The sequence below is a fragment of the Pseudomonas sp. F-14 TE3623 genome (assembly GCF_053629015.1).
Genome location: NZ_JBRJHM010000001.1, coordinates 5,664,875 through 5,780,217, shown reverse-complemented (window position 1 = coordinate 5,780,217; position 115,343 = coordinate 5,664,875). Strand labels below are relative to the sequence as shown.

Genomic DNA, 115,343 nt, shown 5'->3' with positions numbered 1-115,343 from the left:
ACCGGGATCGGTTGGGCCAACGCTGGCGCCGACATGTCGCGCTACCAGCACCGCAGCGTCAAAGCCGTGCGTCTGGTGGCGTCGGCGGCGTTCGGTGCGGGGATTCCGCTGGTGCTGCTGATCACCCTCGGCGGCCTGCTGTCGGTGGGCAACAATGATCTGGCCTCGGCCACTGACCCGATCGTCGCGATCCGCGACATGCTGCCGACCTGGATGGCCGTGCCGTACCTGATCACCGCATTCGGCGGGCTGCTGCTGTCGAACAACCTGTCGGTGTACTCCGCCGGTTTGACCACCTTGACCCTCGGCCTGAAGGTCAAGCGCGTGTATGCGGTGGTGCTCGATATCATTGCGATCTTCGCCGGGTCGATTTACTTCATGCTGATCGCCGAGAGTTTTTACGGCCCGTTCATCACTTTCATTTCCTTGCTGGCCGTGCCGATCACGGCGTGGGTCGGGATTTTTGTGGTCGACCTGATTCACCGGCATTATTACAGCCCCAAAGACCTGCTGGACGTCAGCCCGAGCAGCGCCTACTGGTATCGCGGCGGCGTCGAGTGGCGCGCCTTCGGTGCATGGGCGCTGGCGATTGTGCTGGGTTTCAGTTTCACCACCATTGGCACCACTGAACAAGATGTCTGGTTCCGGGGCTTTTTGTCCGACTCCTGGCTGGGCCACAACGGCCTGGGCTGGATCGTGACGTTCCTGGTGGCCGGTGGCATTTACTGGGTACTCGGCGGTGCCAAAGACCGCCGCGCCGCGTTGATCGAGCCGGCTCATGCCTAAAATGCTACACACCGGCCAGGTCATGATCGATCTGGTCATGGCCGTGGATAAACTGCCTCAATCGGGCGGTGACGTGCTGGCGCAATCCGCCCGTTTCGAGGCTGGCGGTGGCTTCAATGTGATGGCTGCGGCCCGGCGAAACGGCTTGCCGGTGGTCTACCTCGGTGGCCATGGCAAGGGCCGTTTCGGCGACATGGCCCGAGAGGCGATGACGGCTGAAGGCATTCGGATCGGCCTCGGTCAGAGCACTGAGCGCGACACCGGGCTGTGCGTCGCGCTGACCGAAGCCTCGGCCGAGCGCACGTTCATTTCCTGCATCGGTGCCGAAGGCGAATTGACCGCCGAAGACCTGGCGAGTGTGCCAGCCGAGGCGGGGGACTTTGTCTATGTCAGCGGCTATAGCCTGCTGCATGGCGGCAAGGCTCAGGCGCTGGTGAATTGGGTGCTGGATTTGCCGGACGGGATCAAGGTGGTGTTCGATCCGGGGCCATTGGCGGATTCGCCGGACGCACCGCTGATGAAGGCCCTGTTGCCGCGCATCGATCTGTGGACCAGCAACCGTGTCGAGGCGCTACGGTTTACCGGGGCGACGGATATCGGCGCGGCATTGAAGCGGTTGGTTGATCATCTGCCGACCGAGGTGTTGATGGTAGTACGCGATGGGCCGCAAGGGTGCTGGATCAGCCAGCGTGGTGATCACCAGCATGTGCCGGGATTCAAGGTCGTGTCGGTGGACAGCAATGGCGCGGGGGATGCTCACGCGGGCGTTTTTGTCGCCGGGTTGGCGCACGGAATATCGGCAGTCGAAGCGGCGCGGCGGGCGAATGCGGCTGCGGCATTGGCGGTCACTCGCTGGGGGCCGGCGACTTCGCCGGGGGCGGCTGAGGTGGATGCGTTGATCTGGAAGACTTTCGGCGCTTGATCCACCGCTTTCGCGAGCAAGCCCGCTCCCACATTGGATCTGTGTTGATCGTTGAATGTGTGAACGACACAGATCCAATGTGGGAGCGGGCTTGCTCGCGAAGAGGCCCTCAAACTCACCAAATCCGGACCCTTAGCCGGCTTTGCGCAACGCCTCGATCAGCTCTTGCTTGCGCATGCTCGAACGCCCCGGAATCTTCTTCGCCCGGGCTTCTTTCATCAGGCTGTCCACCGTTTGCGTATCGCGCGAAGCCTTGCTGTTGCGCGGCTTGCCTTCACGGGTGGCCACCGCACGTCGGGATGATTCCTTGCGGTCTGCAGACTTGGCGCTGGCCGGCTTCTTGCGCCCGGAGCCGCCGGCGCCTTCACCTCCACCTGACTGTTTGTTTACCGTGGCCCAGGCACGAGCTTCGGCTTCATCTTTCGACACGCCTTTGTGCTCGTAGCTTTCTTCGATGTGTTCGGCCTTGCGTTTTTGCTCGGCGGTGTATTTGTCTTTGCTTCCACGAGGCATGGGATTTCTCCTGGTTTCAGGATGTATATCCGTAGGAACTCTTCAAGCATTCACAGGCAAAGATCGCAGCCTGCGGCAGCTCCTACGCGGTTAAATATCCAGCTTGCGCGCCGCTTCAACCCCTGCGGCGCTGAGTTTGATCGGCAGGTTCAGCGAGTGCTCGCCGGCTTCGTTGCAGGTCACATGACCGTGCTGGATCAATCCGCGTTCCTGCAGAGTCGCGAGCGTGCTGGCCACGACTCTCTCCCCCCGGTAATTGTCCAGAACCTCCTTGCCCAAGCCATTTGGGTGGGCGTGCAGCAGGCGGGTCAGGACTTCTTTTTCCAGGTTTTTATCGACGTTCATGGTTACCTCTTCGTTAGGATCGATAGGTATTGCATGTCGCTCGCATCGGCGAACTTATGGACTGGTGCTGCGGCCTTCGGAGCCCGAGCCACCGGTGGTGGTTTTCGAGCCGACGCCAGTTCCCGCGTTGTCGGGAGTCTGGGTGCCGGGTGTATTCATCCCGCCCTGAGCGCCCGCGTCATCGTGATAAACCCGTGGGTCTGTGGCCGTCGGAGAAGGAGGCCGGCCGCTGTCGATGCCTTGGGTGGCCGAGGATTCGGGCCTTTCGAGTGGATCGGTCGGGTCGGTCCCGGAAGAGCTGGTCGCGGCGAACGCGACGGAGGAGAGCAGCGTGGTGAGAGCGAGGGCGGTCAGTCGGGACGTGATCATGGTGTCGTCTCCGTTGATTAGAGTCCTTACCCGATATTGGTCCTCCCTGACCTGGATTGGTGCCTGATGAACGACGAGCGGTGTCGCTCATGCTTAATGGTCGACGCCGATTTCTTCCTTGAACAGCTCCATGAAACCCTTCAGGCGTTCGTGGCGAATCTGTGCCAGACGTTGACCGGTGGTCGTTTGGAAACCGTCCGCCAGGTGCAGCAGCTTGGTCTGGAAATGATCGAGGCAAAAGCGTTTGTCGTCGTAGTCCCGTTCTTTTGCCTCTGGGTCCAAAGGGTCGTACAGCGCACTGCCCATGCGCCCGGCGATATAGAAGGTACGCGCCACGCCGAGCATGCCAAGGGAATCGAGGCGGTCGGCGTCCTGGATGATTTTCGCTTCGAGGGTGATGGGTGTGATGTTGGCGCTGAAGCTGTGGGCTTCGATGGCGTGGGAGACTGCTGTGATTTTTGCGTCAGGCCAATCCATGACTACCAGTACTGTCGAAGCTTTCTGCGCCGCCAGCCGTGATGCCTGTGAGCGCTGCGGCGAGTTCTTCTCTACCGCCACGCAATCGTGCAACAGCACGGCTGCCAGCAGCACCTCAAGATCACCGCCTTCTTCGGCATGAAGCGTGCGCACGTTGTGCCACACCCGCTGTAAGTGTGACAGATCATGGGCGCCGTCCTCGCCAGGTTCCAGCGCGTGGGGCAGCAGTTCAGAAGCCAGAGTGTGCAGCGGCGCGAAAGTGGCGGTGGTCATGGAATTCCTTGGATTCGACTCGGTTTTTGTGATCAATGAGCACCCTGTGGGAGCGGGCTTGCCCGCGAAGACGTCAGTACAGTCACGCTGATTTCGCAGGCTGGCCCGTTCATACAAGGCGCCACAAAACATTAATGCTACATGACGTTTTGCTTTCAAATGTGACGAGCGCCGCGCGCGGACTTAGTATGGCGTTTTCAATTTTTGACAAGGCACGTTCATGACGATCGAAATCCGCCCGGCAACCCCCAGCGATGCTCCGCAAATCCTCGCGTTCATCACTGAACTGGCGGACTTCGAACGTGCCCGCCACGAAGTCATCGCCAGCGTCGCCGACATCGAGCGTAGCCTGTTCAGCGAGGGCGCCACCGCTCATGGCCTGATCTGCCTGCGCGATGGCTCGCCGATCGGCTTTGCGGTGTTCTTTTTCAGCTATTCCACCTGGCTGGGCAGCAACTGCCTGTACCTCGAAGACCTCTACATCACTCCCGAACAACGGGGCGGCGGCGCCGGTAAAACCTTGTTGCGCCACCTGGCGAAAATCGCCTGCGCCAATGATTGCGGCCGTTTCGAATGGAGCGTGCTGGACTGGAACAAACCGGCGATCGAATTCTACAAATCCCTCGGTGCACAGCCGCAGGAGGAGTGGGTGCGGTATCGGATGGATGGGGCGGTGTTAAGGGATTTTGCCGAGGGCAATTGATCCCCTAAAAGATCGCAGCCTTCGGCAGCTCCACGCGGGATTGTGTTCGACCGAGCTATTGCGTCGTACATCGAATCTGTAGGAACTGCTGAAGGCTGCGATCTTTTTTTGTTCTTCTCCCAATATATGGGATTGATATTTATATATTGAGATTTTCCTTCGTTCAGGTTTATAGTCCAGCTCACTCACTGCCAAAAAACAAAACAGGTGAAGCGATGCTGGCGCAATTGATCGCGCTCGATTGGGGGACAACCTCATTACGTGCTTACAAACTCGGCTTCGGTGCCCAGGTGCTGGAACAGCGCTCGCTGTCGTCCGGGATCATGCAGCTGCCCAAGACGCCGCGAATCATCGCCGGCCAGGAATGTGCCGACGGTTTTGAATTGGCCTTCGATGAGGCGTGCGGTGACTGGCTCGACGTGCAGCCCGATTTGCCGGTGATTGCTTGCGGCATGGTCGGTAGTGCTCAGGGCTGGCGCGAAGCGGCCTACTGCGACACGCCGGCGAACGTTGCCAATCTCGGAACTTCCCTACAAACCGTTCGCAGTCTTCGCGGTGTCGATGTGCACATCGTGCCAGGGGTGATTCAGCGTTCGCGCTTGCCGAACGTGATGCGCGGCGAGGAAACCCAAGTCCTCGGCGTGTTGCAGAATCTGCCGAGCGGGGCGGGCAACGATCTGTTGATCGGCTTGCCGGGCAGCCATTCGAAATGGGTGGAAGTGGACGACGGCTGCATCGTGCATTTCGATACTTTCATGACTGGCGAAGTCTTCGCCGTCCTCAGTGAACACAGCATTCTGGGGCGCACTCAGCAGCGCGGCGCGTCTTTCGATGGCGAAGCGTTTGATCGTGGCGTGCGGGTGGCCTTGTCGGCGGACGGCGAGATCGGGCCGCTGTCGACATTGTTCAGTGCCCGCAGTCTGGGGCTGACCGGTGAACTCAGCGCCGTCGCGCAACCGGACTATCTGTCCGGTCTGTTGATCGGCCATGAACTGTCGGCCCTGGCCAATGTTCAGCGGCATCGGCGCAACAGCGTGCACCTGCCTTCGATCATCCTCATCGGCAATGCGCAACTCTGCGCCCGCTACAGCCGGGCGCTCGACGCCTGCGGTTTTGCCCGGGTGACCCTGGCCGAGCAGGCCACCGAACGCGGGTTGTGGCAGTTGGCGGTTGCCGCCGGACTGATCACGACACCCCCATCCCGTTAAACCTGACTGGAGGTCTGACATGCTCAAGCAAGCACTGGCACAAAACGGTCTGATCGCGATCCTGCGTGGCCTGCGTCCGCAAGAAGCGGCAGCCGTTGGTGAAGTCCTGTACTCGGCCGGATTTCGCGTCATTGAAGTGCCGCTTAATTCCCCCGAACCGTACGAAAGTATCCGCATCCTGCGCAGTACCTTACCCGCCGATTGCCTGATCGGTGCGGGCACGGTGTTGACGCCGGAACAGGTCGAGCAAGTGAAAGCGGCGGGCGGCCAAGTGATCGTCATGCCTCATAGCGATGCCAAGGTGTTGCGTGCGGCGAAGGCAGCGGGGCTGTTCCTGTCGCCGGGCGTGGCGACGCCGACCGAAGCCTTTGCTGCATTGGCCGAAGGGGCGGATGTGCTGAAGATGTTCCCGGCCGAACAAATGGGCCCCGCCGTTGTGAAAGCCTGGCTGGCGGTGTTGCCGGCAGGGACGGTGCTGGTGCCGGTGGGCGGGATTACGCCGGACAACATGCAGGTGTTTGTCGAGGCCGGCGTCAAAGGTTTCGGTCTCGGGTCCGGGTTGTTCAAACCGGGCATGACGGCTGACGAAGTTGCGGTGCGCGCCAAGGCGTATGTCGCTGCCTGGAATGCTTTGCGTTAAGACTTTTTGGCGCTGTGAGCGCTACATCTACAAGAGAGACAATAGAGATGAAAATCACCAAACTCACCACCTTCATCGTTCCGCCGCGCTGGTGCTTCCTCAAGGTCGAAACCGACGAGGGCGTGACCGGTTGGGGTGAGCCCGTGGTCGAAGGCCGCGCGCACACCGTCGCTGCTGCGGTTGAGGAATTGTCCGACTACCTGATCGGCAAAGACCCACGCAACATCGAAGACATCTGGACCGTGCTCTACCGTGGCGGCTTCTACCGTGGCGGCGCGATCCACATGAGCGCCCTGGCCGGCATCGACCAGGCGTTGTGGGACATCAAGGGCAAAGCTCTGGGTGTGTCGGTCAGTGATCTGTTGGGTGGTCAGGTGCGGGACAAGATTCGCGTTTATTCATGGATCGGTGGTGATCGCCCGGCGGACACTGCTCGCGCTGCGAAAGAAGCGGTCAGCCGTGGTTTTACCGCGGTGAAAATGAACGGCACCGAAGAACTGCAATTCCTCGATTCCTTCGAGAAGGTCGACCTGGCCTTGGCCAACGTCGCCGCCGTGCGCGATGCGGTCGGCCCGAATGTCGGCATCGGCGTGGACTTCCATGGTCGGGTGCACAAACCCATGGCCAAGGTGCTGATGAAGGAACTCGACCCGTACAAACTGATGTTCATCGAAGAGCCGGTGCTCAGCGAAAACTACGAAGCGCTGAAAGAACTGGCGCCGCTGACCAGCACGCCGATTGCCCTCGGCGAACGGTTGTTCTCGCGTTGGGACTTCAAGCGAGTGCTCAGCGAAGGCTACGTCGACATCATCCAGCCCGATGCATCCCACGCAGGCGGCATCACCGAAACCCGCAAGATCGCCAACATGGCCGAAGCCTACGACGTGGCACTGGCGCTGCATTGCCCGTTGGGCCCGATTGCCCTGGCCGCGTGCCTGCAACTGGACGCGGTTTGCTACAACGCGTTCATCCAGGAACAGAGCCTGGGCATCCATTACAACGAGAGCAATGACCTGCTCGATTATGTGAAAGATCCGCGGGTGTTCGACTACGACAAGGGCTTCGTGAAGATCCCCAACGGCCCGGGCCTGGGCATCGAGATCAACGAGGAGTACGTGATCGAACGCGCCGCCGTCGGCCACCGCTGGCGCAACCCGATCTGGCGCCATGCCGATGGCAGCTTTGCCGAGTGGTGAGTTCCTCCTGACTCAACACAAATCCCTGTGGGAGCGGGCTTGCTCGCGAAGGCGGCATCACATTCAACAGTGATGTCGACTGACGCACCGCTTTCGCGAGCAAGCCTGCTCCCACAATTGATCTCCATGGACCGGATGATTTGCGCTCAGGCGCCCGTTTTTTCACGACCTCAATAAACATAAGAAGAGGCACCTCTCATGCAACCGCAAACCCTCACCGGGCAGGCGTCGTTGGTGACGCCGAGCCGCAAGCGGTTTTTCATCATGGTCCTGCTGTTCATCACCGTAGTGATCAACTACCTGGACCGCAGTAACCTGTCCATTGCCGCCCCGGCGCTGACCAGCGATCTGGGCATCGATCCGATCCATGTCGGGCTGATTTTCTCAGCCTTCGGCTGGACCTACGCTGCCATGCAGATCCCCGGCGGCTGGCTGGTGGACCGGGTGCCGCCGCGCATCCTGTATAGCGTCGCATTGCTGCTGTGGTCGGTCGCCACGGTGATGCTCGGCTTCGCTGCCAGTTTCATCGCGCTGTTCGTACTGCGCATGGCCGTCGGTGCCCTGGAAGCGCCGGCGTATCCGATCAACAGCCGCGTGGTGACGACATGGTTCCCCGAGCGCGAACGCGCCACGGCTATTGGTTTCTACACGTCCGGGCAATTCGTTGGTCTGGCGTTCCTGACGCCTGTATTGGCCTGGCTGCAGCACCAATATGGCTGGCACATGGTGTTTGTCAGCACTGGCGTGGTGGGCATTATCTGGGCGGTGATCTGGTACGCGGTGTATCGCGAACCGCGTGATTTCAAGGGCGCCAATGATGCTGAAATCGAGCTGATCCGCGAAGGCGGCGGGCTGGTGGATATCCAGGCAGAAACCGCGAAGGCCAAGGCGAAATTCAGCTGGACCGATCTCGGTATCGTTCTGACCAAACGCAAACTCTGGGGTATCTACCTCGGCCAGTTCTGCCTCAACTCGACCCTGTGGTTTTTTCTGACGTGGTTCCCGACCTACCTGGTGAAATATCGCGGCATGGACTTCATCAAGTCTGGCTTGCTGGCGTCGCTACCGTTTCTGGCAGCCTTCGTCGGTGTGCTGTGTTCGGGGTTCTTTTCGGACTTTTTGATTCGTCGCGGCTACACGGTGGGTTTCGCCCGCAAGTTGCCGATCATTGGCGGCCTGCTGATTTCCACCTCGATCATCGGCGCCAACTTCGTCGAGTCGACACCGCTGGTGATTGCCTTCCTCGCGCTGGCCTTCTTCGGCAATGGTCTGGCTTCGATTACCTGGTCGCTGGTGTCGACCCTGGCCCCGGCGCGCTTGCTTGGATTGACCGGTGGGGTGTTCAATTTCATCGGTAACCTGGCAGCGATTACCACGCCCATCGTCATCGGTTTTCTCGCTTCCGGTGATTCGTTTGCCCCGGCGATTACCTATATCTCGGTTCTGGCGTTGTTGGGTGCGCTTTCCTACGTGTTGCTGGTGGGCAAGGTCGAGCGTATCAAGTTGTAGTCGCGGCCATCGGGCGACCATAATGCCGCCCGTTCACTCGCTCAACGGTAAAGGCTGGATATGCAGGAAGACGCCCCAAAAATCGCCAAGGACGCCGCGCCGACTGGCACCCAGACACTGCTTCGTGGCCTGGGTGTGGTTCAGGCCGTGGCCAGTGGCGCCCGCGATCTCAAGGAAATCGCCCGGCTGATCGGCACAACGCGCAGCACCACTCATCGTCTGGCCAGTTGCCTGGTGGACGAGCGTTATCTGAGGGTGGTGCCGCAAGTCGGGTATCTGCTGGGGCCGAAGCTGATCGAACTGGGTTTCCAGGCACGTGAAGAGCTGCCACTGGTGACGCTGGCCGGGCCGTATCTGGATGAGTTGTCGGCGTTGACCGGCGACACCATTCATCTGGCGATTCGTGAGGGCGACGAGGTGCTGTACCTGCACAAGAATCCGGGGCGCAACGGTCCGGAAATGCGTTCGCGGGTCGGTCATCGCATGCCATTGGCGCGTACCGGGATCGGTAAGGCGCTGATGCTCGATGACACGCAGGAAGAATGGCAACGGCTGTACGAAATCAGCTTGCCGGTGGGTGGGAAAAATCAGTTCTGGCCGCAGCACCCGGAGCAATCCTGGGAGCAGTTCCTGCAGCGCATGATTGAGTACGTAGCCGGCGGGTACGCCTTCGACCTGGAAGACAACGAACCGTCAATCCGCTGCGTGGCGGCGCCGATCCGCGATGCCAGCAAGCGCATTGTCGCGGGTATCAGCATCGCCAGCACCGTGCCGTACATGCCGCTGGAAAAAATGGCCGAGCTGATTCCCCTGATCAAAGGGGTCACAGCCCGGCTGTCGGCGGAGCTTGGCTTGAAGGTATAAATCGAGCGGTCTGATCAGACTTTCAGCGTCGCCATATCGATCACGAAGCGGTACTTCACGTCACCGGCAATCATGCGGGTGTAAGCCTCGTTGATCTGGCGGATGTCGAGCATTTCGATGTCGCAGGTGATGCCGTGCTCTGCGCAGAAATCCAGCACTTCCTGGGTTTCGGCGATGCCGCCGATCAGCGAGCCGGCCAGCACGCGACGACCCAATACCAGTTTGGCAGCGTGAACCGGTGGATCGATCGGTTCGATCAAGCCCACCAGAATGTGTACGCCGTCGAAACGCAGCGTATCGAGGTAGGGATTGAGGTCGTGCTGCACCGGAATGGTGTCCAGCAGGAAGTCGAAATGTCCTGCGGCGGCTTTCATCTGTTCTGCGTCGGTGGACACGATCACGTGGTCTGCGCCTTGACGACGACCTTCTTCAGCCTTGCTCGCCGAGCGGGTGAACAACGTCACTTCAGCGCCCATCGCCTTGGCGAACTTGATGCCCATGTGACCGAGGCCACCCATGCCGAGAATCCCGACCTTGTCACCGGCCTTGACGCCGTAGTGCTTGAGTGGCGAGTAGGTGGTGATGCCTGCACACAGAATCGGCGCGGCGCTGGCCGGGTCGAGCTTCTCCGGGATACGCACGACAAAATGCTCGCTGACCACGATGCTGTCGGAGTAACCGCCCATGGTGTTACTGCCATCGACCCGGTCCGGGGTGGCGTACGTCATGGTCGGACCTTCGAGGCAGTATTGCTCCAGATCCGCCTTGCAGGCTTCGCAGTGGCGGCACGAGTCGACCATGCAGCCGACGCCGACCAGATCGCCGACTTTGTGTTGGGTAACATTCGCACCGACCGCGGTGACTTTTCCGACGATCTCATGGCCGGGCATCAGCGGGTAAACAGCAATGCCCCACTCGTTGCGTGCCTGATGGATGTCGGAATGGCAGACGCCGCAGTAGAGAATGTCGATCGCAACGTCGTCGGCCCGTGGACTGCGACGTTCGAATTTCATCGGGGCGAGGGGAGTGGTGGCTGACTGAGCGGCGTATCCGATGGCGGTGTACATGGTGAACCTCGCAAAAGCGGTGACAGGTGAGGCGAGCAATTCTGGGCGCCGCACGGGTTACCGGCCATGGCGATTCCTCCGGGTGTCATGCCTAATCCTCCGGCTTACACCGTTGATTGGTCGCATTGGCGTTCAGACCTGCGAAGATGCTTTCATCCCTTTTTTCGCGACTTTTTTTGTGACTTCTTTTGTGACTTCTTTTATGAAGAGCTCCCCCATGTTGTTGACCCGTCATCTCGATGCCAATGCCACCCTGGTTTCGCTGATCCAGCCGCTGACTACCCGCGACGGTTTCGCGCCTACCGCATTGCCGGGTGTGCAGGTTTTGCGGGCCAGTTGTGATGTGGCCCGTGGCCCACAAATCTACGAGCCAAGCCTGGTCATCATCGCCCAAGGCAGCAAGTTGGCGTATCTGGGCCCGCGTACGCTTGAATATGGAGCCGGGCATTACCTGATTCAGGCGTTGCCGGTACCTTTCGAGTGCGAGACGTTTTCGGCTCCGGATGGCCCGATGCTGGGCGTTTCCATCGCCATCGACCGGGTAATGCTCGGTGAGTTGGTATTGGCCATGGGGCTGTCACCGGGGCGCACGGTTCCCGCACAGACGCCCGAGTCCATGACCTCGGCGGTGCTCGACGATGCCATGCGCGGTTGTGTGGAGCGGTTGTTGCGCTGCCTGCACGATCCGCTGGAATGCCAGATCATGGGCCCGGCACGCTTGCGTGAATTGTTGTTCGTGGCGTTGCGGGGGCCACAAGCCGATGTGTTGCGAGCGTTGGTGGAGCAACAGGGGCAGTTCGCGCGGATCGCGGCGTCGCTGAGTCATCTGCATGCGCATTACACCGAGCCGTTGAATGTCGAGACCCTGGCCAGTTGCGCGAACATGAGCGCGTCGACGTTTCATGAGCATTTCAAACGCTGCACCTTATTGTCGCCGGTGCAATATTTGAAGCGTTTGCGCTTGCTCAGGGCCCAGCAGTTGTTGCTGGGCGAAGGCTTGGGCGTGGCCCAGGTGGCGCATCGGGTGGGGTATCAGAGCACGTCGCAGTTCAGTCGCGAGTACAAGCGTTACTTTGAGCGCAATCCTGGGGATGAGCGGGCTGCTTGATACACCACGAATCCCCTTGTGGGAGCGGGCTTGCTCGCGAAAGCGGTCTATCAGTCGACATCAATGTTGGATGATAAACCGCCTTCGCGAGCAAGCCCGCTCCCACATTGGTTTGGTGTTGATGCCCGGATCTCGGGCAACAAAAAGGCCCCCATTTCGGGAGCCTTATTGTTCAACTATTCGACTTACATATTCGGGTAAGTCGGGCCGCCAGAGCCTTCCGGCGCCACCCAGGTGATGTTCTGTGCAGGGTCCTTGATGTCGCAGGTCTTGCAGTGAACGCAGTTCTGGGCGTTGATCTGGAAGCGCTTCTCGCCGTCTTCCTGGGTCACCACTTCGTACACGCCGGCTGGGCAGTAACGCTGAGCAGGTTCATCGTACATCGGCAGGTTCTTGGCGATCGGAATGCTCGCGTCGGCCAGTTTCAGGTGGCAAGGCTGCTCTTCTTCGTGGTTGGTACCCGAGATGAACACCGAGCTGAGTTTGTCGAAGCTGATCTTGCCATCCGGTTTCGGGTAGTCGATCTTCTTGCAGTCGGCCGCCAGTTTCAGGCAAGCGTAATCCGGCTTGGTGTCGTGCAGGGTGAACGGCAGTTTGCCGCCGAACCAGTTCTGATCGATGTAGTTGAACGCCGCGCCGAGAATCGGGCCGAATTTGTGCATCGCCGGGCCGAAGTTGCGGCTGGCGAACAGTTCGTCATAGAGCCAGCTCTTCTTGAAGGCGTCGACGTAAGTGGTCAGCTCTTGCGTGCCGTCCAGATCGGCGAACAGCGCATCGGCCACGGCGTCGGCGGCGAGCATGCCGGATTTCATCGCGGTGTGGCTGCCTTTGATCTTGGCGAAGTTCAGGGTGCCGAGGTCGCAACCGATCAGCGCGCCGCCCTTGAAGACCATTTTCGGCAGCGAGTTCAGGCCGCCTTTGGAGATAGCACGTGCGCCGTAGCTGATGCGCTTGCCGCCTTCCAGGTATTGCTTGAGCACCGGGTGATGCTTGAGGCGCTGGAACTCGTCGAACGGCGACAGGAAGGTGTTGCTATAGGAAAGATCGACGATCAGGCCGACCACCACCTGGTTGTTTTCCAGGTGATAGAGGAACGAGCCACCGGTGTTCTCGGTGCCCATGATGTCCAGCGGCCAACCGGCGGTGTGGACTACCAGGCCTGGCTGGTACTTGGCTGGGTCGATTTCCCAGATTTCTTTCAGGCCGATGCCGTAATGCTGGGCGTCGGCTTCGCTGTCGAGGTTGAAACGCTTGATCAGCTGCTTGCCGATATGGCCGCGGCAACCTTCGGCGAACAGCGTGTACTTGGCACGCAGTTCCATGCCCGGGGTGTACAGGCCTTCTTTGGGATTGCCTTCGCGGTCAACGCCCAGATCGCCGGTGATGATCCCGCGAACCACGCCGTTCTCATCGAACAGTGCTTCCTGGGCGGCGAAGCCCGGGTAGATTTCCACGCCCAGGTTCTCGGCCTGCTGGGCCAGCCAGCGGCACAGGTTGCCCAGGGAGATGATGTAGTTGCCTTCGTTGTGCATGGTCTTGGGCACAAAGAGGTCAGGAATCTTCTGCGCGCTGTCGGCGTTCTTGAGCACGAAGATGTCATCGCGTGTGACTGGCGTATTCAGCGGCGCGCCGAGTTCTTTCCAGTCCGGGAACAATTCGTTCAGGGCGCGTGGTTCGAACACGGCACCGGACAGGATATGAGCGCCGACCTCGGAGCCTTTTTCGACCACGCAGACGCTGATTTCCTTACCGGCTTCGGCGGCCTTCTGCTTCAAACGGCAGGCGGCGGACAGGCCAGCGGGGCCGGCACCGACGATGACCACGTCGAATTCCATGTATTCGCGTTCCACAGGCTATCTCCTACTCAAGGCTCAACAGTTTTTTTCTAATTGGAGGTTTGGCGTTGCATCCATTATTTTCTCCGGCAACTGCCGGAAGGGACAATGGATGACCCACCTTTCTCTCTAGGTGGCGCATTATATCTACACCACTCCTAGCGTCCAATACAAACGTTTGTTTGAATTGGCTCAAAGCCAGAGAAATCAAAGTCACGCGGCTTATGACTGGCCATTTTGCCGTATTGACCGGAATAGGTGTTCCGGTCAAGATACGGGCGGTTTTGCGCTCGCCGTAGGCTGACTGTTGGTTTCAAGAGCACCTCTAAAGACAGGGCGATGGCAGTATAAGGTGATGCGCAGCGCAGGTTTGGCGCGCAGTTTACACGCCGCGATAATGAATGACTCGTTGGTCACCACTGACGAACGGTTATCAGCCTCGTGAGCAACGTTCACTCGATACACCTGCCAGCGTTTTTAGAGGTGCCCTTGCGCCGATGAGCATCAACCGCCAGGTTCGCCTAGGCGACTTTCTTTTCACCGGAGAGTAACGAGGAATCCATGAAGGTTCTTGTAGCTGTCAAACGCGTTGTGGATTACAACGTCAAGGTTCGTGTCAAGGCGGACAATTCCGGCGTCGACCTCGCTAACGTCAAGATGTCGATGAACCCGTTCTGCGAAATCGCAGTGGAAGAAGCCGTACGTCTGAAAGAGAAAGGCGTTGCGACTGAAATCGTCGTCGTCTCCATCGGCCCGTCCACCGCTCAAGAGCAACTGCGCACCGCGCTGGCTCTGGGTGCCGACCGCGCCATCCTCGTCGAATCCGCTGAAGATCTGACTTCCCTGGCGGTTGCCAAGTTGTTGAAAGCTGTTGTCGACAAGGAACAGCCTCAGCTGGTGATCCTCGGCAAACAAGCCATCGACAGCGACAACAACCAGACTGGCCAGATGCTCGCTGCATTGAGCGGCTACGGTCAGGGCACCTTCGCTTCGAAAGTCGAAGTGTCCGGCGACAGCGTTGCCGTGACCCGTGAAATCGATGGCGGCGCGCAGACAGTTTCCCTGAAACTGCCGGCCATCGTCACCACCGACCTGCGTTTGAACGAGCCGCGCTATGCGTCTCTGCCAAACATCATGAAAGCCAAGAAGAAGCCTCTCGAAGTGCTGACTCCGGACGCTTTGGGCGTTTCCACCGCCTCCACCAACAAGACCCTGAAAGTCGAAGCGCCGGCTGCACGCAGCGCGGGTATCAAGGTCAAGTCGGTGGCTGAACTGGTCGAGAAACTGAAAAACGAAGCGAAGGTAATCTAAATGACTATCTTGGTTATTGCTGAACACGACAACAAAGTACTGGCCCCGGCCACGCTGAACACTGTGGCTGCTGCTGCCAAGATTGGTGGTGATATCCACGTTCTGGTTGCAGGTCTGGGCGCTGGCGCCGTGGCCGAAGCCGCTGCGAAAATCGCTGGCGTGGCCAAAGTGCTGCTGGCCGACAACGCTGCTTACGCTCATCAACTGCCGGAGAACGTTGCTCCGCTGGTTGCAGAACTGGGCAAGGCTTACAGCCACATCCTGGCTGCCGCGACTTCGAACGGCAAGAACATCCTGCCGCGCGTTGCCGCGACCCTGGACGTTGACCAGATCTCCGAGATCATCTCGGTCGAAAGCGCTGATACCTTCAAGCGCCCGATCTACGCCGGTAACGCCATTGCTACCGTCCAGTCCAACGCTGCAGTCAAAGTGATCACCGTGCGTGCCACCGGTTTCGACCCGGTTGCTGCTGAAGGTGGTTCGGCTGCCGTTGAAGCAATTGCGGCTGCTCACGATGCTGGCACTTCGAGCTTCGTCGGTGAAGAACTGGCCAAGTCCGATCGTCCGGAACTGACCGCTGCCAAAATCGTCGTTTCCGGCGGTCGCGGCATGCAGAACGGCGACAACTTCAAACACCTGTACGCCCTGGCCGACAAGCTGGGCGCTGCCGTCGGTGCTTCCCGTGCCGCGGTCGACGCAGGTTTTGTACCCAACGACATGCAGGTCGGTCAGACCGGCAAGATCGTTGCTCCACAGCTGTACATTGCCGTCGGTATTTCCGGCGCGATCCAGCACCTGGCCGGCATGAAAGACTCCAAAGTGATCGTTGCGATCAACAAGGACGAAGAAGCGCCGATCTTCCAGGTGGCCGATTATGGCCTGGTGGCAGACCTGTTCGAAGCTATCCCCGAGTTCGAGAAGCTGGTCTAATCCGGCGGCTTGACTTATAAAGAGCCCGACCTTTTGGTCGGGCTTTTTTTTGTTCCGGATTTGGGTGGGGAGAGTGTTGCCATGAGTCTGCGCCGCTGGTTTGGCTGCTCTTTTTTGTCGGCTTTGTGGTTAAGCCTGACGCTGTTGCCGGGGCTGTCCATAGCCGCGGGCAAATGCGAGCGCCTGGTGGTGACCGGCAGCCCGGACGCGCCGCCGTACCTGTGGCAAGACCCGCAAAACCCCAAGCATCTGATTGGCGCCAGCGCTGATCTGTTGCAGCAAGTGGCGGGAGAGTTGGGCATCAAGGTCGAACTGCTTTACGCCGGCAAACGCTCCCAGGCCCTGGACGAAGTGCGCAGCGGGCGCATGGACATGCTGGCCGATGCGCCGTTGACGGTCAGTGAGCTGGAAAATCTGGATTATATCCACCCACCGCTGCTGGAAAACGATTACCTGGTCTGGACCCGCAACGACTCGTTACTGGTCTACAACGAAGCGCAGGATCTTCGCGGCCATCCCGGTGCGTTGTCGGAAAAGGCTCGAGTGACCCCGTCATTTGGCACTTTTGCCGAACAGCAATTGACCCTGGTACGTACGCCAAATCTGACCCAGGCCTTTCAGAAATTGCTGCTGAACGAGGTGGAGTTTGTCCTCGCCGGACGCTACTCGGGCATGGCCATGGTGCAAACGCTGGGGATGGCCGATGACTTGATGGCTCACCCACAACCCATCGACAAACCTGGCCTGTATCTCGCGGTTTCCCATAACTCTGCCTGCAACGATCCTTGGTTGCGCGGACAGCTGGCCAAAAAGATGACAGAATTGCCCGCGTCCGGACTGACAGAAGCTGCGCTGCTGCGCAATATCGAGCGTTGGAAAGCGCAACGCTCACAACCGCAGCCACAACCTGTCAGTACTCCAAAACAGTAGGGATTTTTAGTGAGTATTCGACCTCTTTTCGCTGCCCTGGCCGTTCTGGCTCTGGCGGGTTGTGCAGCCGATCCGGCGCCGAATGAACAAATACGCCTGACCGAACAGGCCCTAGAACAAGCCAAGGCCGTGGGTGCTACCGCCGACGAAGTGCCGGAGCTGAAACTGGCTGAAGACAAGTTCAAGCGTGCCCAGGGCAACATGGCCGACCAGTCCTTCAAAAATGCGCGCATGCGGGCCGAGCAGGCCGAGCTGGACGCGCGCCTGGCCGAAGCCCGGGTTCTGACCCTCAAGAGCGAGGAGCAGTTGAACGTGCTCAATACCCGCATCACTCGCCTGCGCAAGCAACTGGGAGATGCCCAATGAGCCTGAAGACCAAAGCACTCGGCGGCTTGATCCTGGCCGGCTGTGCAAGCCTTTATGGCTGCGCCGGTCAACACAGCGAAGCCGTATTGCAGCAGGCCGGCACCGACTTTCAGAAGGTCAAGGAAGACTCCAACGTGCTGCGCATCGCGCCCAAAGACGTGATCCGTGCCGGCGAGTCCCTGGCCCGCGCCGATCGTCTGTCCAGCTACTGGGGCAGCGGTTCGGACGTTGTGCATTACGCTTACCTGAGTCAGCGCTACAGCGAAATCGCCCGGGAACACACCAATCAAGTGCTCAACGAGGAACGCGCGGCGAAGCTCGAACTCGAGCGTCAGCGCCTGCAATTGGCCCTGCGTGAGTCCAAGCTGCTCAGCGTGCAGCAACAGGGCAAGTGGCTCGAAGAGCAGATCCTCGCGCTGGCGACCACCCAGACCGACCGTGGTCTGGTGATGACGCTGGGCGATGTGCTGTTCGATACCGGTGAAGCAGAATTGAAAAGCTCGGCAAACCGCGTGGTGCTGAAGATCGTCCAGTTCTTGCAGCTCAATCCCAAGCGCGTGGTCCGGATCGAGGGCTATACCGACAGCACTGGCGGTAAACAGGAAAATCTCAAGCTGTCCCGCGACCGTGCGCAATCGGTGGCGGATGTGCTGATGGACCTGGGTATCGACGACAAACGTATCAAAGTCGAAGGGTACGGCGATGAATACCCGGTGGACGTGAACGCTTCCGAGCGCGGGCGTGCGCAGAACCGTCGGGTGGAAATTGTGTTCTCCGACGAAAAAGGCCAGCTCGGCGCCGCCCGCTAAGGGCTGCGTTACTGGAAAACCCGGCCTGTCAGCAGCGCCGGGTTTTTTTGTGCCTGCCAATCAGCGCAATACTCTCCATAAAAACAGTACAGTTTTTGCTGACAATGCACTGTACGGTCGACTATTGTGACAACTGTCCCAGTACACTTCCAAACTGTTCCGGTAGTGTTTCACACAAGAATAAAATGCCCGTGAAATCGAGTGCTGCGTCATGACCAATCTCTTGCTCTACCAACGTATTGCTCAGCAACTGGCCGAAGATATCCGCCGCGGTGTCTATCAACCCGGGGAGCGCGTGCCTTCGGTGCGCAAGATGAGCTCGCAGCTCAACGTCAGCCATGCAACGGTGTTGCAGGCCTACGCCAACCTTGAAGATCAGGGGCTGATTCGTGCCCGGCCGCAGTCCGGTTACTACGTGCACCAGACGCCGGCGCTCACGGCGCCAACCCCGGACATTGCCCGGGTCGAGCGACCTGGCCTGGTCACCCGCAGCAGCATCATTCAGCAAGTTCTGGTTGAATCCCGCCGCGAAGGCGTCTTCCCGTTGGGCGCCGCCGTACCAAGCGTCGACTACTTACCGGTGCGGGCGCTGCATCAGCAACTGGCCAAAGTCACCCGTTTCCATAGCCCCCGGGCGTTCAGCTACATGTTCAGCCCCGGTTTCGAGCCGTTGCGTCGGCAAGTGGCGATCCGCATGCGCGATGCCGGCGTGGTAGTCGATCCATCGGAAGTGGTGATCACCCACGGCTGCGTCGATGCGTTGCAGATGTCTCTGCGCGTGTTGACCCGGCCGGGCGATCTGATCGCCGCCGAGTCGCCCACCTATTACGGTTTGCTGCAACTGGCCGACCTGCTGGGGCTGAAAGTCATCGAGATCCCTAGCGATCCAGCCACCGGCATGAGCCTCGAAGCCCTGCAACTGGCGGCCAACCAGTGGTCGATCAAGGCGCTGGTGCTGACCACGCGCCTGAGCAATCCTTTGGGCGGCACCATGCCCGAAGAACGGCAGAAACAGTTGCTGCGCCTGGCCTCGGATTTCGATATCCAGGTCGTCGAAGACGATATTTACGGCGAGCTGATGTTCGAGCAGGGCCGCACCAAATCGCTCAAGGCCTATGACCGGCTGGATCGGGTGATCTATTGCTCCAGCTTCTCCAAGACCCTGTCGCCCGGTGTGCGCATCGGCTGGATGATAGCCGGCAAGTACCAGCAGGAAATCCAGCGCTTGCAGACCTTCAGTACCCATTCAGCCTGCAGCGTCACGCAAATGGGCATCGCCGCCTATCTGGAGAACGGCGGTTACGACCGGCATTTGCGCTACATCCGTCAGGAGTACCGCAAGAACCTCAGCGCTTTTCAGCTGGCGGTGCAGCAGTACTTCCCGGAAGGCACGCAGATGACCCGGCCCACCGGCGGCTTCATTCTGTGGGTCAGCTTGCCGGGGCGGGTGAATACGCAAGAACTGCATGTGCGTGCGTTGCAGCAGGGCATCAGCATTGCGCCGGGGCTGATTTTCAGTAATACCGAGCAGTTCAATCACTGCATTCGCCTGAACTGTGGCATCCCCTGGAACCGCGAGGCCGAGCGTGCATTGATGACGTTGGGGTTGCTGGCGACGCAACTTTGTCAGGAGACGGCGAGCGGTTTTTGAGCGGCTGGGCAGTTCTGAACTGGCCGCTTGTCTTGTCGTCTCCAACAGGCGAGCATATAGCCTTCTGCCGTTCGCGCCGTTGGGTCCATGAAGCCGATTTTTCCTGCCGCCTGGTTGTTGATCTGCCTGTTAATGACCTGTCACGCGGAAGGCGTCATGGCGGCTTCCGTTCAGGAAAAACCGACAGCCAGCACAACCGCAAAAAAAGCGGCACCGGTCAAAAAGGCTGCGCCGGCCAAAAAGAAGGCTGCAGCGGTCAAAAAACGTTCCCCCATTGCTTCCAAGTCGAAACCGGCCAGTGAAGTCGTGAAAACCAAACTCCCTTCGGCAAATCTCGACTTGAGCTTGCCCAAGGACATGGTCGAAGAACTGAAGCCGGTCGGCACGGTACAGTTGCCCCGACACGATGCGCTGTTGCCGCAAATGTTCGGTGACAAGAGCAGCCCGTTCCAGCTCAACGGTCGTTTGCTCAGCAACGAAATGCAGCTGCAACTGCGCAATGAAGAGCGTCGGGAAGTTGAAGGCGCGGCGCTGGAATTCGAGTTCAAGCAGTAAATCCCTCCCATTCGTGACCCGCGGACCAGACGCTTTGTCGGAGACTGGTCAGTCACGTTCGTTTGAGCGGAAAAACCCGGGCTCAGGTAATTTAAAACAGTCGTTTTAGCCGTTACTCTGTGCCACGTCCCTTTACCTGTCGCGAGGAGCTTGTCGTCATGAGATGCCGTGAAGGCTGTGGCGCCTGTTGCATTGCCCCTTCCATCAGTTCGCCGATTCCCGGAATGCCCAATGGCAAAGCCGCCGGAGAACGTTGCGTACAGCTGTCTGCCGATAACCTGTGCAGCATTTTCGGCAAGCCGGAACGTCCTGCGGTGTGTTCGACGTTTGAAGCCGATGTCGAGGTCTGCGGAAGCAGCAGCGACGAAGCGATCAAGTTGCTGGGCTGGTGGGAGCAAATGACGGCCGCGTGATGTGTTCAACGAACGGAACTTCAACAATAAGGAATAAGACTATGGGTTCGCTGCATCGTATCGCTGTGCTGTGTGGTTTGACGGTTTTGCTGGTCTCCACGGCCCAGGCCGAAGAATGGAAAACCGCCAAGGAAGAAGAGGGCATCAAGGTGTCCTTGAGTGAAGTGGCCGGTTCCCAATACAAGGCTTACCGTGGCGTGACCGTCATGAAGACCACCATGGCCAAACTGCGTGCATTGCAGGAAGACGTGCCGGGTGCCTGTGCATGGATTCACGAGTGCAAGACTCAGAAGCTGCTCAAACACGAAGGTAACCAGAGCTGGACCTACACCCAGTTCAATACCCCTTGGCCGGTCACTCCTCGCGACTCCGTGTTGCATGTCACCACCGCTGAAGGCGCCGATGGCAGCCTGACCCGCGAGTTGGAAGGGCAGCCGAAGTACCTTGCGGAAGAAAAAGGTTTTGTACGGGTCGCCCAGGTCAAAGGTTTCTGGAAGCTCGTGCCAAAGGGCGATCAAGTCGAAGTGACTTATCAGGCCCATACCGAACCCGGCGGCAGCGTGCCGTCGTGGCTGGCCAACAAGTTTGTGGTCGATGCGCCGTTCAATACCCTCAAAGCCCTGAAAGAACGCGCCGAGAAGTAACCGCGTATTCTTTTGATATGGCCTGTTGGACAACGCCCCGATTTGATCGGGGCGTTTGCGTTTTTACCAAGGGCGGGGCTTTATTTTGTTTCTGGATATGCGTTGAACGAAATTTTCACAAAGCCTCCAAGACAATTCACTCGCGCCCCTGCGCAACTTTGCGTCACGTCTCTTGTCCCAGAGCGCTACAAGCGACAGTCGGCCTGCGGGTCAGTAATCAATGGTAATGCCGCGGTTGATCGTGCAACATTTGCGCACCGCGCAAGCCCCGGGGCCGGGATGGCCAACAGAGGGCAAGGCGCCGCTGTATTTTGAAACTTCAACTTCCAATGGGTCCTAAAACGACATGGCAAACCCGGACGCCCTGAGTCAGCAGCGAGCTTCTAGTCGCCTGCTGCAACCGACCGTCAAATCGCATCTGGCCTACACACTGTTGTGTGCCTTGGTCATGATGGTCATGTTCAGCCTGCTGCGCGTAGCGCTGCTGGCCTACAACAGCTCGATGATCCTCGACACACCGGCTTCGACCTTTCTGGAAGCGTTCGCCAATGGCCTGCGTTTCGACTTGCGTCTGGTGGTTTACCTCAGCATTCCGCTGCTGCTGGCATTGTTCAGCGCCCGGGCCATGGCCGCCCGCGGGTTCTTTCGGTTGTGGCTGACCATTGTCTCGAGTATCGCGCTGTTCCTCGGCCTGATGGAGATGGACTTTTACCGCGAGTTCCACCAGCGCCTCAACGGCCTGGTCTTCCAGTACGTGAAAGAAGACCCGAAAACCGTGATGAGCATGCTCTGGTACGGTTTTCCGGTGGTTCGCTACCTGTTGGCCTGGGCCGTGGGCACGTTGATCCTGACCCTCGCGTTCAAGGGCGCCGACCGGGCCACGCGTCCTCGCGGGCCGTTCAGCGGTGGCAGCATTAGTACGCGGCAGGTCGCTCCGTTGTATGCGCGTGGCATGGTGTTCGTAGTTTGCCTGCTGGTCTGCGTGGTCGCCGCTCGTGGCACTCTGCGTCAGGGTCCGCCAATGCGTTGGGGTGACGTTTACACCACCGACTCCAACTTCGCCAACCAGTTGGGCCTCAATGGCACGCTGTCGCTGGTCGCGGCGGCCAAGAGCCGGTTGTCCGAAGATCGCGACAACATCTGGAAAGCCTCGTTGCCGCAACCGCAAGCCCAGCAGATCGTGCGTGACATGCTGGTAATGCCGGACGACAAATTGGTGGATGGCGAGACTGCCGCCGTGCGTCGCGATTACATGCCGCCGGCCGACAAGACCCTGCCGATCAAGAACGTTGTCGTGATCCTGATGGAAAGCATGGCCGGTCACTCGGTGGGTGCCTTGGGCGCACCGGGCAACATCACGCCGTACCTCGACAAACTGTCGAAAGAAGGGCTGCTGTTCGATCGCTTCTTCTCCAACGGGACGCATACTCATCAGGGTATGTTCGCCACCATGGCCTGCTTCCCGAACCTGCCGGGTTTTGAATACCTGATGCAGACCCCGGAAGGCAGCCACAAACTGTCCGGCCTGCCGCAGTTGCTCAGCACCCGTGACTACGACGATGTGTACGTCTACAACGGCGACTTTGCCTGGGACAATCAGTCGGGTTTCTTCAGCAACCAGGGCATGACCAACTTCATCGGTCGTAACGACTTCGTGAACCCGGTGTTCTCCGATCCGACTTGGGGCGTGTCCGACCAGGACATGTTCGACCGTGGTCTGACAGAGCTCAAGGCGCGGGAAAACGGCAAGCCGTTCTATGCGTTGCTGCAAACCCTGTCCAACCACACGCCATATGCCTTGCCGACGCCATTGCCGGTTGAGCCTGTAACCGATCGCGGCAACCTGAACGAGCATTTGACCGCTATGCGTTATGCGGACTGGGCACTGGGCCAATTCTTTGAAAAGGCCCGCAAGGAGCCGTACTTCAAGGAAACCCTGTTTGTCATCGTCGGTGACCACGGTTTTGGCAACGAGCGTCAGATCACCGAAATGGACCTGGGCCGCTTCAACGTGCCGATGTTGATGATCGCACCGGGCATCCAGGAGAAGTTCGGCCAGCGTGACCATACCGTGGGCACTCAGATCGACCTCGTGCCGACCATCATGGGCCGTATTGGTGGCGAAGTGCGTCATCAGTGCTGGGGACGCGACCTGCTCAACCTGCCTGAAGGCGACACCGGTTTTGGTGTGATCAAGCCGTCGGGTAGCGAGCAAACCACCGCCATCATCACGGTTGACCAGATTCTGGTTCTGCCAAAGGAAAAGGAAATGGCGCCGAAGATGTACCAGTACGAACTGGGCGCGACGCCTCACGCCGAGGTCGTACCGGATGCACCGCGTACCGCTGAGCTGAAGCTCAAGCTCGAAGCGTTCCTGCAGACGGCCACCAAAAGCCTGATCGATAACACCGCCGGTGTGGTTGACGGCAAGCCGGACTAAGTTTTGGCGCAATAGAAAAGAGGCCCTTCGCAGGGCCTCTTTTTTTTGCCGGCAAAAACTTTATATCTTGCCAAGTAGCAGCAGGATCAATAGCACCACCAACACCACGCCGATGATACCGGACGGGCCGTAACCCCAACTTCTGGAGTGCGGGAAGACCGGCAAGCCACCTATCAACAACAGGATAAGAATAACGATAAGAATTGTGCCCATGTCTGTTTCCTTGTTGGAAGCGTTGTGGTTGACCTAGCGTTTTAGCTTTTAGCCATCAGCTGGACTTGTATTAATCCTAGCTGCTTACAAAATCCGACTCATGGATATGAAGAAAAATTCCAGGTTTTTTTAATGTATTTGGAAAGCACGTTTATTTCTTTTACTGCGTCTCAAAGTTGAAACAACCGGACCGCGCCGTGGTTCATTGCTGGCCATTCAGCAATCTGATGGAGCGTGGGTCGCGCATTATCCTTCGCTACACTCGGTGCATCTTCCCCGGAACAACAAGGCTGTTTGCTATGCAAAATCGCATGATGATCACTGGCGCGGGCTCAGGCCTGGGTCGCGAAATCGCGCTGCGCTGGGCGCGTGAAGGCTGGCAGCTGGCCTTGTCGGACGTCAGTGAACCCGGCCTGCAAGAAACCCTGAAACTGGTTCGCGAAGCCGGCGGCGACGGTTTCATCCAGCGTTGCGATGTGCGCGACTACAGCCAGCTGACGGCTTTCGCCCAAGCCTGTGAAGAGAAGTTTGGCGGCATCGACGTCATCGTCAACAACGCGGGCGTGGCCTCGGGCGGGTTCTTCAGTGAATTGTCGCTGGAAGACTGGGACTGGCAGATCGCGATCAACCTGATGGGCGTGGTCAAGGGCTGCAAGGCCTTCCTGCCGCTGCTGGAGAAAAGCAAAGGCAAGATCATCAACATCGCCTCGATGGCGGCACTGATGCAAGGTCCGGCCATGAGCAACTACAACGTGGCCAAGGCGGGTGTGGTGGCTTTGTCCGAGAGTCTGTTGATCGAACTGGCCCACGAGGAAGTCAGCGTGCATGTAGTCTGCCCGTCGTTCTTCCAGACCAACTTGCTGGACTCCTTCCGCGGCCCGACCCCGGCCATGAAAGCCCAGGTCGGCAAATTGCTGGAAAGTTCGCCCATCAGCGCTGCCGACATTGCCGATTACATCTATCAGCAGGTCGATGCCGGCGAATTCTTGATTCTGCCTCATGAACAGGGCCGCATGGCCTGGGCGATCAAGCAAAAAGACCCGCAAGTGCTCTACAACGAAATGACCGTAATGGCCGACAAAATGCGCGCCAAGGCCAAACAATCCGCAGGCTGAACTTGCCCGTGCGCAATACCGTCGTTAGGGTGGCCGCAACCGGCCATCCTCACGAGACATCTGCATGATCAATTACCTGTGGTTTTTCCTCGCCGCGCTGTTCGAAATCGCTGGCTGCTTCGCCTTCTGGATGTGGTTGCGCCAGGGTAAAAGCGCTTGGTGGATCATCCCGGCGTTGCTCAGCCTGATCTTGTTCGCGGTGTTGCTGACCCGAGTCGAAGCGAGCTACGCCGGCCGCGCCTATGCCGCCTACGGTGGCATCTACATCATTGCGTCGATCGGCTGGCTGGCGGTGGTCGAGCGGATTCGTCCATTGGGCTCGGACTGGATTGGTGTGGCGCTGTGTGTGATCGGGGCGAGTGTCATCCTGTTTGGCCCGCGCTTTTCCGTTTCCTGAAGGATCGGTCCTTCATTCAAACCGGTTTGTCGGATACGTCCTTCAGGGCGAAGCATCCTGCGCCGTAGGGCGAGACTGTTTTGCTGCTGTTGCATTGAAGACCCGCTACGCGCCGGGCATCTTCAAGGGCCGGTAACCCTGAAGGATGAATGCCATGCTTGTACTTAGTCGCGTTGTGGGCGAGTTGATTTCCATTGGTGACGACATCACCGTGCGGGTTCTCGCCGTTAACGGAAGCAGCGTGCGCTTCGGTGTTGAAGCGCCGCAGCAGGTCAACGTCCATCGCGCCGAAGTCTATGAGCGCATCCAGATCAAACAGGCCAAAGCGAAAGCTCGTTAAGAACCTCAGTCGAACAGATGCTTGGGCACGTCGTGCTTGAGCATCAACTGGCATTGCTCGCTTTCCGGATCGAAGACAATCAGCGCCTGGCCCTTGGTCAATGCCTGACGAACACGCAAGACGCGGGTTTCCAGCGGGGTGTCATCGCCGTTGTCCGTGCCGTCGCGGGTCACGAAATCCTCGATCAGGCGGGTCAGCGTATCGACTTCAAGTTGGTCGTGGGGGATCAGCATAAGGCACCTCGGCTAAACAATGGCGCGATGCTACGGCGAATGAAGGGGGGCGGCTAGCCCGGTCTGAACAGTTGTCTGCCAGGCCGCCTTCGCGAGCAAGCCCGCTCCCACATTCGACCACATTCCTATGAAAGAACTCGGTCACCTGTGGGAGCGGGCTTGCTCGCGAAGACGATAGACCAGACACCCAATACCTCAAGGAAAAAAATCAGCCCTCCGAACGCTGCCCAATCAAACTATCCACCGACGGCACCCGCGTATCGCTTTCCATCTGCGTCTCGTGTTCGATCTGGTGACTGAACCGGTCCAGCGATCCCTTGGCCGGTTGTGCATCGCTGGCGAACACCGGCGGGCTGAGGATGTAGGCGCCGAGCAGGCGGCTGAGGGCGGCGAGGCTGTCGATGTGGGTGCGTTCATAGCCGTGGGTGGCATCGCAACCGAAGGCCAGCAGGGCGGTGCGGATGTCGTGGCCAGCAGTGACGGCTGAGTGAGCATCGCTGAAGTAATAGCGGAACAGGTCACGGCGCGCCGGCAGTTCGTTGTCGCTGGCCAGGCGCAGCAGGTGGCGCGACAGGTGATAGTCATAAGGCCCCCCGGAATCCTGCATTGCCACACTCACCGCGTGTTCGCTGGAATGCTGGCCGGGCGCGACCGGCGCGATGTCGATACCGACGAATTCGCTGACATCCCAAGGCAAGGCTGCCGCCGCACCGCTGCCGGTTTCTTCGGTGATGGTGAACAGCGGATGGCAGTCGATCATCAACTCTTCGCCGCTGTCGACAATCGCTTTCAGCGCCGCCAGCAGTGCGGCAACGCCGGCCTTGTCATCGAGGTGGCGGGCGCTGATGTGGCCGCTTTCGGTGAACTCTGGCAACGGGTCGAAGGCGACGAAATCGCCGACACTGATCCCCAGCGAATCGCAATCGGCGCGGGTGGCGCAGTAGGCGTCCAGGCGCAACTCGATGTGATCCCAGCTGATCGGCATTTCATCCACGGCAGTATTGAACGCGTGCCCGGAAGCCATCAGCGGCAATACACTGCCACGAATCACGCCGTTGTCGGTGAACAAACTGACGCGGCTGCCTTCGGCAAAACGGCTGGACCAGCAACCGACCGGCGCCAGGGTCAGGCGACCGTTGTCCTTGATTGCGCGAACCGCTGCGCCAATGGTGTCCAGGTGAGCGGAGACCGCGCGGTCCGGGCTGTTTTTCTTGCCCTTGAGGGTGGCGCGGATGGTGCCGCGACGAGTCATCTCAAAGGGAATGCCCAACTCTTCGAGACGCTCGGCGACGTAACGCACGATGGTATCGGTGAACCCGGTGGGGCTGGGAATGGCGAGCATTTCCAGCAGGACTTTTTGCAGGTAATTGAGGTCCGGTTCGGGAATTTTGCTGGTCATGGAAACTCCTGATGGGTTGAGAGCATCGATGGTTTCGATGAGGGGAGGTCTGGAGATGTTCAGCGCCTGTGAGGCCGCCTTCGCGAGCAAGCCCGCTCCCACAGGGGAACGCGGTCAAATGTGGGAGCGGGCTTGCTCGCGAAGGTGTCAGTCCGGGCACCACATCACTAAGAGGCCGCCGGCTGACTATGCGGAAACAACAAATCCACAAACCGCTCGGCCGTCGGTTGCGGTTCATGGTTGGCCAGCCCGGCGCGCTCATTGGCTTCGATAAATACATACTCCGACTGATCAGCGGCTGGCACCATCAGGTCGAGCCCGACCATCGGAATATCCAGCGCCCGCGCCGCGCGCACCGCCGCATCCACCAAGGTCGGATGCAGAATTGCCGTGACGTCTTCAAGAATGCCGCCGGTATGAAGATTCGCCGTGCGCCGTACGAACAGATGCTCACCGGCCGGCAGAATGCTGCTGTAGTCATAACCCGCAGCCTGCAACGTGCGCTGGGTCTCATGGTCCTGCGGGATTTTGCTTTCACCGCTGGTCGCCGCCTGACGGCGACGGCTCTGGGCTTCGATCAGCGCACCAATGGAATGCTGACCATCGCCCACCACTTCCGCCGGCCGGCGAATGGCGGCCGCGACCACTTCGAAGCCGATCACCAGAACTCGCAAGTCGAGGCCTTCGTGAAAACTTTCCAGCAGCACTCGATTGTCGAATGTGCGGGCGTTTTCGATGGCTTGCTGGACCTCTTCGATGGTGCGTAAATCCACCGCCACCCCTTGGCCCTGTTCACCGTCCAGCGGTTTGACCACCACCCGTTCGTGCTCGTCGAGAAACGCCAGGTTGTCATCCGCGCTCCCCGCCAGTTGTTGGGCGGGCAGTTTAAGGCCAGCGTTTTTCAGCACCTTGTGGGTCAGGCTTTTGTCCTGGCACAACGTCATGCTGATGGCGCTGGTCAGATCGCTCAAGGATTCGCGGCAACGCACCCGGCGACTGCCGTGAATCAAGGTAAACAGGCCGGCCTGGGCGTCGTCCACTTGCACATCAATGCCGCGCCGATGAGCCTCCTCGACGATGATTCGCGCATACGGATTGAACTCGGCTTCCGGGCCTGGGCCGAGAAACAATGGCTGGTTTATGCCGTTTTTGCGCTTGATGGCGAAGGTCGACAAGTTGCGAAAACCGAGCTTGGCGTAAAGGCTTTTCGCCTGACGGTTGTTGTGCAGCACAGACAGGTCCAGGTAGCTCAGGCCACGGCTCATGAAGTGTTCGATCAAGTGCCGCACCAGCACTTCACCGACGCCTGGGCGGGAACATTGTGGATCGACCGCCAGGCACCAAAGGCTGCTGCCGTTCTCCGGGTCGTTGAAGGCCTTGTGATGATTCAGGCCCATGACGCTACCGATGATCGCGCCGCTGTCCTCATCTTCGGCCAGCCAGTAAACCGGGCCGCCCTGGTGATGAGGCGTCAGCAAACTCGCATCAATCGGCAGCATGCCGCGCGCCTGATACAGCTGATTGACCGCCTGCCAATCCGCTTCGCTTTGCGCCCGACGGATGCGGAAGCCGCGAAAAACCCGAGTGGCTTGGCGGTAATCGCTGAACCACAGGCGCAAGGTGTCGGACGGGTCGAGAAACAGCTGCGCCGGCTCCAGCCCCAGCACTTGCTGAGGCGCGGCAACGTACAAGGCGATGTCCCGCTCACCGGGCTGCTCATTGAGCAGCTCTAGGGCAAGGCTCGCGGCATCGGGAAAGGTATGCCCGATCAGCAACCGGCCCCAGCCGCAATGCACCGCGATGGGCGCGGCGCCCAATTCACTGCCGTCTTCGGCCAGACGCGCCTGCAAGCGTTCATAAGAGGGCGCCTGACCGCGCAACAGGCGTTGGCTATAAGCCGTGGCGTGAGGTTTCATCGATCAGATTCCTTGTTCACTGAGCCACAGGTTCAGGGCTGCCAATTGCCACAGCTTGGAGCCGCGCAACGGGGTCAGTTGACCTTGCGGATCGGTCAGCAGGCGGTCGAGCATGGCGGGGTTGAACAGACCACGATCCTGACTCGGGTCGAGCAGCAGTTCACGCACCCAGTTCAGCGTATCGCCCTGCAAATGCTTGAGGCCAGGGACCGGGAAGTAACCCTTTTTGCGGTCGATCACTTCACTCGGAATGACCAGCCGCGCCGCTTCTTTCAAGACTTGCTTGCCGCCATCCGGCAGTTTGAATTTGCCCGGCACCCGTGCCGACAATTCCACCAGGCGATAGTCGAGAAACGGCGTGCGCGCTTCCAGGCCCCAGGCCATGGTCATGTTGTCGACGCGTTTGACCGGGTCATCCACCAGCATCACGGTGCTGTCCAGACGCAGTGCTTTGTCCACGGCTGCGTCGGCACCGGGCTGGGCGAAGTGTTCCTTCACGAAGTCGCCGGCCGCGTCGTTGGCCGTCAGCCATTTCGGCTGCACCGTGGCCGCGTAGTCGGCGTAGCTGCGGTCGAAAAACGCATCGCGATACGCGGCATACGGATCGCTCGCACCGTCAACCTGCGGATACCAGTGATAACCGGCGAACAACTCGTCCGCGCCTTGGCCGCTTTGCACCACCTTGCAGTGCTTGGCCACTTCGCGAGACAGCAGATAGAACGCGATGCAGTCATGACTGACCATCGGCTCGCTCATGGCGCGGAACGCCGCGGGCAGTTGCTCGATGATCTCTTTTTCGTCGATGCGCAGTTGGTGATGTTCGGTGCCGTAGTGCTTGGCGATCAGGTCCGAATACTGGAACTCGTCACCGCGCTCGCCGCCGGCATCCTGGAAACCGATGGAGAAGGTCGACAGGTTTTCAACGCCGACTTCACGCAACAGACCGACCAGCATGCTTGAATCGACGCCGCCGGAAAGCAGCACGCCAACATCCACCGCCGCCCGTTGACGGATCGCCACTGCATCACGGGTGCTGTCGAGCACGCGATCGCGCCAGTCTTCGAGGGTCAGATTCAGCTCGTCGGCGTGTGGGCCGTAGGGCAGGGTCCACCAGGTTTTCTGCTCGGTGGTGCCATCTGCGTCGATGCGCATCCAGCTCGCCGGGGGCAGCTTTTCGATGCCCGCCAGCAACGTGCGCGGGGCCGGGACCACGGCGTGGAAATTCAGATAATGATTGAGCGCCACTGGATCGAGGATCGGGTTGATGTCGCCGCCCTTGAGCAAGGCCGGCAGGGCCGAGGCAAAGCGCAGGCGTTGACCGGTGCGCGACAGGTACAAGGGTTTTACGCCGAGACGGTCGCGGGCGATGAACAGACGCTTGGCGTCGCGCTCCCAAATGGCGAAGGCGAACATGCCGTTGAGTTTGGGCAACAGGGCTTCGCCCCAGGCGTGATAGCCCTTGAGCAGCACTTCGGTGTCGCCGCCGGAATAGAAGGCGTAACCGAGGCTTTCCAGCTCGGTGCGCAGTTCCGGGAAGTTGTAGATCGCGCCGTTGAAGGCCAGGGACAGGCCCAGTTGGTTGTCGATCATCGGCTGCGCCGAGCCGTCCGACAGGTCCATGATTTTCAGGCGCCGATGGCCCAGGGCAATCGGCCCTTGGCTGTGGAAGCCCCACGCATCAGGGCCGCGAGGGGCCAGGTGATGGGTGATTCGTTCTATGGCTGCGAGGTCCGCAGGTTGATGGTCGAAACGTAATTCTCCAGCTAATCCGCACATAAGTCCTTACCGGTTTTTCCGTTGGGGAGGGTCAATCGATACCCGCCAAAAACGGCGGGTACTCAGAAACTGACCCACGTGAATCCCTGGAGTTTTAGACCGATAAGTTATAAGGCTGTGGGTCAGGCTTTTCCGCGGATCAATTGGCGCAAGGCAAAACGGTTGGGATGGCAGGCCTCGGCAACTGTTTTTGGCAAGGGCAGGGGCTCGTTTTCAAGCCATGCCGCCAACAGCTCGCCAGACAACGGCGCGGTGATCAAACCGCGAGAACCGTGACCGCTATTGACATAAAACCCCTCGAGCCATGGGCAGGGAACATCGGGCACTTGCCGGGCATCTTTGCTTAGCGTGGCATAGGCCTCGGCGAAGGCGGCCTGTTCGGCCAACGGTCCGACGATCGGCAGGTAATCCGGGCTGGTACAGCGAAATGCCGCACGACCTTCAAGCTGCTGCGGGTCCAGGTCCGAAACATGTAGACGGGCGACCAAGTCAGTGGAGATTTCCTCGAGCAACGCCAGATTGCCGAGGTGCTCGGCGACGGTCGGGGTCAGTTCATCGCTCTTGAAATCGAAGCTGGCGCCGAGTGTGTGTTCGCCCAGGCGTGCCGGCGCCACATAGCCTTCGGCGCAGACGACGGTCGCCAGGCTCTGGCTTTCAGGAGTTTGCGCCAGTCGGGTGATCTGGCCGCGAATGCGTTTGAGGGGCAGGTCGGCGCTGTGTGGAAAGCGCTTGATCTCGGCGGCGCCGGCCAGAATCACCACGGGCGCACTGGCCAACAGTGCATCGCCGTCCCAGGCCTGCCATTGATCATCGACCTTGCGCAGTTCCAGCACCTCGCGATGGGGCAGCCACTGGATGTTCGTTGAGGACGCCTGCCACTGGCACAACGCGGGCGGATGAACCCAGCCGCCTTCAGGGTAGAACAAGCCGCCGTGCGCCAATTCGATGCCGGCTCGGGCCTGGGCCTGGGGTTGATCGAGCAGGTGCACCAGGCTCGGTGAAAAGGCCGCGACCAATTGCGCCTGACGCTCGGCTTCCTTGGCATTGAAGGCCAGTTGCAAGACTCCGCAATCGTCCCAGTCGACGCCACGCTGCAGCTGTTCCAGCAGACGTCGGGTGTAGCCAAAACCGCTGACGATCAATTGCGACAACGCCGTGCCATGGGCCGAAAGCTTTAGGTACAGCACACCCTGAGGATTACCCGAGGCTTCCTGCGCCAGTGCTTGGTGGCGATCCAGCAGGCTCACTTGCCAACCCCGCGCGGCCAGGCTGGCGGCACTGGCGCAACCGGCCAGCCCGGCACCGATCACCAGGGCGCGACGTTCGCCGGTCAGCGGTTGTGGGCGAGCGAACCATGGTTTTGTCGCGGCAGGCAGTGCCACGTCTTCAGGCCAACCGAGGAACGTGCCCCGCAGAATTTCCCATTTATGGCCGATGCCTGGCGTGCGCTTCATCTTGAAGCCCGCCGCGTTCAATAGGCGGCGCACCCAGCCGGTGCTGGTGAAGGTGCTGATGGTCGAGCCGGGTGCTGCCAGGCGTGCCAGTTCGGCAAACAATTCGGCGGTCCACATGTCGGGGTTTTTCGCCGGGGCGAAACCGTCGAGAAACCACGCGTCGATCTGCGCATCCAGTTGCGGCAACTGCTCAAGTGCATCGCCGATCAGCAAGGTCAGGGTGACACGGCCGTTGTCCAGCACAAGGCGCTGAAAGCCTTGATGAATCGCTACGTATTGCGCCAGCAATTGATCGGCAAACGGTTTGAGCTCCGGCCATAAGGCCAAGGCCCGTTGCAGATCGGGTGCGCTCAGCGGGTATTTTTCGACGCTGACAAAATGCAACCGCGCACCGGCCACCGCGTGCTGTTCGAACAACTGCCAGGCGCAGAGAAAATTCAGCCCGGTACCGAAACCAGTCTCGCCAATCACCAGTCGACCCTCCACAGGCAAGGCGGCGAAACGGTCACGCAAATCGTTTTGCTGCAGAAACACGTAACGAGTTTCTTCAAGGCCCGACAGGTCGGAAAAATACACATCATCGAACACCCGCGAACGCGGGCGACCTTGGTCGTCCCAGTCGAGCTGGGCGTGGGGCAATACAGGTTTCATGGCAGGCTCGGCAACGGCAAGGTGGCCATTCTAGCCGATCGCCGCAACGGCGCTTGATCCATGGCAAGACGCAAGGACGATGGGGCAACGAAAATTTGCCATCAGACTTTTGTGGCGAGGGGGCTTGTCGGAACGCCCCCTCGCCACAAAAGCTCCTCAGGGAATTTCTCTGATGACTACCTGCCCAATCCGCTAGTCTTGCTCAATCCTGGAAGGAGCTGCTCTATGTTCGAATCCGCCGAAATCGGTCATGCCATCGACAAAGAAACCTATGACGCCGAAGTGCCGGCCTTGCGTGGGGCCTTGCTCGAAGCGCAGTTCGAACTTCGTCAGCAACACCGCTTTCCGGTCATCATTTTGATCAACGGCATTGAAGGGGCCGGCAAGGGCGAGACGGTCAAGTTGCTCAATGAATGGATGGACCCGCGCCTGATTGAGGTGCGTACGTTCGACCAGCAGACTGACGAAGAACTGGCGCGACCACCGGCCTGGCGCTATTGGCGGATGCTCCCGGCCAAGGGCCGCATGGGGATTTTCTTCGGCAACTGGTACAGCCAGATGCTGCAGGGACGGGTTCATGGTTTGTTCAAGGATCCGCGACTCGATCAAAGCATCAACGGGGCCGAGCGGTTGGAGAAAATGCTGTGCGACGAAGGCGCGCTGATCTTCAAGTTCTGGTTTCACCTCTCCAAAAAACAAATGAAAGCACGGCTCAAGGCGCTGGCCGACGACCCGCTGCACAGCTGGCGCATCAGCCCGCTGGACTGGCAACAATCCGCGACCTACGACAAGTTCGTGAAGTACGGCGAACGGGTGCTGCGTCGCACCAGCCGCGACTATGCGCCGTGGCATGTGATCGCCGGCGTGGACGCGCGCTATCGGAGCCTGACGGTCGGCAAGATCTTGCTCGAGGGCCTGCAGAGCGCGCTGAAGAGACCGAGGATTCACCCGCACAAAGTCAGTGCAGCGCCCTTGTTCCCCAGTGTCGATAAAGTGAATCTGCTCGACAGCCTGGACTTGACCCTGCAGCTGGACAAGGATGATTACGAAGAGCAACTGATTACCGAGCAGGCTCGGTTTTCCGGGCTGATGCGCGACAAGCGCATGCGTCGGCACGCGTTGATCGCGGTATTTGAAGGCAACGACGCGGCAGGCAAGGGCGGGGCAATCCGTCGGGTGGCCGCAGCGCTCGACCCACGCCAGTACGACATCATTCCGATCGCCGCGCCCACCGAGGATGAACGGGCGCAGCCGTATCTCTGGCGGTTCTGGCGGCATATTCCGGCGCGGGGAAAATTCACTGTATTCGATCGTTCCTGGTATGGCCGGGTGCTGGTGGAGCGCATTGAAGGCTTTTGCAGCAAGGCGGACTGGATGCGCGCCTATGGCGAGATCAACGACTTTGAAGAGCAGATCGCCGATGCCGGAGTGATCGTGGTCAAGTTCTGGCTGGCCATCGACAAACAGACTCAGATGGAGCGTTTCCAGGAGCGCAAAGAGATCCCCTTCAAGCGCTTCAAGATCACTGAAGACGACTGGCGTAATCGCGACAAGTGGGACGATTACCGTGCCGCCGTCGGCGATATGGTCGATCGCACCAGCACCGAGATCTCGCCGTGGACTCTGGTGGAAGCCAACGACAAGCGCTGGGCGCGGGTCAAGGTCCTGCGCACCATTAACCAGGCGCTGGAAGAGGCCTTCGAAAAGTCCGACAAACGCGAGAAGAAACTGCAAAAGCGCAAGCGCTGAACCGATGGCTACGCATACGCGGGGTGAATGATTGTCGCGGTCAGTCATAGGGTGGACTTATGCTCGGTCCAACTCCTGACTGACAACAACAATGAGGTGTATGCCATGCGTGAAGTGGTGATCGTCGACAGCGTACGGACCGGCCTGGCCAAGTCCTTTCGCGGCAAGTTCAACATGACCCGCCCGGACGACATGGCGGCCCACTGTGTCAACGCGCTGCTCACGCGCAATGACGTCGACCCGGCCAGCGTCGAGGATTGCATCGTCGGCGCCGGCTCCAACGAAGGCGCCCAGGGCTTCAACATCGGCCGCAACGTCGCGGTGCTGTCGCACTTGGGTATTGGCACGGGTGGCATGACCCTTAACCGCTTCTGTTCGTCAGGCTTGCAGGCCATCGCCATTGCCGCCAATCAGATCGCTTCGGGCTGCAGCGACATCATCGTCGCCGGTGGCGTCGAGTCGATCAGCCTGACCATGAAAAGCGTCAACACCGACAACCTGATCAACCCATTGCTGAAAGAGCAGGTGCCGGGCATCTATTTCCCCATGGGCCAGACCGCCGAGATCGTCGCGCGTCGTTACGATGTCAGTCGCCAAGAGCAGGATGTGTACGCCCTGCAAAGTCAGCAGCGTACCGCCCTGGCGCAGGCCGCCGGATTGTTCAACGATGAAATCGTACCGATGGCGGTGAAGTATCGCGTCGAAGACAAGGTCACCGGCCAGGTGCAGATCCTCGACGGCATCGTCGATCACGACGACTGCAACCGCCCGGACACTACGCTGCAAAGCCTGGCCGGGTTGAAGCCGGTGTTTGCCGAAGACGGCTCAGTGACCGCCGGCAACTCGTCGCAACTGTCCGATGGCGCTTCGATGACCTTGGTGATGAGCCTGGAAAAAGCCCTGGCGCTGGGGCTCAAGCCCAAAGCCTTTTTCCGCGGTTTTGCCGTGGCCGGGTGTCAGCCGGACGAGATGGGCATCGGCCCGGTGTTCTCGGTGCCAAAGTTGCTCAAGGCCAAGGGGTTGCAGGTTGCCGACATTGATCTGTGGGAGCTCAACGAAGCATTTGCCTCGCAATGCCTGTACAGCCGCAATCGGCTGGAAATCGACAACGACAAATACAACGTCAATGGCGGTTCGATTGCCATCGGCCACCCGTTCGGCATGACCGGTTCGCGTCAGGTCGGGCACATCGTGCGAGAGTTGCAGCGGCGTAACCTGCGCTACGGCATCGTCACCATGTGCGTGGGGGGCGGGATGGGGGCTACGGGGTTGTTTGAGGCGGTGCGTTAGACCTTAAGTGTTTTGTTGCCTGATCAACCGCATTCGCGAGCAAGCCCGCTCCCACACTTGACCGAATTCCAACGTTGGACACGGTTAAATGTGGGAGCGGGCTTGCTCGCGAATGCAGACACTGCGGTCTATCGGCTCATGCACAAGAACTGCATCCGCTCGATATATGCCTGAATCTCACGCATCGCTGTCTCCCGGTTTTCAAACGGCCCCTCCAGCGTGTGCTCCCGCGTGGTGAAATACAGCTCTCCATTCACACGACACAAGCGGTCACAGCGAAAGTGGGTGGCGGGGGCGTTGTCTTGGGCGCGCATGCCGTACATGGGCGATCTCCTGCGGGTGACGGTTTCAATGAGCTTATGCATGAACCACTTACCCCGCCTGGCCACCTGATCGACGGCATATCGTCAACTTTATGCTGCGACCTGCACAGTTTCATTCGCGGCCCGTTGGCAACTGTCCCTGTGTCGCGCCCCGGTCTGAGCCTAGAATGACCGTTTTCGCCAATCGGCTTCGGGGTCAGCATGCATATTTCATCGGGTCGCTGGGTTTATGGTCTGTGCCTGGCCTTGCTGACTGCGTTGCTGTGGGGAATCCTGCCGATCAAGCTCAAGCAAGTGCTGCTGGTGATGGACCCGGTGACGGTGACCTGGTTTCGCCTGCTGGTGTCCGGTGGTTGCCTGTTCATTTATCTGGCGGCGACCAAACGCCTGCCGAGTCGCAAAGTCCTCGGCCCGCGCGGTGGCTGGCTGGTGTTGATGGCGGTACTCGGACTGGTCGGCAACTACGTGCTGTACCTGATGGGCCTGAACCTGCTCAGCCCCGGTACCGCGCAGCTGGTGGTGCAAATGGGCCCGATCATGTTGCTGATCGCCAGTCTGTTCGTGTTCAAGGAGCGTTTCAGCGTGGGGCAGGGGATTGGCCTGTTGGTGCTGCTGATCGGCTTTGCGCTGTTCTTCAATCAGCGTTTGAGCGAGTTGCTCACCTCCCTGACCGATTACACCGCCGGTGTGCTGATGGTGCTGTTGGCGTCCACGGTCTGGACCTTCTATGCCTTGGGCCAGAAGCAGTTGCTCACGGTGTGGAATTCGTTGCAGGTGATGATGGTGATTTACCTGTTCTGCGCGCTGTTGCTGACGCCATGGGTGCATCCGCTGGAGGCGCTGCAATTGAGCCCGCTGCAAGGCTGGCTGTTGTTGGCGTGCTGTTTGAACACGCTGATCGCTTATGGCGCCTTCGCTGAAGCCCTGGCCCATTGGGAAGCCTCACGGGTCAGTGCGACGCTGGCGATCACACCGCTAGTGACCTTTGCCGCCGTGGCCGTTGCCGCGTGGTTATGGCCGGAGTATGTGCATGCCGAACAGATCAATGGCCTGGGTTATGGCGGGGCGGTGTTGGTGGTGCTCGGGTCGGCGCTGGTGGCGTTGGGGCCATCGTTGATGGCGGGGCTCAAGGCCCGGCGGGTGCGGATGGCATTGGGTCGATAGACCGCGTCATCGTTCTTCGCGAGCAAGCCCGCTCCCACAGGTGACCGAGTTCTATCAGAGGAATGCGGTCGAATGTGGGAGCGGGCTTGCTCGCGAAGACTGACGGTCAGGTGCTAAATTACTTTCAGATTCACCCCTGCTTGCCAGCCTCCAACATGTCCTCCGGCCTCACCCACGTGTCAAACTCTTCATCCGTCAGATACCCCAGCTGCAACGCCGCCTCTCGCAAGGTCAGCCCCTCGCTGTAAGCCTTCTTGGCAATCTCGGCCGATTTGTCGTAGCCAATATGCGGATTCAGCGCCGTCACCAGCATCAAACCTCGTTCCAGATGCTCAGCCATCTTCTCGGCATCCGGCTCCAGCCCGGCGATGCAATGCTGCTGGAAGTTGCTGCAGCCATCGCCCAGCAAGCGGATCGACTGCAGCAGGTTGTGGATGATCACCGGTTTGAACACGTTCAATTGCAGGTGGCCCTGACTCGCCGCAAAACCGATGGCAACGTCATTGCCCAATACCTGACAGGCCAGCATCGACAGCGCTTCGCACTGAGTCGGGTTGACCTTGCCGGGCATGATCGAGCTGCCGGGCTCATTGGCTGGCAGTTTCACTTCGGCAAACCCTGCTCGCGGGCCGGAGCCCAGCAGGCGCAGGTCGTTGGCGATTTTCATCAGGGTCACGGCAAGGGTTTTCAGGGCGCCGGAGAGAGTGACCAACGGTTCGTGACCGGCCAGGGCGGCGAATTTGTTGTGGGCGGTGACGAACGGCAGGCCTGAAAGGGCGGCCAGTTCAGCAGCGATCGCTTCGCCAAAACCGTGGGGCGAGTTCAATCCGGTGCCGACCGCAGTGCCGCCCTGAGCCAGCTCACAGACGGCCGGCAACGCGCTGCGGATCGCCCGCTCGGCGTAATCCAGTTGTGCGATGAACGCCGAGAGTTCCTGGCCGAAGGTAATCGGCGTGGCGTCCATCATATGGGTACGACCGGTCTTGACCAGTTTCATGTGCCGTGCGGACAACTCAGCCAACCCGCCAGACAACTCGCTGATCGCCGGCAGCAAATGCTGCTGCACCGCCTTAGCCGTCGCGATGTGCATGGCCGTGGGGAAGCAATCGTTGGAACTCTGGGAGCGGTTGACGTGATCGTTGGGGTGCACCGGACTCTTGCCACCGCGCGGGTTGCCGGCCAGTTCGTTGGCGCGACCGGCGATCACTTCGTTGACGTTCATGTTGCTCTGGGTGCCGCTGCCGGTCTGCCAGACCACCAACGGGAACTGCTCGTCGTGGTCGCCGTCGAGCACTTCGTCGGCGGCCTGTTCGATCAGCCGGGCGATGTCGGCGGGCAGGTCGCCATTGCGATCGTTGACGCGCGCCGCCGCTTTCTTGATCAGGGCCAGGGCGTGCAGCACTGCCAGCGGCATGCGCTCGTTGCCGATGGCGAAGTTGATCAGCGAGCGTTGCGTCTGAGCGCCCCAGTAAGCGTCATCCGGGACTTCCACCTGGCCCAGGCTGTCGGTTTCAATACGGCTCATCATGCACACTCCTGTCGGTCTGATAGCGCAGTTTAGGCCGTGATCGTCGGCCGTGGTTCCATCAGTCTGGAATTTGACCGTTCAACCCTTCTAAATCAGGCGCTACAAGGCTTGGGGTTGAGTGACACACTTTTTTAGGTGCAGAATGGACGCCCTTGAGGTTTTGCCTCGCCTGCTAGAAAAGGAAACTCGATGACTCGTCTTCGTGCCATCTGTACCGCGGTTGCACTGGTTTGCGCCAGCGGCCAGGTTTTTGCCGATACCGCCAGCCACAACGCCAGTGCCGAAGCTTTCCTGACCCTGGCGCACGCTGACAAATTGGGCACTCCGGTGTACATGCAAGTGCAGCAAATGTTCGCTCAGCGCTTTGAACAGACCAAAGCCCCTGAATCGAAAAAAGCCCTGCTGGAAACCTATCAAGCCAAGGCCAACGCCGCTCTGGACGCAGCCATTGGCTGGAACAAGCTGAAGCCAGACATGGTCAAGCTTTACACCACCAATTTCAGCGAATCCGAGCTCAAGGATCTGGTTGCGTTCTACCAGTCGCCACTGGGCAAGAAAGTCCTGGAAAAAATGCCGCAGCTGACTCAGCAATCGGCCCAGATGACTCAAGCCAAGCTGGAAAGCGCGGTGCCGGTGGTCAACAAACTGCTGGCTGACATGACGGCCGAGCTGGAGCCTAAAGGCGCCGCCGCTCCTGCCAAGAAAAAGCCTTAAGCGGAGTTCGGGATGACCATGCAACAACGCATCGAATCGACGCTCGGACTGCTACAGCCCGAGCATCTGCAAGTGCTGGATGAAAGCCACATGCACAGCCGTGGGTTACAGACCCACTTCAAGGCGGTGGTGGTCAGCCAGCAGTTCGAAGGCCTCAATCGCGTCAAGCGTCACCAGAAGGTGTACGGCACTTTGGGCGAACTGATGGGCGAGTTCCATGCGTTGGCGCTGCATACCTACACGCCGGAAGAATGGGCACAGATCGACGCGGCCCCGGCTTCGCCGACCTGTGCTGGCGGCAGCAAGCATTAAGCAGATCAAAAGATCGCAGCCTGCGGCAGCTCCTACAGGGTTGCGCAAGGCCGTGCTTTTGTAGGAGCTGCCGAAGGCTGCGATCTTGGCCATCTAAAGCCAATCGCCGCTGTTTTTTGCTAGAATCCGCAACGCGCCGCTCACCCGGCGCGTTTTTTTTCGCATCCGGTTCACCCCTTACGAGGGTAGCCACCTGGAGAATTACCCATGACACAACAGATTGTCGTGGCGGCACTGTATAAGTTCGTCACCCTGGAAGATTACGTCGCCCTGCGCGAGCCGCTGCTGCAAGCAATGGTCGACAACGGCATCAAAGGCACGCTGCTGATCGCCGAAGAAGGCATCAACGGCACCGTGTCCGGCAGCCGTGAAGGCATTGACGGGCTGATGGCGTGGCTCAAGAATGACCCACGCATGGACGACATCGATCACAAAGAGTCGTACTGCGATGAGCAGCCGTTCTACCGCACCAAAGTCAAACTCAAGAAAGAAATCGTCACCCTCGGCGTCGAAGGCGTAGACCCGAACAAAAAGGTCGGCACCTATGTGGATCCACAGAACTGGAACGCGCTGATCAGCGATCCTGAAGTGCTGTTGATCGACACCCGCAACGACTATGAAGTCTCGATTGGCACCTTCGAAGGCGCCATCGATCCGAAGACCACCAGTTTTCGCGAATTTCCCGACTACATCAAAGCCAATTTCGACCCGGCCGTGCACAAGAAAGTCGCGATGTTCTGCACCGGCGGCATTCGCTGCGAAAAGGCCTCGAGCTACATGCTCAACCAGGGTTTCGATGAGGTTTATCACCTCAAGGGCGGCATCCTGAAGTACCTCGAAGAGGTGCCCCAGGAAGAAACCAAATGGCAGGGCGACTGCTTCGTGTTCGATAACCGCGTAACCGTGCGCCACGACCTCAGCGAAGGCGACTACGATCAATGTCATGCATGCCGTACGCCCGTCAGTGTGGAAGACCGTGCATCCGAGCATTACGTGGCCGGCATCAGTTGCCCGCATTGCTGGGATAAGCTGAGCGAGAAAACCCGGCGCAGTGCCATCGACCGGCAGAAGCAGATCGAACTGGCCAAGGCGCGCAATATGCCGCACCCGATTGGTTACAACTACAAGCAAACTCCTTCCGAGGCTTGAACCATGTCTGCACGTCGCCTGCTCTATGTGATGGACCCGATGTGTTCCTGGTGCTGGGGTTTTGCACCAGTCGCCAATGCGCTGGTCGAGCAGGCGCAGGCAGCGGGGGTGGACGTGCATCTGGTCGTCGGCGGTTTGCGCACCGGCAGCGGCTCGGCGCTGGAGCCGACTACCCGGCGCTACATCCTTGAGCACTGGCAAGCGGTGCACGAGGCCACCGGCCAACCGTTCAAGTTTGAAGGCGCGCTGCCCGATGGATTCGTCTACGACACCGAGCCTGCGTGTCGGGCGCTGGTGACGGCGCGCAGCCTGGCACCGGATTGTGCGTGGAAACTGCTCGGGTTGATTCAGCATGCGTTCTACGCCGAAGGTCGCGACGTTACCCACGCCAGTGTGTTGGTGGAGCTGGCAGAGCAGGCCGGTTTACCGCGCATCGAGTTCGCCGCCGCCTTCGACCGTGCCGATCAGCACGCAGCCACCGCTGCCGATTTCACCTGGGTCCAGGACCTGGGCATTGCCGGTTTCCCGACTTTGCTGGCAGAGCGTGATGGTCAATTGGCGTTGCTGACCAATGGGTATCAACCTTTGAGTGTGTTGTCACCGTTGCTCGGCCGCTGGCTGGAGCGCGCTGCCTGTGCATGACCTGCCCGACGACGTTCCAGCCCCTGCACGTGTCGACCGTCTGAGCTGGGCGGAAATCCGTCGCCTGGCCCTTCACCATAAAAAATCCTTGTGGATCGCCAACGGCGTCGCGGTATTGGCAACGCTGTGCAGCGTGCCGATCCCCTTGCTGTTGCCGTTGCTGGTCGACGAAGTGCTGCTGGGCCACGGCGACGCCGCGCTGAAAATCATGAACCTCGCGCTGCCTGACGTCTGGCAGAAAGCCGCGGGTTACATTGGCCTGATGCTGCTGGTGACTCTGGCACTGCGCTGTGCGGCGTTGTTGTTCAACGTTGTGCAGGCGAAATTGTTTGCGGCGCTGGCCAAAGACATCGTGTATCGGATCCGGGTGCGGTTGATCGAGCGGCTCAAGCGTATTTCGCTGGGGGAATACGAAAGCCTGGGCAGCGGCACGGTGACTACGCACCTGGTGACCGACCTGGACACGCTGGACAAATTCGTCGGCGAAACCCTCAGTCGTTTCCTCGTGGCCATGCTGACGCTGGTGGGCACCGCCTCCATCCTGATGTGGATGCACTGGAAACTCGCGCTGCTGATCCTGCTGTTCAACCCGTTGGTGATCTATGCCACGGTGCAGTTGGGCAAGCGGGTCAAACACCTGAAGAAACTCGAGAACGACAGCACCTCGCGCTTCACCCAGGCCTTGACCGAAACGCTGGATGCCATCCAGGAAGTGCGCGCCGGTAATCGACAGGGCTTTTTCCTCGGTCGGCTGGGCCAGCGAGCGCGTGAAGTGCGCGATTACGCAGTGAACTCGCAATGGAAAACCGATGCATCGAACCGTGCCAGCGGCTTGCTGTTCCAGTTCGGCATCGATATTTTCCGTGCCGCGGCCATGCTCACTGTGCTGTTTTCCGACCTGTCCATCGGCCAGATGCTGGCCGTGTTCAGCTACCTGTGGTTCATGATCGGTCCGGTAGAACAACTGCTCAACTTGCAGTACGCCTTTTACGCCGCTGGCGGTGCGCTGTCGCGGATCAACGAGTTGCTGGCCCGTGCTGATGAGCCGCAATACACCGGCAGTGTCGACCCGTTCCAGGGGCGCGACACGGTGGGCATCGAAGTTCAGGGGTTGAGTTTCGGCTACGGCGACGAGTTGGTGTTGAACCAAATGAACCTGTCGATTGCTCCTGGTGAAAAGGTTGCGATTGTCGGCGCCAGCGGGGGAGGGAAAAGCACCCTGGTGCAGTTGCTGCTGGGCTTGTACACGCCGCTGGCTGGCACCATCCGTTTCGGTGGTTCGACTCAGCAAGAGATCGGCCTGGAAACCGTGCGCGAAAATGTCGCCGTGGTCTTGCAGCATCCGGCACTGTTCAACGATACCGTGCGGGCCAACCTGACCATGGGCCGCGAACGCAGCGACGAGGCCTGCTGGCAGGCATTGGAAATTGCTCAACTGCACAACACGGTGCGTGAATTGCCCAACGGCCTGGACAGTATTGTCGGGCGCTCCGGTGTGCGTTTATCTGGCGGGCAGCGTCAACGCCTGGCGATTGCGCGGATGGTGTTGGCCGAACCCAAAGTGGTCATCCTCGACGAGGCCACGTCCGCCCTGGACGCGGCCACCGAATACAACCTGCACCAGGCACTGGCACGGTTCTTGAGCAACCGCACCACGCTGATCATTGCGCACCGGTTATCGGCCGTGAAGCAGGCCGACCGGGTGCTGGTGTTCGATGGTGGGCAAGTTGCCGAGGATGGCGACCATCAGCAATTGATTGCCGATGGTGGGTTGTACGCCAAGCTTTATGGTCATTTGCAGAAAATGTAAGTTAGTTCCAGAGCACCTGAAGCGAGCTTTCGGCACCCTCATGGCCGAACTGTTTCATCACCACCGAGCACGACCCGCAGGGACGCATCGTCGTCGCCATGTCGACGGAGCGGATTTCCTTCGGGTCCGGATATTTCTCCCGAATCACGCTGATCAGTTTGCTTTCACTGTCCAGCAAGGTGGGCCTGTTCGTCTGAGCCGGTTTGTAGTTGCCGATATCCTTGATAGTGAGGGGGACGGCCAATATCTTGCCCTCGGCCGTGACTTTGAGGGCGGTTCTCGGGAAAGCCTGATTGAAATCGATGTTGATGTACGTTGTATCGCCGATTCGGACATGATTGGCACCCAGATGTCGAAACAGCGGCAAACGGGTGGTGCTGCCCTGAGCGCCGGAAACACTGACGTAGATTTCTCGATGTCCCGAGACCGGCGTCACTTCGGCGAAGGCAATATTTCTGGCATTGAACGGACGCTCGTGTATGGGCAACAGGCTTTGCAGTTTCTGCATTGTTTTGTCGATCCGCAATGCGGCATTGGCGTCTTTGGGGTTGATGGTGGGCGACAGAAACAGGGTATCGAAAATTTCTGCTGTTTTTTGCCGGAAGGCTTGCGGTGCTTCCTTGCTGCGTGTCCAGGTGGTTGCCCCTTCCGGTAGCTGAGTGACGATCATTCGGGTCGAGTGATCGAACATCAAGGCCTCGCCGGGGCTGGTGTCCACCTTCAACCATTTCATGTTGCCGGACGGCGTAGCCGTGGTACCGATCGGAATGGCGATATCTTCCATGGTTTTCATGGCGCGCTCGACGGCCTCGATCCCGTGGATGCGGGCGATGTTGTTGGCATTCAGCGAGCCGGTGTATACCCGTAACAGCTCCTCCCCGAGCGTGCCGTCAGCCATCTCTGTTTTCGCCAAGCGTTTGAAGGTCAGTGATCCGCTCAGACTGTTTCCTTTGGGTACTGTCGCCAGATAGTACTGGTTGGTGTTGACCCGGGTGAAAACATGGGTGGCCGTATCATCAATGTTTGACACCAAAATGGCCCCGACCCGATGCAGGTCATTGGCGTCCTCATATGTTCCACGGATCTCAATACGCGCGTAAATGCCTTTGCGAAACTCTATGGTGGCGGTGATGTTCTTGCTCGGTACCAGATGGCTTTGGGCGAAACCCAGGCTTCTCAGGTCGCCATCGAAGCGTCTTCCCACGTTGTCACTAACTCGGTAGATCGCGCCATCGAGCGTGAGAAACTGACCTTCGTGCCCGATTCTGCCCGTCGGCGTGGAGAGCCGGTCACCAAACCACAGCGCGTAGCCTTTAGTTTCGTCGAATGAGTCAGGTTGGGGTGTCGGAACGGGATTTGCAGTCACATAACTGTTGATACAGATATTTTCCCCGGGGGCGCGGCGCGGGCGGCACGGAATAAGTTTCAGTGCTTCGCTGTCATCAATCAGGTCAACTCGACGTAGGGTATTGCCATCCAGCCGGTAAGGGACATCATCGAGAAACAGCGTGGTTCGGCCATCGACTTCAAGTATTTCTCGAACACGGGTGTTTTCAGCAACCTCGACCATCACATGGCCGTTTTCTCTTTTCAGGGGGCTGTAGTGGGATCGCCCTGGCAGAAGTTCGCCTGATGTGGAGTGAAGTAAAGGGCCGTAGGGCTTGGACGATAACGGATCAACCAGGCGATAGTTGACCTCGCCAGAGGAGGCCAGGTTTCGTACCGGTACGTCGTCAATGCCTCTGATAGTCGCTAACTGATCGCCGCTCGCCAACGGCTTCCAACGGCCAGGGTTGCTGATCTGCGGCAGACTGTGCGTGAAATCATAGTGACCCGCTTTGCCCGCCAATTGCTTGATTCGGAAAATTCCAGATCGAACCAGCCCCTTGTATCCCAATATCTGGACCAGTGAGACCGCCATATCGGCAGGGTTCAGAGCTTGCAAAGTCAGAATCGTTGCCTCTTTGATCGTTAATGAAAATATCGGCAGCCTCATCCTTAGAGCCAATCGTCCGGGATTTATAATCAGTCTCAATGACCCAGCGGCAAATTTACCGATGGGACTGACAAACGGAACCAGATCCACTGAAATGCCGAATGCGCCATTCACCATGCGTTCCGGTTCTCCGGAATCCAGATCTTCAATATTTGTCCAGAAAGGTACGAATGCCTTTATGGTTTTTCTTGTCTTGTCCAGGCTGGCAGCCTCACGTTCAAACTCCGTCTCTCCATAGGCGGTAGCGCGAAGCACCTTTGGGTCTTGGAACAGTAATTGGGTGGCGATGAAGTTGCTGATTTCCTTACAGCGACTTGAGTTGATTGACATCGGGAGTTCATCGATGGCGCGCGATGGTGCCAGGAATGTATGACCCAGTTGTTCGATGATAGCCTCGCACCTGACTGGACTTTTCGGTTTTACATCGTTGGCATGGGCGTCCCAGTCAAAAGGCAATGTCTGATTGCTCAAAGTCTCGACGGAGTTGGAGTACATGCCTATCGGCCAGTTTTCGTAGGTGAGCACTCCGCCGAACAGGGTTGGGGCAAGGTTGTCGATGCGACGTATAATTCCCGCCCTCGGTAGCAGTTCGATGGTGCTGGTAAGACCGTTAAAGGTTGCTACTAACAGCAAGCCATTGCGGGCACGCAGCGGTAAAATCTTGTCAGACGTTTCGTGTTTGGCTTCTACACGAAACGTTTGCTTCCTCAGGGTATAAATTTTGAGTTCGCCCAGTTCCAGGGTCTGTCGATCAGAATATGTCAGCGACGCCAATAGATTGTTGATCAGCGTTGCGTAGGCTGCTGTCAGTGATTGCAGATGGCTCAGGAATTTCTCGTCAAACTGTTTCTTGACCTCGGGCAAGGTGCCGGTTGGCCCATTCGAACCAAAAAAACCCTCGCTCCGTATATTTCGATGCTCATCTATTGATATTTCAAGTCTTGTGAGGGTGTGATCGTTTCTCGCAATGTACCAAGGTTTGCCATCATCAAACTTATCTGATGCCACAACTTCGGCTGCCGAATAGAAGTCATAGCCTTTGCCTGGGAGAGTCGGAGTATCTTTCCCGCGTGAATATTCGTGTCTTTTTCGTGCCAACAGATGTTCTTTCCAATACCAGTGTTTATCTTTGGCTCCGAACCGTATTACTTTTGGCGTCAAGGTCGTTTCTACTGCCGCTTGCGCAATGGACAATCGTTTGGGCGGTTCCTTGTTGAGCTGAATGATCGCTTCACTGAGGTTTGCGATGTGTTTATCCAGTTCCGATTGCGCCCGTTCTATATGAAGTTGCGTGAACTCTTCTCGTCGTTTTTGCGGAATGAATCCCTGTGTTACCGCCCAATCCAGAGTCGGAAGCAATCTCGCCAGGCCAATCATTTCCGTCTGTTCTGCCGATGCACCCTCCGTTCGCTCGAGGGGCAGCCTGGTCAATTGCTCGAAATTGAATCTGGTCAACGCTCCGGGGTCGGTTGCGTTGATCAGGTTCACGCCATTCACGAAGTTTACCCAGACGAAAGAACTCCTATAGGGCAGATCGGACGGAATATGGCTGACACTGAACTCGGCTGGAAATTGGCGAAGGAACAGCCTGGCGATGACAATGGCCTCTTTTTCCGACGATGCCTGCATTGATGTGAGCAGATGGGTTTCGAACTCGCCCCTAATGGATGGGTAGCTCTTCCCCCAGTTTGAGCGAGCCTGTAAATCGTAACCGGCGATTCGTTCGGGAATGTCGGTGGGAGGTGACTGGAACCAGATCTCAAGTGCGTTGGCGACGACCTTGGTGCGAATGCGTGGCGAGTTTTCCTCTGCTGGTTTGCCCCCATACCAATCCATTGCGGACAGCAGGTGATACCCCAATTTTTCTGCTTCCGGGCTTTCGAGGATTTTCTTGAGAAAAACGGTTGGCTGAGCACGAATCTGTTCAACCGTGGCCGATGAAAGTATGTCTTGAGCCAGAAGAGCCAGGAGGGACGAAGTTTTATCGGACAGATAAGTTTGGATTATTGTTTTGAGTTCGCGGGCAGCGATCCCATAATGTGTTTTTTTCAATCCGACTTGGGAACGGATGTCAGCAGCTGACAGGCCAGCAAGGGATGACTTGAGGCTGTGCTTCACAGGGCTAGGTCGAAAATCCAGGATGTTGAAGTCTTCTTCAAGCCCCAGTTGAAAGCTTGCGATCTTTTCTTCCAGGGTATCTATGGCTGCTTGGTGCTGCTCGGCGTGTGTCGGACTCCATGGAGTCATTCCGTAAAACGTGGCCATGCCGAAGAAGGGAATGAGTCGGTCATGGCGGATATGTCCACCCAGTAACGTGACCGACTTTTCGATTCGGGTTTGATGATTTTTCCATTTCGCATTCCCTGTCAGGTTCAGTACCGTCTCGTGTTGACCGTCGAGATTTGATGTTTCATAAACATATGCGCCATCTTTCAACGTGACAGTCAGGTTGCGCGGGGACACGTTATTGGTCTTGCACAAGGCTTGATAGTCGGAGTCTTCGAGCAACTGCTGCAACGCGATTTGACCCTTTTCGTTTTCCTGATCCAGGGGGGAAAAGGAACAAGGCTGCATAAGCTTGTTCTTGTAATCAGCCAGCGATGTCGACTTCAGGCGCATAAAAGACAGCAACAATTCATAATCCCGAATCTGCCCTTGGTCGACCTGAGCGGCAGTAGGACGGGGCGTGACCGGGTTGCTTGTTGCGCCAGTGACAGGTGGTTTTTGCATAGTGTGGCTTCTCTTTCTCGTATTGGTCGGTTTTCCGCAGTTTCGCGGGTGCCTGGCTGCCAATTACAACGACATGAGAGAGAGACCGTGCGGTATATGTATATCGCAAAGGGATCGAAATGCTGTTCCTTGCCAGTGACAACCGGTTCTTACTTGCCGGGATCACGAACGCACCCTAGTCTAGCTGTAGCACTATCTCCGGACGATGATAGAGCAGTGTTAAGACAAGGGACCTCATGAAGCAAAAAAGGACTCTCGGAACCCCTCGGTTGTTGGGCATCGTCTGGCCTTTTATCGCCGTCGTGTTATTTCAGGCATTGTTGGGAGGCGTCAGCCTTTACGTTCTTTCGGCGGTTCGCGGCTACGTCGGCGGTGAGAGCCTGTGGTCCAAGGGCCAGAAAGACGCCATCTATTACCTCAATCTCTACGCCGACAGTCGCGACGAAACGATTTTTCTCAAATACCAGAACGCGATTGCGGTACCTCAGGGTGGCCATGAATTGCGTCTGGCGCTGGATCATCAGCCACCGAATATCGAGGCGGCGCGGATCGCGATCCTCAAGGGTGGCAACCACCCGGACGACGTCTCCAGCGTTATTTGGCTGTACCTCAATTTCCGGCACTTCAGCTACCTTGAAAAAGCCATCGACCTCTGGACGGTCGGTGACGCGTACCTGGTGCAACTCGATGACGTCGCGCGGGAGATGCATCAGCGCATTGCCGATAGCCAGGTCACCGATGCCGACATCAAGCGCTGGAAGGACCAGATTTTTACCATCAACGAAGGCGTGACGCCTGCCGCCAAAGCGTTCAGCGACGCCTTGGGCGAAGGCTCGCGGGTGATTCTCCGACTGCTGTTGGTGACGAACCTCGCCACTGCGCTGGGTTTGATTGTGTTGGCCCTGCTGCGCACTCATAAACTGCTCAAGCAGCGCCATGCCTTCGCCGATGCCTTGCAGTTGGAGAAAGACCGGGCACAGATCACTCTGCAATCGATTGGCGATGGAGTGATCACCACGGATGTCGAGGGTGCGATTGCCTATATGAATCCGGCCGCCGAAGCCTTGACTCACTGGAAGGCCGAACAGGCGGCGGGGTTGCCATTGGCGGCGTTGTTCAATCTGCTGGACGAGAACGCTCAGGCCGACGGCTTTACCTTGATCGAGCACATTTTGAGCGGTCAGCTCAGCGGTGGCAGCGAGCATTCCAAACTGATCCAGCGTCTGGATGGCAGCACGGTGTCGGTCACTCTGGTCGGCGCGCCGATTCGCAATACGGGCAAGGTCAGTGGCACCGTGCTGGTGCTGCACGACATGACTCAGGAGCGGCAATACATCGCCAATCTGTCCTGGCAGGCGACCCATGACGCCCTGACCGGGCTGGCCAATCGCCGCGAATTCGAATATCGCCTCGAACAGGCCCTGCATAACCTGACGCGCCAGACGGGGCGTCATGCCTTGATGTTTCTCGATCTGGATCAATTCAAACTGGTCAACGACACCTGCGGTCATGCCGCGGGCGACGAACTGTTGCGGCATATCTGTGCGTTGTTGCAATCAGGTTTGCGCGAAGGCGACACCCTAGCCCGATTGGGTGGCGATGAGTTCGGCATTCTGTTGGAAAACTGTGCGCCGGAAGCGGCCGAGAAAATCGCCGAAGTCCTGCGCCAGACCGTGCAGAACCTGCACTTTGTCTGGAAAGGCCGGCCGTTCGTGACCACCGTGAGTATCGGGCTGGTGCATGTGGCCCAGAGCCCGACTACCCTCGAAGCTTCGCTGCGTGCCGCTGACATGGCTTGTTATATGGCCAAGGAAAAGGGCCGCAACCGGGTTCAGGTCTATCACGCCGACGATTCGGAGCTGTCCCTGCGCTTTGGCGAGATGGCCTGGGTGCAGCGCCTGCATGTAGCGTTGGAAGAAGACCGTTTTTGCCTGTACGCCCAGGAAATCGCGCCCCTTGGCGCTGACGAGCAGGGCCGCGGGCATATCGAAATCCTGCTGCGTCTGCATGACGAAGCGGGGCGCATGATTCTGCCGGACAGTTTCATACCGGCCGCCGAGCGCTACGGTCTGATGACGTCGATTGACCGTTGGGTAGTGGAGAACGTTTTCAAAGTCATTGCCCAGTGCATCGCTGAAGAGCGCGAAGGGCCGTTGGCCATGTGTGCGATAAATCTGTCAGGTACTACTATCGGAGATGAGGCGTTTCTGGGCTTCCTTCGTGAACAGTTTGTTGCATATTCAATTCCGCCCGAAATGATTTGTTTTGAAATTACAGAAACCAGCGCGATTGCAAATCTGGGTAGTGCAATTAGATTTATCAATGAACTCAAAGGCTTAGGTTGTCATTTTTCGCTGGATGACTTTTGCGCTGGTATGTCTTCATTCGCTTACTTGAAACATTTACCTGTAGACTTCCTGAAGATCGACGGGAGTTTCGTAAAGGATATGCTGGACGACCCGATTAACCGCGCCATGGTCGAAGTGATCAATCACATCGGTCATGTCATGGGTAAGCGCACGATTGCCGAGTTCGTTGAAACACCTCAGATCGAGCAGGCATTGCTGGAGATCGGGGTGGATTACGCTCAAGGGTATGTGATTGAACGCCCGCATCTGTTTACCTGGGATAGTTTGCAAAGTCGTCCTGCCCGGCCCCGACCTTTGTTGTTCAAGGCGCCGGGCACGTTCCGTTGAAACTCTTGCTGATCTAAAAAATCACAATCAAAAGGAGCGCGACAGTGATCGACACATTCAACAGAACCGGACCACTCATGGAAGCCGCAAGTTATCCCGCCTGGGCTCAGCAACTGATCCAGGATTGCAGCGAGAGCAAGCGCCGGGTTGTCGGACACGAACTGTATCAACGCATGCGCGATAACAAACTCAGCGCAAAAACCATGCGGCAGTACCTTATTGGTGGCTGGCCGGTGGTCGAACAGTTCGCTTTATACATGGCACAGAACCTGACCAAGACCCGTTTTGCGCGCCATCCTGGCGAAGACATGGCGCGTCGCTGGCTTATGCGCAACATTCGCGTCGAATTGAACCATGCCGATTACTGGGTGCATTGGAGCCGTGCTCACGGTGTCAGCCTGGAAGATCTGCAAGCCCAACAGGTGGCCCCTGAGCTTCACGCCTTGAGCCACTGGTGCTGGCACACCAGTTCGTCGGATTCGCTGATCGTGGCCATCGCCGCCACCAACTACGCCATCGAAGGGGCGACGGGGGAGTGGTCGGCCCTGGTTTGCTCCAATGGTGTCTACGCGGCAGCGTTCCCCGAGGAAGATCGCAAGCGGGCCATGAAGTGGTTGAAGATGCACGCCCAGTATGACGATGCCCATCCATGGGAAGCGCTGGAAATCATCTGCACCCTGGCAGGCATGAACCCGAGCAAAGCACTGCAAGTGGAATTGCGCCAGGCTGTCTGCAAAAGTTACGACTACATGTATCTGTTCCTGGAACGTTGCATGCAGTTGGAACTGGCAGTGAAAACCCCGGTAGCCCGTGAGCGGATGGAGCTGGCCGAAAGCTGATCCTCTGAAAGCACACAAACCAAATGTGGGAGCGGGCTTGCTCGCGAAGACGGCTTAACATTCAACAGAGATGCTGAATGTCAGACCGCTTTCGCGAGCAAGCCCGCTCCCACATGGGTTATGCAGCGTTGCTGAAATATCAGCCCGCCATCGCAAGGCGGTTACGCCCCTCACGCTTGGCCACATACAGCGCACTGTCGGCCCGTCGCAACAAACTCTCGGCAGACTCGCCGGGTAGCAGGGTCGAGCAACCGATGCTCACCGTCAGCTCGATCATCTTGCCCTCGGCCTCATAGTCTTGAGCCTGCGCCGCAAACCGCAGTCGTTCACCGATCATGGCCGCAGCTTCCCGGCTGGTGTTGGAAAGCAGGATCAGGAATTCTTCGCCACCAAACCGGAACACCATGTCGACGTTGCGCAGCTGGTTTTTGATTGAGGCTGCGACGGCCTTCAGCACTTCGTCGCCGGCGCTGTGCCCGTAGGTATCGTTGATGTGTTTGAAGTGATCGATGTCCAGCATCAACAGCGACAGGGGCTGCGAGTGTCGCCGCGACATCTCGATTTCCCGTTCCAGCGTCTGATCCATAGCAATGCGGTTGCCGGTATCGGTCAGCGGATCACGCAATGCACTTTGGGTGGCCGCTCGGTAGAGCAGGGCGTTTCGCATGGGGAAGAGCAGGGTCGACAACAGTGACTCCAGGTTGCCCTGTTCCTCTTCGCTGAAACGCTGATTGCGACGGAATACCAGCTCACCCAATTGCTCGCCTTCATGGCTGAGGCTGTAGCTGATTGAATGATGACCCCGTGCACCGAATTGCAGGCGCAAGTCGCTGGGCTGATGTTCGTAATTCAAGGCATCCAGCGGCACAATGCGCTGAATTTCACGGAAGAAAAGTCCGAGAATGCGTTGCGGCTCAAGACTGGTTTGCAGTTGCAGGCCCAGCGCTTGGCGCAACTGCGCAAGACTGACGGGCCGCTCCAGGAGGGGAGGCTGCTGACCAAAGCCCAGGCGTTGCAATTTGGCACTGTCGAAGTCAATTGCGTTGGTCTGGGAAGGTGATTTCATATGGCGTGAGCCCCTAAGCAGTAAGGCTGTCTTACAGGCTGGGTGAGAGCGGCTTTGGGCTGCGCGTCATACTGGTCCATCAGTCCCGTAGGACATTTGGCACGAGTTTAGTCCGCTTTGCCGAAGATTAGGTGACCTCTCGGCTGAAGCTCCGCCTCGTCTGCTTTCACACGGCGTGTCTGAACAAAATTAGAGCGAAAGTCGTGCCATTCGGTTCAGTCGAATAAAAAGCTTTAAAAATCAAAATGCTGGAAGGTCATGCGAGAGGAGTTGCGGAGGGTTATGACATTTATTTGACTTGAAGCGGGGGTAGTTACCACCGAGTTCGAGTGCCGCGGCGGGAAGCCGTCGCGGCAGAAAAGCGACGCACGGGCGTTACTGAGCGTTGAACGCCTGGCCATTGATGCCGGTACTGTCCGGACCCATCAGGTAAAGGTAGACCGGCATGATCTCCTCGGGTGTCGGGTTGTTCAGCGGGTTTTCACCGGGGTAGGCCTGAGCGCGCATGCTGGTGCGGGTAGCGCCGGGGTTGATGCTGTTGGAGCGCACGGGTGCCACTGTATCCACTTCGTCGGCCAGGGTTTGCATCAGGCCTTCGGTGGCGAATTTGGAAACGCCGTACGCGCCCCAGTACGCACGACCCTTGCGACCGACGCTGCTGGAGGTGAACACCACCGAGGCGTCCTGAGACAGCTTGAGCAGTGGCAACAGGGTGCTGGTGAGCATGAACATGGCGTTGACGTTGACGTGCATGACGCGCATGAAGTTCTCGCCGGACAACTGCTCGATCGGTGTGCGCGGCCCGATGATCGAGGCGTTGTGCAGCAAGCCGTCGAGATGGCCGAACTCGGTCTCGATCATGGCTGCCAGTTCATCGTATTGATGAGGCAGTGCGGTTTCCAGGTTGAACGGAATCACGGCCGGTTGTGGATGCCCGGCCGCTTCGATCTCGTCGTAGACCTGAGTCAGGTTGGCTTCGGTCTTGCCCAGCAACAACACGGTGGCGCCATGGGCGGCGTAGGTTTTTGCAGCTGCAGCACCGATGCCACGGCCAGCGCCGGTGACCAGGATGACCCGGTCCTTGAGCAATTCAGGGCGGGCGGAATAATCAAACATAAAAAACCTCAACATAATCCGTTAACAGGGCCGAAAAAGATCGCAGCCTTCGGCAGCTCCTACGCCGATCGCGGTCTCCTGTAGGAGCTGCCGCAGGCTGCGATTTTTTGATTTGAATCAGCAACTGCACAAAGCGTTATCCAACACCTCGACCAGCGCCAGGGGATGATCGATCACCACGTCCGCGCCCCAGTGCTTCGGGTTATCGTCCGGATGAATATAACCGTAGGTCACCGCGCAGGTTTTGGTGCCAGCATCACGGCCGGACTCGATGTCTCGCAGGTCATCGCCCACAAACAGCACACTGGCCGGGTCCAGGTCGAGCATCTTGCACGCCAGGATCAACGGCTCCGGATCCGGTTTACTGTTCTTCACATGATCGGGGCAAATCAGCACCTTCGAACGTTCGGCCAGGCCCAGCTGCTGCATGATCGGCTCGGCGAAACGTACCGGTTTGTTGGTGACAACGCCCCAGATCAGGTTGGCCTTTTCGATTTTTTCCAGCACCTCGGCCATGCCGTCGAACAGATGACTGTGGACCGCGCAACCCTTGAGGTAGCGGTCGAGAAATTCCTGACGCAGTTCCTCGAACCCCGGCGATTCCGGGTCCATGGAAAAGTTTGCGGCGACCATCGCTTTGGCGCCGCCGGAAATTTCATCGCGAATGTATTGGGTGTTGATGGGCGGCAAACCACGATCAGCGCGCATCGCCTGGCAGATGGCGATAAAATCCGGCGCGGTGTCGAGCAGGGTGCCGTCCATGTCGAAAAGGACTGCTCTGATACGCATCGGCTTACTCCTCGCGCAGGGTCTGGATCATGTAGTTGACGTCGACATCGGCGGCCAGCTTGTAGTGCTTGGTCAGCGGATTGTAGGTCAGGCCGATGATGTCCTTGACGGTCAGGCCGGCCATGCGGCTCCAGGCGCCAAGCTCCGAAGGGCGGATGAATTTCTTGAAGTCGTGGGTGCCGCGCGGCAGCAGCTTCATGATGTATTCGGCGCCGACGATGGCGAACAGATAGGCCTTCGGGTTGCGGTTGATGGTGGAGAAGAACACCTGGCCGCCCGGTTTGACCATTTTGAAACAGGCGCGGATCACTGACGACGGATCTGGCACGTGTTCAAGCATTTCCAGGCATGTCACCACGTCGAACTGCTCTGGCATTTCTTCGGCCAGGGCTTCGGCGGTGATCTGCCGGTACTCGACGCTCACGCCGGATTCCAGCTGATGCAGTTGGGCGACGGCCAGCGGCGCTTCGCCCATGTCGATGCCCATCACGGTCGCGCCGCGTTGAGCCATGGCTTCGCTGAGGATGCCGCCGCCGCAACCGACGTCGAGGACTTTCTTGCCGGCCAGATGGACGCGCTCGTCGATCCAGTTGACCCGCAGCGGGTTGATGTCGTGCAGCGGTTTGAACTCGCTTTCGCGGTCCCACCAGCGATGGGCCAGGGCTTCGAATTTGGCGATTTCGGCGTAGTCGACGTTGCTCATGGTGTCAGTCCTCTAAAACTTGAAAAATCCTGTTGCCCCGGTTTTGGTCCAGGGTGCTTACGATTCGGTATGGCCGCTGATGCGCCTGCCCCAGGCCTTGGCAGTGGCACACAGTTGCGCCTCATCCAGGCGGGTCAGGCGGGTCAGGCGGCGATCGTCGAGCAGTTGCTTGCCAGCGACCCAAAGGTGTTTAACGCAATCGCGGCCAGTGGCATAGATAAGCTGCGAAACCGGGTCGTAGACCGGTTGCTGTGCCAGGCCCGACAGGTCGAACGCAACGATGTCCGCCGCTTTGCCGACTTCCAGTGAACCCGTCTCGGCTTCTATTCCCAGCGCCCGCGCGCCATTGAGCGTGGCCATGCGCAGGGCGCGATGGGCGTCCAGCGCCGTGGCGGAACCGGCGACGGCCTTGGCCAACAACGCAGCGGTGCGGGTTTCACCGAGCAGGTCGAGGTCATTATTGCTGGCCGAGCCATCGGTGCCGACCGCCACGTTGACCCCGGCCTGCCACAAGCGCTCAACCGGACAGAAACCGCTGGCCAGCTTCAGGTTCGACTCCGGGCAATGAATCACATTGGTGTTACTTTCTACCAGCAGCACCAGGTCTTCATCGCTGATCTGGGTCATGTGAACGGCCTGGAGGCGCGGCCCGAGCAGGCCCAGGCGGCCAAGGCGGGCCAACGGGCGCTCGCCGCACTGCTCGACCGACTGCTGCACTTCGAAAGCGGTTTCATGGACGTGCATGTGAATCGAGGCGTCCAGCTCTTCGGCGATCACCCGGATTTTTTCCAGGGTTTCATCGCCCACGGTGTAGGGTGCATGGGGCCCAAAGGTGATTTTGATCCGCTCGTGATGCTTGAGATCGCCAAATAATTCGACGCCCTGACGAATGGCTTCATCCGCCGTGGCGGCGCCTGGAATCGGGAAATCGAGGATCGGAATGGCGATCTGGGCGCGAATGCCGCTGTTATGTACGCGTTCGCTGGCGACCTTCGGGAAGAAATACATGTCGGAGAAACAGGTGATGCCGCCTTTGATCTGCTCGGCAATGGCCAAGTCAGTGCCATCATGTACGAAAGCCTCGTCGACCCACTTGGCTTCGGCCGGCCAGATGTGGTTTTCCAGCCAGGTCATCAGCGGCAGATCGTCGGCCAGGCCGCGGAACAGCGTCATTGCCGCATGCCCGTGAGCATTGATCAGCCCAGGGGCGAGCAACATGTCCGGCAATTCGCGGACTTCGGTTGCGTTAAACTTCAAGGCTGCTGCACGCGGGCCGATAAATACGATACGACCGTCGCGGATGCCCAGGGCATGCTCTTTAAGGACCACGCCAGCCGGTTCGACGGGTACCAGCCAGGTCGGCAGCAATAACAGGTCGAGCGCAGCGGTGGGGGTCGGCATCGAAAGTCGGTTCCAGTGCTTTTGTAAAGGATGGCGAAGTATACCCGAGCGTCTTCGCGGGGGGATCGCTATAATCGGCGGCTTTTGTTCATGAGTGCGGGGTAAGTGGATGCGCGATCGACTGTTGGCTGCGGAGAAGGTGAAGGCCATCGATTGGCGTGATGGCACCCTGTATCTGCTGGATCAGCGTATTTTGCCGTTCGAGGAAACCTGGATCGCCTACACCAGCGCCACGGGTGTGGCCGAAGCCATTCGCTCGATGGTGGTGCGCGGCGCGCCGGCCATTGGCATCAGTGCGGCGTATGCCATGGTGCTGTCAGCCCGCGCCCGAATTACCGAGGGCGGTGACTGGCAGGCAGCGTGGGAAGAGGATTACGCGTTACTGGCCGATTCCCGTCCAACAGCGGTTAATCTGTTCTGGGCCTTGAGTCGCATGCGTGACCGCCTGGACCGCCTCAAGGAAGACGCAGACCCTCTGGCGGCGCTGGAGGCCGAAGCCATCGCCATCCATGAAAGTGATCGCGAAGCCAACCTGACCATGGCTCAACTGGGTGTTGATCTGATCCGCAAGCATCAGGGCAACGCCCAGGCAATCCTCACCCATTGCAACACCGGCGCACTGGCCACCGGCGGCTTCGGCACGGCGCTGGGGGTGATTCGCGGGGCTTTCATCGAGGGCATGGTCGAGCGCGTTTACGCCGACGAAACCCGGCCATGGCTGCAAGGTTCGAGATTAACCGCATGGGAATTGGCCAATGAAGGCATTCCGGTGACGCTCAATGCCGATTCCGCCGCCGCGCACATCATGAAAACCAAGGGTGTGACCTGGGTTATCGTCGGCGCTGACCGAATCACCGCCAATGGCGATGTGGCGAACAAGATCGGTACCTACCAACTGGCGGTCAACGCCATGCACCACGGCGTGCGCTTCATGGTGGTGGCGCCGAGTTCGACCATCGATATGAACCTGGCCAGCGGCGACGAAATCCCCATCGAAGAGCGCGATGGCCGCGAGCTGCTGGAAGTTGGCGGCAAGCGGGTGGGGGCGGATGTCGATGCATTCAACCCGGTGTTCGACGTGACGCCTGCGGATTTGATCGACGCGATTGTCACCGAGAAAGGCATCGTCGAGCGGCCTGATACGGCGAAAATGGCGCAGTTGATGTGCCGCAAGCGGTTGCATTAAGGCTCTTTGGCGTCTGATAAATTGCCTTCGCGAGCAAGCCCGCTCCCACATTGGGCCGAGTCGGTCGCAGAATTTGTATGCGACACCGATCCAATGTGGGAGCGGGCTTGCTCGCGAAGAGGCCCTGACAGTCAACAAATATCGCTGATCAGGCCCCTGATTCTCCATTCAACACGGCTCTAAGCCCCTCTCGTCCCTTTCAAGCCTGTCACCGGTCAACTAACTATGCTCCATGCGCATCTGGGGGATAGGTGCGTGGCGGCTCTTGTGATAACATCCGGCGGTTTCCAGGGTAGCCTGATGTGGCTGCCTTTACTGCGCAGATCCATGGCATAACTCGTTGATTTGTCGTAAGTCGGTGCATGGCACTCAGTCTGCATCGGCGAGCTTCGTTCGTCCCATATGGATGTGACGAAGTTTCACCAGAAAAAGGAATCAGGCTTCTCATGGGCGAACTGGCCAAAGAAATCCTCCCGGTCAATATCGAAGACGAGCTGAAGCAGTCCTACCTCGACTACGCGATGAGCGTAATTGTCGGGCGGGCACTGCCGGATGCGCGCGATGGCTTGAAGCCCGTGCACCGGCGTGTGCTGTTCGCGATGAGCGAGCTGGGCAACGACTTCAACAAGCCGTACAAGAAATCTGCCCGTGTTGTCGGTGACGTGATCGGTAAGTATCACCCTCACGGTGATACCGCGGTGTACGACACCATCGTTCGGATGGCGCAGCCATTCTCGCTGCGTTACCTGTTGGTAGACGGTCAGGGCAACTTCGGTTCGGTGGACGGCGACAACGCCGCGGCCATGCGATACACCGAAGTGCGCATGACCAAGCTGGCGCACGAGCTGCTGGCTGACCTGCACAAAGAAACCGTGGACTGGGTGCCGAACTACGACGGCACCGAAATGATCCCGGCGGTCATGCCGACCCGTATTCCCAACCTGCTGGTCAACGGCTCCAGCGGTATCGCCGTGGGTATGGCGACCAACATCCCGCCGCACAACCTCGGTGAAGTCATCGACGGTTGCCTGGCACTCATCGACAACCCGGAACTGACCGTCGATGAGCTGATGCAATACATCCCCGGTCCGGACTTCCCGACCGCCGCGATCATCAACGGTCGCGCCGGCATCATCGAAGCCTACCGCACCGGTCGCGGACGCATTTACATGCGTGCTCGCTCGATCATTGAAGACATCGACAAGGTCGGTGGTCGTCAGCAGATCGTTATCACCGAACTCCCTTACCAGCTGAACAAGGCGCGTCTGATCGAGAAGATCGCCGAGCTGGTAAAAGAGAAGAAGCTCGAAGGCATCACCGAGCTGCGCGACGAGTCCGACAAGGACGGTATGCGCGTCGTGATCGAGCTGCGTCGCGGTGAAGTGCCTGAGGTGATTCTCAACAACCTCTACGCCCAGACCCAGCTGCAAGCGGTGTTCGGTATCAACATCGTCGCGCTGATCGACGGCCGTCCGCGGATCCTGAACCTCAAGGACCTGCTGGAAGCGTTCGTTCGTCACCGTCGCGAAGTGGTGACCCGTCGTACCGTGTTCGAGCTGCGCAAAGCGCGCGAGCGTGGCCACATTCTGGAAGGTCAAGCGGTTGCCCTGTCGAACATCGACCCGGTCATCGCCCTGATCAAGGCCTCGCCAACGCCATCGGAAGCCAAGGAAGCACTGATCAAGACTGCGTGGGAATCTTCCGCTGTAGTTGCGATGGTTGAGCGTGCCGGTGCCGATTCCTGCCGGCCAGAGACCCTGGACCCGCAATACGGCCTGCGCGAAGGCAAGTACTTCCTGTCGCCAGAGCAGGCGCAAGCCATTCTGGAACTGCGTCTGCACCGTCTGACTGGTCTGGAACACGAAAAGCTGCTGGCCGAGTATCAAGAGATCCTCAACCAGATCGGCGAGCTGATCCGCATCCTCAGCAGCGCCACGCGCCTGATGGAAGTGATCCGCGAAGAGCTGGAAGTGATCCGCGCCGAATACGGCGACGTGCGTCGCACCGAGATTCTCGATGCCCGTCTCGACCTGACCCTGGGTGACATGATCCCGGAAGAAGAGCGCGTCGTGACCATTTCCCACGGTGGCTACGCCAAGACCCAGCCATTGGCTGCGTACCAGGCTCAGCGTCGTGGCGGTAAAGGCAAATCGGCTACCGGCGTCAAGGATGAGGACTACATCGCTCACCTGCTGGTCGCCAACAGCCACACCACGCTGCTGCTGTTCTCCAGCAAAGGCAAAGTGTACTGGCTGAAAACCTACGAAATTCCGGAAGCGTCCCGCGCTGCCCGTGGTCGTCCGCTGGTCAACCTGCTGCCGCTGGACAGTGATGAATACATCACCACCATGCTGCCGGTCGAGGAATACACCGAAGGTCACTTCATCTTCATGGCCACTGCTAAAGGCACCGTGAAGAAGACCCCGCTGGAATCCTTCAGCCGTCAACGCAGCGTCGGTCTGATCGCGCTGGAGCTGGACGAAGGTGACGTATTGATCTCTGCCGCCATTACCGATGGCGAACGCGAAGTCATGCTGTTCTCCGACGGCGGCAAGGTCACTCGTTTCAAGGAAACCGACGTCCGCGCCATGGGCCGTACCGCTCGCGGTGTCCGCGGTATGCGTCTGCCGGAAGGCCAGAAGCTGATCTCCATGCTGATCCCGGAAGAAGGCAGCCAGATCCTCACCGCTTCGGCGCGTGGTTTCGGCAAGCGCACCGCGATCACCGAGTTCCCTGAATACAAGCGTGGCGGTCAGGGCGTTATCGCCATGGTCAGCAACGAGCGTAACGGCCGTCTGGTCGGCGCAGTCCAGGTGCTCGACGGCGAGGAAATCATGCTGATTTCCGACCAGGGTACTTTGGTTCGTACCCGTGTCGACGAAGTCTCCAGCCTGGGTCGTAACACCCAGGGCGTGACCCTGATCAAGCTGGCCAGCGATGAAACGCTGGTGGGCCTGGAACGGGTTCAAGAGCCGTCGGAAGTCGAAGGCGAAGAGCTGGAAGGCGAAGGGCTCGAAGGTGAAGAGGGTGCAGTGTTCGACGGTGAGGTCGTGATCGACGATGTTGCCGAAGACCAGCAACTCGACGCCGCCGCTGACGAAGAGCCGCAAGAGTAAGCGGGCAAGCAGGGGGCGGATGAAGATTCGCCCCCTTGTTGTTTGTCCCTTGAGAATATTTCGACACCCACGAAGATCAAATGTGGGAGCGGGCTTGCTCGCGAAGACGGACTGACATTCGGTACTGATGTCGCCTGATACACCGCTTTCGCGAGCAAGCCCGCTCCCACATGAGTTTCGTGGCGATTGATGTTGTGATTTATTGCGTGATACCACCAAATCAGAGCGAGATTGGATGTGAGCAAGAGAGCCTATAACTTCTGTGCCGGTCCTGCGGCGCTTCCCGAAGCTGTCCTGAAGCGCGCCCAGGGTGAACTCCTTGATTGGCACGGCAAGGGCTTGTCGGTCATGGAAATGAGCCATCGCAGCGATGAGTTCGTGTCCATTGCCACCAAGGCCGAGCAGGATCTGCGTGATCTGCTGAATATCCCCTCGAACTATAAAGTGCTGTTTTTGCAAGGTGGCGCGAGCCAGCAATTTGCTCAGATTCCTCTGAACCTGTTGCCGGAAAGCGGCACCGCCGACTATATCGACACCGGTATCTGGTCGCAGAAAGCTATCGAAGAAGCCTCGCGCTACGGCCACGTCAACGTTGCCGCCACCGCCAAGCCTTACGACTATTTCGCTATCCCCGGTCAGAACGAATGGAGCCTGTCTGCCGATGCGGCCTACGTTCACTACGCACCGAACGAAACTATTGGTGGCCTGGAATTCCAATGGATCCCGGAAACCGGTGATGTACCGCTGGTTGCCGACATGTCCTCGGACATTCTCTCGCGTCCGGTGGATGTTTCGCGCTTCGGCATGATCTACGCTGGCGCCCAGAAAAACATCGGCCCGAGCGGCCTGGTCGTGAACATCGTTCGCGAAGACCTGCTGGGTCGCGCCCGTTCCATTTGCCCGACCATGCTCAACTACAAGGTCGCGGCCGATAACGGCTCGATGTACAACACCCCGCCAACCCTGGCTTGGTACTTGTCCGGTCTGGTGTTTGAGTGGCTGAAAGAGCAGGGTGGTATCGAAGCCATCGGCAAGCTCAATGAAGTGAAACAGCGCACACTGTATGACTTCATCGACGCCAGCGGCTTGTACAGCAACCCGATCAACAAGTCGGACCGCTCGTGGATGAACGTGCCGTTCCGTCTGGCCGACGATCGTCTCGATAAGCCGTTCCTGGCTGGCGCCGACGAACGCGGCCTGCTGAACCTCAAGGGCCACCGTTCCGTGGGCGGCATGCGTGCCTCCATCTATAACGCCGTCGATATCGTTGCGGTCAACGCACTGGTTTCGTACATGGCAGAGTTCGAGAAGGAACACGGCTAATGTCTGAGCAAGAACTCAAGGCACTGCGCCTGCGCATTGATGCTCTGGACGAAAAAGTCCTGGAGCTGATTAGTGAGCGCGCACGTTGCGCCCAGGAAGTTGCGCGAGTAAAGATGGCCTCGCTGGCCGAAGGCGAAGTGCCGGTGTTCTATCGTCCTGAGCGTGAAGCTCAGGTGCTCAAGCGTGTGATGGAGCGTAACCAGGGGCCGCTGGGCAACGAAGAGATGGCGCGGCTGTTCCGCGAAATCATGTCCTCGTGCCTGGCCCTCGAGCAGCCGCTGAAGGTGGCTTACCTCGGCCCTGAAGGGACCTTCACTCAGGCTGCAGCCATGAAGCACTTCGGCCATGCAGTGATCAGCAAGCCGATGGCAGCGATCGACGAAGTGTTCCGTGAAGTCGCGGCCGGTGCGGTGAACTTTGGCGTGGTCCCGGTGGAAAACTCCACCGAGGGCGCGGTCAACCACACCCTCGACAGCTTCCTCGAACACGACATGGTGATCTGTGGCGAAGTCGAGCTGCGTATTCACCACCACCTGTTGGTCGGTGAAAACACCAAGACCGACAGCATCAGCCGTATCTATTCCCACGCCCAGTCCCTGGCCCAGTGCCGCAAGTGGCTGGACGCCCATTACCCGAATGTCGAGCGCGTGGCGGTTTCGAGCAACGCCGAAGCGGCCAAGCGGGTCAAGGGGGAGTGGAACTCGGCGGCGATTGCCGGCGACATGGCCGCTGGTCTGTATGGGTTGACTCGTCTGGCCGAAAAAATCGAGGATCGTCCGGACAACTCCACACGATTCCTGATGATCGGCAGCCAGGAAGTACCACCGACCGGCGACGACAAGACCTCGATCATCGTCTCCATGAGCAACAAACCCGGCGCGCTCCACGAGCTGCTGGTGCCGTTCCACGACAACGGCATCGACCTGACGCGCATCGAGACCCGTCCGTCGCGTAGCGGTAAATGGACCTACGTGTTCTTCATCGACTTCGTCGGCCACCACCGCGACCCGTTGGTCAAAGGTGTGCTGGAAAAGATCAGTCAGGAAGCAGTAGCACTCAAAGTGCTGGGTTCCTACCCGAAAGCAGTTCTCTAAGGGCGGTAGCAAATGAGTGGCAACTTCCTCGCTCTGGCACAGCCGGGCGTGCAACAACTTTCGCCTTACGTTCCGGGCAAACCCGTGGACGAACTGGCTCGTGAGCTGAACCTCGATCCGGCCAATATCGTCAAACTGGCGAGCAACGAAAACCCGTTGGGCGCCAGTCCCAAGGCGCTGGCAGCGATTCGCGAAGCGCTGACCGAGCTGACCCGCTATCCGGACGGCAACGGTTTTGCGCTCAAGACCCTGCTGGCCGATCAGTGCCGCGTCGAGCTGAACCAGGTGACGCTAGGCAACGGCTCCAACGACATTCTGGAGCTGGTGGCGCGCGCCTATCTGGCGCCGGGCCTGAACGCGGTGTTCAGCGCGCATGCGTTTGCGGTCTATCCGATCGTGACCCAGGCCGTCGGTGCCCAGGCAAAAGTGATCCCGGCCAAAGACTGGGGTCATGATCTGTCGGCCATGCTGGCCGCGATCGATGCCGATACTCGCGTGGTGTTCATCGCCAACCCGAACAACCCGACCGGGACCTGGTTCGACGCCCAAGCGCTGGATGATTTCCTGCAGGACGTACCGGCTCATGTGCTGGTGGTGCTGGACGAGGCCTACATCGAATACGCCGAAGGCAGCGACTTGCCCGATGGCCTGGACTATCTGGCGGCCTATCCGAATCTGCTGGTCTCGCGCACCTTCTCCAAGGCCTATGGTCTGGCGTCGCTGCGGGTCGGTTACGGCTTGTCCTCGGCCATCGTCGCCGATGTGCTGAATCGCGTGCGTCAGCCATTCAACGTCAACAGTCTCGCGCTGGCTGCCGCTTGTGCCGCGTTGCAAGACGTCGAGTACCTGGCCGAAAGCCGTCGCCTGAACGAGTCCGGCATGCAGCAGCTGCAAGCGGGTTTCCGCGAGCTGGGTCTGAGCTGGATTCCATCCAAAGGCAACTTCATCTGTGTCGATCTGGGGCGCGTTGCGGCTCCAGTGTTCGAGGGGTTGCTGCGCGAAGGCGTGATCGTGCGTCCGGTGGCCAACTACGGCATGCCGAACCACCTGCGTATCACCATCGGTTTGCCGGCTGAAAACAGCCGCTTCCTCGAGGCGCTGGCCAAGGTTATGGCTCGTGGTTGATGTCACTGCACTGCAATCTGCTCAACCTATGATCGGTCGCCTGGTGGTGGTCGGCCTGGGGTTGATCGGCGGTTCGTTTGCCAAAGGCTTGCGTGAAAGCGGTCTGTGCCGCGAAGTGGTCGGTGTCGATCTCGACCCACAGTCGCGCAAGCTGGCGGTCGAGTTGGGCGTGGTGGATCGCTGCGAAGAAGACCTGGCTAAGGCTTGCCAGGGCGCTGACGTGATTCAGCTGGCGGTGCCGATCCTGGCCATGGAGAAATTGCTCGCGCTGTTGGCGGGCATGAATCTGGGGCAAGCGATTCTGACCGACGTCGGTAGCGCCAAGGGTAATGTGGTGCGCGCGGCGACCGAGGCGTTTGGCGGCATGCCAACGCGTTTCGTGCCGGGGCATCCGATTGCCGGTTCCGAGCAGAGCGGGGTGGAAGCCTCCAATGCCGAACTGTTCCGTCGCCATAAAGTGATTCTGACGCCGCTGGATCAGACCGACCCGGCCGCGTTGGCGGTGGTCGACCGTTTGTGGCGCGAATTGGGTGCCGATGTCGAGCATATGCAGGTCGAACGTCACGACGAAGTGTTGGCGGCGACCAGCCATCTGCCGCACTTGCTGGCGTTCGGTTTGGTCGATTCGTTGGCCAAACGCAATGAAAATCTTGAGATCTTCCGTTACGCTGCGGGCGGTTTCCGCGATTTCACAAGAATCGCCGGTAGCGACCCGGTCATGTGGCACGACATCTTCCTCGCCAACCGCGAAGCTGTCCTGCGCACACTCGATACATTTCGCAGCGACCTCGACGCCTTGCGCGACGCGGTCGATGCAGGGGATGGGCACCAATTGTTGGGCGTGTTCACGCGCGCCCGGGTTGCCCGCGAGCATTTCAGTAAAATCCTGGCCCGCCGGGCCTATGTGGACGCTATGAATTCCAACGATCTGATTTTCCTGGCACAACCTGGTGGCCGCCTGACTGGGCGGATTCGTGTACCGGGCGACAAATCGATTTCCCACCGTTCGATCATGCTCGGTTCCCTGGCTGAAGGCGTCACCGAAGTGGAAGGTTTCCTCGAGGGCGAAGACGCTCTGGCGACCTTGCAAGCTTTCCGCGACATGGGTGTCGTCATCGAAGGTCCGCACCACGGTCGTGTGACCATTCACGGCGTCGGCCTGCATGGCCTGAAGCCTGCGCCGGGCCCGATCTATCTGGGCAACTCCGGCACCTCGATGCGTCTGCTGTCTGGCCTTTTGGCTGCGCAGAGCTTCGACAGCACCCTGACCGGCGACGCTTCTCTGTCCAAGCGTCCGATGAATCGCGTGGCCAATCCGCTGCGCGAAATGGGCGCCGTGATCGAGACCGCTGCTGAAGGTCGTCCACCGATGACCATTCGTGGCGGCAACAAGCTTAAGGGCCTGACTTACACCATGCCAATGGCCAGTGCGCAGGTTAAATCCTGCCTGTTGCTGGCGGGTCTGTATGCCGAAGGCAAGACCACCGTCACCGAGCCGGCACCGACTCGCGACCACACCGAGCGCATGCTGCGCGGCTTCGGCTACCCGGTGACCGTCAACGGCGCGACTGCCTCGGTCGAGTCCGGCCACAAGTTGACCGCGACCCACATTGAAGTGCCGGGCGATATCTCGTCGTCGGCGTTCTTCCTGGTGGCGGCGTCGATTGCCGAAGGTTCGGAGCTGGTGCTTGAGCACGTCGGCATCAACCCGACCCGTACCGGCGTGATCGACATCCTGCGCCTGATGGGCGCTGACATCACCCTGGAAAACCAGCGTGAAGTGGGCGGCGAACCGGTAGCGGATCTGCGCGTACGGGCAGCTAAACTCAAAGGTATCGAGATCCCCGAGGCGCTGGTTCCACTGGCGATCGACGAGTTCCCGGTGCTGTTCGTGGCCGCTGCATGTGCCGAAGGGCGCACCGTGCTGCGTGGCGCCGAAGAGCTGCGCGTGAAGGAGTCGGACCGGATCCAGGTGATGGCGGATGGTCTGTTGGCGTTGGGCGTCAAGTGCGAGCCAACCCCGGACGGCATCATCATCGACGGCGGCCAGATCGGCGGCGGCGAAGTGCATGGTCACGGCGATCACCGGATTGCCATGGCTTTCAGCGTGGCTTCTTTGCGCGCTAGCGCACCGATCCGCATCCATGATTGCGCCAACGTTGCGACCTCGTTCCCGAACTTCCTCGCGCTGTGTGCGCAGGTCGGTATCCGCGTTGCACAAGAGGCTCAGTCGTGAAAATCATCGCACCGGTCATCACCATTGATGGGCCAAGCGGCTCTGGCAAGGGCACAGTCGCAGGGATGCTGGCCAAGCGCCTGGGCTGGAACTTGCTGGATTCCGGTGCGCTGTATCGATTGCTGGCGTTCGCGGCGTATAACCATGGCGTCGATCTGACGAATGAAGAGCTGCTCAAAAAACTTGCCGCTCATCTGGATGTGCAATTCATCGCAGCGACCGACGGTCAGCTGCAGCGCATTATTCTGGAAGGCGACGAAGTCAGCGATATCATTCGCACCGAAAGTATCGGCTCGGGCGCCTCGCAGGTCGCTGCGTTGCCCGCCGTTCGTGAGGCGCTGCTTCAGCGCCAGCGGGCCTTTCAGGAATCACCGGGTCTGGTGGCTGATGGTCGCGACATGGGCACGGTGGTATTTCCCGACGCACCGTTGAAGATTTTCCTCACCGCCAGTGCCGAGGAGCGTGCGCGCCGTCGATACTTGCAGTTGAAGGGCAAAGTCGATGGTGTTAGTCTGTCGAGTCTGCTAGATGAGATACGTGCGCGCGATGAGCGCGACACCCAGCGAGCGGTAGCCCCGCTCAAACCGGCGGCTGACGCCATCCAGCTGGATTCCACGGAATTATCCATCGATCAGGTGCTGGAACGCATCATGAGTGAAATCGCCATTCGCGATATCGCCGGGTGACCAAGAAACGACCCAGGGGACCAGTCATAGTCCTGTGCCGTTTCTTTAAATGAACGTAACCCACATCGTCTGGGATGTGGAGATGGGCGTATCCTTCGCCCTTATTCAACAGGAATTAAAATGAGCGAAAGCTTTGCGGAACTCTTTGAAGAAAGCCTAAAAACCCTGAACCTTCAGGCAGGCTCCATCATCACCGGTGTTATCGTTGATATCGATTACCAAGCTCGCTGGGTAACCGTTCACGCTGGCCTGAAGTCTGAAGCACTCATCCCGCTTGAGCAGTTCTACAACGATGCTGGCGAACTGACTATCAACGTCGGTGACGAAGTTCACGTTGCTCTGGACTCGGTTGAAGACGGCTTTGGTGAAACCAAGCTGTCCCGTGAAAAAGCCAAGCGCGCTGAATGCTGGATTGTTCTGGAAGCAGCCTTCGCAGCCGAAGAAGTGGTCAAGGGCGTTATCAACGGTAAGGTTAAAGGCGGCTTCACTGTCGACGTTAACGGCATCCGTGCGTTCCTGCCAGGTTCTCTGGTTGACGTCCGTCCAGTGCGCGACACCACGCACCTGGAAGGCAAAGAGCTGGAATTCAAGGTCATCAAACTCGACCAGAAACGCAACAACGTTGTCGTTTCCCGTCGCAGCGTCCTCGAAGCCGAGAACTCCGCCGAGCGTGAAGCTCTGCTGGAATCCCTGCAGGAAGGCCAACAAGTCAAAGGTATCGTCAAGAACCTCACCGATTACGGCGCATTCGTCGATCTGGGTGGCGTCGATGGCCTGCTGCACATTACCGACATGGCTTGGAAGCGTATCAAGCATCCTTCCGAAATCGTCAACGTTGGCGACGAGATCGATGTCAAGGTTCTGAAGTACGATCGCGAACGCAATCGTGTTTCCCTGGGCCTCAAGCAACTGGGCGAAGATCCATGGGTTGCTATCAAAGCCCGTTACCCAGAAAGCACTCGCGTTACCGCTCGTGTAACCAACCTGACCGACTACGGCTGCTTCGCTGAGCTGGAAGAAGGCGTTGAAGGCCTGGTACACGTTTCCGAAATGGACTGGACCAACAAGAACATCCACCCTTCGAAAGTCGTACAAGTCGGCGACGAAGTGGAAGTTATGGTTCTGGACATCGACGAAGAGCGTCGTCGTATCTCCCTCGGCATCAAGCAGTGCAAATCTAACCCATGGGAAGATTTCTCTGGCCAGTTCAACAAGGGTGATAAAATCTCCGGCACCATCAAGTCGATCACCGATTTCGGTATCTTCATTGGTCTGGACGGCGGCATCGACGGTCTGGTTCACCTGTCCGACATCTCCTGGAACGAAGTGGGCGAAGAAGCCGTTCGCCGCTTCAAGAAGGGCGACGAGCTGGACACCGTTATCCTGTCGGTTGACCCAGAGCGCGAGCGCATCTCCCTGGGTATCAAGCAACTGGAAAGCGATCCGTTCTCCGAGTACGTTCAAGAGAACGACAAAGGCGCCATCGTTAAAGGCATCGTGAAAGAAGTTGACGCTAAAGGCGCCATCATCACTCTGGCCGACGATATCGAAGCGACTCTGAAAGCCTCCGAAATCAGCCGTGACCGCGTTGAAGACGCGCGCAACGTTCTGAAAGAAGGCGAAGAAGTAGAAGCCAAGATCATCAGCGTTGACCGCAAGAGCCGCGTAATCCAGCTCTCGATCAAGTCGAAAGACGTTGAAGACGAGAAAGAAGCCATCCAAAGCTTGAAAGACAAGCCTTCGGATAGCATCGCTGCTGGTCCTACCACTCTGGGCGACCTGTTGCGTGCACAAATGGAAAAGCAGAACTAAGTTCTGTCAGACCATAAAAAAAGGGCGACTTCGGTCGCCCTTTTTTGTGTCTGCGATTTGGTAAATCCCAAGCGTGCTGGCACCGCCTTATTTCTTTCGTGAAACCAATGATCTACATAAGCTGTCTGTAACTTCATGCAGGTCAATCGTCTATTCAAGGCTAGGCTTAGTCTGAAGTGAACGACCGCTGGGTAATACACCCGGCATAAGGAAGTGAATGAACAAGCTCATTGTCGTGATAGCAGTACTGACATTGGCAGGTTGTACCACTAGCGCCAAGACTCATGCTGTGCGCGGAGTCAGTGGCATAGAGATCGATTGTTCAGGGTTGGGTTCCGGATGGGAAAAGTGTCACAAGAGAGCCGCCAAGGAGTGCAAGGGCGCAGGTTATAAAGTTGTCGTAAGGTCCGATGACGCGAAGGAAGAAGATGAGTTCCCTTTTGGCTTCAACCCCGCGGGTTATCTGACACGCACCATGCTGGTGATCTGTAGATGAATGCAGGGTTTGAGCAGTGTTCGGATGTTCTGAAATCGGGCACCTCATTGCAGGGGAAGATATGTCAAAACTCGGGCTGTTCAAATTTCTCCGGGCATGCTAAAACCTTTGAAGCGCTTTTCCTAGCTGCTTGAAAAAGAAGGGAAAAATATGACGAAGTCGGAGTTGATCGAACGAATTGTCACCCATCAAGGGCTGCTCTCATCCAAGGATGTGGAGCTGGCCATCAAGACCATGCTTGAGCAAATGTCCCAATGTCTGGCCACCGGTGATCGAATCGAGATCCGTGGGTTTGGCAGCTTCTCCCTGCACTATCGCGCGCCGCGCGTAGGCCGCAATCCGAAAACCGGTCAGTCCGTCAGCCTCGATGGCAAGTTCGTTCCGCATTTCAAGCCAGGCAAAGAACTGCGCGATCGCGTGAACGAGGAAGAGGAGGAGGGGCTTTGACAGTTGCACTTCAAGGAACCGCTGATGCGTAACCTCAAGCGCGTACTTCTCGCTCTATTTGTCCTGTTGCTCGTTCTCGCGATCCTGGCGTTCGTACTTGAGAACCAGCAAGGCGTGTCACTGCTGTTCCTGGGCTGGGCGGGCCCGCAGTTGCCAGTATCGCTGGTCATGGTGATTGCGCTGCTGATCGGCATGGTGATCGGGCCGATTCTTGGCTGGTTTCTGGGGCGTACATCCAGAGCCTCACGCAAGCGCCTTGTCTGATCGCGACAAACCTGTGGTACGCGTTGAACTTGCATCCCGGCTTGTCCATATCCATTAGTAAAACCTTCATTAAGCTGTAAAATTCTGTGCTTGGTCGATAGGGCGTTCCCGAATCGGTTCAGACTGACTCTGTCAGAAGCCACGGCTGACTTGATGGCTTTACATTCATGGATTAGACAGCGCTCGGTTGACGGCCCTGTCAGCAACTCAAGGGTATGGTTTCGCGTGAAAATTCTAGTAACCGGCGGCGCCGGGTTTATCGGCTCGGCAGTCATTCGTCATATCATCTCCAACACTAACGACTCTGTCGTTAACGTCGATAAACTGACTTATGCCGGTAATCTTGAGTCGCTGGCCGAAGTCAGCCAGAACTCGCGTTACGTGTTCGAACGCGTCGACATCTGCGACCGTGATCAAGTGGACCGTGTCCTGCGTGAGCACCAACCGGATGCCATCATGCACCTGGCCGCAGAGTCCCACGTAGATCGCTCGATCTCCGGCCCGTCTGAATTCATCCAGACCAACATCATCGGCACGTACACGTTGCTGGAAGCTGCACGTCATTATTGGGCTGCACTGGATGATGCGCGTAAAGCCAACTTCCGCTTCCACCATATATCCACCGACGAAGTCTACGGAGACCTCGAAGGTCCGGAAGACCTCTTCACCGAAACCACGCCGTATCAACCAAGCTCGCCGTACTCGGCCAGCAAGGCCAGTTCCGATCACCTGGTTCGCGCCTGGAGCCGTACCTACGGTCTGCCGACTCTGGTGACCAACTGCTCGAACAACTACGGTCCTTGCCACTTCCCTGAGAAGTTGATCCCGCTGATCATCCTCAATGCACTGGAAGGTAAGCCGCTGCCGGTCTATGGCAAAGGTAATCAGGTGCGTGACTGGCTCTACGTCGAAGACCACGCCCGCGCACTTTACAAAGTCGTGACCGAAGGCGTGATCGGCGAGACCTACAACATCGGTGGCCATAACGAGAAGCAAAACATCGAAGTAGTGCATACCCTGTGTGCACTGCTCGATGAGCTGCGTCCAGACTCCGCTCATCGTCCCCACGCCAGTCTGATCACCTACGTTCAGGATCGCCCGGGCCATGACCAGCGCTATGCGATCGATGCCAGCAAAATTCAGCGCGAGCTGGGTTGGACGCCGGAAGAAACTTTTGAAACCGGTATCCGCAAGACCGTCGAGTGGTACCTCAACAATGCTGAGTGGGTGGCTCACGTGAAGAGCGGCAGCTACCAGCAATGGATCGACCAGAACTACACGGGTCGTTCGGACAAAGCATGAAAATCCTCCTGTTGGGAAAAAACGGCCAGGTGGGTTGGGGGCTGCAACGCTCACTCGCGCCGCTTGGCGAGTTGATTGCGCTGGATCGTCACTCGATCGATGGTTTGAGCGGAGACTTGTCCGACCTCAATGCATTGCGTGCGACGATTCGTCAGGTCAAGCCCGACGTCATCGTCAACGCAGCGGCGTACACCGCCGTCGATAAAGCTGAGACCGAGACCGAGCTGGCCGATCGTGTGAACGGTCAAGCCAGCCAGGTCATGGCTGAAGAAGCTGCATCCCTGGGTGCCTGGCTGATTCACTACTCGACCGATTACGTGTTCAGCGGTGAAGGTTTGGCGCCATGGCAAGAGACAGATGCCGTCGCCCCGGTGAATCACTACGGCGCCAGCAAACTGGCCGGCGAGCAGGCAATTACTGCCTCGGGCTGCAAGCACCTGATCTTCCGCACCAGCTGGGTCTATGGCGCACGCGGCAACAACTTTGCCAAGACCATGCTGCGCCTGGCCAAGGACCGCGACACGCTGAGTGTCATCGCCGACCAGATCGGCGCCCCGACTGGCGCAGATTTGATTGCCGACGTGACGGCGCTGGCCATTCAACAAGTCTTGCAGCGTCCTGAACTGGCAGGCCTGTATCACCTGGCCGCCGCCGGCGAAGTATCCTGGCACGGCTATGCCAGCCATGTGATCGGTTTTGCCAAGGCCAATGGCGAAGAGCTCGCCGTCACGGCGATCAATCCGATAGCCACAACCGCCTACCCAACGCCGGCACGTCGTCCTCTGAATTCCCGGTTGAGCACTCAGAAGCTGCGCGACAACTTTTCTCTACATTTGCCGGATTGGCAAAGTGGTGTCACCCGAATGCTTATGGAAGTCCTGAATAAATGACCACGACAAATCGTAAAGGCATCATCCTCGCTGGCGGCTCGGGCACTCGTCTGCACCCGTTGACCCTCGGGGTGTCCAAGCAGATGCTGCCGATCTACGACAAGCCGATGATCTTCTATCCGCTGTCGGTGCTGATGCTCGCCGGTATGCGCGAAATCCTGATTATCTCCACTCCTGAAGACCTGCCAAGTTTTCAAAAATTGCTGGGTGACGGCAGCCTGTACGGCATCAAGTTGACCTACGCCGAGCAGCCTAACCCGGACGGTCTGGCACAAGCCTTCATCATTGGCGAAGAATTCATTGGCAAGGATCCTTGCTGCCTGATCCTGGGCGACAATATCTTCTACGGTCAGCACTTCTCGGACAACCTGCGTTCCGCCAGTGCTCAAGAACACGGCGCGACCATATTCGGCTATCACGTGTCGGACCCAGAGCGTTTTGGTGTAGTCGAGTTCGACGCTAACGGCCGTGCCTTGAGCATCGAAGAAAAGCCACTGAAGCCTAAATCCAACTACGTGGTGACCGGTCTGTACTTCTACGACAACCAGGTCGTCGAGATCGCCAAAAGCATCAAGCCATCCGCGCGCGGCGAGCTGGAAATTACCGACGTTAACCGTGTGTACCTCGAGCAGAAAACCCTCAACGTCGAAATGCTTGGTCGCGGCTTCGCTTGGCTGGATACCGGTACTCATGATTCATTGCTGGAGGCGAGCCACTTCGTGCATACCATCGAAAAACGTCAGGGTTTGAAAGTTGCCTGCCTGGAGGAGATCGCTTACAGCAGTGGGTGGATTTCTGCAGCTGAGCTGTCGGCTCAGGCACAGCGCCTTGGGAAGACTGGCTATGGGCATTACTTGGGGAAACTCCTGGAAATATCTGGTCGCTGAGTTCTGATCGATGTTGGTGGTTGATGTTATTTTGATGGCTTGCACTTGAAACACTCGTTTGATTTCAAAGGATTTTTGTCGTCGGTCTCCCGCATGAGTTATTAAATCCCGGTATTACCTGTAGAATGGCCGGCAGAATTATCTGATCCCGTTCATCATCGCCTCTCAATCTCGATTGACCCGTTTTGCCTTTCAAAGAAAGGCTTCCGACAAGTGGTGAATGAGTCAATCCGAGAGGCGCCAGGTATAAAGCCGATGGGTTTGGATCGAAGTCGAGCTGTCACCCCTGCAATCGTTTCGAGCAAAGAGTTTGTAACGATGCAGGAATGATCGGAAACATAAATGAGCCTGCTTTCTGGACATATCTGCCAGGAGGGGGATTAAGGATTTAGAGCATGGAACTGATTCCCGTAATTTTGTCTGGCGGAGTGGGTAGCCGGTTGTGGCCCGTTTCTCGAGAGGCCCATCCAAAGCCGTTCATGGATCTGCCAGATGGCCAGAATCTAATCCAGAAAACGTTCCTTCGTGCCTCGCGTCTGGAAGGTGTTGTGGAGGTTCTTACGGTGACCAACCGGGAACTCCTGTTCAAGACCGAAGACGAGTACGGCGCAGTCAACACGCTCAAACATTCGCAAGGTTTCATCCTTGAGCCTTTCGGACGTAATACAGCTGCCGCCGTTGCTGCCGCGGCGCTTCAGCTCGAAGCCACGCATGGCCCCGACGCCCAGATGCTGGTGCTGGCGGCAGACCACCTGATAAAAGATGAAAAAGCGTTTGCTGCTGCAGTAGCCAGTGCGATGACGCTTGCCGCCGAAGGCTGGCTGGTAACCTTTGGGATTCAGCCGACCTATCCTGAAACAGGGTTCGGGTACATTGAAGCGCAGAAAGATGCACCTCTGAAGGGTGGCCTGAAGGTTACGCGCTTCGTCGAAAAGCCCAATCTAGAAACCGCTGAAGGTTACGTTAGCGCAGGCAACTACTACTGGAACTCCGGGATGTTCTGCTTCCGGGTCGGCAGTGTGCTGGAAGAGCTTCGCCAGCATGCTCCGGACGTGGTGGCGGCGGTCAGTAAAACCATTGAAAATTCGCGCCTCACTACCTCTGACAAATATCGTTGCCTGGCGCTCGACGCTGATGCATTCGCAGAGGTTCCGGACATCTCCATCGACTACGCATTGATGGAGCGCTCCTCCAAAGTAGCGACCATCCCTTGTGATATCGGTTGGAGTGACATCGGGTCCTGGAATGCCGTCAGTGAGTTGACCGAGCCTGATGAAAACGGCAACCGTTTTGAAGGCGAGGTGTTGTCCCACAATTCACGCAACAACTACGTAAACAGTGAAGATCGACTGACTGCGCTGGTAGGGGTTGAAGACTTGCTGGTCATCGATACCCCGGACGCGGTGATGATCGCCCACAAAGATCATGCCCAAGACGTAAAACATATCGTCAATCAGCTCAAAGCAGCCAGCCACACGGTCCATTTGCTCCACCGTACCGTGCATCGTCCTTGGGGGACTTACACAACCCTGGAAAACGGCGAGCGTTTCAAGATCAAACGTATTGTGGTGAAGCCCAAGGCTTCGCTGTCCTTGCAGATGCACCATCACAGAAGCGAACACTGGATCGTCGTCAGCGGGATGGCTGTGGTTGTCAACGACCAGCAAGAATTGATGCTGAACACCAACGAATCCACGTTTATTCGTGCCGGCCATCAGCACCGTTTGATGAACCCGGGTGTTATCGATCTGGTGCTGATCGAAGTGCAGAGCGGCGACTATCTGGGCGAAGATGACATCGTTCGATTCGAAGACAACTACGGTCGCGTCGACAAGTAACGACACTGAACCCGATACGAGCCCCGCGCCTTGCGGGGTCAGCGCGCCAGCGGCATCAGGCCCTGGCGGTCCATTCTTGCCGTTGCCGCCTCTGGGCGGCATCGGACATTTCAGCTAGTGAGCAGAATGTATCCTCCTATCGTGACGCAATGCTTCAAAGCCTATGACATTCGTGGTCAGGTTCCCGCTCAACTCAACGAAGACATCGCCTACCGCATAGGTCGTGCACTCGTAGCCGAGTTGCAGGGGAAAACCTTCGTAGTCGGCCAGGACATGAGGCTCGAAAGCCCGCCCTTGGCGACAGCGCTGATGCGCGGCATTACCGAGGCGGGCGCCGATGTGATCGACATCGGGCTGTGCGGCACTGAGGAAGTCTACTTCGCCACCAGTCATTACAAAGTCGACGGCGGCGTGATGATCACTGCCAGCCACAATCCCAAAGGCTACAATGGCATGAAACTCGTCAAGGCCGAGTCTCGCCCTATCAGCGGCGACACTGGTCTCGACGCCATTCGCCTACGCGTCGACCAGGGTGACCTGGGCGCCGTAGCGGCACAAAAAGGCGCGATTCGTCAGGCCTTCGACAAGACTGCCTACATCGACCATTTGCTCACTTACGTCGACGTCAGCGCCCTGAAGCCCCTCAAGATTCTCGCCGATCCGGGTAATGGCGCTGCAGGCCCTGTGCTACAGGCACTGGCTGCACGACTGCCGCTACAGTGGGTGTTTATCAATGAAGTGCCTGATGGCCACTTTCCGAATGGTGTTCCGAACCCGCTGCTACCCGAAAACCGTGAGCTGACTCGTCAGGCGCTGTTGGCAAATCAGTGCGACATGGGCCTGGCATGGGACGGTGACTTCGATCGTTGCTTCTTCTTCGATGCCGATGGTCGGTTCATCGAGGGTTACTACCTTGTCGGCTTGCTGGCCGAAATGCTGCTCAAGCAACATCCCGGCAGCAAAATCATCCACGACCCGCGCCTGACCTGGAACACTATCGAGCAGGTTGAGCAGGCAGGTGGTATTGCCGTTCAGAGCAAAACCGGACATGCGTTTATCAAGGAGCGTATGCGCGAGGAAGACGCGGTATATGGCGGGGAGATGAGCGCTCACCACTACTTCCGCGATTTCGCGTATTGCGACAGCGGGATGATTCCGTGGTTGTTGGTGGCAGCATTGATTTCCGAAACGGGCGAAACGCTTGCGCAGCTGGTCTCGAAGCGAATCGAAGCGTTTCCTTGTAGTGGGGAGATTAACTATCGTGTGACGGATGTGAATGAGACCTTAAGAAAGGTGCTCGAACACTTCCTGCCGAGCAACCCGCTTATCGATGAAACAGACGGGATCAGCCTGGAGTTTGGCGATTGGCGCTTCAGCCTGCGAGGGTCCAATACGGAACCATTGCTACGGTTGAATGTGGAGAGTCGTGCGGATGAAGAACTTGTTGTGCGCTATGTGGCGGAAATTGCTGGTTTGATCCGGGGATAAGTATGTTAAGTGGGTTTGGTCTGGATTCCCATCTCTGGGAGCGCAACCGTATCGTTTGCCGGAGGCCTTGAGCCTTAGCTGTAAAACCCGCGATTCAGAATCGCCAAGAGTGAAGCAACTTGGCTTCACTTTTACCAGGAGTCAGGAATGTTGGAGCTGTTCAAAAGCCTTTGGGATTACCGGGGATTCGTTTTTTCATCTATACATAATGAGTTTTCTGCCCGCTTTGCTCGTAGCCGTTTAGGCGGTCTATGGATGATCATCAACCCTCTGGCCCAAGTCGCCATTTATGCTCTGGTGCTCTCCAACGTGCTGGCAGCAAAGCTGCCCGGGATCGATAACAAATACGCTTACGCGCTCTATTTGATGGCCGGGATACTGGCCTGGAGCCTTTTCTCGGAAATTATCGGCCGTTGCCTGACCCTGTTCATCGACCAAGGCAATCTGATGAAAAAAATGCGCTTTCCGCGCATCACCTTGCCAGTGATTGTCGTGGGATCGTGCCTGCTCAATTATGTGCTGCTGTTTTTGGCGCTGTTGGTGGTCTTTGCGTTGCTGGGTCAATGGCCGCATTTGCAGATGCTATGGCTCATTCCGTTGACGGTTGCCGTCACCGCTCTGGCTGTCGGCATAGGCTTGATTCTCGGCGTCCTCAACGTTTTTGTTCGGGATGTTGGCCAAGTTGTACCCATCCTGCTGCAGGTCTGGTTCTGGTTTACCCCTGTGGTGTACCCCGCCAATATTATTCCCGAGCGTTTCAGAAGCTACATGGATATGAACCCTATATACCCGATCGTCACGGCCTACCATGACATTCTTGTATATGCCAAATCTCCAGATATCCAGCAAATTGCCGTGACTACGGTTATTGCTATGGGCTTGCTGTTGCTGGGCCTATTTATGTTCCGCCGCGCGGCGCCGGAAATGGTGGACGTACTATGAGCCTGCTGATTGCAAATAACCTGGGCAAGGCTTACCGCGTCTATGTCTCTGAATTCCAGCGCATCGGTCGTTGGTTCGGTTTGCCAACCAAGCCTAGCGAAGAGCACTGGGTACTCAAGCACATCAGTTTCTCTATAAATCCAGGGGAAGCCATAGGAATTGTTGGCCAGAACGGTGCTGGAAAATCCACGCTGCTAAAGATGATCACCGGGACCCTCCAGCCCACCGAAGGGAGTGTTCAGGTTAATGGTCGAATCGCTGCCATTCTTGAATTGGGCATGGGTTTTACCCCGGATTTGACTGGCCGTCAGAACGTCTTTCACGCCGCCGGCTTGATGGGTTTCAGCGCTGAAAAAATTAGTGAAGTCATCGATGATATTGAGGCTTTTGCTGAAATCGGCGAGTATTTCGACGAGCCTGTGCGTACCTATTCCAGTGGCATGCAAATGCGCGTCGCTTTTGCCGTGGCTACGGCAATTCGTCCTGAGATTCTCATCGTGGACGAAGCGCTCTCAGTGGGTGACAGCTACTTTCAGCACAAAAGCTTCGACCGTATTCGTGAGTTCCAGCAGCAAGGCACCACACTGCTGATCGTCTCGCATGACCGTGGCGCGATCCAAGCGCTGTGCAATCGCGCAATCCTGCTGGAAAAAGGCACAGTCATAAAGGACGGAAAACCTGAAGAAGTCATGGACTTCTACAACGCCTTGATTGCCGAAAAAGAGAACGCAACGGTACAAGTACGCGAGCTGCAGGACGGCTCCATCCAGACCCGATCTGGTAGCGGTGAGGCGAGTATCGAGTCCGTTACTTTGCATAACGCCGCCGGCGACCCGATTGAGTATATATCGGTCGGGGAAAACGTTTCCTTGCGCATCTGTACGAAGGTCAACAGCGCCATTCCAGAATTGGTTGTTGGTTATCTGATCAAGGACAGACTGGGGCAGCCAGTGTTTGGCACCAATACGCATCACTTGGGCTGCAAAACTGTTGGTCTGGAAGCGGGTCAGGAGTTGAATTATTCATTCAGCTTTGCTGCGAATCTGGGTGTGGGATCGTATTCCGTCGCCGTCGCACTACATACAGCGGACAGTCATTTATCACGTAACTATGAATGGGTGGATTTAACCCTCGTGTTCAACGTAGTCAATATTTCGCAAAGCGAGTTTGTCGGTCTGGCCTGGATACCTCCGACCGTGGAGTGCAAATAATGGATGCTGGCTTTTACAGAGCTTTCGAAGACCGCTACCGGGGATCGAGGGAGCTGATCACTCAACGGCTCGAAGTCTACCTGCCCTTTCTCGCCCCCCTGAAGGCGCTGTACCAGGACTGTGCTGTGCTCGACATCGGCTGCGGCCGAGGCGAATGGCTTGAGCTGCTTATCCGTGAAGGCTACGCGCCGACCGGCGTGGACCTGGATGAGGGCATGCTCGAAGGCTGCCATGCACTGCAGCTGCCGGCGCACCAGGACGATGCACTCAATGCACTGCGCCAGCTGCCGGATGAAAGCCTGGTTGTCGTCAGCGGCTTCCACATCGCCGAGCATGTACCGTTCCCGATCCTCCAGGATCTGGTTGCTGAAGCCTTGCGAGTACTGCGGCCTGCAGGGTTGCTGATCCTCGAAACGCCCAACGCTGAAAGCGTGGTGGTCGGCACCAACAGCTTCTATCTGGACCCCACTCACGAGCGCCCGTTACCGAATCTGCTGCTGTCGTTTTTGACCGAGCACAGCGGTTTCCTTCGGTCCAAGGTGGTGCGTCTTCAGGAAACCCCGGAGATACGCGATGAAAGCGCCAAAGTCGGTATCTGGGAGGTGCTTTCCGGAACCAGTCCTGACTATGCTGTAGTCGCGCAGAAGCAGGCGCAGCCCGAGCTGCTCGAAGCATTCGACGCGGTGTTCGAGACATCGTTTGGCGTCTCGCTCGATCAATTGGCCATACGCTATGACAAAGCGCTGGAAGGCCGCCTTTGCAAAATTGAGAATCAAATAGGGTCTGACGTTCGCGAATTGATGAACAGGCTGCAGGCAGAGCAGACCGAAAAGCTACAGCTGATAGATGAGAGGCGCGGTGCGCAGGTATCGGCGTTGCAACAAGAGTGCGACGTTTTGCAACAACGCCTTCAGGAAACACTGGACCGGGCAGAAAAGCTCGAGGCCGAGATGAATCTTTCGCTTGGCAACGCACACAACTGGTATCTGCGCGCCTTAGCCCACGAGCAGCAACTGGAAGCTGTTCGTCGCAGTACCTCATGGCGTCTTACGGTGCCGTTGCGGATCGTCGCTCGCGTCCTCTATTGGCCTGCACGAGGGGGGCGATCCTCGCTTGCCGATGCGCTGCGCCGAGCTGCGCCTCACGCCCGACTCTGGTTGGCACGGCGTCCTGCAATCCAGCGCCAAGTGCTGGCGATCCTGCACCGTACCCCACGGCTGGAGGCCAAGCTTCGCGGGCTGCTTCAGGCCCGCGCCGTCGTCGATGACGCCAATGCCAGCGATCCGCAGCACGGCGTGATCGATCACGCCCCATTGACCCCGCGAGGCCGCGCTATCGAGAGTGCCCTTCGCCAACCCATGATGAAGGGCCAGAAGTAATGCGTATCGTAATTGACATGCAGGGCGCGCAAACCGAAAGCCGCTTTCGGGGGATTGGCCGCTACAGCCTGTCGCTGGCCCAAGGCATTGTTCGCAACTGCGCTGAGCATGAAGTCTACCTGGTGCTTAACGGCATGCTCAGCGAAAGCATCGACAGCATTCGCAGCGCGTTCATCGATCTGCTGCCACAGAGCCATATTCGTGTCTGGTACGCAGAGGGGCCCGTTGCCGACCGCGATCCGGCCAACCTGGGTCGAAGGCAAGTAGCCGAACTTATTCGCCAGGCCTGCATTGATGAGCTCAAACCCGATGTGGTCCATGTCACCAGCGCGGTCGAGGGCTATATCGATGATGCGGTGATCGGCAGTCCACTGCTCGACAGCAAGGCCCTGATTAGCTCCACGCTCTATGACTTGATTCCACTGATCAGCCCCAAGCAGTACCTGGACAACAACCCCGGCTACAAGAAGCACTACCTGGAAAAGGTCGAGGCTTTCAAGAACTACGGTCTGCTGCTATCCATATCCGAATTCGCCAGGCAAGAAGCCCTGTCGTTGTTGCCGCTGGACGATACCAGGCTGGTCAACGTCTCGACGGCGGCGGATGATGTCTTCCGCCCGGTGTCCTTGAGCCCGGATGAGCGTGATGCCCTGACGAACAAGTTCGGCCTGCGCGAGACCTTCGTGCTCTATTCCGGCGGGGCAGACGACCGCAAAAACCTGCCACAGCTGATCACGGCGTTTGCCGCCATCAAGCCGCAGCTGGGTGAACTGCAGTTGGTCTTTGCCGGCAAGATGCCGCAATGGCACATCGACAAGTATCGCGAGCTCGCCTTGAGCAAGGGCCTGAGTCAGACAGATCTGGTATTCACTGGCTTCATCACCGACGCGGAGCTGGTGGCGCTATACAACACCTGCCGGGTTTATGTATTCCCGTCGTGGCATGAAGGATTTGGCCTGCCACCGCTCGAGGCCATGAAGTGCGGGGCCCCGGTGATCGGCGCCAACACCTCCAGCGTGCCCGAGGTGATTGGCTGGGAGGAGGCGACCTTCGACCCGTTCGACGTCCAGGCCATTTCGCAGAAGCTGCGCCAAGCCTTGGTCGATGATGAATTCCGCGCTGCCCTGGCTGCCCATGGCCTGCAACGTGCCGAGCTGTTCTCCTGGGACAATACTGGCAAGGCTGCCATAGCCGCATTCGAGCAGGCGCTGACCCAGGTGCAGCGCCCGGCCGAAGGCGCCGATGATACGAAGGACGGCGCCCTGGCTCTGGTCGACACGTTGACCGCGTCCGGCTACCTGGAAAGCGGTGCCCTCGACATCCAGCGCTTGGCCAAGGCCATCGATTACTCGCTGCAGGGGTTGGCGGGCAAACCTAGCCTGTTCGTGGATGTTTCCGAGCTGTGCAAGCATGACGGGAAAAGCGGCATCCAGCGGGTAGTGCGCAGTATCTTGCTGGAGTGGTTGAACAATCCGCCGCAATCCTACGATGTCAAACCGGTCTATACCGTCGCTGGCGAAACGTTCTACCGCTATGCTTCACGCTTCGCGGCGAGGTTTCTCGGCCAGACCGACAGCGAGGGTATGGAGGACGAAGCCATTACCTACCGGGCGGGCGATGCCTACCTGTGCCTGGACTTGCTCATGGACGTGCTCCCACACAAAAAGCCGTTCCTGAACGCGATGCGCAATCATGGCGTGTCGATCTACTTCGTCGTGTACGACCTGCTCATTCTGCAAATGCCCCATTGCTTCGTTGACAGCCTCCAGCAGCATTATCTCAACTGGATCAATGCGGTGGCCGAGTACGATGGCGCGCTGTGCATCTCCCAGGCAGTGGCCGATGACTTGAAGGCGTGGATGATCGAGCGCGGACCGCAGCGTACGCGCGAGTTCAAGATCGATGCCTTCCACCTGGGTGCGGATATCGACCAGTCGGTACCGTCCCAAGGCATGCCAGAGAGCCCATCACTACGCATCGAAACCCTCGGCGAGGGCCCAATGTTCGTGATGGTTGGCACTCTCGAGCCACGCAAAGGCCATGCGCAGACCTTGGACGCCTTCGACATCTTGTGGGCGCAGGGTGTGCAAGCAAACCTTGTGATCGTTGGCAAGCATGGTTGGTTGGTGGACGAGCTGGCAATGCGGATTCAATCCCACCCTCAGCTGGGCAGGCACCTGCTTTGGCTCGACGGCATCAGCGATGAGTACCTCGAGCACGTTTACAACAACAGCGATTGCCTGATTGCCGCATCCGAAGGGGAAGGCTTCGGTCTGCCGCTGATTGAGGCAGCTCAGAAAGGCCTGCCGATCATCGCCCGCGATCTGCCGGTGTTCAGAGAGGTGGCGGGTGATCATGCATTCTATTTCGAAGGCTCCACCTCACAAACCATGGCGGCCAGCCTCCGCGCTTGGCTTGAGCTGCACGCCTGCGGTGCTCAACCGACATCCACCACTATGCCTTGGTTGACGTGGAAGCAAAGTGCCGCTCAGTTGCTCGAGGCCGTCCGCCGGCTGGAATCGCTGCCGCAAGCTCAGGGGAAGTCAGCCGTCGATCCAAGCTAGCTTAGAGGGCAAGGAAGCACTCCCCAAGCGGTACGTATCTTTACCGGTTACATAGGCGGGCACAAAGGCGTACCAACGCTGCTCAAAGCCTTGGCGTTGCTTCCACCCGAGCGGGTGCATGTCGACATGGTCGGTGATGGCCATATGATGGAAAGCTACAGGGCCGAGCTGCGCGATATTGCCCCCAACGTTTCTGCCAAGTTCTGGGGGGCGCCTACCCAACGTGCGTATTGCAGAACGCTTTGCCCAGGCTCACGTATTTGTTCTGCCGTCGGTATGCCCGGAAAACCAGCCCGTGACCATCACCGAGGCCATGGCTTGTGGCTTGCCAGTGGTTGCCTCACGCATTGGTGGTATTTCTGAACTGGTGGACAACGGTAATACCGGTTTCTTGTTCGAGCATGGCAATGCTGAAGAGCTGGCGGAGCGTCTGCGCAATTACATTGACCGACCGGAGCTGATAGTGACCCACGGCACGGCCGGCCGTGAACGTATCCAGGCGTATGCTTTCGACTTGGTGATTGAGCGTATTGAAGCATTGCTCGCTTCGCCGGGAGCTGAGCGTACCGAGACTCCGCAGTTGATCGCCTGCCACGGCGCTCCGCCGCCAGGTACGTTCGATACTGTGCTCGAGGAGCTGTGCCCGGTCCCTGCCAGCCGCCCGCAACCGGCGAGCCAGCCGTGCTGCATCCCGGCCAACTGGATCAAGCCGGAGCAGGCGGATGTACTATGGGTCGCCGGGCCGGTGGAGGGTGATCCGGATGCGGCGATGAAATACATTGAGGCCTATCGTAAGCTGGGCAGGTGGTGCTGGATGAACGCAACCTGTTGGTGGCCCGTAATACGCAGACATCCCTGTTGGTTCGGGGGGAGGGCAAGTCGCCTTGGGTCTGAAGCACCTGTTGGCGTACTCCAAAGATTCGCCGGGAACGGCTGATGCCAGCGCGCCTGCAAGGACTGCTGCTGTTCAAGCGTGATAGCTACTCGGGTCGCTTTGCGGCCCTTCTTCATCGTCCAAGCAATTGTGCCAGACCAACGTCCAAGGGCGTAGGCTCCGACATTTTGAAGCTACCTAGTAGACGCTTGTTATTGGCCTGAGAATGGCGAATATTCCCTGAACGTGCAGGCTGATAAGTGACTTCTGGCAATCCCCCCAGCACTTCGGAAAGTGCTACCAAAATCTGATTTAGTGATGTCGATTTATTCAAGCCAACGTTGAATGCACCTTCTTCGACGGTGGGGAACTCCAGTCTCTGCACCAACAACTTCACTAAATCACTGACAAAGAAGATGTCACGGGTCTGCTCGCCGTCACCAAATACCGAAATGGGCAGCCCTTTTTGCGCGCGCTCGGCAAAAATGCTGATAACCCCAGAATATGGCGAGGACGGGTCCTGGCGTGGCCCAAAGATATTGAAGAAACGGAAGATTACTGGCTTCAACCCGTGTTGGCGGCGGTAGAAGTCCAGATAAAATTCGCTGGCCAGCTTATCCGACGCATACGGCGTCAATGGCGCCTTTGGCGTGTCTTCACCGATGGACCGCCCTCGCCGTTGTTGCCGTAGATCGCTGCACTGGAAGCGAACACTATCCGCTTGATACCTGCCAGGCGCATTGCCTCGCAGACATTCAAAGTGCCGATGAAGTTGCTCTGATGCGTGCGTACTGGGTCATCTACGGAGGCTTGTACCGAAGCGACGGCTGCCAAGTGTACGACAGCTTGGCAGCCCTTGGCTGCTTGTGCGACCAAGGCCGCATCAGCGACGTCGCCTTCGATGAACTCGATCCGTGGATTGGCCATCGGCAGGTTATTGCGCTTGCCGGTAGACAAATCATCAAAACCCCGCACCGAATAACTATTGGCAAGGTAATGCGTCGGAAAGGTGCGAGCCTATGAAACCGGCGCCGCCATTAACCAGAACAGTAGTGTCAGGCACGAGAGTATCCATCAGTTCGGCCATTTCTATTGCATGATGCGCATCGACACGAAACCGATGCCGAGCACGCGTTCATCATCACTACCAGCAACTTTCTTGGGTGATACAGGGTTGGGTGGGAAGAAGGATATGCGTTGGGCGCTTGTACCTTTGAGGTCAACATCCAGGCGCACTTCGGAAACCCCATTGGTCAACTGAATACTGTATTTGTGGCTGCCCACTTCGACGCGAATCGGCTTTTGTGCATTGGATGCAAAGGCTTGGGCCTTTAATACGAGTGTGAATGTCTGCGGTAGTGGGTCGGCAAAATCGAAGTCTACTTTCGGCCCGGCAGACCAGCGCCCCCAAGGCTCGTAGGCGTAAAGGCCTGCGGCGCCGCTAATGAAATCGGGGAGCAGGTGCTGAGTAAAGTCTATGCCATTCGCCAGATCACCAGGGATGCGTGGGCCTAAAGCGTCAGCAAAGTAACCTGCCTGGGCCATGATCTGCTTCGCAGACAACACTGCCAGTTGCGGATGCGCACTACCGTCCAGCTTGAAGAAAACCAGCTCTTTGTTGCCGCTCTGCAACAGCGGCGGGTGCTGAAGCAACTGAGACAACTCTCCGATCAGCGCGTCGGCATTGTCTGCATAGCCGCGGCGATCGATATAGATACCCTCGAAGCCAAGTTTGCGAACTACCTCGAGTTGACGGACCATTGGCTCTTGTGCCAGTGAGCGATAGAACAAGTCACCGGGCCGGCCCTTCATGCCGCCGAAGCTCCAGTGCAGCGATGACGAATGCAACACGCCAGCCATCATCTGATAGTTGGCCAATCTGTGCAGTGTTGGCACTTCAGGGAAGCCGATGTAAGGCATTTGGTAGATAGCAGCGCCCGCCGGAAGCGCTTTTTCGACGGACTGGACAAAGTCCTTGTCGTTTTCAAATGCCACTTTTTGGCTGGCATTGCAGGCTTGGCATGCTGGCGCGGTTTGGTCATACAGGCCGACTAGTAGCAGTATCGCCGAGATGGCGAACGGATAGTTTGCGAGCCGCGGCGCTTTCTTCTGCAAAAGGATCTGCAGAGCGATGAAGAAAAACAGTATGGATCCGCAGGCAATAAAGATACTGGCTCTGTTCCAGCCTCTGATCGAGGGCGAAACAAGCATTGCGAACAGTGCACCCAGGCCGCCTATGGTTGCGAACAGAAACAGGACGAATGTGGTGGCAGCCAGCAGCCGGAGCCTGTCATCGCCCTCGCTACGGGCGGGTGCCAAGGCAACAAGAAGCAATATCAGCATGAAGCCTGCTGCGCCGATCACGCCAATCGACGAGGTTGCATTCTCGTTGATTAATGGGGTGGAGCGGTTGTACTGGCGGGTGAGTTCTGCCAAGTACGGTACCCGATGCTCTGGGCGCGGCATTATCAACTGCATCATCTTCAAGCCATATATCTCGGCCTCGATAGGTGAGCGCTGAGCAACCTCGACATTCTGGCCGTCTCTGAAATTGCCAACCAGGTTAGGTATGATATTGATGAGCACGCCCGCAACGATGGCGGCGCTTAGCAATGCAGCTTTCTTGATGCCGTGGAGGTTACCCGACCTGATGGTGCTGAAGACGCCGGCCAAGGCAATGATAATTGCCCCGAACAAAGCGTAGTAAACCCCGAAAGATGCCAGTACCAGCATGCCCACTGCCATCGCAAATAGCCTGCGTAGCTTGGACTTAACGCTGCAGGCCTTTGCAGGCTCGCGAGTGCGGTAAACATCCAATGCCAAGTAGAAGAACAGCGGAGCAACGAAATACCAGGTGTAGAAAAGGTGGTGCAAGCGCAGGAAGTGGAAGGGCACGAATGTATAGAGTGCGCTGGCAGTCACTGCGAAGCTGCGGTTGAGACCGAATGCCCTGGCCGTTACATAAGTGGCGATGAAGCAGACTGCAAAGCCAAGCAGGAAAAACAGGTTGACTCCGGCCACCCAGCCCCCGCCGAGCATGGCGGAAAGTTTGATGACCAAGTGGGCGCCAGCGTCGGAACCAGGGAAGTCCAGAAAGTTCGAGCCGAACGGATAGCCACTTCGGGCGTTATCGAACAGCCAACCTTCGGCTACACGCTGGGCCATCCACGCGTGAAACAAACTGTCACCCGCATAGTCGTAGGGCGTGGACAGGTCTGGAATCAAGCCTTCGTGCATTCCGCTCATCAGAATGCTGGCGAGGAAGAACGAGGCCAGCGCACCAATGAAAATCAACTTCCAGTCGGCAGCGAGGATACTTCGCAACGTTGGAGTGCCATTGGCGTCAACAGGTCGTGACGAGCGCATGAAATTATGTGCATTCATTGTCTTTTGCTCGACTTACCTTAGTCAAAATTCACGCGCTCTGCTTCGACGACCAGGGGCATGTTGCGCATCTGGGTGTGAACCGATCCGAGATATTCCCCCAGCATTCCAAGAAACAGAATCTGTACCGAACTGAAGAAGAACAGCGAGATCAGCAACGGCGCGATACCTATCTGGAACGAATTCCAGAACACCAGCTTGGCGATCAGGAAGCCAAAGGCAGCCAGCAGACTCAGGCCTGCGAGTAACGCCCCACCCATGACCATCAGCCGCAACGGCACCTTGGAGTGGTTGGTGATGCCCAGCATCGCGATGTCATACAACGTGTAGAAGTTGTTCTTGGTGATGCCGCGCTGACGCCGTGGCTGCTTGAATGGCACGGTGGCGATCGGGAAACCGATTTCACACAGCAGGCCGCGGAAATACGGATAGGGGTCGTCGATCTTCTTCAGGATATCCAGCACCGCCCGGTCAAACAGGCCGGCACCGGTGGCGTTTTGCACCAGTGGCACTTCGGAGATGCGGGTGACGAAGCGATAGTAGGCGCGACGCATCAGGAACATGAGGCGCGATTCCTCGCTCTCCGGCTTGACCGCCATCACCGTCTTGAAGCCTTCTTCCCACTTCTTGACGAATTCTTCGATCATCTCTGGCGGGTCTTGCAAGTCGGAGGCGATCAGCACGGCGGCGTCGCCATTGGCCTGTAGCAAGGCATGGTACGGTGAGCGGATATGGCCGAAGTTGCGGGCATTGAATATCAGCTTTACCCGCTTGTCTTGCGCGGCTAGGGCGCGCAATTTGGCGTGGCTGTTATCCGTGGAGCAGTTATCGATGAAAATATGTTCGTAGTCATAGTCAAGGCGCGACATCACCTCGACGATGCGCTGGTAAAGCTCATCAATGTTGGCTTCTTCGTTGTAGCAGGGTGTCACTATGCTGATAAGCTTACGCATAATTGAAAACGAACCTGTTATTAATGACGAATGAAAGTAAGGCCATTGGCACGATCAAGGCCATGCCAGCCAAGTAGGGGTCGACACCTAGTAATTTGAGCGCCGCAATGCCTGCCACATTGGCGCCATAGACGACGCCATAGCCGGCAATGAACCTGAAAATCAGCTTGTTGTTCTTCGAGCCGAATACAAGGGCACCGGTGCTTTTGAAATTGAAGGCTATGCCTAATATCGTGGCGAGCAGCAATGCCGCACTGTAGTGCAGCCCGAGGTAGAGAAAGCCGGCAAAACAGCCGTAGCCGAACACCGCATTCATCACCCCCACCAACAGGAATCTAAACAGTTTTACTTGTAGAAGCCTGCGTAGCATGGAGGGCGTCTCTTTAGTCTCTTGCATTCAGATGCTGCCTGATTTCGCGCATGACACCACTTAGCGAAGAGTCGCTGGGCACATAGCCAAACAGTTGCCCGGCCTTGCGATTGTGCGAATAGTAATGGGCCTTGGCGCCTGTGGCATTGACCCTTGCCTGGTCACCCGCAATTGTGAATTGCAGGCCGAACTGCTCGCTCAAGGCCGTCAGCAGTTCGAACTTGCCGATGGGGGCCTGGCTGTAGCAGTCGACCACGTCGTTGCACGCTGGCGACTGCAGGATCCGATCAATCAGTTGCAGGAAATCGGCGGGGGTGAGGTAGTCCCGGAGCATGTCATCGGGTGAAACCTCCAGCACTGTGCCCGCTTGCAGTGCACGCAGAATGTCGCTGAGGAAGAAGCGAGCCTCTACAGCCTGGCGATGGCTGAAGTAACTGAACACCCTCACATCGACAATGGCGGCCTCAGGCAGCGCTCGATGGCGGCACTCGGCCTGGAATTTGGCCGCGCCGTACCAGTCCTGCGACTTTAGCCCATTGATCGCGAATATCGCCTTCGAGGCCTCGGTTACAGGTGTTTCGAAGTTGGTACCGTATGCAGCGCCGCTGCTCAGGTAAATGTATCTGCACTGAGGATGGTTTTGCAGGTACTCCAAGGCAAGGTTGTCATACCGCTCGGTGACGGTGAAGATGTCCTTGCCCATCTGTACGGCCCGGGCGGGATCACCAACGCCAACAAAGTTGATGATCGCATCGAACTGGCAATTGACATCGAAGCCGGAGTAGTCGAGCACGGCAAATTCCTTGCGCTCGGCAATGGCCCGCAGTTCGGCATCGAGCGAGCCCGGTGCGCGTACGAACAGGTTGCATTCATAAGCAGTATGTTCAGCGATGCTGGCTACCAGGTCTTTGGCGATATGACTGCTTGCCCCAAGGATGGCAAGCTTCATTTACCCAGATCCAGCGGTGGCGACTGCTCATCGATCGGGCGGCCAAACTCTAGGCGCGGCCGGCATTCCCGCGCGTCTGGCATCATGACTTCGATGAGCATGGGTTTGCCGTTGGCAAGAAACTCGGCTACAGCGGCCTTGAATGCCGCGAGATTGACAACGCTTAGCGAATGTATGCCATATGCAGCGCCAAGGGCCTGGAACTGCGAGGTATAGCCGTCCCAGTAAGTCGAAGAGTTACGGCCCTCGAAGTACATTTCCTGGAAGCCGCGGACCATTCCCAGCGAGTGATTGTTCAGTACGATAGTCAGGATCGGCAACTGGTCGCGGGCAATGATGTCGAGCTCCTGGATATTGAGCTGCGCACCGCCGTCGCCGGTGATGACGACAACCGGTTTGTCACCTGCGATGCTGGCGCCCACGGCGGCAGGAATGGCAAAGCCCATAGTGCCCAGGCCGCCTGAGTGGTGCATGGCTTGGCCGGGGCTCAGGCGCAAGGTATGCGCGGCCCACATCTGGTTGTTACCTACGTCGGCAACATAGTCCAGGGCACGGTCGGCGGTCAGGTCGTTGAGGTTGTTCAGCAGCTCGAACGGGCTGATGTTCCACGCCGTGTACTCATCGACGAACGATTGCTTGAAGACCTGCGCCAGGTGAGCGCGCCAGGCCGTCGGAGCGGGTTGCAGCTTGGCTGCATGCGCGATGAAGTCGGCAAACACAGCGTCCAGGTCGGCATGGATCGACTCTTGGGCCTTGACCCTGTTGTCCAGCTGGGCCGCATCCAGATCGAACTGGATGATGTGAGCATTCGCAGCGAACGTTTCGGGTTTGGCCCCGGTCTGGCGCACGTCCATGCGGCTACCGAACACCACCAGCAGATCGCAGTGCTGGACGGCATGGTTAGCTGCGCGGGTGCCATAGGCACCGAGCATGCCGAGGTAGTGTTCGCTTGCCGTGAGTTTTTCAGCGCCTTTCAGGCTGGCGACATGGGGGATGCCCAATTTGCCGACCAGGCTCAGCCATTGGCTGAACACAGGGCTGTTTACTGCGCCACCGCCGATCAGGAATACCGGTTTTTGAGCCTTGGACAGTGCAGTCCAGACGTCGCTGAACGAGGCGTGCTGCTCGGCAGCAAGCGTCGTTTCATTGGTCCAGGCGTTTAATAATTGGTCCAGCACCGCCTCATCGATCTCGGCGCGCTGGATGTCCATGGGAATGTCCAGCAGGACAGGTCCCGGACGGCCTTCCCGAGCGATGCGGATCGCTTTGAGAAGGCAGGGGATCAGTTCATCGACATGGGTGATCTGGTGAGCATACTTGGTGATGCTACTCACTAAGGCAACGCTGTCGAGCTCCTGGAAGCCCTGCTGACGTATGGGCCTGTCGCCCTTGAGTTCGTGGGTGTTGACCTGACCGGTCAGGAACAGACATGGGTGACTGTCCAGCCAGCAGTCTGCAATTCCGGTAATCAGGTTGGTGGCACCGGGTCCACTTGTACCCAGTGCCACGCCCATGATCTTGTGATGGGTCGCACGTGCGACAGCAGATGCAGCAAAGGCAGCGCCTTGCTCATGGTGCATTGATACCAACTTGGTCTTTCCGAGCAAGTTAATACTGTCCACCAGATGGGTAATCATTCCACCGATGAGCTCAAAACCATACAGGACGTTATTGTCTGCAAGTACTTTTGCTACTGCATCTGAAGCTTTCATATGTTAGAAACCGATCCCGAAGAACTCTTCCAGTTTTTCACCAACGTAATCGAAATGCTCTTGGCCCAGGGAGGGTTGGACGCCCAGCCAGAAGGTCTGGTTCATGGTCCGATCAGTATTGGTCAGTTCGCCCACGACGCGGTACTCGATGTTATGGAAGTACGGCTGACGGGTCAGGTTGCCGGCAAACAGCAGGCGGGTACCGATCTTGTTCTGATCCAGGAACTTGAGCAGGTCGACACGCTTGACCCCAGCGCTTTCCTTCAGAGTGACTGGGAAACCAAACCAGGATGGGTCGCTATTGGGGGTTGGTTCGGCGATTTCAAGGAAATCGCTCAAGCTCGCCAGGCGTTCCTTGAGCAGCTTGAAATTGCGCTTGCGAGTTTCGATGAACTCAGGTGCGCGGTCGAGCTGTGCCAGTCCGCAGGCCGCTTGCATGTCGGTGATCTTCAGGTTGTAGCCTAAGTGGGCATACACGTACTTGTGATCGTAACCTTGTGGCAGGCTGCCAAATTGCTGGCCGAAACGGTTGCCGCAGGTATCATCGCAACCGGGCGCGCAATAGCAGTCGCGTCCCCAATCACGGAACGATTCGGCAATCAATTTGAGCTGGGCGTTATTGGTGAACACCGCACCACCTTCCCCCATGGTGATGTGGTGGGCCGGGTAGAAACTCAGGGTAGCGATGTCGCCAAAGGTGCCAACCATCTTGCCGTCATAGGTCGCACCGAGTGCATCGCAGCAATCTTCGACCAGCCAGAGATTGTACTTTTCGCACAGGGCTTTGACTTTACCCAGGTTGAAGGGGTTACCAAGGGTGTGGGCGAGCATGATCGCCTTGGTCTTGGGGGTGATGGCCGCTTCGATCAGCTCGGGGTCAATGTTGTGGGTCGCCATGTCGACATCGACGAAGACCGGTATCGCCCCGAACTGTACTATGGGGTTGACGGTGGTGGGGAAGCCTGCAGCTACGCCAATGACTTCGTCACCTTTCTTGATGGCACGGTCACCCAGCTTGGGTGAGGTCAATGTGCTGAAAGCAACAAGGTTGGCCGACGAGCCCGAGTTGACGGTAATGAGATAATTGACGCCGAGAAATTCGGCCAGTTTTTTTTCGAATTCAGCATTGAAGCGACCGGTGGTTAGCCAGCCATCAAGGGATGCTTCGACCATCAGTTGCAGTTCGCGCGCGCCAATCACCTTGCCGGAGGGAGGGATGACAGTCTCGCCCCCAACAAAAGGTTTGGCAGCCAAGGCAGTCTGGGCGTAACGCTCAACGAGCTGGCTGATTTCCTGACGGAGCATATCGGGGGTCATAGTATTTCCTGCTTAAAGCTTTTAATTGGTTAGGCGTCAGCGGCCATGGCTGCCATGTAACTGTTGATTTCGTTCACGCAATGGGCATGCATATCCTCGCCTCGCAACCAGGCGTGATGCCAGGTGACGATGCGGGTTAGTGTGGCTTCCAGGCTCCAGGTAGGCTCCCACTTCAAGTGGGTTTTGGCTTTGGAAATATCCAACTTCAAGTAGCGCGCCTCATGGGGCTGAGATTCGCTATCAAGTTGCCAGCTTGCACCGGCGCCCCATGCTCCCACCATGTGATCGAGTATCCATTCGACGGGACGAGCATCTTCATCCCGGGGGCCGAAATTCCAGCCTTGCGCGAATGCATGGCCATGCTCCCACAGGTGCTGGGCCAGGACAAGGTAACCACTGAGCGGCTCTAGGGCATGTTGCCACGGGCGCGTCGCTTTCGGGTTGCGAACGATCACCGGCTGGCCTTTTTCGACGGCATGCAGAATGTCGGGAATGAGGCGATCTTCTGCCCAGTCACCGCCACCAATCACATTGCCAGCACGTGCTGAGGCCAGGGCTGGCGCGTCATCAGCTTTAAAGAATGAATTGCGGTAGGCGGAGGTGACCAGTTCTACACAGCCTTTGCTGTTGCTATAAGGGTCGTGGCCGCCCATAGGTTCGTTTTCACGATAGCCCCACTCCCACTCCTGGTTTTCGTAGCACTTGTCAGTCGTGACATTGACGATTGCGCGAAGACTTGGGCATTTGCGTGCAGCCTCCAGCACATGAATAGTTCCCATGACATTGGTGGCATAGGTCTCGACAGGTTCTCGGTATGACAACCTGACCAAGGGTTGGGCAGCCATATGGATCAGAATATCTGGATCAAAAGCCGTCATGCTTTCGGTAATGGTTTGCAGGTCGCGAATATCGCCAATCTGCGATGCCACCATGCCTTGCTCAACGCGCGCTTGTTCAAAGAGCGACGGCGTTGTAGGCGGTGCCAGCGCGAAGCCTTTGACGTGCGCACCCATGTCTTGTAGCCACAGGGACAACCAGCTGCCCTTGAATCCGGTATGACCTGTGAGAAATACCTTCTTTCCCTTCCAGAAGGCAGCGGTGACGGTAGCTTTCATATTATTCCCAGGATTTCCAAGGTGCCTTGCCATTTTGCCAAAGTTTTTCCAGCAGGTTTTTATCGTGCAGGGTATCCATTGGCTGCCAGAAGCCCTGGTGCTCGTGTGCCATCAACTGGCCGTCCGCTGCCAGCCCCATCAAAGGCTCTTGCTCCCAGACAGTGCTGTCGTCGATCAGGTATTCGAGGACTTGAGGGGACAATACGAAAAAACCGCCATTGATCATGGCGCCGTCGCCTTTTGGCTTTTCCTTGAAGTTAAGAACCTGGTGTTGCTTGATGTCCAGCGCGCCAAAGCGACCCGGGGGATAGGTGGCAGTGAGTGTCGCTGCCTTGCCATGCTGTTTGTGGAAGGCAATGGTGGCGCTGATGTCTATATCGCCGACGCCATCACCATAGGTGAAGCAGAACACCTCTTCGTTTCTAACGTAATCTGCCACGCGGCGCAAGCGACCGCCGGTCATCGAAGAATCACCGGTGTCGACCAATGTGACATTCCAGTCCTCGGCGCGTTTGTCGTGTACTTTCATGGTGTTTTCACGCATGTTGAAAGTTACATCCGACGAGTGCAGGAAGTAATTGGCGAAGTACTCTTTGATCAGATAGCCTTTGTATCCACAGCAGATAATGAAATCATTGATGCCGTGCGCGGAATACATCTTCATGATGTGCCAGAGGATTGGTTTTCCACCAATTTCGACCATGGGCTTTGGACGTACACTGGTTTCTTCGCTCAGGCGTGTGCCCAAACCGCCTGCCAAAATGACCGCTTTCATGATTGCTCCTTATCAGTTTGAGCTTACAAATGCATCTGAATAAAAGTGTTTGGCGGGCAGTCCCGAAGTTGTCAGTGCATCCCGTGCGGAATGAATCATGTCTTCCGAGCCGCAGGCATAGACGACCGATTGTGTGAGATCGATGGCATCCTTGATCAGCGCCGATTGTATATAGCCAGTCCGTCCTGTCCACCGAGCGTCCGCTCGCGACAGTACCGGTATGAAGGTGGCGTCCAGCCCCTGAAGTTGCGGGTTCCAATAGATGTCGCTGAGCGTACGGCCCCCCCAATAGATGAAAACCTTCTTCCCGGCGGTCATCGAGGGATTAACAAGCAATTGCTCAAGCATGGCCTTGACGGGAGCGATACCAGTACCGGTGGCCAGGAAAACGATGTTCTTAACGTCCTTTTCACGCAGGCTGAAGGTGCCTAGCGGGCCTTCCAGTCGCAAGAGGTCGTTGGTCTTTGCACTGGTGAACCAGTACTGCGACATCAAGCCTTGTTCGACCTCCCGGATCTGTAATTCCAGTTTTCCGTCAACGCGCTGGGCATTGGCAATGGAATAGCTACGGCGCAGGCCTGCTTCACCGATGATGTCGAGGTACTGTCCTGGCAAATAAGTGAATTTGCTATTGGGCGGTAGTCTAAGGATGACTTCCACAACATTGTCGGCGAGCTTGCTGATCGTGTCGATTCTGCAGGGAAGTGTTTTTACGACAATGTTTCCGAGTGCTCCAAGGTCTTCGGCATCGATCTCCACATCGGTGAGGGCGTGGCGGCAGCACGTCAAGATCAATCCTGCTGCGCTCTCATCGGGTGTCAGAGACGTCTCGTCCTTGAACGCTTCAGTTTCACCAGAGAGAACTTTGGTTTTGCAAACACCACAGCGTCCCGTCCTGCAGCTGTATTCGAGAGTGATGCCTTCAGTCCTGGCACTGTCGAGCATTGATGTGCCTGCCTCGGAGCTGAATGCTTTCCCGTTATGAAGTTTTACTGAAGCCATATCGGTTACCGGATAAGAAAATTCTGTACGGGGCGGCCATGCTGCCGTCAGCTTGCCTTGGAATCGAAGATTCGACGGCTATGAAAAAATGGAAATCTTAAGTTGACGGGCGTTGAGTGAAGGTGAGAGGCCGCGCGTGAACGGACAGCGGGCACGGAGAAATCAACGGCACTCAGAAAGCGCTTCTGGTGATAGCTGTGATCACTGAGGTTCTGTGCGCAGGGCTGGTGTTGGTAAGCCCTTGTAGCAGGGACGTTCAATACTGCCGCCACATCAACAGTCACCAAATTATTCTCATGAAATCCATCATCATGTTGAAAGCTCACATCCATGTCAGGTTATGAAGTAGCGCCGCCAGAGTGTTGGGTCTCATGTCTTCAAGGGGCTGGATGATAACCTAGGTGTGAGTTGTGTGCATCAATTGCTGCAGGGGCGCATGCGTTGATTGTGCGAGCGGTCCGCCACACTTTTTATGGGCGGGCCAGGGTGCTCGAGGCGACAGGAGGTTAGGGATTCTTTCCCTTTTTAAAGTTCCTTCAGGGCAGGCAATTTGGGTATCATTGCGGACCAGAATGGTCGCTGCGGCTCTAGCCGTGCATCTTAATTTTTGTGAGCAAACCAACCAAAGCTCAAAATGGAGTTTAGAGGATTCGCATGAAAGCAATTGTCACTGGCATCACTGGTCAAGACGGCGCCTACCTGGCGGAACTGCTGCTGGAGAAGGGGTACACCGTATACGGTACCTACCGTCGTACCAGTTCTGTCAATTTCTGGCGTATCGAAGAGTTGGGCATTCAGTCCAACCCTAATCTGCATTTGGTCGAATACGATCTGACCGATCTGTCTGCCAGCATTCGTTTGCTGCAGACCACCGAAGCCACCGAGGTCTACAACCTTGCGGCGCAGAGTTTCGTGGGTGTTTCGTTCGAGCAGCCGATCACCACTGCAGAGATCACCGGTCTCGGTGCGGTAAACCTGCTTGAAGCGATTCGCATCGTTAATCCGAAGGTTCGTTTCTACCAGGCATCCACTTCCGAGATGTTTGGCAAGGTGCAAGCTATCCCGCAGATCGAGAGCACGCCTTTCTATCCGCGCAGCCCTTATGGTGTGGCCAAGCTCTACGCTCACTGGATGACCATCAACTATCGCGAGTCGTACGGCATTTTTGCCACCAGCGGTATCTTGTTCAACCACGAATCCCCACTGCGTGGCCGTGAGTTCGTGACCCGCAAGATCACTGACTCTGTAGCCAAGATCAAGCTGGGCCTGCTGGACAAGATGGAGCTGGGTAACCTCGACGCCAAGCGCGACTGGGGTTTTGCCAAGGAGTACGTCGAAGGGATGTGGCGGATGCTGCAGGCCGATGAGCCGGACACTTTCGTGTTGGCGACTAACCGCACCGAGACTGTTCGCGACTTCGTTTCCATGGCGTTCAAGGCTGTGGGTATCACTATTTCCTGGGCAGGTACTGCAGAGGCCGAGCAGGGCACTGATGCGGCTACCGGCAAAGTGCTGATCACCATTAACCCGAAATTCTACCGCCCGACTGAAGTTGAGTTGCTGATCGGCAACCCGGCCAAGGCCAAGGAAGTTTTGGGTTGGGAGCCGAAAACCTCTCTGGAAGAATTGTGCCGCATGATGGTTGAAGCCGACTTGCGTCGTAATGAACAAGGATTTTCATTCTGATGACCATTGCTGGCAAACGTGCGCTGATTACAGGTATTCAAGGTTTCACCGGTCGTTACATGGCGGATGAACTTCGGGCTCATGGCTACGAGGTTGTCGGGTTGGGTAGTCAGCCTTCCGATGAACGCAATTATTACCAGGTGGATCTGGCCGATGGCCCGGGTTTGCGGACGTTGCTGGCAAAGATTCAGCCTGATGTTGTGGTTCATCTCGCGGCATTGGCGTTTGTCGGGCATGGCGCAGCGGACGCGTTCTATCAAGTGAACTTGATAGGCACGCGCAATTTGCTGGAAGCCGTCGCGGCCAGTGGAAAACCCTTGGATTGTGTGCTGATCGCCAGCAGTGCCAATGTCTATGGCAACGCTTCGGGTGGCCTGTTGTCGGAAGCCACAACTCCGGCGCCAGCCAACGATTATGCCGTTAGCAAGTTGGCCATGGAGTACATGGCCAATCTTTGGCACGAGCGCCTGCCTATCGTTATTACTCGTCCTTTCAACTACACCGGTGTTGGCCAGGCCGAGAATTTCTTGCTGCCGAAAATCGTTTCCCATTTCCGGCGCAAGGCGCAAAAAATCGAACTGGGCAATCTCGATGTCTGGCGTGATTTCAGCGACGTTCGTGCGTTGGTGAAGGCCTATCGAGGACTTATCGAGGCCAAGCCGCTGGGGCAGACTATTAATGTCAGCTCTGGCAATACTCATTCGCTTCGTGAAGTCATCGAAATGTGCAAAGGGTTGACCGGGCACGATATTGAGGTCGAAGTGAATCCGGCCTTTGTGCGTGCCAATGAGGTGAAAACCCTGTGCGGGGATAATTCACGGTTACGTGCTCTGGTTCCCGGCTGGTCAACACCTTCCCTGGACGAAACCCTGGGCTGGATGCTGACGGCCGAATAAATGAAGTTAATTCTTTCTGTTGAGCCGGTCCGGTTTCCGCTGACTGGCATCGGTCGTTACACCTACGAATTGGCGCTGCGGCTGCAGCAGAATCCTGAAATCACCGACCTGCAGTTTTTTGCCGGTCGGCGATTTTTGCCTGCGCTGCCTACGGCTGCCAACGAGTCGGGTAGTGGTTATGGCTTGAAACGAGCGGTGCAGAAAAACTTCCTGGCGGTTGAAGCGTATCGGCTCCTTATGCCGTTGCTCAGGAAGCATGCGTTAAAAAATCATGGTGATTTTCTTTACCATAGCCCGAATTATTTCCTGCCACCCTTTGCCGGCCGCAGTGTTGCTACATTCCACGATCTGTCTCCATTTACCTGGTCTCACTGCCATGCGCCGCAACTTGTGCGTTACTTGCAGAAAGAGCTGAAGACCACACTGGTACGAGCAGACGCGTTGATCACGGACTCCGAGTACACGCGTAAAGAGTTGGCGGAGTACTTTTCCTGGCCTATAGAGCGTATCCATACGGTGCCGCTGGCCAGTTCCGCCGAGTTTCATCCTCGTAGCGCGGAAGATCTCAGAAGCACGCTTTCACGCCATGGTCTCGAGGTGGGTGGTTACAGCCTGTTTGTCGGGACGATCGAGCCTCGCAAGAATATCGAAACGTTGCTGGATGCGTATTCACGTCTGCCGTTGGAAGTGCGCAAGCGCTGGCCTTTGGTGCTCACCGGCTATCACGGCTGGCGCAACGAAAGTATTCACCAACGGCTCGAAAGCGCCCGCCGTGAAGGCTGGGCCTATTACCTGGGGTTTGTACCCAGTGAAGACCTTCCTCTGCTGTTTGCTGGCGCTCGTCTTTTTACCTTTCCTTCATTGTATGAAGGGTTTGGTTTGCCGGTTCTGGAAGCCATGAGTTCTGGTGTCCCTGTCGTTTGCTCTAACAGCTCGTCACTTCCGGAGGTCGCCGGCAATGCGGCCCTGATGTGCGACGCCATGGACGTCGAAACGTTGACAGGGCTCATCCAGCAAGGTCTGGAAGATGAGTCGTGGCGTTCCAGCGCGGTCGAGCAAGGCTTGTTGCATGCGGCGAGGTTTTCGTGGGAACGCTGCGCAATGGAAACGCTTCAGGTTTATCGGAAGGTGGTCAAGGGACAATGATCAAGGTTCTGCACTTCTTCAAGACATACTACCCGGAGACCATGGGTGGCATTGAACAGGTCATCTTTCAGATTGCTGAAGGTGGAATAAGGCACGGCTTTGAGTCCGAAGTGCTTTACCTCAGTGAGCGAGGTGCGGCGCGCAATGAGCCGGTGGGACATCACCTGACTCATCGCTCCAAACTCGACCTGCATGTAGCGTCCACTGGTTTCTCGCTGTCGGCGTTCAAGGATTTTGCCGAGCTGGCGCAGAAGGCAGACATTGTTCACTACCATTTTCCGTGGCCTTACATGGATCTTGTGCATTTCGTCAGTCGAATTCGCAAGCCCGCCGTTGTCAGTTATCACTCCGATATCGTCAAACAAAAGACACTCCTCAAGCTTTATCAGCCATTGATGAACCGTTTCTTGTCCAGCGTTGACTGCATCGTTGCTTCATCGCCCAACTATGCTGAAAGCAGTCCGGTATTGACGCGTTTTAAAAACAAAGTCCGTGTTGTTCCCTATGGTTTGGACCGACAAACTTACCCGACTCCCTCTGCTGAAAAACTAGCATTCTGGCGCGCGCGTCTGGGCGAGCGTTTTTTTCTGTTTGTCGGGGCTCTGCGGTACTACAAAGGGCTGGATTATCTGCTTGAGGCGGCAAAAACGACTCAGCTTCCCGTAGTGATTCTGGGGGGAGGGCACCTTGAGGCAGAGCTTAAAGCTCAGGCGAATCAATTAGGGCTATCGAATGTGCATTTTCTCGGTGGTTTACCTGACGATGACAAAGCCGCTCTGTTAACGCTGTGCTATGCGTTCGTTTTTCCTTCGCATCTGAGATCCGAGTCTTTCGGTATTTCATTGCTTGAGGGCGCGATGTACGGGAAGCCGATGATTTCTTGTGAGATAGGTTCTGGTACTACTTATATCAACCTCTCAGGAGAGACCGGGTTGGTTGTTCCTCCCCGGGATTCTGCAGCGCTGGCAGATGCAATGAACCACCTCTGGAATCAACCCGCGGTTGCAGCGTCGATGGGTGAGGCGGCTGCGCGGCGGTTCGAGGAAGTGTTTTCGGCTGATTCGATGGCGAAGTCCTATGCAGAGATTTATCGGTCTCTGCTTTGAAGTGTTGCGGCACAGTGACCGAGCATTGATGTTCTTATGTATTCCCAAGGGCCACCCATGAGATCTAAAACATTCCTGGTTACCGGCGGCAGTGGTTTTCTAGGGCGGGCGTTGATCAATCGATTGGTGCAGTTCTCCGGGAGTTCTGTTGTTGCTCCGGTCCGGACCCTGTCCGCTACTTTTCCAGCCGGTGTGCGTTTGCTACCACTGACCAATCTGAATGGCGAAAACGATTGGCGTGACGCACTGACGGGCGTCGACGTTGCGGTTCATGCCGCCGCTCGTGTTCACGTCATGAAAGAAGTCTCTCTTGATCCGCTGGCCGCATTTCGTGAAGTCAATGTCGAGGCTACATTGAACCTCGCACGCCAGGCTGCGGCGTCCGGTGTGAAGCGTTTTATCTACATCAGCTCAATCAAGGTGAACGGAGAGGGTACTGAGCATGGCATGGCATACAGCGCCGACGACGTGCCTGCACCGATCGATCCCTATGGGATCTCCAAGCTTGAGGCAGAACAAGGCTTGAAGGTACTTGCCGCAGACACCGGGATGGAGGTGGTTATCATCCGCCCGGTTCTGGTCTACGGCCCTGGCGTCAAGGCCAACTTCCTCAGCATGATGCGTTGGCTGTATCGTGGCGTTCCTCTGCCTTTCGGCGCTATCCACAACCAGCGTAGTCTCGTCGCCATAGACAATCTGATAGATCTTATCGTGACCTGTTGCGACCACCCGGCGGCTGCCAATCAAGTGTTCCTGGCCAGTGATGGCGAGGACGTGTCGACCACGCAATTATTGCGCAAGCTGGCGGGCGCTCTGGGCAAGCCCGCCATATTGTTGCCGATACCTGCCTGGCTCATGAGCGGTGCGGCAGCGCTACTGGGCCAGCGAGCGCTGTCGGATCGTATTCTCGGCTCCTTACAGGTTGATATCAGTAAAAACCGACAACTATTGGGCTGGACTCCTCCGGTCACCCTCGATAAAGCGTTGGGCCTGACGGCGCAACATTTTCTGGATTCCCACAAATCATGAGTTATGGCTGGTTTATCCCTGTCATCGTCGCTGTGTCTTTTTTCCTTACTTGGGCTTTGCGTCATTACGCGCTGTCTCGAAGCCTGATTGATATTCCCAACGCTCGAAGCTCTCATTCGGTCCCCACTCCTCGGGGGGGCGGGGTTGCAATTGTCCTGGCATTCACATTGGCGCTGGGAATGTTGTTGTTTGCAGGATTGATGTCTTCTTCGGCATTTTTGGCTATTGCCGGTGCAGGCGCTCTAATCGCCATTATCGGATTTATGGATGACCACGGACACATCGCCGCCCGTTGGCGCTTGTTGGGGCATTTCGCTGCGTCGACGTGGTTGCTGTTCTGGATCGGTGGGTTGCCCGTCGTTGAAATCGGGGGGGGGACTTTCGACCTCGGGTGGTTTGGCCATGTGTTGGCAGCGTTTTATCTGGTATGGCTGCTTAATCTTTATAACTTCATGGATGGTATCGATGGCATCGCCAGCGTCGAGGCGATGTGCGTTTGCCTTGGGGCTTGTCTGCTTTATTGGGTGGGTGGTGCGACGGACCTGGTCTGGGCTCCATTATTGTTGGCCATGTCCGTGGCGGGTTTTCTCTTTTGGAATTTCCCCCCTGCCAGGATTTTCATGGGGGATGCCGGAAGTGGATTTCTGGGCATTGTGCTTGGAGGACTGTCGCTTCAAGCCGCCTGGTTCTCCGCGGACTTGTTGTGGGGCTGGCTGATTTTGCTCGGCGTATTTATTGTCGATGCGACGTTTACTCTGTTTCGCCGTTTGCTCAGGGGTGACAAAGTCTACGAAGCGCACCGCAGTCATGCCTATCAGTTCGCCTCCCGTCGGTTTGGCAGCCATTTGCCGGTTACAATGGCCGTCGGTGCGATCAATTTGCTTTGGTTGCTGCCTATTGCAATGGCCGTTACGCAATTTGGTCTGAACTCAAGCCTGGGTTTGATCCTGGCCTATGCTCCATTGGTCGTGCTGGCGATCATGTTCCACGCAGGCGAGCTTGAAAAGCCGATGAAGAACTGAGTAACAATTTTGTCATTTAGTTTTAAAGTGAATGAGATGGGCCTATAAGTTTCATTACGCTGAAACGGCAGTTGAAGGGAGAAGGCTGAGGTGTTTGAAGAATTCATGGATAGGGTCAGAGCGCGCCTTGTAGGACTTCCAAGACGCCGCAAGCGACTGATACAGGTTGGCACAGACATTGTGCTGGTCTGGCTTGCGCTTTGGTTGGCATTCATCGTCCGTTTGGGTATCGATGATATGTACAACCCTTTAAGGGTCCATTTCTGGCTGTTTGTTTGCGCCCCCGTCATCGCCATTCCTCTGTTCATCCGCTTCGGCATGTACCGCGCTGTCATGCGCTACTTCGGCAACGATGCGTTGATTGCGATTATCAAGGCAGTCAGTCTGTCTTCGCTGATTCTGGCGGTCGTGGTCTATTGGTACAGCAACCACGAAGCCGTCGTCCCGCGCTCCATCATCTTCAACTACTGGTGGCTGAGCATGGTGATTATCGGCGGCCTGCGCCTGTGCATGCGCCAATACTTCATGGGTGATTGGTTCACCGCCTCCCAGCACGTACCGTTCACCAGCCGCGACGACGGTCTCACCAAAGTCGCGATCTATGGCGCAGGCGTGGCGGGCAATCAACTGGTTGCAGCGCTTCGCATGGGCCGAGTCATGCGCCCCGTGGCATTCATCGACGACGATTCCAGCATCGCCGATCGCTCTATCTCAGGCCTCCAGGTCTACAAACCCAAACACATCCAGCAGATGATCGACGTCACCGGTGCACAGGAAATCCTTCTGGCCCTACCGTCGTCTACCCGCGCACGACGCAGGGAAATTCTCAATCTGCTGGAAGGTTTCCCGCTTCACGTACGAAGTGTTCCGAACTTCACCGATCTGGCCAGCGGCAGGGTCAAGGTTGAAGACATTCAGGAAGTGGATATCGCTGATTTGCTGGGTCGTGATGCCGTGCCAGCCCAGGCCGATTTGCTCGAACGCTGTATCAAAGGCAAGACCGTGATGGTCACTGGTGCTGGCGGATCGATCGGTTCGGAGCTGTGCCGTCAGATCTTCTCCCTTGGCCCGACCACGCTTCTGCTGTTTGAGCACAGTGAATTCAATCTCTACAGCATCCTGTCGGAATTGGAGCAGCGCGCCTGCCGTGAGTCGGTAGCGGTCAAGTTGCTGCCCATCCTCGGCTCCATCCGTCACCCGCACAAACTGCTCGATGTGATGAAGACCTGGCGCGTGGATACCGTTTATCACGCGGCGGCTTATAAACATGTGCCTATGGTCGAGCACAATATCGCTGAAGGCGTGCTCAACAATGTCATGGGCACGTTGAATACCGCTCAGGCTGCCCTTCAGTCGGGTGTGGCCAACTTCGTGCTGATCTCAACCGATAAAGCCGTACGTCCGACCAACGTCATGGGCAGTACCAAACGTCTGGCGGAATTGACCCTTCAGGCCCTCAGTCGTGAAATCGCCCCGGTACTGTTTGGTGACAAGGCGAATGTATCCCGGGTCAACAAAACCCGTTTCACCATGGTTCGTTTTGGCAATGTGCTTGGGTCGTCCGGTTCGGTGATTCCATTGTTCCACAGCCAGATCAAATCCGGTGGCCCATTGACGGTCACGCACCCGAAAATCACCCGCTACTTCATGACTATTCCTGAAGCCGCGCAACTGGTGATCCAGGCCGGATCCATGGGGCAGGGCGGTGATGTGTTCGTCCTGGACATGGGTGAACCGGTGAAGATCGTCGAACTGGCGGAGAAGATGATTCACTTGTCCGGTTTGAGCATCCGCTCGGAGAAGAACCTGCACGGTGACATTTCCATTGAGTTCACTGGCCTGCGTCCGGGCGAGAAGCTCTACGAAGAGTTGCTGATCGGGGATAACGTCTCTGCGACGTCCCATCCGATGATCATGTCCGCCAACGAAGACCATCTGTCCTGGGACGTGCTCAAGGGCCGTTTGACTGAGTTGCTGATCGCCGTCGAGGAGGATGATTACTCCCGCGTGCGCCAGCTCCTGCGCGAAACGGTCAGCGGCTATACCCCTGACGGCGAGATTGTCGACTGGATCCACCAGCAACGTCGTCTCGAGCCCTGATTGTTTCACATCCTGCAACAGACACACTTTTGACAGCTCCACCACATCGCCTAAGTTTAGGAGGCAGCTTCGGAAAAGCTGCTTTCTCATTCGATGTCATGGAGCTTCACTTATGCGTACTGGCTATTTCTACTCTCTGGTTTTTGCCCTGCTCACCAGCGCTTCTATTGCGGCCATTGCTGCGCCGACAGCGGCACCGGAGGCTGCCAAGGCACCCTTGATGCTGGACGTTGCCGCCAAGGCTCAAACCGGTAAGGTCGATCTCAATGGGGCTGATGCGCCGACTCTGCAGCGCGAGTTGTCCGGGATTGGTGAAGCGAAGGCCAAGGCAATTGTTGCTTATCGCGATAGTAATGGGCCGTTTTCGTCCGTCGACGAATTGCTGGAAGTGAAGGGGATCGGCAAAGCCATTCTGGACAAGAATCGCGAGAAGCTGGAAGTGAACTAAGCTTGTAAGTCCACACCAAGAGGCCGGTCATTGACCGGCCTTTTTGCATATTGCCGCAGAGGGTGATCTGACGCCTTTCATCAGAAGATGAAAAATTACGGCTATCATATGGCGTTTAAATTATGCCTATAATAAATTCATCATTCGCTGAAGCGCTCTGACATTGAGGCGCTTCGCCTTCCTCAAGCATCCTCCAGGAGCATTGTCATGAATTCTGTCCAGAACCAAGGTACGGCCCTCGTCACCGGTGCTTCTTCCGGCATCGGTGCGGTTTACGCGGAGCGGTTGGCGGCCCGTGGTTTTGATTTGTTGCTGGTTGCCCGTGATCAGGAACGGCTGGAGGCTGCGGCGAGTAAGTTGCGCGCCGCGCATGGTGTTCAGGTGGAGGTACTGAAGGCGGATCTGACGCAAAAGGATGATGTGTTGAAGCTTGAGCAGCGTCTGCGCAGCGATTCGAGTATCAGCCTGTTGCTGAACAACGCTGGTGTCGCGGCGGATGGTTTGCTCGCCAACGCTGATATGGATCAGCTGGAGCGTTTGATTCAGCTGAACGTCACCACGGTGACGAGGCTGGCCTCGGCGGCGGCTGCCGGTTTTTCCAAGGCCGGTCGGGGGACGATCATTAACATTGCGTCGGTGGTAGCGTTGTTTCCTGAGCGGTTCAATGCGACGTACAGCGCGAGCAAGGCTTATGTGTTGAGCCTGACTCAGTCGTTGAACGAGGAGCTTGCGGGCACCGGGGTCCAGGTTCAAGCGGTGTTGCCGGGGGTAACACGCACCGAGATTTTGGAGCGTTCCGGTATCGATGCGTCCCAGATTCCGGCGGACATGATCATGGAAGCGGGGGAGATGGTTGACGCAGCGTTGTCGGGTCTGGACCAAGGTGAGTTGATCACCATTCCTTCCTTGCCGAATCTCTCTGAGTGGGAGTCCTATGTAGCGGCGCGTCATGCGATGGCGCCGAATCTGTCCAGAAGCACGGCCGCCACGCGTTACAAGTGAGGCGCCATGAATCGACTTGAGGTATTTGCGTTATGAGTAATCGTCGAGTGGTAGTCACGGGTATGGGCCTGGTGTCACCGTTGGGTAGTGGCGTCGAAGCGGTTTGGGCGCGTCTGTTGGCCGGGCGCTCCGGGTTGCGGGCGTTACCGGACGAGGTGGTGGCCGATCTGCCGGCCAAGGTCGGTGGCGCGGTGCAGACGCTGGCGGAAGATCCCGAGGCGGGTTTTGATCCGGATCGGGCGACGCCGCCCAAAGAGCAGAAGAAGATGGACCGCTTCATTATGTTTGCCATGGAGGCGGCGCGTCAGGCAGTGGAACAGGCGGGTTGGCAACCGCAGGACGCCAATGCCCAGGAGCGTACTGCAACTATCATCGGCTCGGGCGTGGGTGGTTTCGGTGCGATTGCCGATGCGGTGCGCACCACCGACAACCGTGGCCCGCGACGTTTGTCGCCGTTCACCATCCCTTCGTTTTTGGTCAATCTCGCCGCGGGCCATGTGTCGATCGAGCACGGTTTCAAGGGGCCTTTGGGGGCTCCGGTAACGGCGTGCGCGGCCGGGGTTCAGGCGATTGGTGACGCGGCGCGATTAATCCGATGTGGCGAGGCGGACATTGCAGTGTGTGGCGGTGCGGAGGCGGCGATCGATCGTGTCAGTCTCGCCGGGTTCGCGGCGGCCAGGGCCTTGTCCAGCGGTTACAACGACACCCCGGAACGCTCCTCGCGGCCGTTCGACAGTGGCCGCGATGGCTTTGTGATGGGCGAGGGCTCGGGCCTTCTGGTGATCGAATCTCTGGAGCATGCCCTGGCGCGCGGCGCTCAGCCTCTGGCCGAACTGGTCGGTTACGGCACCAGCGCCGATGCCTATCACCTGACCGCGGGGCCTGAAGATGGCAGCGGTGCGCATCGGGCGATGTCGCTGGCGTTGGCTCAGGCGGGCATTTCGCCGGCACAGGTGCAACATCTCAACGCTCATGCGACCTCGACTCCGGTTGGGGATTTGGGGGAGTTGGCGGCCATCAAGTCGCTGTTCGGCTCGGACAACAAGATAGCGGTAACGTCGACCAAGTCCGCGACCGGGCATTTGCTCGGCGCCGCAGGTGGGATCGAGGCGATCTTTACGCTGTTGGCACTCCGCGATCAGGTGGTGCCGGCCACGCTCAACTTCGATAACCCGGATCCAGCCACCCAAGGCGTGGACATTGTTCATGGTCAGGCGCGGCCAATGACGATCGAGTACGCGATGTCCAACGGCTTCGGATTTGGCGGCGTGAACGCCAGCGTGTTGTTCAAATATTGGGAGGACTAGTTCACGACAGGTGATGGCACGAATAGTGATTACTTATTCGCTGACGATTGTTGAACAATCACGAGGCGTTGAGTATGAACAGCGGACTGTCCCTGGCCGACCACATCACATTGGAGTTACGCGCTGACATCATCGGCGGTCGTTTGCTGCCCGGCATGGCGCTGGTGGAAAACGATCTGGTGTCGGCTTACAGCGCCTCGCGAAACACGATTCGCGAGGCGTTGCACCGTCTGGGGCAGGAAGGGTTGACCCGTTATGTCCGTAACAAAGGCGTGATAGTGCGCAGATTGGGGGCTGATGATGTGCGCGATCTGTTCAAGGTCCGTCGCACCCTGGAACTGCAAGCCATCAGCGCCAGTCAGCCGCTGCGTGATTATCAGTCCGACCGGATGCTTGAAGCCCTGGAGGCCACCGAGCTGGCCCGGGAGCGTGAGGACTGGCGTGCCGTCGGCACCCACAGCCTGGCCTTTCACCAACACATCGTCGGATTGCTGCGCAGTCCATTGTTCGATGAGTTCTTCACCAACGTCGTCGCGCAATTGCGCCTGGTGTTTTGCACCGCTCCCGATGAATCACGTTTTCAGGCGCCCTGGCTGGCGCGTGACCGGCAGATACATGACTTGCTGGCCGACGGCGATAAGCGCGCGGCCGGCGATGCCATGAGCCTTTATCTCGACGACTCCGAACACCTCCTGTTGCAGATGCTTGCCCCTTCTTCCCATCACTGATTGAGGATTTGTGCCATGTACAAAGACTATCCGGCGGCTTATCAAGTCAGCAAAGGCTCGGCCTTGCAGGTGGACACGGCTTTTTACGAGAGAGTCCGGGACAAGAAAGAGGGTCGCACGCTGATCGAGCAGTTCGAAGTGCCGATCCGCACCGGCCGTGCCTGGAATGTGCCGGCGGGGCATGTGTTCAGGGTCACGACCCCGGTCGGCCCCCAAGTCGGGGACTTCAATGTCTGGAACGCCCACGACCCGCGCGAACGCTTGTGGGCTGCGCGGACCCGGCAGTTGCAAGGGGCGCATGTCAGCACCCATGACCGGCTCTGGTCGAACCTGCCTTTCTTACGGCCGCTGGTGACCATTACCGACGATAGCCTGGCCGGGTACGGCATCGATGAACATGGCGGGCGTTTGCACGACTTGCTGGGGACGCGCTGCGATCCGTATGTGAACAAAATGCTCACCGGCGAGGATTTCCATCATCACTGCCACTCGAATTTGACTCGCGCTGTGTTACCCCATGGCCTGACCGAGTTCGATGTGCATGATGTGCTGAACATTTTCCAGTGCACCGGCCTGAATCACGATGACATGTACTTTATGAAAGCTTGTCCGGCAAAACAGGGTGATTACCTGGAGTTCTTTGCCGAGATTGATTTGCTGTGCGCGCTGTCGACGTGTCCGGGTGGGGATTTGTCCCTGGCCATGTGGGGGCCGGATGCGCAGGATCCGCTGAGTGTGTGTCGGCCGCTGGGGGTGGAGATTTATCGGTTGGAGGAGTCGTTGCTTGAAGGCTGGAGCCAGCCGGAGCGTGCGGCGTACAAAGGGCTGCATGGCTTGCACATCGCCAAGGCCGATTGGGAGCAATAGAACCGTTTTTGTGGCGAGGGGGCTTGCCACAATGCCTGTCAGTTAAGGCGCGGAACCTGTGGGAGCGGCGGTGCGACGATTCGACTTGCTCGCGAAGACGTCAGCACAGTCAACATTGATGTCGCCTGACACACCGCTTTCGCGAGCAAGCCCGCTCCCACATGGATTGCGCTTAACTGACAGGCATTGCGGCTAGCCTCCCACAATTTCGGTCAGCGGTCCTGCGCATCCTTGGCATCCGCTTCTGCATTGCGTTCGGCGACGCGTTTACGTTGCTCTTCGGTCAATTCGACCTTGTTGGCGGTGTCGCGCAGCATCATCAATCCGCCAACGATTGAGCCGATGGCAACGATCAGAATCAACCAGGCATACCAGGGCATAGGGCTCTCCTTGAGGGCAGGCCGATTGGCGGGTTTCGCCGACCGATCGTGCATACCACTTTGAGCGATTAATTTTCGCAGTGGTTCCATTCTATGCCTGATATGCCGTAGACGCCGTACATCCTTGCAGGCGCGGTGTGTGAAGTCAGAGCCCGGTCAACATCGCATCCGCCGGTGCATCGGCCCGCAACTGCGCGGTGAGCATGAAGTATACGAAACCTACTGCCATGAAGCCGAGGAAGATCAACCCGATCAAGGTGTTGAACCAGGCCATCGCCACCAGGCAAACCACCGCCAGCACCAGTGCAATGAATGGCACCAATGGATAGCAGGGCGCGCGGAAGGTGCGTTCCAGGTTCGGTTCGGTTTTGCGCAGTTTGAACAGGCTGAGCATGCTCATGATGTACATCACGATCGCACCGAATACCGCCATGGTGATCATCGCCGCTGTCAGCGTCATGCCGCCGAGGTTGATCAAACCGTCGCTGTAGATCGCCGCGATGCCGATTACGCCACCGGCGATGATCGCCCGGTGCGGGGTCTGGAAGCGCGACAGTTTGGCCAGGGATGCCGGCAGGTAACCGGCCCGGGCGAGGGCGAAGAACTGCCGCGAGTAGCCGAGGATGATCCCATGGAAACTCGCCACCAGGCCGAACAGGCCGATCCACACCAGCATGTGCAACCAGCCGGAGCTTTCGCCGACCACGGCTTTCATGGCTTGCGGCAGCGGATCGTTGATGTTCGACAGGGTGCGCCAGTCGCCGACGCCGCCGGCAAAGAACATCACACCCATGGCCAGCAGCACCAGGGTCAGGATGCCGCTGATGTAGGCTTTGGGAATCGTGCGTTTAGGGTCCTTGGCTTCTTCGGCAGCCATGGCTGCACCTTCGATGGCCAGGAAGAACCAGATGGCAAACGGAATGGCCGCGAACATGCCGGCAATCGCTGGCGCACCGAACACATCAGAACCGGCCCAGCCGTTGAGGGCGAAATTACTGAAGCTGAACGCCGGGGCGACCACGCCCATGAACACCAGCAACTCGGCGACCGCCAATACGCAGACCACCAGTTCGAAGGTCGCGGCGAGTTTCACGCCGAGGATGTTCAGGCCCATGAACACGATGTAGGCACCGACCGCCGCGTGTTTCGGGTCGAGGGCCGGAAACTGCACGTTCAGATAGGCACCGATCGCCAGGGCAATCGCTGGTGGGGCGAAGACGAATTCAATCAGGGTCGCCAGTCCGGCAATCAATCCGCCCTTTTCGCCAAAGGCGCGGCGGCTGTAGGCAAAAGGACCGCCGGCATGGGGAATGGCGGTGGTCAGTTCGGTGAAACTGAAGATGAAACAGGTGTACATCGTGGCGACCATGAACGAGGTCACCAGGAAACCAAGTGTCCCGGCAACGCCCCAGCCGTAACTCCAGCCGAAGTACTCACCGGAAATCACCAGCCCGACCGCGATACCCCACAGGTGCAGCGTGCCCAGCGTGGGTTTGAGTTGTGTGTTCATGCGTTGCTCCCTGAACGGTTTGGAAAAGCTCGGGGAGGGCGTGTGCAGTGGGCGTGCCATTTTGCAGGTGGGCGTCGTAAAGCTCTGAAAGTTGTCGTATCGGGGATGTTCGCCGCTGGATGAGTGCTTTTTGTGCGCCAGTTGGGGGCGTTGTTGCCTGTTCTGCCGTCTTCGCGAGCAAGCCCGCTCCCACATTTGGAATGCGTTTACCCACACAACTCCGATCCCTGTGGGAGCGGGCTTGCTCGCGAAGAGGCCCGCCCGAACACCACTGCAACCCCGGCATAAACCTACTATTTACGCATTCTTTATGCCCCGCCCCACCCCTCGATCTCGCGCCTTTACAGCCTCCCTGCAGACAATCACTCCACACGCGGCAATACGCCGTAACACGGAGAACTTCCATGAGCGTTCTGGACGGAGTGTCACTGCTATTGGCAGTGGGGCTGTTCATTTATCTGTTGGTTGCGCTATTGCGCGCGGACCGGAACTAGGAGCGGCTATGCACAGTTATGACTATTGGCTGATCCTCGCCTTCTTCGCCGTGGTGCTGATCCCGGCACCGTTTCTGGGGCGCTTCTACTACAAGGTGATGGAAGGGCAGCGCACTTGGCTTTCGCCGATTCTCGGGCCGGTGGAGCGTGGTTGCTATCGAGTGGCCGGCGTTGATCCGCAGGTCGAACAGAGTTGGCAGAAATACACCCTGGCCTTGCTCGCCTTCAACCTCGCGGGTTTTTTGCTGCTGTTTGCGATCCTGGTGTTTCAGGATCACTTGCCGCTGAATCCGCAAAACCTGCCGGGTCAGGAGTGGACGCAAGCCTTCAACACCGCCGTCAGCTTCATGACCAACACCAACTGGCAGTCCTACAGCGGCGAAGCGACCCTCAGCTACCTGAGTCAGATGGTCGGCCTCACCGTGCAGAACTTCGTCAGCGCCGCCACCGGCCTCGCTGTGTTAGTCGCGCTATGTCGCGGCATCGGTCGCAAGTCCACCAAGACCCTGGGCAATTTCTGGGTCGACATGACCCGCGCCACCCTCTATGGCCTGCTGCCGTTGTGCCTGCTGCTGGCGCTGTTTCTGGTCTGGCAGGGCGTGCCACAAACCTTCGCTCATTACGTGAATGCCGTGACCATGCAAGGCGTCGATCAGGTGATCCCGCTCGGCCCGGCTGCCAGCCAGATTGCGATCAAGCAACTGGGCACCAATGGCGGTGGTTTCTTCGGCGTCAACTCGGCGCATCCGTTCGAGAACCCGACAGCCTGGAGCAACCTGTTCGAAGTCTCCTCGATTATTCTGATCCCGGTGGCGCTGGTGTTCACCTTCGGCCATTACGTGAAAGACCTGCGTCAGAGCCGCGCGATCATCGCCTGCATGCTGGCGCTGTTTTTGATCGGCGGTGCGACATCGCTGTGGGCTGAATACCAACCCAACCCGACTCTGGCCAACGTCGCCGTTGAACAAACCGCGCCGCTGGAAGGCAAGGAAGCGCGCTTCGGCACCACCGCCACCGTGCTGTGGTCGGTGACCACCACTGCGGCGTCGAACGGTTCGGTCAACGGCATGCACGACAGCCTCAACCCGCTGAGCGGGATGGTCGCGATGATCAACATGATGGTCGGCGAAGTGATCTTCGGCGGCGTCGGAGCCGGGCTCTACGGCATGTTGCTCAACGTACTGATCGCGGTGTTCCTCGCCGGACTGATGATCGGCCGCACTCCGGAATACCTCGGCAAGAAACTGCAAGCCCGGGAAGTTCAGTTGCTGGTGGTGACCTTGCTGGTGATGCCGGTCGGCGTGCTGGTGCTCGGCGCAATTGCCGCCAGCCTGCCAGGCCCGGTCGCGGCGGTGACTAACCCCGGTGCTCACGGTTTCAGCCAGTTGCTTTATGCCTACACCTCGGCCAGTGCCAACAACGGTTCGGCGTTTGCTGGATTTGGGGCGAACACCGCATTCCACAACCTGATGTTGGGCTTCGGCATGTTGATTGGGCGCTTCGGTTACATCCTCCCGGTTCTGGCCCTGGCTGGCAGCCTGGCGATGAAGAAAACCGCCCCGATTGGCCAGAACAGCTTCCCGACTCACGGCCCGCTGTTCGTGACCCTGTTGACCGTGACCATTTTGCTGGTGGGTGGCCTGACCTTTCTGCCGTCACTGGCGCTGGGTCCTATCGCTGAACACCTGAGCCTGGGCTTCTAAGGAGTCAATGATGAATATGCCCGCAACTAAAGCCGCTGCCGTCAAGGCGCCGGAACAACCAAAAACCGCGATCTCGGCCCTCTGGCGTCCAGCGCTGGTGCAAGCGTTCGTCAAGCTCGACCCACGGCAATTGCAGCGCGCGCCGGTGATGCTGGTGGTCGAACTGACCGCGATTCTGACCACTGTGCTGTGTTTCATTCCCGACAACGCCGTGCCGACTTTCGTCGCCGCGCAAATCGCGTTATGGCTGTGGTTCACCGTGTTGTTCGCCAACTTCGCCGAAGCGCTGGCTGAAGGTCGCGGCAAGGCCCGTGCCGACAGCCTCAAGGCCGGCAGTGAAGGCTTGAGTGCCCGGCGCAAAAACGCCAATGGCAGCTTTCAGGTGGTGCCGGCCACCAGCCTGCGCAAGGACGATGTGGTGCGCGTCGAAGCGGGGGAGATGATTCCCGGTGACGGCGAGGTGATCGAAGGTATCGCGGCGGTCAACGAAGCGGCGATTACCGGTGAATCGGCGCCAGTGATTCGTGAGTCCGGCGGCGATCGCTCGGCCGTCACCGGCAATACCCGACTGGTGTCCGACTGGCTGCTGGTGCGCATCACCGCCAACCCCGGCGAGTCGACTCTCGACCGCATGATTGCGCTGGTCGAAGGCGCCAAACGCCAGAAGACCCCAAACGAAGTGGCGTTGGATATCCTGCTGATCGGCTTGACCCTGATCTTCCTGCTGGTGGTGGTGACCCTGCAACCGTTCGCCCACTTCGCCAACGGCAGCCTGCCGCTGGTGTTTCTGGTGGCGTTATTGGTCACGCTGATTCCGACCACCATCGGCGGTTTGTTGTCGGCCATCGGTATCGCCGGGATGGACCGTCTGGTGCGTCTGAACGTGATCGCCAAGTCCGGCCGCGCCGTGGAAGCGGCGGGGGACGTGCACGTCCTGCTGCTGGACAAGACTGGCACCATCACCTTCGGCAACCGTCGCTGCTCCGCGGTCTATGCCGCGCCTGGCGTCACCGCCAAAGAGCTGGCCGAAGGCGCGTTGTTTGCCTCCCTGGCCGATGACACCGCTGAAGGCAAATCCATCGTCGAGTACCTGCGCGGTCTTCACCCGCAACCCGAGCCGTCCGCTGACGTATTGACCGCCGTGCCGTTCAGCGCTGAAACCCGCCTGTCTGGTGTCGACTATCAGGGCCGGGTCTATCGCAAAGGCGCGGTGGATTCGCTGCTGACCTTCGTCGACCTGAAACGCGCCGATCTGGCCGCGCCTCTGTCGCGGGAAATCGACAAGATTGCTCAGAGTGGCGGTACGCCGTTGCTGGTCTGCGTTGACGGAAAATTGCTCGGTGTCATCCACCTCAAGGACGTGGTCAAGCCTGGCATCCGCGAGCGTTTCGCCGAGCTGCGCAAGCTGGGGATTCGCACGGTCATGGTCACGGGCGACAACCCTCTGACCGCTGCTGCGATTGCCGCTGAAGCAGGCGTGGATGACGTGCTAGCCGAAGCCACACCGGAGAAAAAACTGGCGCGCATTCGTCATGAACAGAACGACGGTCGCCTGGTCGCCATGTGCGGCGACGGTGCCAACGACGCCCCGGCCCTGGCCCAGGCGGACGTCGGCATGGCGATGAACGATGGTACGCAAGCTGCGCGTGAGGCGGCGAACATGGTCGACCTCGACAGCGATCCGACCAAGCTGTTGGACGTGGTGCAAATCGGCAAGGAGTTGTTGGTGACCCGCGGTGCGCTGACGACCTTTTCCATCGCCAACGACGTGGCCAAGTACTTCGCAATCTTGCCGGCGCTATTTGCC

99 protein-coding genes and 1 pseudogene (2 of these 100 running past the window's edge) are annotated in these 115,343 nt (G+C 58.0%); 68 read left to right on the top strand and 32 right to left on the bottom strand.

What is annotated here, in order from left to right; translation table 11 throughout:
• Together AB7M29_RS26800 and AB7M29_RS26795 are read left to right on the top strand one after the other, a co-directional pair.
• A protein-coding gene (locus AB7M29_RS26800) for a purine-cytosine permease family protein (RefSeq protein ID WP_454248394.1) crosses the window boundary here: on the top strand, window positions 1-786 show its 3' portion. It extends 681 nt beyond the left edge of the window; only the last 786 of its 1,467 coding nucleotides appear in the window; its start codon lies beyond the left edge, outside the window; it ends in the stop codon at window positions 784-786.
• On the top strand, window positions 779-1,708 hold the full coding sequence (locus AB7M29_RS26795) for a PfkB family carbohydrate kinase (protein WP_454248393.1): 930 nt from the start codon (window positions 779-781) through the stop codon (window positions 1,706-1,708). Before AB7M29_RS26800 ends, AB7M29_RS26795 begins: the two co-directional genes overlap by 8 nt.
• Before the next feature lie 132 nt (window positions 1,709-1,840).
• On the opposite strand, the gene AB7M29_RS26790 is transcribed toward AB7M29_RS26795, so the two are convergent.
• From AB7M29_RS26790 to AB7M29_RS26775, 4 genes are all read right to left on the bottom strand, one after another.
• Window positions 1,841-2,221, bottom strand: coding sequence for a Rho termination factor N-terminal domain-containing protein (locus AB7M29_RS26790; protein ID WP_454248392.1), 381 nt, complete (start codon window positions 2,219-2,221; stop codon window positions 1,841-1,843).
• Window positions 2,222-2,311: 90 nt separating this feature from the next.
• Window positions 2,312-2,566 (bottom strand): hypothetical protein, encoded by a 255-nt coding sequence (locus tag AB7M29_RS26785; RefSeq protein ID WP_217854152.1) that lies wholly within the window; start codon window positions 2,564-2,566, stop codon window positions 2,312-2,314.
• Between the two features lie 54 nt (window positions 2,567-2,620).
• Window positions 2,621-2,935: a hypothetical protein gene (locus tag AB7M29_RS26780; protein WP_454248391.1), complete on the bottom strand. Its 315-nt coding sequence runs from the start codon at window positions 2,933-2,935 to the stop codon at window positions 2,621-2,623.
• 93 nt (window positions 2,936-3,028) lie between these two features.
• The gene (locus tag AB7M29_RS26775) at window positions 3,029-3,685 is read right to left on the bottom strand and encodes an HD domain-containing protein (RefSeq protein WP_454248390.1); all 657 of its coding nucleotides are present in this window, start codon (window positions 3,683-3,685) and stop codon (window positions 3,029-3,031) included.
• Between the two features lie 220 nt (window positions 3,686-3,905).
• Between AB7M29_RS26775 and AB7M29_RS26770 the strand changes: the two genes are divergently transcribed.
• From AB7M29_RS26770 to AB7M29_RS26745, 6 genes are all read left to right on the top strand, one after another.
• Window positions 3,906-4,388: a GNAT family N-acetyltransferase gene (locus AB7M29_RS26770; protein WP_217854149.1), complete on the top strand. Its 483-nt coding sequence runs from the start codon at window positions 3,906-3,908 to the stop codon at window positions 4,386-4,388.
• Between the two features lie 215 nt (window positions 4,389-4,603).
• Complete coding sequence (locus AB7M29_RS26765) at window positions 4,604-5,596, top strand: 2-dehydro-3-deoxygalactonokinase (RefSeq protein WP_454248389.1); 993 nt, start codon at window positions 4,604-4,606, stop codon at window positions 5,594-5,596.
• A gap of 19 nt (window positions 5,597-5,615) precedes the next feature.
• Window positions 5,616-6,236: a 2-dehydro-3-deoxy-6-phosphogalactonate aldolase gene (locus AB7M29_RS26760; protein WP_018926189.1), complete on the top strand. Its 621-nt coding sequence runs from the start codon at window positions 5,616-5,618 to the stop codon at window positions 6,234-6,236.
• Between the two features lie 47 nt (window positions 6,237-6,283).
• Window positions 6,284-7,432 (top strand): galactonate dehydratase, encoded by a 1,149-nt coding sequence (gene dgoD / locus AB7M29_RS26755; RefSeq protein ID WP_007903915.1) that lies wholly within the window; start codon window positions 6,284-6,286, stop codon window positions 7,430-7,432.
• A 198-nt stretch (window positions 7,433-7,630) separates the two neighbouring features.
• Complete coding sequence (locus AB7M29_RS26750; RefSeq protein ID WP_217854147.1) at window positions 7,631-8,941, top strand: MFS transporter; 1,311 nt, start codon at window positions 7,631-7,633, stop codon at window positions 8,939-8,941.
• 60 nt (window positions 8,942-9,001) lie between these two features.
• Window positions 9,002-9,805, top strand: a complete 804-nt coding sequence (locus AB7M29_RS26745; RefSeq protein ID WP_454248388.1) for an IclR family transcriptional regulator — start codon at window positions 9,002-9,004, stop codon at window positions 9,803-9,805.
• Between the two features lie 14 nt (window positions 9,806-9,819).
• Here AB7M29_RS26745 and AB7M29_RS26740 read toward each other — a convergent pair whose 3' ends face one another.
• On the bottom strand, window positions 9,820-10,872 hold the full coding sequence (locus AB7M29_RS26740) for an NAD(P)-dependent alcohol dehydrogenase (RefSeq protein WP_454248387.1): 1,053 nt from the start codon (window positions 10,870-10,872) through the stop codon (window positions 9,820-9,822).
• 217 nt (window positions 10,873-11,089) lie between these two features.
• Between AB7M29_RS26740 and AB7M29_RS26735 the strand changes: the two genes are divergently transcribed.
• Window positions 11,090-11,980 (top strand): AraC family transcriptional regulator, encoded by an 891-nt coding sequence (locus AB7M29_RS26735; protein WP_052964828.1) that lies wholly within the window; start codon window positions 11,090-11,092, stop codon window positions 11,978-11,980.
• A 185-nt stretch (window positions 11,981-12,165) separates the two neighbouring features.
• Here the strand turns inward: AB7M29_RS26735 and AB7M29_RS26730 are convergent, their stop codons facing one another.
• Window positions 12,166-13,830 (bottom strand): electron transfer flavoprotein-ubiquinone oxidoreductase, encoded by a 1,665-nt coding sequence (locus tag AB7M29_RS26730; protein ID WP_454248386.1) that lies wholly within the window; start codon window positions 13,828-13,830, stop codon window positions 12,166-12,168.
• Window positions 13,831-14,376: 546 nt separating this feature from the next.
• On the opposite strand from AB7M29_RS26730, the gene AB7M29_RS26725 reads away from it, so the two are divergent.
• The 10 genes from AB7M29_RS26725 to AB7M29_RS26680 all read left to right on the top strand — a co-directional run bounded on the left by AB7M29_RS26725 (window position 14,377) and on the right by AB7M29_RS26680 (window position 23,864).
• Entirely contained in the window at window positions 14,377-15,126 is a 750-nt protein-coding gene (locus AB7M29_RS26725; protein WP_003226982.1) for an electron transfer flavoprotein subunit beta/FixA family protein, read from the top strand.
• Entirely contained in the window at window positions 15,127-16,056 is a 930-nt protein-coding gene (locus AB7M29_RS26720; RefSeq protein WP_454248385.1) for an electron transfer flavoprotein subunit alpha/FixB family protein, read from the top strand.
• Window positions 16,057-16,137: 81 nt separating this feature from the next.
• Window positions 16,138-16,986 (top strand): substrate-binding periplasmic protein, encoded by an 849-nt coding sequence (locus tag AB7M29_RS26715; protein WP_217854143.1) that lies wholly within the window; start codon window positions 16,138-16,140, stop codon window positions 16,984-16,986.
• A gap of 9 nt (window positions 16,987-16,995) precedes the next feature.
• Window positions 16,996-17,352: a DUF4398 domain-containing protein gene (locus AB7M29_RS26710; protein ID WP_052964824.1), complete on the top strand. Its 357-nt coding sequence runs from the start codon at window positions 16,996-16,998 to the stop codon at window positions 17,350-17,352.
• A complete protein-coding gene (locus AB7M29_RS26705) occupies window positions 17,349-18,161 on the top strand; it encodes an OmpA family protein (protein WP_448724906.1) in 813 nt (270 codons plus the stop codon). The genes AB7M29_RS26710 and AB7M29_RS26705 overlap by 4 nt, the downstream gene beginning before the upstream one ends.
• 211 nt (window positions 18,162-18,372) lie before the next feature.
• Entirely contained in the window at window positions 18,373-19,812 is a 1,440-nt protein-coding gene (locus tag AB7M29_RS26700) for an aminotransferase-like domain-containing protein (protein ID WP_007903895.1), read from the top strand.
• Window positions 19,813-19,899: 87 nt separating this feature from the next.
• Complete coding sequence (locus tag AB7M29_RS26695) at window positions 19,900-20,367, top strand: translation initiation factor 2 (RefSeq protein WP_454248384.1); 468 nt, start codon at window positions 19,900-19,902, stop codon at window positions 20,365-20,367.
• Window positions 20,368-20,525: 158 nt separating this feature from the next.
• The gene (locus AB7M29_RS26690) at window positions 20,526-20,780 is read left to right on the top strand and encodes a YkgJ family cysteine cluster protein (protein WP_454248383.1); all 255 of its coding nucleotides are present in this window, start codon (window positions 20,526-20,528) and stop codon (window positions 20,778-20,780) included.
• 41 nt (window positions 20,781-20,821) lie between these two features.
• Window positions 20,822-21,424 (top strand): START domain-containing protein, encoded by a 603-nt coding sequence (locus AB7M29_RS26685; RefSeq protein ID WP_217854139.1) that lies wholly within the window; start codon window positions 20,822-20,824, stop codon window positions 21,422-21,424.
• Window positions 21,425-21,770: 346 nt separating this feature from the next.
• Entirely contained in the window at window positions 21,771-23,864 is a 2,094-nt protein-coding gene (locus AB7M29_RS26680; protein WP_454248382.1) for an LTA synthase family protein, read from the top strand.
• Window positions 23,865-23,924: 60 nt separating this feature from the next.
• On the opposite strand, the gene AB7M29_RS26675 is transcribed toward AB7M29_RS26680, so the two are convergent.
• Entirely contained in the window at window positions 23,925-24,077 is a 153-nt protein-coding gene (locus AB7M29_RS26675; protein ID WP_008012020.1) for a DUF3309 family protein, read from the bottom strand.
• A 299-nt stretch (window positions 24,078-24,376) separates the two neighbouring features.
• On the opposite strand from AB7M29_RS26675, the gene AB7M29_RS26670 reads away from it, so the two are divergent.
• The 3 genes from AB7M29_RS26670 (at window position 24,377) to csrA (ending at window position 25,929) form a co-directional block, all read left to right on the top strand.
• On the top strand, window positions 24,377-25,192 hold the full coding sequence (locus AB7M29_RS26670) for an SDR family oxidoreductase (protein ID WP_454248381.1): 816 nt from the start codon (window positions 24,377-24,379) through the stop codon (window positions 25,190-25,192).
• A 64-nt stretch (window positions 25,193-25,256) separates the two neighbouring features.
• Window positions 25,257-25,589, top strand: a complete 333-nt coding sequence (locus AB7M29_RS26665; RefSeq protein WP_052964816.1) for a YnfA family protein — start codon at window positions 25,257-25,259, stop codon at window positions 25,587-25,589.
• Between the two features lie 154 nt (window positions 25,590-25,743).
• Window positions 25,744-25,929 carry a carbon storage regulator CsrA gene (csrA, locus tag AB7M29_RS26660; RefSeq protein ID WP_052964815.1) on the top strand — a complete coding sequence of 62 codons (186 nt, stop codon included), beginning with the start codon at window positions 25,744-25,746 and terminating at the stop codon, window positions 25,927-25,929.
• A 5-nt stretch (window positions 25,930-25,934) separates the two neighbouring features.
• On the opposite strand, the gene AB7M29_RS26655 is transcribed toward csrA, so the two are convergent.
• The 5 genes from AB7M29_RS26655 to mnmC form a co-directional block, all read right to left on the bottom strand.
• The gene (locus tag AB7M29_RS26655) at window positions 25,935-26,162 is read right to left on the bottom strand and encodes a YheU family protein (RefSeq protein ID WP_003199186.1); all 228 of its coding nucleotides are present in this window, start codon (window positions 26,160-26,162) and stop codon (window positions 25,935-25,937) included.
• Between the two features lie 208 nt (window positions 26,163-26,370).
• The gene (locus AB7M29_RS26650) at window positions 26,371-27,561 is read right to left on the bottom strand and encodes an osmoprotectant NAGGN system M42 family peptidase (protein ID WP_008013602.1); all 1,191 of its coding nucleotides are present in this window, start codon (window positions 27,559-27,561) and stop codon (window positions 26,371-26,373) included.
• A 167-nt stretch (window positions 27,562-27,728) separates the two neighbouring features.
• Window positions 27,729-29,477, bottom strand: a complete 1,749-nt coding sequence (ngg, locus tag AB7M29_RS26645) for an N-acetylglutaminylglutamine synthetase (RefSeq protein WP_454248380.1) — start codon at window positions 29,475-29,477, stop codon at window positions 27,729-27,731.
• Window positions 29,478-29,480: 3 nt separating this feature from the next.
• Window positions 29,481-31,253 carry an N-acetylglutaminylglutamine amidotransferase gene (locus AB7M29_RS26640; protein ID WP_454248379.1) on the bottom strand — a complete coding sequence of 591 codons (1,773 nt, stop codon included), beginning with the start codon at window positions 31,251-31,253 and terminating at the stop codon, window positions 29,481-29,483.
• 122 nt (window positions 31,254-31,375) lie between these two features.
• Window positions 31,376-33,358, bottom strand: coding sequence for a bifunctional tRNA (5-methylaminomethyl-2-thiouridine)(34)-methyltransferase MnmD/FAD-dependent 5-carboxymethylaminomethyl-2-thiouridine(34) oxidoreductase MnmC (mnmC, locus tag AB7M29_RS26635; protein WP_217854134.1), 1,983 nt, complete (start codon window positions 33,356-33,358; stop codon window positions 31,376-31,378).
• Window positions 33,359-33,583: 225 nt separating this feature from the next.
• Between mnmC and pap the strand changes: the two genes are divergently transcribed.
• The gene (pap, locus tag AB7M29_RS26630; RefSeq protein ID WP_454248378.1) at window positions 33,584-35,107 is read left to right on the top strand and encodes a polyphosphate:AMP phosphotransferase; all 1,524 of its coding nucleotides are present in this window, start codon (window positions 33,584-33,586) and stop codon (window positions 35,105-35,107) included.
• Between the two features lie 105 nt (window positions 35,108-35,212).
• Window positions 35,213-36,397, top strand: coding sequence for a thiolase family protein (locus AB7M29_RS26625; protein ID WP_052964147.1), 1,185 nt, complete (start codon window positions 35,213-35,215; stop codon window positions 36,395-36,397).
• Window positions 36,398-36,525: 128 nt separating this feature from the next.
• Here AB7M29_RS26625 and AB7M29_RS26620 read toward each other — a convergent pair whose 3' ends face one another.
• The gene (locus AB7M29_RS26620) at window positions 36,526-36,720 is read right to left on the bottom strand and encodes a DUF6316 family protein (RefSeq protein WP_123357760.1); all 195 of its coding nucleotides are present in this window, start codon (window positions 36,718-36,720) and stop codon (window positions 36,526-36,528) included.
• A gap of 201 nt (window positions 36,721-36,921) precedes the next feature.
• On the opposite strand from AB7M29_RS26620, the gene AB7M29_RS26615 reads away from it, so the two are divergent.
• Window positions 36,922-37,884, top strand: a complete 963-nt coding sequence (locus AB7M29_RS26615) for a DMT family transporter (RefSeq protein WP_217854132.1) — start codon at window positions 36,922-36,924, stop codon at window positions 37,882-37,884.
• 130 nt (window positions 37,885-38,014) lie between these two features.
• Here AB7M29_RS26615 and AB7M29_RS26610 read toward each other — a convergent pair whose 3' ends face one another.
• Window positions 38,015-39,409, bottom strand: coding sequence for a class II fumarate hydratase (locus AB7M29_RS26610; protein WP_123723130.1), 1,395 nt, complete (start codon window positions 39,407-39,409; stop codon window positions 38,015-38,017).
• Window positions 39,410-39,601: 192 nt separating this feature from the next.
• On the opposite strand from AB7M29_RS26610, the gene AB7M29_RS26605 reads away from it, so the two are divergent.
• From AB7M29_RS26605 to AB7M29_RS26585, 5 genes are all read left to right on the top strand, one after another.
• The gene (locus tag AB7M29_RS26605) at window positions 39,602-40,126 is read left to right on the top strand and encodes a DUF2059 domain-containing protein (RefSeq protein ID WP_008005911.1); all 525 of its coding nucleotides are present in this window, start codon (window positions 39,602-39,604) and stop codon (window positions 40,124-40,126) included.
• Window positions 40,127-40,138: 12 nt separating this feature from the next.
• Complete coding sequence (locus AB7M29_RS26600; RefSeq protein ID WP_052964137.1) at window positions 40,139-40,438, top strand: BolA family protein; 300 nt, start codon at window positions 40,139-40,141, stop codon at window positions 40,436-40,438.
• 207 nt (window positions 40,439-40,645) lie between these two features.
• Window positions 40,646-41,587: an oxygen-dependent tRNA uridine(34) hydroxylase TrhO gene (trhO, locus tag AB7M29_RS26595; RefSeq protein WP_008005914.1), complete on the top strand. Its 942-nt coding sequence runs from the start codon at window positions 40,646-40,648 to the stop codon at window positions 41,585-41,587.
• A gap of 39 nt (window positions 41,588-41,626) precedes the next feature.
• Complete coding sequence (locus AB7M29_RS26590; RefSeq protein WP_187326510.1) at window positions 41,627-42,229, top strand: DsbA family protein; 603 nt, start codon at window positions 41,627-41,629, stop codon at window positions 42,227-42,229.
• Window positions 42,222-44,039: an ABC transporter ATP-binding protein gene (locus tag AB7M29_RS26585; protein WP_217854130.1), complete on the top strand. Its 1,818-nt coding sequence runs from the start codon at window positions 42,222-42,224 to the stop codon at window positions 44,037-44,039. Before AB7M29_RS26590 ends, AB7M29_RS26585 begins: the two co-directional genes overlap by 8 nt.
• Window position 44,040: 1 nt before the next feature.
• Here AB7M29_RS26585 and AB7M29_RS26580 read toward each other — a convergent pair whose 3' ends face one another.
• Window positions 44,041-48,765, bottom strand: a complete 4,725-nt coding sequence (locus AB7M29_RS26580) for a hypothetical protein (RefSeq protein WP_454248377.1) — start codon at window positions 48,763-48,765, stop codon at window positions 44,041-44,043.
• A 236-nt stretch (window positions 48,766-49,001) separates the two neighbouring features.
• Between AB7M29_RS26580 and AB7M29_RS26575 the strand changes: the two genes are divergently transcribed.
• A complete protein-coding gene (locus tag AB7M29_RS26575) occupies window positions 49,002-51,461 on the top strand; it encodes an EAL domain-containing protein (RefSeq protein WP_454248376.1) in 2,460 nt (819 codons plus the stop codon).
• A gap of 77 nt (window positions 51,462-51,538) precedes the next feature.
• On the top strand, window positions 51,539-52,300 hold the full coding sequence (locus AB7M29_RS26570) for a TenA family transcriptional regulator (RefSeq protein ID WP_225922857.1): 762 nt from the start codon (window positions 51,539-51,541) through the stop codon (window positions 52,298-52,300).
• Window positions 52,301-52,439: 139 nt separating this feature from the next.
• Here AB7M29_RS26570 and AB7M29_RS26565 read toward each other — a convergent pair whose 3' ends face one another.
• From AB7M29_RS26565 to AB7M29_RS26545, 5 genes are all read right to left on the bottom strand, one after another.
• The gene (locus AB7M29_RS26565; protein WP_052964127.1) at window positions 52,440-53,366 is read right to left on the bottom strand and encodes a GGDEF domain-containing protein; all 927 of its coding nucleotides are present in this window, start codon (window positions 53,364-53,366) and stop codon (window positions 52,440-52,442) included.
• A gap of 375 nt (window positions 53,367-53,741) precedes the next feature.
• Window positions 53,742-54,482, bottom strand: a complete 741-nt coding sequence (locus AB7M29_RS26560; protein WP_007899713.1) for a YciK family oxidoreductase — start codon at window positions 54,480-54,482, stop codon at window positions 53,742-53,744.
• A 117-nt stretch (window positions 54,483-54,599) separates the two neighbouring features.
• On the bottom strand, window positions 54,600-55,271 hold the full coding sequence (mupP, locus tag AB7M29_RS26555; protein ID WP_454248375.1) for an N-acetylmuramic acid 6-phosphate phosphatase MupP: 672 nt from the start codon (window positions 55,269-55,271) through the stop codon (window positions 54,600-54,602).
• 4 nt (window positions 55,272-55,275) lie between these two features.
• Window positions 55,276-55,974: a bifunctional 2-polyprenyl-6-hydroxyphenol methylase/3-demethylubiquinol 3-O-methyltransferase UbiG gene (gene ubiG / locus AB7M29_RS26550; RefSeq protein ID WP_007899720.1), complete on the bottom strand. Its 699-nt coding sequence runs from the start codon at window positions 55,972-55,974 to the stop codon at window positions 55,276-55,278.
• 57 nt (window positions 55,975-56,031) lie between these two features.
• Window positions 56,032-57,375, bottom strand: coding sequence for a TRZ/ATZ family hydrolase (locus AB7M29_RS26545; protein ID WP_454248374.1), 1,344 nt, complete (start codon window positions 57,373-57,375; stop codon window positions 56,032-56,034).
• Window positions 57,376-57,484: 109 nt separating this feature from the next.
• Between AB7M29_RS26545 and mtnA the strand changes: the two genes are divergently transcribed.
• The 21 genes from mtnA to AB7M29_RS26440 all read left to right on the top strand — a co-directional run bounded on the left by mtnA (window position 57,485) and on the right by AB7M29_RS26440 (window position 84,598).
• Window positions 57,485-58,561, top strand: coding sequence for an S-methyl-5-thioribose-1-phosphate isomerase (gene mtnA / locus AB7M29_RS26540; RefSeq protein WP_454248373.1), 1,077 nt, complete (start codon window positions 57,485-57,487; stop codon window positions 58,559-58,561).
• Between the two features lie 446 nt (window positions 58,562-59,007).
• On the top strand, window positions 59,008-61,677 hold the full coding sequence (gyrA, locus tag AB7M29_RS26535) for a DNA gyrase subunit A (RefSeq protein ID WP_052964122.1): 2,670 nt from the start codon (window positions 59,008-59,010) through the stop codon (window positions 61,675-61,677).
• 237 nt (window positions 61,678-61,914) lie between these two features.
• The gene (serC, locus tag AB7M29_RS26530; protein WP_052964120.1) at window positions 61,915-63,000 is read left to right on the top strand and encodes a 3-phosphoserine/phosphohydroxythreonine transaminase; all 1,086 of its coding nucleotides are present in this window, start codon (window positions 61,915-61,917) and stop codon (window positions 62,998-63,000) included.
• Window positions 63,000-64,094, top strand: coding sequence for a prephenate dehydratase (pheA, locus tag AB7M29_RS26525; protein WP_007899727.1), 1,095 nt, complete (start codon window positions 63,000-63,002; stop codon window positions 64,092-64,094). Before serC ends, pheA begins: the two co-directional genes overlap by 1 nt.
• 12 nt (window positions 64,095-64,106) lie before the next feature.
• Complete coding sequence (gene hisC, locus AB7M29_RS26520) at window positions 64,107-65,219, top strand: histidinol-phosphate transaminase (protein ID WP_454248372.1); 1,113 nt, start codon at window positions 64,107-64,109, stop codon at window positions 65,217-65,219.
• Window positions 65,220-65,247: 28 nt separating this feature from the next.
• Window positions 65,248-67,455 carry a bifunctional prephenate dehydrogenase/3-phosphoshikimate 1-carboxyvinyltransferase gene (locus AB7M29_RS26515; protein ID WP_454248761.1) on the top strand — a complete coding sequence of 736 codons (2,208 nt, stop codon included), beginning with the start codon at window positions 65,248-65,250 and terminating at the stop codon, window positions 67,453-67,455.
• Window positions 67,452-68,141: a (d)CMP kinase gene (gene cmk, locus AB7M29_RS26510; protein WP_123723142.1), complete on the top strand. Its 690-nt coding sequence runs from the start codon at window positions 67,452-67,454 to the stop codon at window positions 68,139-68,141. Before AB7M29_RS26515 ends, cmk begins: the two co-directional genes overlap by 4 nt.
• Before the next feature lie 120 nt (window positions 68,142-68,261).
• Complete coding sequence (gene rpsA, locus AB7M29_RS26505; RefSeq protein WP_008005961.1) at window positions 68,262-69,953, top strand: 30S ribosomal protein S1; 1,692 nt, start codon at window positions 68,262-68,264, stop codon at window positions 69,951-69,953.
• A 217-nt stretch (window positions 69,954-70,170) separates the two neighbouring features.
• Window positions 70,171-70,449, top strand: coding sequence for a hypothetical protein (locus AB7M29_RS26500; RefSeq protein WP_007899746.1), 279 nt, complete (start codon window positions 70,171-70,173; stop codon window positions 70,447-70,449).
• A 150-nt stretch (window positions 70,450-70,599) separates the two neighbouring features.
• On the top strand, window positions 70,600-70,896 hold the full coding sequence (ihfB, locus tag AB7M29_RS26495) for an integration host factor subunit beta (RefSeq protein WP_007899751.1): 297 nt from the start codon (window positions 70,600-70,602) through the stop codon (window positions 70,894-70,896).
• A gap of 24 nt (window positions 70,897-70,920) precedes the next feature.
• The gene (locus AB7M29_RS26490) at window positions 70,921-71,160 is read left to right on the top strand and encodes a LapA family protein (RefSeq protein WP_454248371.1); all 240 of its coding nucleotides are present in this window, start codon (window positions 70,921-70,923) and stop codon (window positions 71,158-71,160) included.
• A 225-nt stretch (window positions 71,161-71,385) separates the two neighbouring features.
• Window positions 71,386-72,462: a dTDP-glucose 4,6-dehydratase gene (rfbB, locus tag AB7M29_RS26485; RefSeq protein WP_454248370.1), complete on the top strand. Its 1,077-nt coding sequence runs from the start codon at window positions 71,386-71,388 to the stop codon at window positions 72,460-72,462.
• Window positions 72,459-73,352 carry a dTDP-4-dehydrorhamnose reductase gene (rfbD, locus tag AB7M29_RS26480; RefSeq protein WP_454248369.1) on the top strand — a complete coding sequence of 298 codons (894 nt, stop codon included), beginning with the start codon at window positions 72,459-72,461 and terminating at the stop codon, window positions 73,350-73,352. Before rfbB ends, rfbD begins: the two co-directional genes overlap by 4 nt.
• Entirely contained in the window at window positions 73,349-74,239 is an 891-nt protein-coding gene (gene rfbA / locus AB7M29_RS26475; RefSeq protein WP_454248368.1) for a glucose-1-phosphate thymidylyltransferase RfbA, read from the top strand. Before rfbD ends, rfbA begins: the two co-directional genes overlap by 4 nt.
• 395 nt (window positions 74,240-74,634) lie before the next feature.
• Window positions 74,635-76,077, top strand: a complete 1,443-nt coding sequence (locus AB7M29_RS26470; protein ID WP_454248367.1) for a mannose-1-phosphate guanylyltransferase/mannose-6-phosphate isomerase — start codon at window positions 74,635-74,637, stop codon at window positions 76,075-76,077.
• 126 nt (window positions 76,078-76,203) lie between these two features.
• Window positions 76,204-77,565 carry a phosphomannomutase gene (locus tag AB7M29_RS26465; protein WP_454248366.1) on the top strand — a complete coding sequence of 454 codons (1,362 nt, stop codon included), beginning with the start codon at window positions 76,204-76,206 and terminating at the stop codon, window positions 77,563-77,565.
• A 147-nt stretch (window positions 77,566-77,712) separates the two neighbouring features.
• Window positions 77,713-78,507 carry an ABC transporter permease gene (locus AB7M29_RS26460; protein ID WP_454248365.1) on the top strand — a complete coding sequence of 265 codons (795 nt, stop codon included), beginning with the start codon at window positions 77,713-77,715 and terminating at the stop codon, window positions 78,505-78,507.
• A complete protein-coding gene (locus AB7M29_RS26455) occupies window positions 78,504-79,718 on the top strand; it encodes an ABC transporter ATP-binding protein (protein WP_454248364.1) in 1,215 nt (404 codons plus the stop codon). Before AB7M29_RS26460 ends, AB7M29_RS26455 begins: the two co-directional genes overlap by 4 nt.
• Complete coding sequence (locus AB7M29_RS26450; RefSeq protein ID WP_454248363.1) at window positions 79,718-81,097, top strand: methyltransferase domain-containing protein; 1,380 nt, start codon at window positions 79,718-79,720, stop codon at window positions 81,095-81,097. Before AB7M29_RS26455 ends, AB7M29_RS26450 begins: the two co-directional genes overlap by 1 nt.
• Entirely contained in the window at window positions 81,097-83,661 is a 2,565-nt protein-coding gene (locus tag AB7M29_RS26445) for a glycosyltransferase family 4 protein (RefSeq protein ID WP_454248362.1), read from the top strand. Before AB7M29_RS26450 ends, AB7M29_RS26445 begins: the two co-directional genes overlap by 1 nt.
• 178 nt (window positions 83,662-83,839) lie before the next feature.
• Window positions 83,840-84,598, top strand: coding sequence for a glycosyltransferase (locus AB7M29_RS26440; protein WP_454248361.1), 759 nt, complete (start codon window positions 83,840-83,842; stop codon window positions 84,596-84,598).
• Window positions 84,599-84,668: 70 nt separating this feature from the next.
• On the opposite strand, the pseudogene AB7M29_RS26435 reads toward AB7M29_RS26440, so the two are convergent.
• From AB7M29_RS26435 to AB7M29_RS26390, 10 genes and pseudogenes are all read right to left on the bottom strand, one after another.
• Window positions 84,669-85,598 (bottom strand): annotated as a pseudogene (locus tag AB7M29_RS26435) (NAD-dependent epimerase/dehydratase family protein).
• A gap of 26 nt (window positions 85,599-85,624) precedes the next feature.
• Window positions 85,625-87,919 (bottom strand): DUF7024 domain-containing protein, encoded by a 2,295-nt coding sequence (locus tag AB7M29_RS26430; RefSeq protein ID WP_454248360.1) that lies wholly within the window; start codon window positions 87,917-87,919, stop codon window positions 85,625-85,627.
• Window positions 87,920-87,939: 20 nt separating this feature from the next.
• Window positions 87,940-88,872: a glycosyltransferase family 2 protein gene (locus AB7M29_RS26425; RefSeq protein ID WP_454248359.1), complete on the bottom strand. Its 933-nt coding sequence runs from the start codon at window positions 88,870-88,872 to the stop codon at window positions 87,940-87,942.
• Window positions 88,865-89,269: a GtrA family protein gene (locus AB7M29_RS26420; protein ID WP_454248358.1), complete on the bottom strand. Its 405-nt coding sequence runs from the start codon at window positions 89,267-89,269 to the stop codon at window positions 88,865-88,867. Before AB7M29_RS26420 ends, AB7M29_RS26425 begins: the two co-directional genes overlap by 8 nt.
• Window positions 89,256-90,191: an NAD-dependent epimerase/dehydratase family protein gene (locus AB7M29_RS26415; RefSeq protein ID WP_454248357.1), complete on the bottom strand. Its 936-nt coding sequence runs from the start codon at window positions 90,189-90,191 to the stop codon at window positions 89,256-89,258. Before AB7M29_RS26415 ends, AB7M29_RS26420 begins: the two co-directional genes overlap by 14 nt.
• Window positions 90,188-91,903: a thiamine pyrophosphate-binding protein gene (locus AB7M29_RS26410; RefSeq protein ID WP_454248356.1), complete on the bottom strand. Its 1,716-nt coding sequence runs from the start codon at window positions 91,901-91,903 to the stop codon at window positions 90,188-90,190. Before AB7M29_RS26410 ends, AB7M29_RS26415 begins: the two co-directional genes overlap by 4 nt.
• A gap of 3 nt (window positions 91,904-91,906) precedes the next feature.
• Entirely contained in the window at window positions 91,907-93,220 is a 1,314-nt protein-coding gene (rfbH, locus tag AB7M29_RS26405; protein ID WP_454248355.1) for a lipopolysaccharide biosynthesis protein RfbH, read from the bottom strand.
• A 29-nt stretch (window positions 93,221-93,249) separates the two neighbouring features.
• Complete coding sequence (gene rfbG / locus AB7M29_RS26400; RefSeq protein ID WP_454248354.1) at window positions 93,250-94,335, bottom strand: CDP-glucose 4,6-dehydratase; 1,086 nt, start codon at window positions 94,333-94,335, stop codon at window positions 93,250-93,252.
• Between the two features lies 1 nt (window position 94,336).
• Window positions 94,337-95,110 carry a glucose-1-phosphate cytidylyltransferase gene (gene rfbF / locus AB7M29_RS26395; protein WP_454248353.1) on the bottom strand — a complete coding sequence of 258 codons (774 nt, stop codon included), beginning with the start codon at window positions 95,108-95,110 and terminating at the stop codon, window positions 94,337-94,339.
• A 12-nt stretch (window positions 95,111-95,122) separates the two neighbouring features.
• A complete protein-coding gene (locus tag AB7M29_RS26390) occupies window positions 95,123-96,112 on the bottom strand; it encodes an FAD-binding oxidoreductase (protein WP_454248352.1) in 990 nt (329 codons plus the stop codon).
• Between the two features lie 654 nt (window positions 96,113-96,766).
• On the opposite strand from AB7M29_RS26390, the gene gmd reads away from it, so the two are divergent.
• The 12 genes from gmd to AB7M29_RS26330 all read left to right on the top strand — a co-directional run bounded on the left by gmd (window position 96,767) and on the right by AB7M29_RS26330 (window position 109,449).
• Complete coding sequence (gmd, locus tag AB7M29_RS26385) at window positions 96,767-97,798, top strand: GDP-mannose 4,6-dehydratase (RefSeq protein ID WP_223472941.1); 1,032 nt, start codon at window positions 96,767-96,769, stop codon at window positions 97,796-97,798.
• The gene (locus tag AB7M29_RS26380) at window positions 97,798-98,694 is read left to right on the top strand and encodes a GDP-mannose 4,6-dehydratase (RefSeq protein WP_454248351.1); all 897 of its coding nucleotides are present in this window, start codon (window positions 97,798-97,800) and stop codon (window positions 98,692-98,694) included. The genes gmd and AB7M29_RS26380 overlap by 1 nt, the downstream gene beginning before the upstream one ends.
• On the top strand, window positions 98,695-99,840 hold the full coding sequence (locus AB7M29_RS26375; protein ID WP_454248350.1) for a glycosyltransferase family 4 protein: 1,146 nt from the start codon (window positions 98,695-98,697) through the stop codon (window positions 99,838-99,840).
• Window positions 99,837-100,946: a glycosyltransferase family 4 protein gene (locus tag AB7M29_RS26370; protein ID WP_454248349.1), complete on the top strand. Its 1,110-nt coding sequence runs from the start codon at window positions 99,837-99,839 to the stop codon at window positions 100,944-100,946. Before AB7M29_RS26375 ends, AB7M29_RS26370 begins: the two co-directional genes overlap by 4 nt.
• Window positions 100,947-101,003: 57 nt before the next feature.
• Complete coding sequence (locus AB7M29_RS26365) at window positions 101,004-101,975, top strand: UDP-glucose 4-epimerase family protein (protein WP_454248348.1); 972 nt, start codon at window positions 101,004-101,006, stop codon at window positions 101,973-101,975.
• Window positions 101,972-102,997: an MraY family glycosyltransferase gene (locus AB7M29_RS26360; protein ID WP_454248347.1), complete on the top strand. Its 1,026-nt coding sequence runs from the start codon at window positions 101,972-101,974 to the stop codon at window positions 102,995-102,997. The genes AB7M29_RS26365 and AB7M29_RS26360 overlap by 4 nt, the downstream gene beginning before the upstream one ends.
• A 105-nt stretch (window positions 102,998-103,102) precedes the next feature.
• Window positions 103,103-105,097 carry a polysaccharide biosynthesis protein gene (locus tag AB7M29_RS26355; RefSeq protein WP_454248346.1) on the top strand — a complete coding sequence of 665 codons (1,995 nt, stop codon included), beginning with the start codon at window positions 103,103-103,105 and terminating at the stop codon, window positions 105,095-105,097.
• Window positions 105,098-105,209: 112 nt separating this feature from the next.
• Window positions 105,210-105,545: a ComEA family DNA-binding protein gene (locus AB7M29_RS26350; protein ID WP_217854097.1), complete on the top strand. Its 336-nt coding sequence runs from the start codon at window positions 105,210-105,212 to the stop codon at window positions 105,543-105,545.
• A gap of 207 nt (window positions 105,546-105,752) precedes the next feature.
• Window positions 105,753-106,547 (top strand): SDR family NAD(P)-dependent oxidoreductase, encoded by a 795-nt coding sequence (locus tag AB7M29_RS26345; RefSeq protein WP_123723166.1) that lies wholly within the window; start codon window positions 105,753-105,755, stop codon window positions 106,545-106,547.
• A 32-nt stretch (window positions 106,548-106,579) separates the two neighbouring features.
• Window positions 106,580-107,854, top strand: coding sequence for a beta-ketoacyl-ACP synthase II (fabF, locus tag AB7M29_RS26340; RefSeq protein ID WP_052964075.1), 1,275 nt, complete (start codon window positions 106,580-106,582; stop codon window positions 107,852-107,854).
• Window positions 107,855-107,928: 74 nt separating this feature from the next.
• The gene (locus AB7M29_RS26335; RefSeq protein WP_454248345.1) at window positions 107,929-108,582 is read left to right on the top strand and encodes a GntR family transcriptional regulator; all 654 of its coding nucleotides are present in this window, start codon (window positions 107,929-107,931) and stop codon (window positions 108,580-108,582) included.
• 15 nt (window positions 108,583-108,597) lie between these two features.
• Entirely contained in the window at window positions 108,598-109,449 is an 852-nt protein-coding gene (locus AB7M29_RS26330; RefSeq protein ID WP_217854095.1) for an urea carboxylase-associated family protein, read from the top strand.
• Window positions 109,450-109,661: 212 nt separating this feature from the next.
• On the opposite strand, the gene AB7M29_RS26325 is transcribed toward AB7M29_RS26330, so the two are convergent.
• Both AB7M29_RS26325 and eat read right to left on the bottom strand, forming a co-directional pair.
• Window positions 109,662-109,829 carry a DUF2897 family protein gene (locus AB7M29_RS26325; protein WP_008006000.1) on the bottom strand — a complete coding sequence of 56 codons (168 nt, stop codon included), beginning with the start codon at window positions 109,827-109,829 and terminating at the stop codon, window positions 109,662-109,664.
• 145 nt (window positions 109,830-109,974) lie between these two features.
• Complete coding sequence (gene eat / locus AB7M29_RS26320; protein WP_008006002.1) at window positions 109,975-111,339, bottom strand: ethanolamine permease; 1,365 nt, start codon at window positions 111,337-111,339, stop codon at window positions 109,975-109,977.
• A gap of 404 nt (window positions 111,340-111,743) precedes the next feature.
• Between eat and kdpF the strand changes: the two genes are divergently transcribed.
• The 3 genes in view from kdpF to kdpB are tightly spaced (at most 10 nt apart) and all read left to right on the top strand, a layout consistent with a single transcriptional unit that may run on beyond the window.
• Window positions 111,744-111,833, top strand: a complete 90-nt coding sequence (gene kdpF, locus AB7M29_RS26315) for a K(+)-transporting ATPase subunit F (RefSeq protein WP_007899818.1) — start codon at window positions 111,744-111,746, stop codon at window positions 111,831-111,833.
• Between the two features lie 8 nt (window positions 111,834-111,841).
• Window positions 111,842-113,536: a potassium-transporting ATPase subunit KdpA gene (gene kdpA / locus AB7M29_RS26310; protein ID WP_454248344.1), complete on the top strand. Its 1,695-nt coding sequence runs from the start codon at window positions 111,842-111,844 to the stop codon at window positions 113,534-113,536.
• Between the two features lie 10 nt (window positions 113,537-113,546).
• Window positions 113,547-115,343: the 5' portion of a potassium-transporting ATPase subunit KdpB gene (gene kdpB / locus AB7M29_RS26305; protein WP_454248343.1), read on the top strand. The gene runs 261 nt beyond the window's last position; only the first 1,797 of its 2,058 coding nucleotides appear in the window; it begins with the start codon at window positions 113,547-113,549; its stop codon lies off the right edge, out of view.

What these genes read in the sequence shown, in the direction of transcription:
- AB7M29_RS26700 (WP_007903895.1), top strand. Translation starts at nt 18,373, where the DNA reads ATGACCAATCTCTTGCTCTACCAACGTATTGCTCAGCAACTGGCCGAA.
- AB7M29_RS26355 (WP_454248346.1), top strand. Translation starts at nt 103,103, where the DNA reads ATGGATAGGGTCAGAGCGCGCCTTGTAGGACTTCCAAGACGCCGCAAG.
- rpsA (WP_008005961.1), top strand. Translation starts at nt 68,262, where the DNA reads ATGAGCGAAAGCTTTGCGGAACTCTTTGAAGAAAGCCTAAAAACCCTG.
- AB7M29_RS26610 (WP_123723130.1), bottom strand. Translation starts at nt 39,409, where the DNA reads ATGAGCCGTATTGAAACCGACAGCCTGGGCCAGGTGGAAGTCCCGGAT.
- AB7M29_RS26615 (WP_217854132.1), top strand. Translation starts at nt 36,922, where the DNA reads ATGCATATTTCATCGGGTCGCTGGGTTTATGGTCTGTGCCTGGCCTTG.
- rfbG (WP_454248354.1), bottom strand. Translation starts at nt 94,335, where the DNA reads ATGAAAGCTACCGTCACCGCTGCCTTCTGGAAGGGAAAGAAGGTATTT.
- AB7M29_RS26775 (WP_454248390.1), bottom strand. Translation starts at nt 3,685, where the DNA reads ATGACCACCGCCACTTTCGCGCCGCTGCACACTCTGGCTTCTGAACTG.
- AB7M29_RS26420 (WP_454248358.1), bottom strand. Translation starts at nt 89,269, where the DNA reads ATGCAAGAGACTAAAGAGACGCCCTCCATGCTACGCAGGCTTCTACAA.
- AB7M29_RS26640 (WP_454248379.1), bottom strand. Translation starts at nt 31,253, where the DNA reads ATGTGCGGATTAGCTGGAGAATTACGTTTCGACCATCAACCTGCGGAC.
- AB7M29_RS26725 (WP_003226982.1), top strand. Translation starts at nt 14,377, where the DNA reads ATGAAGGTTCTTGTAGCTGTCAAACGCGTTGTGGATTACAACGTCAAG.
- AB7M29_RS26450 (WP_454248363.1), top strand. Translation starts at nt 79,718, where the DNA reads ATGGATGCTGGCTTTTACAGAGCTTTCGAAGACCGCTACCGGGGATCG.
- AB7M29_RS26735 (WP_052964828.1), top strand. Translation starts at nt 11,090, where the DNA reads ATGTTGTTGACCCGTCATCTCGATGCCAATGCCACCCTGGTTTCGCTG.
- AB7M29_RS26570 (WP_225922857.1), top strand. Translation starts at nt 51,539, where the DNA reads ATGGAAGCCGCAAGTTATCCCGCCTGGGCTCAGCAACTGATCCAGGAT.
- kdpA (WP_454248344.1), top strand. Translation starts at nt 111,842, where the DNA reads ATGCACAGTTATGACTATTGGCTGATCCTCGCCTTCTTCGCCGTGGTG.
- rfbH (WP_454248355.1), bottom strand. Translation starts at nt 93,220, where the DNA reads ATGACCCCCGATATGCTCCGTCAGGAAATCAGCCAGCTCGTTGAGCGT.
- AB7M29_RS26470 (WP_454248367.1), top strand. Translation starts at nt 74,635, where the DNA reads ATGGAACTGATTCCCGTAATTTTGTCTGGCGGAGTGGGTAGCCGGTTG.
- gyrA (WP_052964122.1), top strand. Translation starts at nt 59,008, where the DNA reads ATGGGCGAACTGGCCAAAGAAATCCTCCCGGTCAATATCGAAGACGAG.
- AB7M29_RS26780 (WP_454248391.1), bottom strand. Translation starts at nt 2,935, where the DNA reads ATGATCACGTCCCGACTGACCGCCCTCGCTCTCACCACGCTGCTCTCC.
- AB7M29_RS26740 (WP_454248387.1), bottom strand. Translation starts at nt 10,872, where the DNA reads ATGTACACCGCCATCGGATACGCCGCTCAGTCAGCCACCACTCCCCTC.
- kdpF (WP_007899818.1), top strand. Translation starts at nt 111,744, where the DNA reads ATGAGCGTTCTGGACGGAGTGTCACTGCTATTGGCAGTGGGGCTGTTC.
- AB7M29_RS26590 (WP_187326510.1), top strand. Translation starts at nt 41,627, where the DNA reads ATGTGTTCCTGGTGCTGGGGTTTTGCACCAGTCGCCAATGCGCTGGTC.
- AB7M29_RS26650 (WP_008013602.1), bottom strand. Translation starts at nt 27,561, where the DNA reads ATGACCAGCAAAATTCCCGAACCGGACCTCAATTACCTGCAAAAAGTC.
- AB7M29_RS26785 (WP_217854152.1), bottom strand. Translation starts at nt 2,566, where the DNA reads ATGAACGTCGATAAAAACCTGGAAAAAGAAGTCCTGACCCGCCTGCTG.
- AB7M29_RS26370 (WP_454248349.1), top strand. Translation starts at nt 99,837, where the DNA reads ATGATCAAGGTTCTGCACTTCTTCAAGACATACTACCCGGAGACCATG.
- trhO (WP_008005914.1), top strand. Translation starts at nt 40,646, where the DNA reads ATGACACAACAGATTGTCGTGGCGGCACTGTATAAGTTCGTCACCCTG.
- AB7M29_RS26580 (WP_454248377.1), bottom strand. Translation starts at nt 48,765, where the DNA reads ATGCAAAAACCACCTGTCACTGGCGCAACAAGCAACCCGGTCACGCCC.
- AB7M29_RS26430 (WP_454248360.1), bottom strand. Translation starts at nt 87,919, where the DNA reads ATGAATGCACATAATTTCATGCGCTCGTCACGACCTGTTGACGCCAAT.
- eat (WP_008006002.1), bottom strand. Translation starts at nt 111,339, where the DNA reads ATGAACACACAACTCAAACCCACGCTGGGCACGCTGCACCTGTGGGGT.
- AB7M29_RS26380 (WP_454248351.1), top strand. Translation starts at nt 97,798, where the DNA reads ATGACCATTGCTGGCAAACGTGCGCTGATTACAGGTATTCAAGGTTTC.
- dgoD (WP_007903915.1), top strand. Translation starts at nt 6,284, where the DNA reads ATGAAAATCACCAAACTCACCACCTTCATCGTTCCGCCGCGCTGGTGC.
- AB7M29_RS26765 (WP_454248389.1), top strand. Translation starts at nt 4,604, where the DNA reads ATGCTGGCGCAATTGATCGCGCTCGATTGGGGGACAACCTCATTACGT.
- AB7M29_RS26625 (WP_052964147.1), top strand. Translation starts at nt 35,213, where the DNA reads ATGCGTGAAGTGGTGATCGTCGACAGCGTACGGACCGGCCTGGCCAAG.
- rfbF (WP_454248353.1), bottom strand. Translation starts at nt 95,110, where the DNA reads ATGAAAGCGGTCATTTTGGCAGGCGGTTTGGGCACACGCCTGAGCGAA.
- AB7M29_RS26330 (WP_217854095.1), top strand. Translation starts at nt 108,598, where the DNA reads ATGTACAAAGACTATCCGGCGGCTTATCAAGTCAGCAAAGGCTCGGCC.
- AB7M29_RS26620 (WP_123357760.1), bottom strand. Translation starts at nt 36,720, where the DNA reads ATGTACGGCATGCGCGCCCAAGACAACGCCCCCGCCACCCACTTTCGC.
- ubiG (WP_007899720.1), bottom strand. Translation starts at nt 55,974, where the DNA reads ATGAGCAACGTCGACTACGCCGAAATCGCCAAATTCGAAGCCCTGGCC.
- AB7M29_RS26605 (WP_008005911.1), top strand. Translation starts at nt 39,602, where the DNA reads ATGACTCGTCTTCGTGCCATCTGTACCGCGGTTGCACTGGTTTGCGCC.
- ihfB (WP_007899751.1), top strand. Translation starts at nt 70,600, where the DNA reads ATGACGAAGTCGGAGTTGATCGAACGAATTGTCACCCATCAAGGGCTG.
- AB7M29_RS26335 (WP_454248345.1), top strand. Translation starts at nt 107,929, where the DNA reads ATGAACAGCGGACTGTCCCTGGCCGACCACATCACATTGGAGTTACGC.
- mupP (WP_454248375.1), bottom strand. Translation starts at nt 55,271, where the DNA reads ATGCGTATCAGAGCAGTCCTTTTCGACATGGACGGCACCCTGCTCGAC.
- AB7M29_RS26345 (WP_123723166.1), top strand. Translation starts at nt 105,753, where the DNA reads ATGAATTCTGTCCAGAACCAAGGTACGGCCCTCGTCACCGGTGCTTCT.
- AB7M29_RS26655 (WP_003199186.1), bottom strand. Translation starts at nt 26,162, where the DNA reads ATGCTGATCCCCCACGACCAACTTGAAGTCGATACGCTGACCCGCCTG.
- AB7M29_RS26500 (WP_007899746.1), top strand. Translation starts at nt 70,171, where the DNA reads ATGAACAAGCTCATTGTCGTGATAGCAGTACTGACATTGGCAGGTTGT.
- AB7M29_RS26695 (WP_454248384.1), top strand. Translation starts at nt 19,900, where the DNA reads ATGAAGCCGATTTTTCCTGCCGCCTGGTTGTTGATCTGCCTGTTAATG.
- AB7M29_RS26445 (WP_454248362.1), top strand. Translation starts at nt 81,097, where the DNA reads ATGCGTATCGTAATTGACATGCAGGGCGCGCAAACCGAAAGCCGCTTT.
- AB7M29_RS26390 (WP_454248352.1), bottom strand. Translation starts at nt 96,112, where the DNA reads ATGGCTTCAGTAAAACTTCATAACGGGAAAGCATTCAGCTCCGAGGCA.
- mnmC (WP_217854134.1), bottom strand. Translation starts at nt 33,358, where the DNA reads ATGAAACCTGTATTGCCCCACGCCCAGCTCGACTGGGACGACCAAGGT.
- AB7M29_RS26770 (WP_217854149.1), top strand. Translation starts at nt 3,906, where the DNA reads ATGACGATCGAAATCCGCCCGGCAACCCCCAGCGATGCTCCGCAAATC.
- AB7M29_RS26365 (WP_454248348.1), top strand. Translation starts at nt 101,004, where the DNA reads ATGAGATCTAAAACATTCCTGGTTACCGGCGGCAGTGGTTTTCTAGGG.
- AB7M29_RS26665 (WP_052964816.1), top strand. Translation starts at nt 25,257, where the DNA reads ATGATCAATTACCTGTGGTTTTTCCTCGCCGCGCTGTTCGAAATCGCT.
- AB7M29_RS26750 (WP_217854147.1), top strand. Translation starts at nt 7,631, where the DNA reads ATGCAACCGCAAACCCTCACCGGGCAGGCGTCGTTGGTGACGCCGAGC.
- AB7M29_RS26325 (WP_008006000.1), bottom strand. Translation starts at nt 109,829, where the DNA reads ATGCCCTGGTATGCCTGGTTGATTCTGATCGTTGCCATCGGCTCAATC.
- AB7M29_RS26670 (WP_454248381.1), top strand. Translation starts at nt 24,377, where the DNA reads ATGCAAAATCGCATGATGATCACTGGCGCGGGCTCAGGCCTGGGTCGC.
- rfbA (WP_454248368.1), top strand. Translation starts at nt 73,349, where the DNA reads ATGACCACGACAAATCGTAAAGGCATCATCCTCGCTGGCGGCTCGGGC.
- AB7M29_RS26675 (WP_008012020.1), bottom strand. Translation starts at nt 24,077, where the DNA reads ATGGGCACAATTCTTATCGTTATTCTTATCCTGTTGTTGATAGGTGGC.
- AB7M29_RS26685 (WP_217854139.1), top strand. Translation starts at nt 20,822, where the DNA reads ATGGGTTCGCTGCATCGTATCGCTGTGCTGTGTGGTTTGACGGTTTTG.
- AB7M29_RS26425 (WP_454248359.1), bottom strand. Translation starts at nt 88,872, where the DNA reads ATGCGTAAGCTTATCAGCATAGTGACACCCTGCTACAACGAAGAAGCC.
- mtnA (WP_454248373.1), top strand. Translation starts at nt 57,485, where the DNA reads ATGCGCGATCGACTGTTGGCTGCGGAGAAGGTGAAGGCCATCGATTGG.
- AB7M29_RS26745 (WP_454248388.1), top strand. Translation starts at nt 9,002, where the DNA reads ATGCAGGAAGACGCCCCAAAAATCGCCAAGGACGCCGCGCCGACTGGC.
- AB7M29_RS26465 (WP_454248366.1), top strand. Translation starts at nt 76,204, where the DNA reads ATGTATCCTCCTATCGTGACGCAATGCTTCAAAGCCTATGACATTCGT.
- AB7M29_RS26350 (WP_217854097.1), top strand. Translation starts at nt 105,210, where the DNA reads ATGCGTACTGGCTATTTCTACTCTCTGGTTTTTGCCCTGCTCACCAGC.
- AB7M29_RS26515 (WP_454248761.1), top strand. Translation starts at nt 65,248, where the DNA reads ATGATCGGTCGCCTGGTGGTGGTCGGCCTGGGGTTGATCGGCGGTTCG.
- AB7M29_RS26715 (WP_217854143.1), top strand. Translation starts at nt 16,138, where the DNA reads ATGAGTCTGCGCCGCTGGTTTGGCTGCTCTTTTTTGTCGGCTTTGTGG.
- AB7M29_RS26705 (WP_448724906.1), top strand. Translation starts at nt 17,349, where the DNA reads ATGAGCCTGAAGACCAAAGCACTCGGCGGCTTGATCCTGGCCGGCTGT.
- AB7M29_RS26460 (WP_454248365.1), top strand. Translation starts at nt 77,713, where the DNA reads ATGTTGGAGCTGTTCAAAAGCCTTTGGGATTACCGGGGATTCGTTTTT.
- gmd (WP_223472941.1), top strand. Translation starts at nt 96,767, where the DNA reads ATGAAAGCAATTGTCACTGGCATCACTGGTCAAGACGGCGCCTACCTG.
- AB7M29_RS26560 (WP_007899713.1), bottom strand. Translation starts at nt 54,482, where the DNA reads ATGTTTGATTATTCCGCCCGCCCTGAATTGCTCAAGGACCGGGTCATC.
- AB7M29_RS26600 (WP_052964137.1), top strand. Translation starts at nt 40,139, where the DNA reads ATGACCATGCAACAACGCATCGAATCGACGCTCGGACTGCTACAGCCC.
- AB7M29_RS26545 (WP_454248374.1), bottom strand. Translation starts at nt 57,375, where the DNA reads ATGCCGACCCCCACCGCTGCGCTCGACCTGTTATTGCTGCCGACCTGG.
- pheA (WP_007899727.1), top strand. Translation starts at nt 63,000, where the DNA reads ATGTCTGAGCAAGAACTCAAGGCACTGCGCCTGCGCATTGATGCTCTG.
- AB7M29_RS26720 (WP_454248385.1), top strand. Translation starts at nt 15,127, where the DNA reads ATGACTATCTTGGTTATTGCTGAACACGACAACAAAGTACTGGCCCCG.
- AB7M29_RS26375 (WP_454248350.1), top strand. Translation starts at nt 98,695, where the DNA reads ATGAAGTTAATTCTTTCTGTTGAGCCGGTCCGGTTTCCGCTGACTGGC.
- AB7M29_RS26360 (WP_454248347.1), top strand. Translation starts at nt 101,972, where the DNA reads ATGAGTTATGGCTGGTTTATCCCTGTCATCGTCGCTGTGTCTTTTTTC.
- rfbD (WP_454248369.1), top strand. Translation starts at nt 72,459, where the DNA reads ATGAAAATCCTCCTGTTGGGAAAAAACGGCCAGGTGGGTTGGGGGCTG.
- AB7M29_RS26680 (WP_454248382.1), top strand. Translation starts at nt 21,771, where the DNA reads ATGGCAAACCCGGACGCCCTGAGTCAGCAGCGAGCTTCTAGTCGCCTG.
- AB7M29_RS26690 (WP_454248383.1), top strand. Translation starts at nt 20,526, where the DNA reads ATGAGATGCCGTGAAGGCTGTGGCGCCTGTTGCATTGCCCCTTCCATC.
- AB7M29_RS26760 (WP_018926189.1), top strand. Translation starts at nt 5,616, where the DNA reads ATGCTCAAGCAAGCACTGGCACAAAACGGTCTGATCGCGATCCTGCGT.
- AB7M29_RS26790 (WP_454248392.1), bottom strand. Translation starts at nt 2,221, where the DNA reads ATGCCTCGTGGAAGCAAAGACAAATACACCGCCGAGCAAAAACGCAAG.
- csrA (WP_052964815.1), top strand. Translation starts at nt 25,744, where the DNA reads ATGCTTGTACTTAGTCGCGTTGTGGGCGAGTTGATTTCCATTGGTGAC.
- AB7M29_RS26415 (WP_454248357.1), bottom strand. Translation starts at nt 90,191, where the DNA reads ATGAAGCTTGCCATCCTTGGGGCAAGCAGTCATATCGCCAAAGACCTG.
- ngg (WP_454248380.1), bottom strand. Translation starts at nt 29,477, where the DNA reads ATGAAACCTCACGCCACGGCTTATAGCCAACGCCTGTTGCGCGGTCAG.
- AB7M29_RS26565 (WP_052964127.1), bottom strand. Translation starts at nt 53,366, where the DNA reads ATGAAATCACCTTCCCAGACCAACGCAATTGACTTCGACAGTGCCAAA.
- AB7M29_RS26410 (WP_454248356.1), bottom strand. Translation starts at nt 91,903, where the DNA reads ATGAAAGCTTCAGATGCAGTAGCAAAAGTACTTGCAGACAATAACGTC.
- pap (WP_454248378.1), top strand. Translation starts at nt 33,584, where the DNA reads ATGTTCGAATCCGCCGAAATCGGTCATGCCATCGACAAAGAAACCTAT.
- fabF (WP_052964075.1), top strand. Translation starts at nt 106,580, where the DNA reads ATGAGTAATCGTCGAGTGGTAGTCACGGGTATGGGCCTGGTGTCACCG.
- AB7M29_RS26490 (WP_454248371.1), top strand. Translation starts at nt 70,921, where the DNA reads ATGCGTAACCTCAAGCGCGTACTTCTCGCTCTATTTGTCCTGTTGCTC.
- AB7M29_RS26795 (WP_454248393.1), top strand. Translation starts at nt 779, where the DNA reads ATGCCTAAAATGCTACACACCGGCCAGGTCATGATCGATCTGGTCATG.
- AB7M29_RS26455 (WP_454248364.1), top strand. Translation starts at nt 78,504, where the DNA reads ATGAGCCTGCTGATTGCAAATAACCTGGGCAAGGCTTACCGCGTCTAT.
- hisC (WP_454248372.1), top strand. Translation starts at nt 64,107, where the DNA reads ATGAGTGGCAACTTCCTCGCTCTGGCACAGCCGGGCGTGCAACAACTT.
- AB7M29_RS26575 (WP_454248376.1), top strand. Translation starts at nt 49,002, where the DNA reads ATGAAGCAAAAAAGGACTCTCGGAACCCCTCGGTTGTTGGGCATCGTC.